This window comes from Klenkia marina (assembly GCF_900101025.1).
GTDB lineage: Bacteria > Actinomycetota > Actinomycetes > Mycobacteriales > Geodermatophilaceae > Klenkia > Klenkia marina.
Genome location: NZ_FMUH01000002.1, coordinates 57,189 through 170,917, shown reverse-complemented (window position 1 = coordinate 170,917; position 113,729 = coordinate 57,189). Strand labels below are relative to the sequence as shown.

Below are 113,729 nucleotides of genomic sequence, written 5' to 3'. Positions count from 1 at the left end.
GTCGGTGGTCATGAGGTCGGTGGCGATGCTGGGCAGCGCCGGCAGGTACAGGTCGACGGTCAGCGGGCCCAGCGCGACGAAGGCCCCCAGCACCAGGGTGACCTTGAGCGGGCTGAGCGTCGGCTGGGTGGTCGGCACCTCAGGCCCAAGCAGCCCGCCGCGGCCCTTGTTCCCGGACGGGGTCAGCGGGGGCGGGCCGGGAGGAGCGCGCGCGGGTCCCGGGCGCGCACGGCACCGCGCCAGAGGCCCGCGCCGTAGGCGAGGTCCTCCAGGCGGCGACCCGCGGCGAACCGCGCCAGCCCGACCTCGCGGCGGTGCGGCCACCAGGCCCCCACCGCGTCGGCGACGGCGGCGGCGGCCACGACCCGGCGCACCCGGGGCACCGCCAGGAGCGGGAGGACGACCGGCCAGTGGTGCCGGGTCACCGCGCGGGCCAGCGTGCGGCCCGCCGACCAGGTACCGCGGACGACGAGGGTGGCCGCCAGGCCGGTGGGCGGCGGGTCACCGAGCCGCGGGGCCAGCCGCCGGGTCGCCCCCGCCAGCACCGCCGCCGCGCCCAGCAACCCCGGTCGACCCCCGGCCAGCGCCAGGCCCCACGCGGCGGCCGACCACGGGGACATGACCACCGGCGCCACCGCCGACCCGTGCCGCTGGGCGAGCAGCGCCGCGCCGGTGCCGTAGAAGGAGCGCCGGCGCAGCCAGTCCGTCGTCCGGGCGGGGTGCTCGTGGGCCACCTGCGCAGCCGGGTCGTAGCGCACCCGCCAGCCGGCGGCAGCCAGCCGCCAGACGAGGTCGACGTCCTCGGCGACCTGCATGGACTCGTCGAACCCGGCGCCCAGGGCGGCCCGACGGACCAGCAGTGCGGCGCTGGGGACGTAGGAGACCCCCGTCAGCGGCGCGACCGGCGCCGGCCGGGGGCCCATGTCCAGCGCGCTGACGGCACCCTCGTACGCCGCCACCCACCCGGGCGCGGCGACCGGCAGGGCGACGATGCGCGGCGCGACCACGGCCAGTCGGGTGTCGGCCAGGTGCGCCGCCAGCACGCCCAGCCAGCCGGGGTGCGGGACGCAGTCGGAGTCGACGAACGCGACGACGCCGGTGGTCGCGGCAGCCAGGCCGGCGTTGCGGGCCGCCGCGGGCCCGCGGGCGGTCGCGTGCCGGACGACGTCGGCGCGGTGGGCCCGGCACACGGCAGCCGTGGCGTCCGCGTCGGCCGAGCCGTCGTCGACCACCAGCACGGGGACGGCGGGCAGGTCGGCGCGCACCGCGGCCAGCAAGCGGTCGAGCTCGGCGGCGCGGTCCTTCACCGGGACGACCACCGTGACGTCGGTGGGCTCGACGGGGCGCAGGTCGGGGTGGGCGAGGCCGGTGTCCAGCAGCCGGGCGGCCAGCGTCGCCGTCGTCGCGTCGCGCACGGTCAGCTCGTCGCCGGTCAGCAGCTCCCGGGCGCGGGGGGCCAGGCGCAGCAGGCGCAGCGGCGACCCGCCGAGCAGCGCGGCCCCGCCGTCGCGGCGCCGGGTGCGCGGGTCGAGCACCACCCGGAACCCGTCGGGCAACCGGCCGACGGGTGGCGCAGGCACGGAGGGCACGCCACGACGCTACGGGGGTGCCGGTGCGCGTCGATCATGCAGTTCGGCACCGCGGGCGCGCCGACGACCTGCGTGGCGTCGTCGCGGTTCTGCATGATCGAGATCAAGTCGGGTCATGCGAGTCGACCGTCGGGACCGACGTCCCACGCCACGACCGCCGACACCGCCCGGTCGACCATCCCGGTCAGGGACTGCTCTCCCTCCGCCGCCGACGCCCCGGCCGGGTCGCCGAGCACGCCGTTCGGGCTGACCGCGGCCACCCCGCCGGACCGCAACCGGGGCAACAGCTGGCCCACCGGGGCGGTCTCCCCCGCCTCGGCCCGGCTGAGGTCCACCGCGGTCGGTTCCACGTGCAACATCAGCGACGTCTCGGTGCGGCCCGCGTGCGCGTCGCCGCCCGGGACGCCGCAGGGGAACCAGGCGACGTCCCGGCCCTCGTGCCGCAGCACCGGGACGGCGGCGCGCAGCGCATCGAGGTTGCCGCCGTGGCCGTTGACCACCAGCAGCCGGCCCGCCCACCGGCCGGCCGAGCGGCCGAGCTCGACCAGCAGCGCGGTGAGCGCTCCGGTGCCGATCGACACGGTGCCGGGGAAACCCTCGTGCTCGCCGCTTGCGCCGTAGGGCACCGCCGGCGCCAGCAGCAGGTCGGGGCGCCGTTCGACCAACCCGGCCGCCACGGCGGCGGCGACCGCGATGTCCGTGCCCAGCGGCAGGTGCGGCCCGTGCTGCTCGACCGACCCCAACGGGACGACGACGGTGGGCCGCTCCCGCAGCTCCGGCGACCGCGCACCGGCCAGGCTCACCATGGCTCCGCCCATCCCCCGAGCACGCGCTCCGCGGCGGCGACCGCGGCCGCGGCGTCCCCCGGCGCCAGCGCATCACCCACGCGGTGCACCTCGACGCCGGGCGGGGCGGCGGGCCCGGCGACGGGCACCGGACGGGTGGCGACCACGACCCAGTCCACCACCCGCTGCTCGGTGCGGTCGGTGAGGTGGTGCAGCAGGGCGACCTCCCGCCGTCCGTCGGGGCGGGCCCGCACCGCCAGGGGCACCCGCTCGACGGTCTGCGCGATCCCGGCCGCGGCCGCCCGCCGGTGCCACAGCTCGCGGTCCAGCGTCGGTCCCAGCCGCTGGGCGGCGACCAGCGCTCCGGTCACCACCTCGACGCCGCACCCGCGGGCGGCCAGCAGCTCCGCGGCGGAGGTGGCGTGCGGGCCACCCAGCTCGTCGACCAGCAGCACGGCCCCGGACGGGGCGGCGGAGCCGGTGAGCACGTCGAGGACGTCGACCACCCGGGCGTCGTCCCCGGCCCAGGTCGGCGTCCGGGGTGCGGCACCGGTGGCGAGCACGACGACGTCGGGGGTCAGGGTGGCGAGCGCCTCGGTGGTGGCCGGCACCCCCAGCCGCACCCCGACGCCCAGGCGGTCCAGCTCGGCCGCGTCGGCGGCGACGAACCCCGCGAGCTCGGTGCGGCCGGGCGCCGTCGCCGCCCACCGCAGCTGGCCGCCCAGCTCGTCGGTCGCCTCCAGGAGCGTCACCCGATGGCCGGCGCGCGCCGCCAGCACCGCCGACCGCAGACCCGCCGGGCCGCCGCCGACCACCACGACCCGGCGCGACCGGGCCGACGACCGGACCGGGGGAAGCGTCTGCGGGCACCGGATGGGCAGGCCGGCCCCGACCCGCGCAGCGCAGTCGTTGCAGCCGGTGCAGGCCCGCACGGGTTCGCCGCGCAGGGCCTTCGCCGCGAACTCGGGGTCGGCGAGCTGCCCGCGCACGACCCCGACCAGGTCGCAGTGGTCCAGCGCGGCCTCGGCCTCGGCAGGCGTGGTGACCCGGCCGACGCCGATCACCGGCAGCCCGGCGGCGCGCAGCCGGGCGGCCAGCGGGAGGGCGTAGCCGTGCGGGGTGGCCATCGAGGGCTCGACCAGCCACAACGACTCGGTGGCCACCCCCACCGTGGTGGACAGCCAGTCGACGGCGCCGGTGGCTGCCAACCGGTGGGCGGTCGCCACGGCGTCCTCGACGTCCGAACCGCCCGGCTCGTCGGCCGGCAGCCGCACCCCCAGCAGCAGGTCGGGGCCCAGCGCCGCCCGGACGGCAGCCACGACCTCGAGCAGCAGGCGGTCGCGGTCGGCGCCGTGGGCGTCGGTGCGCCGGTTGGCCGCCGGTGAGCGGAACGCCCGGAGGAGCGAGGACTGCGACGCCTGGATCTCCACGCCGTCCAGCCCGGCCTCCTGGGCATGCCCGGCGACCAGCGCGAACCCGGCGACGACGGCGTCGAGGTCGGCGGTGGTGGCCTCGCGGGGCACCTCGCCGAACAGCGGGTCGGCCACCGGCGAGGGCGCGAGCAGCGGGGTGCGGGTGTGCAGTGAGCTGCCCTGGCCGCCGTTGTGGTTGAGCTGGACGGCGACCAGCCCGCCGTGGGCGTGCACCGCGGCGGCCAGCTCGCGGAACCGGTCGACCACGGCCGGGTCGGTGCCGTCGACCACGCGCTCGTAGGGCTGGTCAGCCGGGTCGACCGACGCCTCCTCGGTGATCACCAGTGCGGCGCCACCGGCCGCCCGGGCGGCGTAGTAGGCGGTGTGCGCGTCCGAGGGCAGCCGGTGGTGGGCCTGGTTGGTCAGGTGGGCGCAGAACACCACCCGGTTGCGCAGCGTGCGCCCGCGCAGCGCGAGGGGTTCGGCCAGCCGCACCGTGCCGCTCAGCGGGGCAGGTGGGCGCGCAGCCAGGCGACGACGTCGGCGGTGACCTCGTCGCGGTTGGTCTCGTTGACCAGCTCGTGCCGGGCCTCGGGGTACAGGCTCACCGTCACGTCGGCGACGCCGGCGGCCCGGTACCGCTCCCCCAGCGCCGTGACGTTCGCCCCGCCGGGGCCGCCGACCGGGTCGCGGTCGCCCGAGACCAGCAGCAGGGGCAGGTCGGCGCGGACGGTCGACGGGTCGGCGGTGCGCTCGGCGGTGGCCAGCACGCCGCCGATGATCGCGTCCTCGGTCGGGAACCCGCACAGGGGGTCGGCGACGTAGGCGTCGACCTCGGCGGCGTCGCGGCTGAGCCACTCGAAGCCGGTGCGCGGCTCGAACCCGGCGTTGAACGCGGCCAGCCCGGGCTGGTCGGCCGGGAGCCCGGCCAGGACCCCGCCCAGGCCGTCGAGGGTGGTCGACCCGCTGAGGACGACGCCGGCGTAGCGGACGGGTTCGTCCAGCAGCACGTTCTGCATGCCCATCGAGCCGAGCGAGTGGGCGAAGGCGAAGAGCGGCAGCCCCGCGTGCTGCTCGGCGAGCAGTCGCGCGTGCGCGCCGATGTCGGCCACGAAGCCGCCGGTGCCGGCTGCGCCGAAGCTGCCCAGCGGGACCTCGTCGTCCACCGAGGCACCGTGGCCGCGGTTGTCGGCCGCGGAGACCACGAAGCCGGCGGCGTTGAGCGCACGGGCGAAGCGGTCGTAGCGCGGCCCGTGCTCGGCCAGCCCGTGCACGACCTGCACGACGCCGACCGGCTCGGCGGGGACGTCGTCCCACAGGTACGTGGCGATCAGGAGGCCGTCGGCCGGGGACGGGAAGGTCGTGGGCATGCGGGCATCCTGCACCCCGACCGACCTGGGTGTCCGCACAGGCGATGCAGGGCCCGCGTCCAGCCGGGAGGGGCACGGTGGTGCCATGACCACCGTCATCGTGCTGCTGGGGTTCTTCGCGCTGCTCGCCGTCGTCGACCTGCTCCCGTCCGCCGTGCGCTGAGCCCGGGTCGTCCGCACGTCCTGGGTGCGCGGTCGACGCCCACCCCGGACGGCGGGTCAGCCGAAGGAGCGCAGGGCGTCGACGAGCAGCGGTGCGAAGGCGGGCTCGGTCGCCAGGACGATCCGGCAGGGCCGGCGTCCGGCCGCCTCGGCGTCGTCCACGGAGCGGGCCGTCGTCCGGCCCCGTTCCTCGCCGTCCCCGGTGACGACGACGACCGGCTGCTCGAGCTCCCCGGTGACCTGGACGGCATCGGTGAGCAGGGCCGCGGCGAGCGGGTCGTAGAGCACGGCGAGCGGGCGGCCGAAGACGCCGCGGTAGAACTCGCCGTAGACCTCCAGCATCCGGCCGACCGTGCTGACCACCGGCGAGGGGTCGTCCCGCAGGGCGCGCAGGTCGTCGGCCTCGAGCAGCTGGCGGCGGGCGGCGTCCACGGGCAGGGCGGTGACCGCCCACCGAGCGGCGAACACCGCGTCGGCGGCCTCGGGGTCGTTCCAGACGTTGGCCTCGGCGTGCGGGGTGATGTTGCCGGGCTCGAGGAACGCACCGCCCATCACCGTGACGTCGCGGACCAGCTCGGCGATGCCCGGCTCGCGGTCGAGGGCGATGGCGAGGTTGGTGCACGGCCCGATCGCGAGGACCCGCAGGGCGCCGCGGTGCTCGTGCGCGAGGTCGACCAGCAGCTGCGCCGCGTCCCGGCCGTCGAGCCCACGGGCGGTGTCGGGGAGGACGACGTCCCCGATGCCGTTGACGCCGTGCACCGCGGGCGCCCCGCCGGCGTACGGGTGGGCGGTGAAGTCGTGCGCACCGACCGCGACCGGGACGTCGGGTGCCTCGAGGAGGTCGAGCACCCGCAGCGTGTTCTGCGCGGCCCGGGCGGCGTCGAGGTTGCCCGAGACGCTGCCGACGCCCACCAGCTCGAGCTCGGGCCGGGAGAGCAGGAACGCGATCGCCAGGACGTCGTCGATGCCGGTGTCGCAGTCCAGGAAGACCGGCGTGCGGGTGGTCGGGGTCGTGTCCGGGCCCATGCCGGCATCCTGCCGGACCCCGGCCGGACGGCGTCGGCCCGGGGCAGGACCGGACGGCGCGGCCGGATCAGCCGGTGCCGGTCGTCGTCACCGTCCCGGCCGGCATCCTCGACGCCGGGCGCCCTCGGTCCGCCGGATCCGTCAGCGCACCGACCAGGCCGGCGAGGATCCGCCGGGCGTGGTCCTGCTCGTCCTCCGACAGGTGGGCGAGCATGCGCAGCTCGACGGCCCGGACGGCGGCGCTGGCCCGGGCGAGGGCCGCACGGCCGGTCTCGGTGAGGGTGACCGGCAGGACGCGACCGGCCGGCGCCACGTCGGGCCGGGTGACCTGACCGGCCCGTTCCAGGGCCTGGAGCAGCACGTTCATCGACTGCCGGGTGACGAACGCCCCCCGGGCGAGGTCGGAGTTCGAGAGGCCGGGCCGCTGGGCCAGCAGCTCGAGGCAGGAGTAGTGCGTGATCGTCATGCCGAGGGGCCGCAGCGCCTCCTCCATCGCCGCCCGCAACGCACTGGACGCCTGCTTGAGCAGGTACCCGATCGAGGTCGGCAGGTCGATCCCGGCATCCGCTTGCCCCATGTCAGGAGTCTGACATATGGTCTCGATGTCAAACAACTGACAACCAACGGAGCGCACCCCATGCCTGTCACCGGCCCCGACTTCCTCTCCCTGCAGACCCGCGACCTCGAGGGCTCCGCCGCCTTCTACGAGCGCTACCTGGGCCTGACCCGCGCCGCGTTCAGCCCGCCGCACGCCGTGGTGTTCGCCACCCAGCCGATCGCGTTCGCCCTGCGCGACGTCGTGCCCGGCACCGACCTCGACGCCGGCCCGTACCCGGGCGTCGGCGCCGCCCTGTGGCTGCACGCCCCCGACGCGCAGGCTGTCCACGACGCCCTGGTCGCCGACGGGCACACCATCACCGCCGAGCCGGTCGACGGGCCCTTCGGTCGCACCTTCACCTTCGCCGACCCCGACGGCTACCGCATCACCCTCCACGACCGTGCCTGAGACCTCACCCGGACAGCGGTTCTGGGTCGCCACCACATGCAGTAGTCGCCGTTCCCGGGGCGATCGACCTCGATCCCCACCGTCGACCCCGCAAGGTCGGGGTGGACATCGGCGAGTGTGCAGCTGCGGGCGTCCGGGCCCGCGTGTCGGGCGGTGTCGGCGACCGCAAGTGCACAGTCGTGCGCCGCGCCTACCCGCCGAACACGGCCCCCAGGGCGGCGGCGACGTCGGTGTGGTCGCGGACCAGGCGCACCCGCCCCCGGCCGACCAGCGCGAGGTCGCGGCCGAGGTCGACGTCCTGCTCGCCGCTGGTGTCCAGCAGGACGTCGAGCCGGGGCAGTCGAGCCGCAGCGACGCGGGGGTCGGGGCCGGCGTTGTGCACGCAGTCGCTGAGCAGCAGCACCCGGGCGTCGCGCTGGGGCACCCCGGCCAGCATCCGGCCCGCGGTCTCCAGCGCGAACGAGACGTTGGTCAGTCCCTGCGTCGGCACCCGCAGCAGCAGGTCCAGCACGCCGAGGGGCTCCACCGGCGCACCGAGCGGCACCAGCACCGCGGCGTCGGACCAGAACGCCACCACCCCCAGCGCGTCCCGGCCCAGCTCCCCTGCCAGCGCGCCCACGGTGGCGGCCGCCGTCCGCAGGCGTTCGCCCTTCATCGAGCCGCTGACGTCGACCACCAGCACCACCGACCGCCGCCGACGCAGCCGCTCGCGCACCACCAGGTCGTCGTCCTCGGGCCAGGGCTTGCCGGCGAGCAGCTCGAGCGTCCGCTCCAGGTCGAGGGCGTCCGAGCCCCCGGCCCAGCGCACGCTCGACAGCTCCCCCACCCCGCGCCGGGCCCGCCGGTCGCGCGGCGGACGCGGGACGGCGAGCCGGCGGGCGATCTGCCGGGCCCGCTGCCGGGTGAGCGCGTCGACCTCGGTCAGCGTCGCCAGGTCGGCCAGCGGGATGAGGTCGGCCGGCTCGTCGGTCGTCCCCGGCGCGGAACCGCCGCCGGCCCGCGCTGATCGCTGCCGCCGCCGGTCACCCGACGACAGCGCCAGCCCTGCTCCCCCGCGGCCGGGTTCGTAGGTCGAGGGCTGCTCGGTCAGCTGCTTGGGACGGCGCCGCAGCGGCCGCATCCCCCGTGGCGCACCCGGCCGGTCGCGGCGGGTGACCGGCGAGTCGGCCTCGACGGCTCTTCAACCGGGCTCGGCGGCCGCCGGCTGCAGCAGGAAGTGGTCCTCCCAGATCTCGCGCAGCACGCCCTCCGGCGTCCGCTCGGCGATCTCGTCGAGGTGCACCCGACCGCTCAGCGCGACCACCATCGCGTCCCACACGACGCCCGTGTAGTCCTCGGGCAGCCCGCGCAGCTGGTCGGTGTCCGGGACGGCGACCCCGCGCATCGCGGCCAGCTGCGCGGTGACCAGGGCGAGGTCGATGGCCCCGCGCACGCTGCTGCCCTGCCGGACGTCGTCCCGTTCACGGGTCGCGCGGGTCAGCGCGACGGCGTCGGCGACCAGCCGCCGCGACTCGATGCCGGTGCGCCGGCCGACGATGCCGCGCTCGGCCTCGGCGTCCTGGTAGCCGACGGCCAGCCGGCACATGCGGTCGCTCACCGACGTGGGCATGCGGGTGGTGCCGACGGCGTCGTAGGGGTTCATCGACGCGATCACCCGGAAGGTGGTCGCCGCCTGCACCGTGCCCACCGTCGGCACGGTGATCGTGCGCTCGGCCATCGCGGTGAGCAGCGTGTTCAGGGTGTCCTCGGGCGCCCGGTTGAACTCCTCGACGTAGAGGAAGCCGCCGCTGCGCATCGCCTGCACCAGCGGTCCGGCGACGAAGTTCTCCGGCGTGTAGTCCTCGCGGAGCACCCGGGCGGGGTTGTGGTGGCCCACCAGTCGGGTGGGGGTGAGGTCGGCGTTGCCCTCGACCAGCAGCAGGGGGATGCCCCACTCGGCGGTGATCGCGCGCAGCAGGGTGCTCTTCGACGTCCCGGGCGGGCCCTCGACGAGCACGTCGCGCCCGGCGGCGACGGCGGCCAGCAGGAGGTCGAGCTCGCGGTCGCGGCCGACGAGGTGGGTGGCGACGCGCGCGCGGACGGCGCGCACGTCGAGCGGGCTGTGGTCCAAGGGGGTCCGTTCGGGAGGGGGACGGCGCGGGGAACTGGCCCCGCGCCGTCCCGGGGGTCACTTGACCGTGTAGCCGGCGTCGACCGGGAGGGTCACGCCGGTGATGTACCGCGCCTCGTCGGAGACCAGGAACAGGATTGCGTTGGAGATGTCGACCGGCTCCACCCACGGGACGGGCAGCGCGTTGGTGGAGGTGAAGATCGGCTCCGCCTTCTCCCGGCTGGGCGACGGGTCGTCGGGCGCGAAGAGCCCCCACGTCTTCTCGTTCTGGATCATCACCGTGTCGACCCCGGTCGGGTGCACCGAGTTGACCCGGATCGAGTGCGGCGCGAACTCGTTGGCCAGGGTGCGCATCACGCCCACGACGCCGTGCTTGGCCGCCGTGTAGTGGATCGTGTTCGGCGTCCCCTTGAGCCCGGCCGTCGAGCTGGTCAGCACGATCGCGCCGCCGCGGCCGCCCTCGACCAGGTGCGGCAGCGCCACCTTGCAGGTGTTCCAGACGCCGGTCAGGTTGATGTCGATCATCTCCCGCCAGGCCTCGTCGGAGAGCTCCAGCGCGGGCTGGATCTCGAACACCCCGGCGTTGCCCAGCACGATGTCCAGCCGGCCCAGCTGCGCGACCCCGTCGTCCACGGCCGCCTGCATGGCCGCGACGTCGCGGACGTCGGCCTTGGTGGCCACGATCCGCCGGTCCAGCGCCTCGACCTGGCGCACGGTCTCCGCGAGGTCCTCCTCGGTCGCCGGCGGGTACATGCCGATCGAGTCGATCGGCCCGCACACGTCGACGGCGATGATGTCGGCGCCCTCCTGGGCCAGCCGCAGCGCGTGGCTGCGGCCCTGGTTGCGGGCCGCGCCGGTGATGAACGCGACCTTCCCCTCCACCCGGCCGCTCATTTCTGCGTCGCCCCGGCGTCGACGGGCAGCTGGACACCGGTGACGTACCGGGAGTCGTCGCTGACCAGGAACAGGATGGCGTTCGAGATGTCGACCGGCTCGACCCACTCGATCGGCAACGCGTTCATGGTCCTGAACGACTCGGCGGCCTCCTCGCGGGTGACCTCGGACTTCGGCTTGTCCGGCCGGAAGAGCCCGTAGGTCTCCTCGTTGTGGATCATGTCGGTGTTCACCGACGTCGGGTGCACCGAGTTCACCCGGATCATGTCCGGCGCGAACTCGTTGGCCATCGTCTTCATGAGCCCGACGACGCCGTGCTTGGCCGCGACGTAGTGCGCCAGGTTGGCCAGGCCCTTGATGCCGGCCGTGGACGACGTCAGCACGATCGCGCCCCCGCGCCCGCCGGCCCTGATGTGCGGCACCGCGGCGCGGACGGTCTTGAAGACGCCGGTCAGGTTGACCCCGATCATCTCGTCCCAGTCCTCGTCGGTCAGCTCCTCGACCGGCTTGAAGCTGGCGATTCCGGCGTTGGCCAGCACGATGTCCAACCGGCCCAGCTGCGCCACGCCCTCGTCCACGGCGCCCTTCAGCGCCGCCGAGTCGCGGACGTCGGCCACGCTGGCCACGATCCGCCGGTCCAGCGCCTCGACCTGTCGCACGGTCTCGGCGAGGTCCTCCTCGGTCGCCATCGGGTACCCGACGCTGCCCATCTGCGCGCACAGGTCGACCGCGATGATGTCGGCCCCCTCCTGCGCCAGCCGGACCGCGTGGCTGCGGCCCTGACCGCGCGCCGCACCGGTGATGAAGGCGACCTTGCCCTCGAGCTTGCCCATCTGTTCAGTTCCTCTCGGTGGTTCCCCCGCTGTGGCTGTGTCTCGCGCCCCGCAGGGCCGCGGCCAGGAGCCGCCCGGGTCTCGGCTTCCACGCCGCCGGCCCGCGGAGGTACCACGGCTTGGCCACCCGCAGGTGCGCCAGCGCCGGGGTCACGGGGTCACCGCCAGGGCGGCCCGGCGGCCCTCGAGCACGGCCTCCAACACGGTGCGGGGCGCCACGACGTCGCCGGCGAACCGCGCGCGGCCCTCGTCGGGGAGGTCGCGCCCGGGGAGCCGGTGCCCGGCGTCCACGACGGCGACGCACGGGATGCGCAGCTCGTCGCCCGGCCCGCCGAGGTCCCCCGGCCCGCCGACTCCCCCCTGCCCGCCCGCGCCGAGCCCGCCCGCGCCGGGGGCGGGCACGTCGGCAGCCCAGCGGCGGCGGAGGACGGCCTCGCCGTCGGACCAGCCCACCAGCTCCACCGCGGTCTCCCGGCGCACCCCGGCCCGGGCCAGCCGCCGGTTGGCGCCCACGAGGTCACCGACCGGGCCCAGCCGCGAGCCCACCACGTCGTCGGGGGTGGCCAGGGTGACCTCGCGGTCGGCGGCCAGCAGCTCCGCCACCCCGATGCCGACCGGACCGCCGACCGGGTCGTGCACCAGCACCGGCCCCGCGGGCAGGACCGCGCCGGTCAGGACGTCGGCCGCGGACACCGCGCCGGGCACCACCGGAGCGGCGTCGAGACCTCCGGTGGCCACGACGTCGGCGTCGTCCGTCGTCCCCTCGGTGAACCGGACGCCGAGGCGGGTGCACTCGCCGACCAGCCAGTCGGCGAAGGCGTGGAATCGTTCCCGCGACGGCGCCGCCGCGACCACGGGCAGCAGTCCGCCGATCGCGGGGGCCACCACCTCGACGGCGTGCCCGCGCAGCGCCAGCACCCGGGCGGCCTCCAACCCCGCCGGGCCGGCGCCCGCCACCAGGACCGGACGGCGCGAGCCGGGCACCGGGGTGTCGACGTCGGGCTCGACGGTCTCGTGACCGCTGCGCGGGTCGACGACGCAGCTCACGGGCGGGTTGCGGGTGTCGAGCACCCGGCAGGCCTGGTTGCACAGCAGGCACGGCCGCGGGGTGCGGCCGGCCCGCAGCGCGGTGACGAACCCGGCGTCGGCGATGAGGGCCCGCGTCATCTCGACGCCGGCGTACCCGAGGTCGAGCAGCTCCTCGGCGCGAGCGGCGTCCACCACCGAGCCCTGGGCCACCACGGGGGTGTCCCCGGCCGCCCGCACGAGTTCCACGTGGAACTGCGGCGTCCGGTGGGCGGTGGGGCGGTGCGCCTCGCCGTCCAGCGCACTGCCGCGCACGAGCGTGAGCAGGTCGACCAGCGGGGCCAGCTCGGCGACCAGCGGCACGCACCCCGACGGCGTCAGCCCCGCCCACGGCGCGCCCTCGTCGACCGACAGCCGCAGCGCGAGCACCCGGTCGGGGCCCTGCGCGGCCCGGACGGCGGCCAGCACCTCGCGCAGCAGCCGCCCCCGGTCGGTGCCGTACCCGTCGGTGCGGGTGTTGGTCAGCGGCGACAGGAACTGCCGCAGCAGCGACCGGGGGCCGGCGTCCACCTCGACGCCGTCCAGCCCGGCCGACACCGCGGTCGCCGCCGCGCCGGCGAACCCGGCCACCAGCGCGGCGAGCTCGGCGTCCCCCATCGGCACCGGCACCAGGCCGGAGACGACGTCGGGCATCGGCGACGGCCCCCACGGCGGGGCCTGGGTCCACGACGCCGAGCCCTGGCCGCCGGTGTGGCTCAGCCCGGCCAGCACCACCGTGCCGTGCGGCCGGCAGGCGTCACCGACCGCAGCCCAGCCCGCGGCGCAGTGGGCCGCCAGCGGGGCGCGCTCGTACGGGTGGTCCGAGGGGTGCACCGAGGCGCCCTCGACGACCACGACGCCGGCCCCGCCCGCGGCCCGTCGCGCCCAGTACGCGACGTGCCGCGGGCCGAGCGTCCGGCCCGGCCCGAGGTTGGTCTCGTGCGGGCCGAACAGCACCCGGGACGGCGCAGTCCTCCCCGCGACCGTCCACGGGCCGGTGAGCCGCACCGTCTAGCGCAGGTCGAGCCCGGCCAGCGGCGACTCGTCGCAGATCTTGGCCGGCGGGATGCTCGGCATGCCCAGCAGCGTGGGCTGCCCGCGCACCGGCCCCTTGTGGGAGTGGTCGATGTGCGACTTCGGGGTGACGAGGTCCTCGGCGCGGGCGGCCAGGGCGTTCTCGCCGTACCCCTGCACGCACTCGGGGTCGGGCCCGTCGAGCGGCAGGCCGGTGAAGAACTTCGCCGCCATGCAGCCACCCCGGCAGGAGTCGAAGTGCTGGCACTTGGTGCAGGCGCCACCGGTCTGCGGGTTGCGCAGGTCGGCGAACAGCTCGCTCTGCTGCCACACCTGCTGGAACCCGCCGGGCGAGCGCACGTTGCCGGCCAGGAAGTTCTCGTGGATGGCGAACGGGCAGGCGTAGACGTCGCCGACCGGGTCGATCAGGCAGACCACGCGCCCGGCGCCGCACAGGTTCAGCCCCGGCAGGGCCTCGCCGAACGCCGACAGGTGGAAGAACGAGTCACCGGTGAGCACGCCGTCGCCGTTGGCCAGCAGCCAGTGGTAGAGCTCCCTCTGCTGGGCCATGGTGGGGTGCAGCTCGTCCCAGACGTCGGCGCCGCGGCCGCTGGGCCGCAGCCGGGTGATGCGCAGCTGGGCGCCGAAGGAGTCGGTGAGGGCCTTGAACTCGTCGAGCTGGCCGGCGTTCTCGCGGGTGACGACGACGGAGACCTTGAAGTCCTTCATCCCGGCCTCGGCCAGGTTCTCCAGCGCGGTGATCGCGGTGGCGAACGAGCCGGTGCCGCGCACCCGGTCGTTCACCGCGGCGGTCGCGCCGTCGAGGGAGATCTGCACGTCGACGTAGTCGGTGCGGGCCAGCTGGGCGGCGCGGGCCTTGTTCAGCTTGACGCCGTTGGTGGAGAACTTGACCCCGACGTCGTGGCCGATGGCGTAGTCGAGCAGGTGCCAGAAGTCCGGCCGCACGGTGGGCTCGCCGCCGCCGACGTTGACGTAGAAGACCTGCATGCGCTGCAGCTCGTCGATCACGCCCTCGGCCTCCGCCGTGGTGAGCTCGCGGGGGTCGCGGCGCCCCGAGGACGACAGGCAGTGCGCGCAGGCCAGGTTGCAGGCGTAGGTGAGCTCCCAGGTCAGGCAGATGGGGGCGTCCAGGCCGTACTCGAACTGGTCGATCAACCGGCCACCGGTGGGCCGCTGGGCCGGGGTGCGCGGGGGCAGGACGGCTGTCATCAGGAAGGGCCTTCTTCCGGTCGCTCGTCGGCCTCGGTGCAGGGGCCCGCCGCGAGCTCGCTCGTGGTGGGGGGCACCGAGGTCCTTGCTTCGATCATCTGGGAACGCGACAGGGTCGCGAGCGCGGTCACGTACGCCGGGTGCTGGGCCTCGGGCACGTCGCAGGCACGCAGGGTGCTGGCGACGTCGGGGTGCCCCTCGAGCGCCGTCACGACCGCGACCAGCGCCTGGGACTTCAGGAACGACAGCTTGCGGTTGCCGAAGTGGTAGACCAGCGCACCGAACGGCTCCGGGCGCAGCGCCACCGAGCCCGACTTCCGCCAGGGCAGGGAGGGGTCGAAGGGGAGTTCGTCCGCGGGGATCGTGACCGGGCCCGCGTCGGGCCCGGTCACGAGGGTGTCGGCCAACGGCTCAGTACACGCCGCACATGCCGTCGATGGAGACCTCCTCCACCAGGCTGTCCTCGGTCAGGACCTCCTCGGCGGCGGGGGCGGGGGTCTCGGTCTCGGTCTGCTCGGGCACGGGTGCCTCCAGGTGAGCTGGGTCACGGACAGCGCCGACGCTAGTGGCACCGAGTGCCACCCCACAAGGGGAAGGGTGTCGCCGGTCACGGCCCCGGCCCCGCGGAGCATGATCGGGGCGTGACCGGAGCCGTCGTCGACCCGCGCGGGATCACCCGCGCCCGCATCGAGGCCGCCGCGCTCGAGCTGTTCACCCGCCGCGACTTCGAGACGGTCACCGCCGACGAGGTCGCCGACGCCGCCGGGATCAGCCGGCGCACCTTCTTCCGGCACTTCGCCACCAAGGCCGACGCCGTGTGGGGCGACTTCCACGGCCACGTGCAGCGGCTCCAGGAGCTGCTGGCCGCCACGTCGGACGACCAGCCCGTCCTCGCCTCGATCTGCGCGGCCTACGTCGAGGTCAACGACTACCCCGGTGCCGACCTGCCGCTGCTGCGCGAGCGCATGCGGCTGATCCTCACCGAGCCGGCGCTGCAGGCCCACTCGCAGGTGCGCTACGCCGACGTCGACCGGGTGGTGGCCGAGCACGTCGCCCGCCGCACCGGCGACCGGCCCGGCGCGCTCGTGCCCCGGCTGGTCGCGCTGAGCACCCGCGCCGCGGCCACGACCGCCTTCGAGACCTGGCTCGCCGGCGACGGCTCGCTGGCCGACGACCTGCACGCCGCCTTCGACCAGCTCGCCGCCGGCTTCCCGACCCTCCGGTAGGACCGCGGCCGCAGACGCCCGGTCAGGGGGCCGGGGTCGCCAGGGTGGCCGGGTCGGTGTTCGCGCCGCAGAGGACGGTCACCACACGTTCCCCGTCGGCCGGGCGGTACCCGCCCGTCACCAGCGCCGCGTGCGCGGCGGCCGCCGCGTGCTCCACCGCCACCCGGTGCCCGGACCACAGCTGCCGGCGCGCGGCCACGATCGCGTCGTCCTCGACCAGCACCGGGACGACGTCGGCCTGCGCCGCGGCCGCCAGTGCCAGCGGGGTCACGCGCCGGGCATCCAGTGCGTCGGCGGCCACCGACCGCACCGGGACGTCGACCGGTCGCCCCGCGGCCAGCGCGGCGGCGAAGGCCTGGGAGCCCACCGGTTCCACGGCCACGACGCGCACGCCGGCCGACGCCGCCACGGTGGCGACCCCGGCCAGGAGACCTCCACCGCCGACCGCGACCACGACGGTGTCCACCGCGCCCCGGGCCGCCTCGAGCACCTCGGCGAACAGGGTCCCGGCGCCGGCGGCGACCAGCGGGTGGTCGTAGGCGTGCGAGGCGAGGGCCCCGCTGGCCGCCACGTGGTCGGTCGCCGCGTCGGCGGCGTGCGCGTACTCGGTGCCCACCTGGACGACGCGGGCGCCGAGGTCGCGGAGCAGGTCGACCTTCACCGCGGGCGCCGTCCCGGGGACGAAGACGGTGGCGGGGACCCCGTGCCGAGCGGCGGCCCAGGCGCAGGCCAGACCCGCGTTGCCGCCGGAGGCGATGACCACCCCCGCCTCGGGCATGGTGCCGGCGTCGACGTGCTGGGCGACCAGGTTCGCCGCTCCCCGGGCCTTGAACGTCCCGGTGTGCTGGAGGAACTCGGCGGCGAACCAGTGGTGGGGCCGGTCGGCGGGGAGGAGGGTCACCGGTCGCACCACCCCGGCTGTCCGGGCGGCGGCCGCGGCGACGTCGTCGGTGGTGAGGGGCACCGGTCCAGCATGCCGGGCGGGTGGCCGGACATCCTGCACGGTGGCCGGCTGGCGGTCTGTGCGCGGACCGCGGGGAATGTCCGGCCACCCCGCGCGGGCTCAGGCGAGGAAGCCGCGCAGGCCGTCCACCAGGCGATCCACGTCGGTCTGGTCGCTGTAGGGGGCCAGGCCGATGCGCAGGCCGCCGGTGTCGCCCAGACCCAGCCAGCGCGAGCACTCCAGCGCGTAGAACGACCCCGCCGGCGCGTTCACCCCGCGCGCGGCCAGGTAGCGGTAGGCGTCGGCGGCGTCCCGACCCTCGAAGGTGACCAGCAGCGTCGGCGTCCGCTCGGCCGCCCGGGACCGGAGCGTCACCCCGGGCAGCGCGGCCAGCGCCGTCTCCAGCTGGACCCGCAGCGCGTCCTCGTGCGCCTCGACCAGGTGCATCGCCGCCAGCAGCCGCTCGCGGCGGGTGCCGTCGGGGCCGGCGATCCCGGCGAGGACGTCGACCGCGGCGGTGGTGCCGGCCAGCAGCTCGTAGGGCAGCGTGCCCAGCTCGAACCGCTCGGGCACCGCGTCGGTCGAGGGCAGCAGCTTGTCCGGGTGCAGCGTGGCCAGGAAGGCCGGGTCGGCGACGAGCGCGCCGCAGTGCGGGCCGAGGAACTTGTACGGCGAGCAGACGAACGTGTCGCAGCCCAGGTCGGCGAGGTCCACCGGGGCGTGCGCGGTCAGGTGCACGCCGTCCACGTGGAACAGCGCCCCGGCCGCGTGCACGACCCCGGCGATGCGGGACAGCGGCGGACGCGTGCCGATGAGGTTGGAGGCCCCGGTGACGGCCACCAGCCGGGTGCGGTCGGAGACCACGGCCGCGACGTCGTCGGCGGTCAGCTCACCGGTGGCCGGGTCGAACTCCACCCACCGCACGGTCGCCCCGGCCCGCTCGGCCGCCTGCACCCACGGGCGGATGTTCGCGTCGTGGTCGAGGCGGGTGACCACCACCTCGTCACCGGGACCCCAGCCGGCCGACAGGGTGCGGGCCAGGTCGTAGGTGAGCTGGGTGGCGCTGCGGCCGAACACGACCCCGCCGGACTGCCCGCCCACCAGGTCGGCCACCGCCCGGCGGGCCCCGACCACGACGTCGTCGGCGTTGCGCTCGGCCTGGGTGGTCATGCCGCGGTTGGCCGTCGGCTGCACCAGCGCGGCGTGCACGGCGTCGGCCACCGGCGTGGGCACCTGGGTGCCGCCGGGGCCGTCGAAGTGCGCGGCCCCGCCCTGCAGCGCGGGGAACAGCGAGCGGAGGGCGGCGACGTCGAGGCTCATGCCCGCGATCCTGCCCGTGGACCGACCGCCGCCACCACACGGTCGGGGCGCACCAGCACCCAGCGGTCGCGCAGCGCCGGGCCCAGGTCGGGCAGCGCGCCCCGGTGCAGCACCCGCGGCCGCGCCCCACCGGGCAGCGCCGGCAGCGCGGGCACCTCGGTGGTGCACACCAGCAGCGCCCACCCCGGCCCGAGCAGGTCGTGCAACCGCCGGCGGCGCACCGGCACGTCGGGCAGCAGCCGGCCCACCCCGTGCGCCGGCCCCACGCGCGGACGGCGCACCCACGGCCCGCGTCGCAGCGGCGGGGTGCCGGCCGCCAGCAGCGTGCGCGGCAGCAGCCGGGCCACCAGCCGGCGCACCCGGGCGGCCCGCGGGCCACCGGCGGTCATCAACCAGCCGGTGAACGCGGCCAGCCGCACGAGCGACCGGGCGTGCGCGGCGCGCTCGCGGCCGTGGGTGTCCAGCAGGGCGTCGTGGGCACCGGCCAGCACCGCGTCGACCTTCCAGGCCAGCTGGTGCACGTCGCGCAACCCCAGGCCCAGGCCCTGCCCGATGAACGGCGGGGTGAGGTGGGCGGCGTCCCCGCACAGCAGCACCCGGCCGGTGCGCCAGCGCCGGGCCACGCGGGCGCCGTAGGTGTACTCGACCGACCGCACCACCGCGCAGTCCTGGGCGCCGAAGCGGGCCAGCTCGGCGGGCAGGTCGAGGTCGCGGTCGGTGACCCGGAACTCGGCCCGGTAGCGCAGCCCGGTCACCGGCATGAACGTCGCCGCCCGGGCCGGGTCGCAGACCTGGTGCACGCCGGGCCAGACGTCCAGCGGGGCCGGCGCCAGCAGGTCGACGACGTGCCAGCGGTCGGGCCGGGCGAGGGTCCGGTACCGCGGCCCGACGGCGCGGGCGACGGTGCTGCTCGCGCCGTCGCACCCGAGCACCACGTCGGCGTCCAGCAGCCGTCCGGACCGGTCCGTCACCACCTGCGCACCGCCCCGCAGCGGCCGGACGGCGACCACCTCCACCCCCGTCGTCAGCCGCCCACCCACCTGCGCCAGCGCCGCGCGCAGCAGCTCCTCGAGGTCGGGCTGGTGGAACATCGCCGCCGCCCCCGGCTCCCGCGGGAACTCGGCGAGCACCCGGTGCTCGGCGTCGAGCAGCCGCAACCCGGCCCCGGGCGAGCTGATCCGGGCGAGGTCCACCCCGGCGTCGGCCAGCACGCGCTGCGCCTCAGCGTCCAGGTGCACCGCCCGGGGCAGCGTCGAGGGCCCGGTGCGCCGCTCGAGCACCTCCACCTGGTGACCCCGCCGGGCCAGCAGCACCGCGGCGGTGAGGCCCACCGGCCCCGCGCCGACCACGATCACCTGACCGACGACGCCACCTCCGCGCCGTGCCGGTAGACCAGCAGGGCGACGTCGTCGTCCTGGGCGTCGCCGATGAGCTGGTCGACGAGCACCGCGGCGAGCACGTCGGGCGAGAGGGCCCGCCCGTCCTCGACGGCGGTGACCGCACGGCCGATGCCCTCGTCGAGGGCCTCGTCGCGGCGCTCGACGAGGCCGTCGGTGTAGAGCAGCAGGGTGTCCCCGGGCTGCAGGGCGACCACGGCCTCGGGGCGCACCCGGTCGGGGAGCACCGCCAGCGGCAGCGAGCGGGCGCCGTCGAGCAGGCGGGTGCCCCCGCCGAGCTGCGTGAGGACGGCGGGCAGGTGGCCGGCGCTGCTGTAGGTCAGGGTGCCGGCGGCCCGGTCGACCACGGCGCAGAACACGGTGCTGCAGGCCGCGCCCGGCACCAGGGCGGCGAAGCGGTCGAGGGCCCCGAGCACCTGGGCGGGTCCGTTGGCCTCCAGCAGCAGGGCCCGCCCGGCGCTGCGCAGCTGGCCCATCACCGCGGCGGCCGGCAGCCCCCGGCCCACCACGTCGCCGACGACGACGCCGACGACGTCCGGGGCCAGCTCGACGACGTCGTACCAGTCGCCCCCCACCTCGAGCGCGCTGGTGGCGGGCTCGTAGCGGACCGCGAACCCCTCGGGCAGCTCGACCGGGCCGAGGATCGACCGCTGCAGGGTCACCGACACCTCGGTGGCGGCGAGCGCGACCTCGCGGGCGGCCTCGGCGCGCTCGGCGGCCCGCCGCCGTTCGGCCTCGTAGGCCTGGGCGTCGGTGACCACGGCGGCCACCTGGCCCGCGGCCAGCTCGAGGAAGGCCAGGTAGTCCTCGTCCAGCCGGAGGTTCGGCGCCACCCCGGCCACCAGGACGCCGACCGGCTCCGTCTGCCCGGCGACCACCAGCGGCAGGGCGACGGCGGTGTCGACCTCGGCGCCGGCCAGGTCGGCCCCCGGCGGCCCGGTGACGATGCCCGGCAGGCGCTCGGCCAGGCCGGTGGTGACCCGCCGGGTGGCGCTGGTCAGCGCCTCCCACGCCCAGTCGGCCACCGACCCGGACGGCAGCCGCTCGACCAGCGGGACCGGCGCACCCCCGGCCCAGGTGGTGGCCGCCAGGTGCGCCGACCCGCCGTCGGGGTCGAGCAGGTAGACCAGCCCGAACGGGACGTCGTCGGCGGCGCGGGCCAGTGCGGCCATGGCGGCCCGGGCGGCGAGGTCGCTGTCGCCGTGCCGGCTGGAGGCGATGGCGGAGAACTCCTGCAGCGCGGTGAGCCGCCGGGCGCCCAGCACCCGACCCGTGGTGTCGGTGGTCGTGTTCAGCACGCCCACCACCCGGCCGTCGGGCTCCACGATCGGCGAGTAGGAGAAGGTGAACCAGGTGGCCTCGTCGAAGCCGTGCCGGTTCATCAGCAGCGGCAGGTCGACGTCGTAGGTGGCGGTGCCGGCCAGCACGCCGTCGAGCCGGTCGCGGATGACCGGCCACAGCTCGGCCCACACCTCGGCGCACGGCCGGCCCATGGCCGACGGGTGCTTCTCGCCGAGGATCGGGGCGTAGCCGGCGTTGTAGACCATGACCAGCTCGGGGCCCCACATGACGAGCATGGGGAAGGGGTTGTTCAGGCAGATGCCGACGGCGGCCCGCAGCGACTCCGACCAGCCGCTCACCGGCCCGAGCGGGGTCGCCGCCCAGTCGGTGGCGAGCACCTGCTCGCGGATCGAGTCGTCGATGCCGTGGGTGAACAGCGTCGCGGTCTGGTCCGGCACCTGCTCCCCCGTCCCGCTCCCCGGCTCGGTGAGCCGCCGCTGCGATCATGCCCCACGGGGCGCCACTGCGCGTCCACGCAGTGTGCCGGCGCCGCCGCACGGCTCACACGGCCAGGGCGGGCTCCTCGAGCAGGGCCGACGCCTCGGCCAGCGGCACCGGGCGCGACCACAGGTAGCCCTGGCCGTAGGTGGCCCCGGCCGCCGTCAGCCACGCGGCCTGCGCGGGCTCCTCGACCCCCTCGGCCACCGTCTCCAGGCCCAGCGAGCGGGCCAGCGAGATGATGGCCCTGGCGACCGACGCGCCCTGCTCGTCGTCGACGACCCGGTCGACGAAGGACTTGTCCACCTTGAGGACGTCGACGGGCAGGTCGCGCAGGTAGGACAGGGAGCTGTACCCGGTCCCGAAGTCGTCGACGGCGATGCGGATGCCCGTCGAGCGCAGCCGGGCCAGCAGCGGGGCGACGACGTCGGCCCCGGCCAGGACGGCGGTCTCGGTGATCTCCAGGACCAGCAGGTGGGGGGCCAGCCCGCTGTCGGCCAGCGCGGCCTGCACCAGCTCGACGAACCCCGGGGCGGCCAGCTGGGCGACGGCGACGTTCACCGACATCACCGCCGGTGCGCGACCGGGCCGGTGCAGCGCCACGGCGGCCCGGCAGGCCTCGCGGAGCACCCAGGTGCCCAACGGGACCACCAGCCCCGACTCCTCCGCCAGCGGCACGAAGTGCACGGGGGCCAGCAACCCGCGGGTGGGGTGCTGCCAGCGCACCAACGCCTCGAACCCGTGGACGGGGGCGGGCCCACCGTCCTCGCCCAGCACGACGCTGGGCTGGAAGTGCAGCACCAGCTCGCCGGCCCCCACCGCCCGCTCGAGGTCGGCGCGCAGCTGGAGACGCTCGAGCGCGGCGGAGTGCAGGGTGGGGTCGTAGACCGCCGTGCCGCCGCGCCCGCCGTCCTTGGCGTGGTGCACCGCGACGCCGGCGTGCTGCAGCAGCTCCTCACCGGTGGCACCCGCGGCGCCCGCGGCGGCCAGCCCGATGCCGGCGCCCACGTCGACCGTGCGGCCGGCCAGCACCACCGGCGCGGCCAGCCGGGCGTGGATCCGCTCGGCCACCTCACGGGCGCCGTCGGGGCCGGTGTCCTCCAGCAGCAGCGCGAACTCGTCGCCGCCGAGCCGGGCGACGGTGTCGCCCTCGCGGGCGACCTCGGCGAGGCGCGCAGCCACCTCCACGAGGAGGGCGTCGCCGACCGCGTGCCCGAACCGCTCGTTGACGTCGGCGAAGCCGTCCAGGTCGCACAGCACCACGGTCAGCTCGCGCTGGCCGCGGCGGCGCAGCCCGTGCTCCAGCCGGTCCCCGAACAGCCGACGGTTGGACAGCCCGGTGAGCGGGTCGTGCAGCGCCTGGTGTGTCAGCTGCTCCTCCAGCGCGACCCGCCCCGTGACGTCGCGCAGGGTGAGCACCAGGCCGGTCACGGCGGGGTCGTCGAGCAGGTTGGTGAGCACGCCCTCGACGTGCACGGCCCGGCCCCCGGCCCGCGCCAGCCGGAAGGCGACCTCGGCGTCGGCCTCGGGGCGGGCGTCGAGCAGGGCGACCAGCGCCTCTGCATCGGCGCGCCGCAGGTGCTCGTGCACCCCGGACCCGACGAGGGCGGTCACCGGGACGCCGAACATGCCCGCCGCGGAGTCGGTGGCGTAGGTGATCCGCCCGTCGGTGCCCAGCACCACGACGACGTCGGCACTGCGCCGCACCAGGGCGGCCAGCCGGCTCTCGCCCGCGGCGATGGCCGCCTGCTCGGTGACCTCGGCCTGCAGCCGGCGGTGCCGGGCGACCAAGCGGCGGAACCAGACCATCCAGCCCGCCGACGCCAGCACGAGCATGCCCCCGTAGGCCAGCCCGGCCTGCACGTCGAGCGCGGCGTCCTCGTCGGCGAGCTCGGTGGCCAGCGCCGCGACGCGGGACCGGGCGGAGTCGCCGTCCGCCGTGCGCAGGTCCTGCACCTGGGCCGGGTCGGCCCCGGCAGCGGCCAGCCGGTCGGCGGCCGCGGCCAGGTCGACGTCGGCGCCGGCACCCAGGGCACCCGCGACCTCGGCGACGACCACCTGCTGGTCGGCCACCGGGGAGGACCGCAGGTGGACGCCGAACAGCAGGACGAACTCCAGGCCGATGACCACGAGGGTGCCCAGCACCGTCAGCGGACCGCGCAGGGTCGGTCCCCCACGGGTCCCCCGCCGGCCCGTCGTGCCGTGCTCCATGCCGCCTCCCTGCGTGCCCGAGTGGCACCTCGTACGGGGTGTCGGCACCATTCCGTCAGGGACGCAGCGGGACGGCCGCGAGGTGCCCCGACCGGGTGACCTCGGCACGGGCATGGTTGAGCGGCACCGACCAGGGGTAGCTGCGCGTCACCCGTGGCCGCCCAGGATCGGCGGCCACCCCACGTCAGGAGCGAACACCATGGGCATCATCGGCTTCCTCGTGTTCGGGCTGGTCGTCGGCGCCGTCGCGCGGCTGATCAAGCCCGGCAAGCAGAACCTCTCGATCCTGGCCACCCTCGGCCTCGGCGTCGTCGGTTCGCTGATCGGTGGCGTCGTGGCCACGCTGCTGGGCACCGGCTCCTTCACCGAGCTGAACATCCTCGGCGCGATCGTGGCCATCGTGGCCGCCGTCCTGCTGATCGGTGTCGCCGAGGGCGTCAGCGGCCGGAGCCGCGTCACCCGCTGACCCACCCCAGACCCGACGACCCCGGATGCGTGCTGGCATCCGGGGTCGTCGCGCGTCCGGGGTCGGTGACACCTGTGCGCCGACCGTGACGTCTGCCCAGGTGAGAACGATGGTTGCGCGGGGCAACATGATTGGCATGACGAACCGGACGCATCGACTGGCCCTGCCCGTGCTGCTCGCCGGCGGTCTCGCCCTCGGTGCCTGCTCCTCCAGCGGCGGCACCAACGACGCCTCCGCCTCGACCACGGCGCCCACCACCGCGACGTCGTCGGCGGCGACCAGCCCGACGACCGCCCCCGCCGCCACGGCGTCGTCGGCCCCCGGCGGCGGAGCGACCGCGGCGCCGGAGTCGGCCGACCCCGAGCCCACCACCGCCGGTGGCCCCGACCGCTGCCGCACCAGCGAGCTCACCGGGTCGCTGACCATGGGCGACGCCGCGGCCGGCAACCGCTACGCGACCCTCACGCTGACCAACACCGGCGGTGAGGTCTGCACCGTCCACGGCTACGGCGGTCTCGGCCTGGTCGGTGCCGGCGGCACGTCGGTGCCCAGCGAGCAGGTGCGGGTGCCCGCCGACGACGGGTCGACCGGGAAGCGCAGCACGCTGCAGCCCGGGCAGTCGGTCTCGGCCACCCTGCACTGGGGTGCGGTCGCCACCGGGCCAGAGCCCACCAGCGGCGACTGCGAGCCCACCCCCACCGCGCTGACGGTCATCCCGCCGAACGAGACCGACAGCCTCTCGGTCGCCTGGAGATACGGACCGGTCTGCGGCTTCGGGCACATCGAGCAGACCCCGTACGGGTGATCACGATCCACCGGCGCGGGGACCCGCCCGGTTCGGTACCCCCCTGTGCCGGATCCGGGCGTGAACCCCCAGCTGGCCCGGGTAGCGAGGTCGAGCGGTACTTCCCGCGACCTCGACACCCCTTGGAGCCCGTCATGGCCCGCAACACGCTGTCCCGCTCGCTGCACGACGTCGGCCTCGCCGCCTGGTTCGGCGGCACGCTCGCCAACGCCGTCGCGCTCAACCCCGCCGCGGCCCGAGCCGGTGATGACCAGGCCACCGGCGACGTGGCCAACACCGGGTGGGACCGGTGGACGCCGGTCAACGCCGTCGCGATCGGTGCCCACCTGATCGGCAGCCTGGGCCAGCTGCGTGCCAACTCCGACCGGGTCGCCGGTCAGCAGGGCGTCGGGACGATGTCCACGGCCAAGACGCTGCTGACCGTCGCCGCCCTCGGCGTCACGGGGTACAGCCGTGTCCTGGGCCAGCGGGTGTCCGCGGCCGGTGCACCCGGCCGCTCCGGGACCAAGCCCAGCAAGAAGACGCGGTCCGACGCCGCCGCCGCCCAGGAGCAGCTGGACAAGCTGCAGTGGGTGATCCCCGCCCTGACCGGCGCGCTGGTCGCGGTGAGCAGCTACGCCGGGGAGCAGCAGCGCCCGTCGGAGGTGCTGCCCGGCCTGGCCGCCACCTCCCGCTCCTGACCCCTGCGGTCCCGGCGGTCGGTCGGTCCCTCATCCCAAGAGGCGGGTGAGGGCCGGTCCGGTCTCGGTGACGGTGCGCACCATCTCCGCCCGGCCGGCGCCGCGGGCGGCGAGCGCCCGGGCGGCCTGCTCGGCCTGCTCGGTGGGCAGCGGGCAGAGCACGTGCAGCCGGTCGATGCCGGTCAGCGCGGTCTCCGGCGGGGCGCCGGCGGTGTGCAGGCAGTCCGACAGCAGGACGACGACCCGCTCGTCGACCACCGCGGGGGCCAGCTGCAGGCGGGCGGCCCGCAGCGCCCCGGCCAGGTCGGTCATGCCGTGCCCGCGCAGCCCCACCAGCCGGCCCACCATCTCCTCCGCCGGCACCCGGCGGCCCAGCGGCTGCAGCTCGGTGACCCCGCCGGCGAAGCTGATCACGCTGGTGGACAGCCGCTCGTCGGCAGCCAGCACCACCGCGGCGGCGGCCACCGCGGCGATGGCGACGCCGAGTCCCTGCATCGAGCCCGAGGCGTCGACCACCAGGCAGGCGGCCCGGCGGTGCCCGGTCCAGGTGCGGGTGACGAGGTCCTCGGTGGCCGGGGGCCAGGTACCGGTCCAGCGATCGAGGGTGCGGTCGAGGTCGAGGTCGCCGTCGGCCCTGCGGTTGGGGGCCAGGCGGCGGGTGCCCCGCGAGCGCGTGGTGCCCACCCGGGCGACCTGCACGAACACCCGGCGGGCCACCCGGTGCGCGGCGGCGCGCAGGTCGCGGTCGGTGGCCCGGCCGAGGTCGGCCAGCAGCGCGGCGGCGGCGTCGGGGTCGCGGGCCAGCAGGTCCGACAGCGCGCCCTCGTCGAGCTCACCGACCTCGGGGCTGACCTCGGCGAACCCGGGGTGCTGCCGCTGCAGCTCCTGACGGGGGGCCGAGCGCGACTGCTGGGCGTCCTTGCGGTCGCGGCGGGAGGGACGTCCGGACTCCGGGCCCGCAGGCTGCTGCGCCTGCGGGCCCTCAGCTTTTCCCGGGTCGCGCTCCGGCTCGTCGGGCGCCTCGGGGGGTGGGGCGTCGGCCGGCCAGACGTCGTCCAGGATCTGGTCGAGCACGCTCTCCGGCGTCCGGTCGACGCCGTCGACGACCTTGACCCGGCCCGACAGCGCGGCGTGCACGGCGTCGCGCACGGTCTCGCGGCCGTCGGGCAACTGCTGGCCGCGCAGCTCGAGCAGTCCGCCCAGCAGCAGCACCAGGTCGTTCGCGCCGCGGACCGACGAGCCCATGCGCAGGTCGCGGTGCTCGCGCGTGGCCCGGACCAGCGCCACGGCCAGACCGACCAGGTCGGGCCCGGCGGCGGTGACCTGGGTGACGATCGCGCGCTCGGCGTCGGCGTCCTGGTAGCCGAGCACGACCCGGCACATGCGGTCGGCGATGGCCTGCCCGACCCGGGCGGTGCCGATCGCGTCGAACGGGTTCATCGCGGCGATCAGGCGGAACCCGGCCGCCGCGCGCACCCGGCCCAGCCGGGGGACGGCGATCTCGCCCTCGGTGAGCACCGTGATGAGGACGTTCAGCGTCTCCTCGGGGATGCGGTTGAGCTCCTCGAGGTACAGCAGGCCCGACCCGCGCATGGCCGTGAGCAGCGGGCCGTCGGTGAAGCTGGTCGGCACGTACCCGTCGGTCATGACGGCCGCCGGGTCGTACTGGCCGACCAGCCGGGCCGGGGTCAGCTCGGCGTTGCCCTCGACGAACACCACCTCGGTGCCGACGTCGGCGGCGATCGAGCGCAGCAGGGTCGACTTGCCCGTGCCCGGGGGGCCCTCCAGCACGACGTGCCGGTCGGTGCGCAGCGCGACCGTCAGCACCTCGCGTTCCCGGCGCAGTCCGATGACGTCCATCCCCGGATCCTGCCTGGCGTGTGGTGCCGGTCACCCGGCGGGGTCGACCACCAGCTCCGCCGGGCCGAGGCGCAGGACGCCGTCGGACAGCGGCCGGCAGCGCACACCGCCCCGTCCGCGCATCCCGCGGTGCGCGCCGGGGGCGAGGACGACGTCCATCCACCGGCACGGGTTCGCCGCCCGGCCACCGAGCAGGGTGACCCCGCCCAGGGTGAAGGTGCGCCCGCGCAGCGCCTCGACGTCGGCGCCGCGCAGCACCACGTTGCGCCGGGCCAGCAGCGGGTCGAAGGGCGGCACCCCCAGCCCGGCGGCCAGCGCCTCCAGCGACTCGACGGCCAGCACCGTGACCGCGGCGTCGCGGTGGGCGGGCTTGCCGGCGTACCGGTCGCCGACGATCCCGTACCCGGCGCGCACCACCAGCTCGTCGCGCCGGTCGGCGGCCTGCTCGGGGACGACGTCGCCCGGCCGGCCGTCGTACCGGTGCGCGGGCGAGGCCAGCAGCGCGACGACCTCGACCTCGGGCACCGGCCCATCCTCATGCGGAGGGTTCAAGATCGCCGGTCCCGGGCACTGGTGCCCCTGACCGACACGACGTCCCAGGAGGAGTACCCGGTGGCAGAGCACGGTGTGGAGAAGGTCCGCGAGCTGGTGGCGGACGAGAAGATCGCGATGCTGACGACCGTCGGCGCCGACGGCTCGCTGCAGAGCCGCCCGATGTCGCTGCAGGAGGTCGAGTTCGACGGCGACCTGTGGTTCTTCGCCGAGGCCCAGGGCGGGCCTGCGCAGAGCATCGCCAGCAACCCGAACGTGAACGTCACCACCGGCTCGGGGGGTAGCTGGGTCTCGATCGCCGGTCGTGGCAGCGTCGTCACCGACGTGGCGAAGAAGAAGGAGCTGTGGAACTCCGGCGCCGAGGCGTGGCTGCCCCAGGGCCCCGAGGACGCCTCCGTCGTGCTCATCAAGGTCGACGGCGACAGCGCCGAGTACTGGGACACCCCGGGTGCGGTGACCACCGCGATCTCCTTCGTGAAGGCCAAGGCCACCGGCGAGCGCACCCACGTCGGCGAGAACGAGAAGGTCGAGCTGCCCTGATCCGGGCCCGGCACGAGGGGGACCGGCACGCACGTCGCCGGTCCCCCTCGTCGTGGGCATGACCCCGGGGGCGCGACGACGTAGATTGACCTCGCCCCGGCGCGAGCCCGTCGTCGGTGCGCTGCAGCGGACGGAGTCGAGGTGAGCACCGGACTCCCGTCGTCGACCCCGCTGCCGGCGGCGTCCGACCCGGCCTTCGAGCGCTTCTCGCGGCTGGTCCGCGCCCAGCTGGGCGTCCCGGTCGCCCTGGTGACGCTGGTGTCGGAGGAGGAGCAGGTCTTCCCCGGCTCGCTCGGGTTGCCCGAGCCCTGGCAGACCGAGCGGCGCACCCCGCTGAGCCACTCGTTCTGCCAGCACGTCGTCCGGTCCGAGCAGACGCTGGTCATCACCGACGCCCGCGAGCACCCGTTGGTGCGGGACAACCTGGCCATCCGCGACCTCGGTGTCGTCGCCTACGCCGGGGTGCCGCTGCGCGACCACGAGGGCGCCGTCGTCGGTTCGCTGTGCGCCATCGACTCCGAGCCCCACGAGTGGACGGCGACCGACCTCGCCGTCCTGACCGACCTCGCCGACGCCTGCAGCTCCGAGCTTCAGCTGCGCGGCCTGCACGACCGCACCCAGACCATGCTCGTGCAGCACGCCGCCGACCGGGCCCGCTGGTCCCTGGCGATGGACGCCGGGCACATCGGCAGCTTCGACTGGCACCTGGCCACCGACGAGCTGACCTGGGACGACCGCCTCCTCGAGATCTTCGGCCTGACCCGGGCGACCTTCGGCGGCACCATCGCCGCCTTCGACGAGGCCGTGGTCCCCGAGGACGCCGAGCGGGTCGCCCACGCGATCGACAAGGCCATCACCACCGCGGGGCTGTACGAGGCCGAGTACCGCATCACCCTGCCCGGGGGCGGCACCCGCTGGGTGCAGGCCCGGGGCCAGGCCCTCGCCGACGGGACCGGCCGCGCCGAGCGCCTCATCGGCGTCGCCTACGACACCACCGCCGTGCACGACGGCGAGGCACGCACCGCCCGTGTGCTCGAGGCCATGCCGACCGGGTACCTGTCCGTCGACCACGACTGGCGGTTCACCGTGGTCAACGGGGCGGCCGAGCGGCTGCTGGGCCGCAGCCGCGACGAGCTGCTGGGCAACAGCATCCACGACGTCTTCCCCGGCACCCGGGACGGCGAGTTCGGCCGGGCCTACCTCGCCGCGGTCGAGACCCGGGTGCCGCAGACCGTCGAGGCGTTCTACCCGGACCCGCTGAACGCCTGGTACGAGGTGCTGTGCTGGCCCTCCCCCGACGGCCTCTCCCTCTTCTTCACCGACACCACCCAGCGCACGCTGACCCAGCGCCGGGCCGAGGCCTCGGCGGCGCGGCTGGCCATGCTGGCCACCGTCGCCCGCTCCCTGGTCGACGCCACCGACGTGCCCGACGCCGTCGCCGAGCTGCCCGGCCTGGTGGTCCCCGGTCTGGCCGACGGCTGCATCGTGACGCTCCTGCAGGACGACGGCCGCCCGCGCGACGTGGGCTCCTGGCACACCGACCCCGCCCAGCGCTCGCTGCTGCACCGCTACGCCCGGGTCCGCCTGGGCGCGCAGTCGCTCACGTCACCGCTCGCCCGGGCCCTGGCGTCCGGTGAGGAGGTGCGGGCCAGCGCCGCCGAGGTGCGCGCGACCCTGGCCGCGGGCGAGGCCCTGGACCTCTACGACGCCCTCGGCACCGGGTCCTGCCTGGTGCTGCCGATCCGGGGGCGCGACCGGGTGCGTGGCGCGCTCACCCTCTTCTCCGACCCCGGCCGACCGCGGGACCTCGACGACGAGTCCACCGCACGCGACGTCGCCGACCGGGTGGGCCTGGCGCTGGACAACGCCGCACTGCTGATGGGCCAGTCGCAGGTGGCCGAGGGCCTGCAGCGCAGCCTGCTCACCGACCCGCCGGCGCCCAACCACTCCGAGATCGTGGTGCGCTACATCCCGGCGACCGAGTCGGCCAAGGTCGGGGGCGACTGGTACGACGCGTTCCTGCAGCCCAGCGGCTCGACCATGCTGGTCATCGGCGACGTCGTGGGCCACGACATCGAGGCGGCAGCGGCCATGGGGCAGCTGCGTGGCCTGCTGCGCGGCATCGCCGCCTACAGCGACGCCGGGCCGGCCGAGGTGCTGCGCGGGCTCGACGCGGCCATGCAGGTGCTGCAGGTGCCCACGCTGGCCACCGCCGCCGTGGCCCGCTTCGAGCAGACCCCCGAGGAGTACGCCCGCGGGGTGACCCGTCTGCTCTGGTCGAACGCCGGCCACCTGCCGCCGGTCATCGTCCACCCCGACGGATCGCTGGCCGTGCTGGCCGAGTGGCGCGGCAACCTGCTGCTGGGCGTCGACCCCACTACCACGCGCACCGAGCAGGTCATCACCCTCGACCGCGGGTCGACCATCCTGCTGTTCACCGACGGCCTGGTCGAGCGCCGCGCCAGCACCCTCGACGACGACATGGCCCGGCTGTCCGAGGCCGTCGTCGACCTCGCCGGCGGCACCCTCGAGCAGCTGTGCGACGGTCTGATCACCCGGCTGGTCGACGGCCGCAACGACGACGACATCGCGCTGGTCGCCGTCCGGCTGCACCCGCAGGACAAGCCCCGCCCGCCCGAGGCCGGCCCCGTCTCGGTCCCGCCGGGCCTGCCCGCCGACGTCGGCGCCCGGCTCGGCCGGGGCTGAGGCCGCCGCCGACGTCGGTCGAGGACCTCCAGCCGGCTGGTCGCCCGGGTCATCGCCACGGAGCGGTCGGCCGCGCTCCACCGACCGGGGTCCAGCAGCACGACGAGGTCGAACCCCAGGCCCTCGGCCGAGGTCGGGGTCAGCGACCGCACGCGCGGGGAAGACCAGCGGCACCGGCGCTCCCAGCACGCGACAGCTCGGCGAAGAAGCGATCGTCGGCGGCGACGAGCGCCGGGACAGCCGTGGCGGACAGGCTGGCAGGGAGGTCGAAGAAGGGCACGGCGGAGCATGCTCCGGCCTCACCGGGGTCTTGCCGCAAGCCCCCGGGTGCTCTGCACGTCGAGGTGGCGGGGAGTTGTCAGCGCTCCGCGGAGGCGTGGATGGGACCGCTGGCCCCGGTCAGCCGTTCGCCCGAGCCGCCCCACCGGCCCGCGATGATCTCGGCGGCGATGCTGATCGCGGTCTCCTCCGGGGTGCGGGCGCCGAGGTCGAGCCCGATGGGGCTGGACAGCTTCGCCAGCTGCTCGTCGGTGAGGCCGGCCTCGCGCAGCCGCTCGAGCCGCTCGTCGTGCGTGCGCCGCGAGCCCATCGCACCGACGTAGGCGACATCGAGGTCGAGGGCGACCTCGAGCAGCGGGACGTCGAACTTCGGGTCGTGGGTGAGCACGCACAGCACGGTGCGCTCGTCGATGCGCCCGGCGTCGACCTCGGTGCGCAGGTAGCTGTGCGGCCACTCGACGACGACCTCGTGTGCGTCGGGGAAGCGGCGTGCGGTGGCGAACACCGGGCGGGCGTCGCAGACGGTGACCCGGTAGCCGAGGAAGGCCCCGACGCGGGCGACGGCGGCGGCGAAGTCGATGGCGCCGAACACCACCATGCGGGCCGGCGGGGCGAAGCTGGAGACGAAGAGGGTGAGCTCGTCACCGCGCCGCTCGCCGTCGTGGCCGTAGGTCATGGTGGCGGTACGCCCGGCGGCGAGCATGCCGCGGGCGTCGGCCGTCACGGCGTCGTCCAGCCGCTGCGAGCCCAGGGTGCCCGAGGTGCGGGCGTTCCAGATGACCAGGCGGTGGCCCAGCCGGTCTGCGGGCCCCCTGACCACGGTGACGGTGCAGACCGGCTCGTGCGCCTCGACCGACGCCGCGATCTCGCCCAGCTCGGGGAAGGTCTCGCGGTTGATCGGCTCGACGTAGACGTCGAGGATGCCGCCGCAGGTCAGGCCCACGGCGAACGCGTCGTCGTCGCTGACGCCGTAGCGCTCCAGCGTGGGGGCGCCCTGGGCGACGACGTCCTTGGCCTCCTCGTAGACCGCGCCCTCGACGCAGCCGCCGGACACGCTGCCCACCGCGGTGCCGTCGGGCCCGACCAGCATCGAGGCCCCCGCCGGACGCGGCGCCGACCGCCACGTGGCCACGACGGTGCCCATGCCGACGGTCTCGCCCGCCTCCCACCAGCCCACCAGGTCCTGCAGCACGTCACGCATCGGTGATCACCTTCACCAGCTCCTCGAACGCTGCCAGGCTGTGCCCGGCGACGAAGTGGTCAACCGCGGGCAGGGCCGCCTGCATCCCGCCGGTCAGCGGCTCGTACCCGGCGCGGCCCTTGTGCGGGTTCACCCACACCACGCTGTGCGCCAGCCGCTGCAGCCGGCCCATCTGCTCGGCCAGCAGCTCGGTGCCCCCGCGCTCCCAGCCGTCGCTGCACACCACCACGACGGCGCCGCGGGCGGTGCCGCGCTGGCCCCACCGGTCGAGGAAGGCCTTGAGCACCTCGCCGATGCGGGTGCCGCCGGACCAGTCGGGAATCGCGTGCCCGCTGGCGGCCAGCGCCTTGTCGGGGTCGCGCAGCCGCATCTCGCGGGTCACCCGGGTGAGCCGGGTGCCGATGGTGAACACCTCGGTGGCGGCCGGTCGCGCCCGGACGGCGGCGTGCGCGAAGCGCAGCAGCGCGTCGGCGTAGGGGCTCATCGACCCCGAGACGTCGATGAGCAGCACGACCCGGCGCGGGCGGGGCCGGGGACGCCGGCGGCGCAGCCGGGTGATCTCGCCGCCGTCGTGCAGGGCGTGCCGGATCGTGCGGGCCATGTCGACGCCGCCGTGCCGGTCGGGGCGCCGGCGGCGGGAGGGCCGCATCGGCGCGGCCGGCACGAGCAGGGCGAACAGCCTGCGCAGCTGGTCGCGCTCGGCGACGGTGAGGTCGGCGACGTCGCGGCTGCGCAGCACCTCGGCCTCGCTGGCCGCGGCCTTGAGGTCCGGTGCCTCCTCGGACTCCTCGCCGGAGCCCTCCGACGCGCTCAGCGGGGCCGACTCGGCCAGCTTCTGCTCGGTCTGGCTGCTGGTCCGGCTGCGCCGGGGGGCCTCGCCGGCGAAGTAGGCGTTGAACGCGGCCTCGTAGCGGTCGAGGTCGTCGGGGCTGCCGCACAGGGTGAGCCGGCCCGCCCAGTAGACGTCGCCGGGGTCGAGCACGTCGAGGTGGCCGACGGCGGCCAGCATCGCCTCGACCCGGTCGGGCGAGGCGGCCACCCCGGCGTGCCGGAGCGTGCGGGCGAACCCGAGCACCACCTCGACGACGTCGCGCTGGCGCCGGTCGGCCAGCCCGAAGGCCAGCTCGGTCACGCGAACAGGACTCCGCGGGTGAGGGCGTGCACCCGGTCGGTGTCCTCGCGGTACTTGAGCACCGCGCCCAGGGTGCGGGCCGCGGTGTCGGGGTCGAGCTCGCGGGCGCCGAGGGTGTGCAGCGCGGTGGCCCAGTCCATGGCCTCGGCGATGCCGGGGGGCTTGAGCAGGTCGAGGCTGCGCAGCTTGGCGGTGGCCCGGGCGACCTGGCGGGCGAGCTCCTCGGTCACCTGCGGAAGCCGGCTGCGCAGGATGGCGACCTCGCGGTCGAAGTCGGGGTGCTCGAGCCAGTGGTAGAGGCAGCGCCGCTTGAGCGCGTCGTGCACCTCACGGGTGCGGTTGGAGGTGAGCACCACCAGCGGCGGGACGGCTGCACGCACGGTGCCCAGCTCGGGGATCGAGATCGTGAAGTCGCTGAGCAGCTCCAGCAGGAACGCCTCGAACTCGTCGTCGGCGCGGTCGACCTCGTCGACCAGCAGCACGCTCGGCGAGTCCTCCAGGGCCTGCAGCAGCGGGCGGGCGAGCAGGAACCGCCGGTCGTAGAGCCCGGCCTCCAGCTCCGCGGTGTCGCCGCCGGCGCCGGCGGCCTCGGCGGCGCGCAGGTGCAGCAGCTGGCGGCCGAAGTCCCAGTCGTAGAGCGCCTGGCTGGCCTCCAGGCCCTCGTAGCACTGCAGCCGGTACATCGGCCGGCCGGTGACCTCGGCCAGCGCGTGGGCCAGCGCGGTCTTGCCGACGCCGGCCTCGCCCTCGAGGAACAACGGCCGGTGCATGGCCAGCGCGAGGTAGGCCGCCGTCGCGAGGCCCGCGTCGGGCAGGTAGCCGGTGGCCTCCAGCGCCGCGGCGAGGGCGTCGGGATCCGCCGGTGCGGACGTGCTGGCTGTGGGCTGGCTCACCGGCCCACTTTCCCACGCGCCCGGCGAGCGTGCGTTGCAGCGTCGTTGCACCGGGGCCAGCAGCGCAAACGCCGTCACCTCGACCACCGAGAGTTCTGCGCGGTTCGGGTTGACACCGTAAAGCGATTGCCGAGACAGAGAACGTGCGCACCCGACGGCGCACCGTCTCGAAGGAGAACTCGTGTTCGCCAGCCGTACCGCCACACGTCCAGAAGCGGGCGTCCCGACCGAGGCCGAGCTGGACGTCGACGCCGTCACCGCGGTCATCACGGCCCTCTCGACCGCGACCGACACCCGCAGTGCGGTGGTGGCCGCGATGACGGCCGTCAAGGACTCCTTCGGGTACGCCTACGCCTCGCACTGGGTCATCGAGCCCAAGAGCCAGACGCTGCAGTTCTCCTCCGAGGCCGGGTCGGTCAGCGACGAGTTCGCCGCGGTGACGGCCCGGGCCACGTTCGCCAAGGGCGTCGGCCTGTCCGGGCGCGCGTGGTCGACCCGCGACCTGGTGTTCACCAGCAACCTGGGCGAGGTCAAGGACTGCGTGCGCGCGCCGGTCGCGCAGAAGGTCGGCGTGCGGTCGGGCATCTGCTTCCCGTTGTTCAGCGACGGCCAGGTCACCGGCACCATGGACTTCTTCTGCCGCAAGGAGCTCACCCCCACCCCGCGTCGGCTGGCCACGCTGCGCTGCGTGGGCACCCTGGTCTCCCAGTCCATCGCCCGGTTCGTCGCGATGGAGGCCGACCGCAAGACCGCCCAGGACGTCGCCGCCGTCACCTCCGTGCTCCAGCAGCTGACCACCGCCGCCGACGCCGACTCGGCCCTGCGCATCGCCCTGGACACCATCCGCACCGGCTTCGGCTGGGCCTACGGCTCGTTCTGGCGGGTCGACCCCGCCGCGAACGTGCTGCGCTTCGAGCGCGAGTCCGGCGACGCCGGACCGGAGTTCCGCGCCGTCACGCTCTCGGCCACCTTCGCCCCGGGCGTGGGCCTGTCCGGGCGCACCTGGCGCAACCGCGACCTGTTCTTCGTCCCCGACCTGGGTGAGATGACCGACTGCGTGCGGGCGCCGGTCGCGCAGAAGGCCGGCGTGAAGTCCGGCGTCTGCATCCCGATCACCGTCGGCGGCGAGATCATCGGCACGATGGACTTCTTCGCCACCTGGACGATGGTGCTGTCGGCCGGCCGCGAGGCCGCCCTGCGCAACACGGCCTTCCTGCTGGGGCAGGCCCTGGACCGCATCGCCGCCACCGAGCAGCTGTCCACGGCCGGCCGCGAGCTGGTGCTGTCCATCGAGGAGGTCGAGCGCAACGTGCTGTCGGCCACCACCGTGGCCAGCGAGGGCCGCACGCTGGCCGACGAGGCCAACCGGGTCGTCGCCCAGCTCGGCGAGTCCAGCCAGCAGGTCGGCCAGGTCGCGCACACCATCGGCAGCATCGCCGCGCAGACCAACCTGCTCGCCCTCAACGCCACCATCGAGGCGGCCCGGGCCGGCGAGGCCGGCCGCGGCTTCGCCGTCGTCGCCAACGAGGTCAAGGAGCTGGCCCGCGAGACCGCGGTCGCCACCACCGACGTCAACGCCAAGATCAACGCGATCCAGGAGCAGGTCGACGCCGTCGTCACGTCGCTGGCCTCGATCGGCGTGGTCATCGAGACCATCAACGAGACCCAGGCGGTCATCGGTGGCGTGCTGACCGAGCAGGTCGCGGTCACCCGGGCGATCCTGGGCTGAGCCGCGCGGGGCAGGATCACGGGCACACCCGACCGAGGAGCTGCCCGTGATCGTCGCCGTGACCTACCGCTACACCGACGACGTCGCCCTGCGCGACGAGGTGCGTGCCGAGCACCGCACCTACCTGCGCGGGCTGGCCGACGCGGGGTCCCTGCTGCTGTCGGGCCCGTTCGGGGCGTCCGCGCCGGCCGGGGCCCTGCTGCTGTTCCGGGCCGAGGACCAGGCCCGGGTGCAGGAGTGGGTCGACGCCGACCCGTTCACCGTCCGCGGCGTCGTCGCCACGGCCACCCTGGCCGAGTGGGACCCGGTGCTCGGCTCCCTCACCGCCGCCCTCTGACGCCTCAGGCCGCCCGGACGGCATCGACCTGCGCCGACGCCCACAGCCGGGCGGCCAGCGCGTCGTTCTGGTGGAAGAACGGCGCGTCAGTGCCGGGGCGGGCGAAGGCGGCGACCTGCGCCCCCGACGTCCAGAAGCCGACCGCCGAGACCCGCTCCGACGCCGTGCCGTCGGCTCCGACCAGGCGGGCGTCGCCGTCGACGTGCAGCCGGCCACCCTGCGGGGCCGCCGCGCCCCGCGCCAGCAGGGCGGTCAGCAGCGGGTCGGTGGTGGCGGCCAGGTCGACGTCGGGCACCCGGGCCTCGACCAGCGCGGTCGCCGTCGTCACCTCGTCGGTGCTGGCCGAGCGGGCCACCCAGCGTCCGGCCTCCAGCGTGACGACGGTGTCGGCCCCGGTGAACCGGACGACGCCGGCCTCGCCCAGTGCGAGCAGCTCGCGCAACCGGGGGGACGGCGGGCCGCTGGCCAGGTGGCTGAAGAAGTTCATCCACCAGCCGCCGACGTCCTCGCGCTCGCTGCGCGGGGTCAGCCGCCCGGCCCGCACCAGGCCCGCGATCGCGCCGTGGCAGTGCAGCAGCGCGGTGAAGACCGCCTGGTCCTGGCTGTACGCCGGGTCGGCGGCCCGGGCGAGGTCGGCGCGCACGTGCTCACGCACCCAGTGCTGCAGCTGCTCGGCGTCGGCGAACCGGCGCCCGGCGAGCGGGCGGTCGAGCGCGGCGACGTCGAACCGGTCGGCCGGGTCCGGCACCGCCTCCACCCACAGGTCGGCGGCGTCCTCGGTGGCGTCGTACCGGGCGGCGAAGGCGTCCCACGACATCGTGACCCGCTCGGGGTGGGCGCGGAACAGCTCGGCGGCGGCCACGCGCCCCAGCTCGCGGGCGATCACCGGCGCGAGGTCCGCGCGCAGGTCCAGCGGCCGGTCGCCGAACCGCTCGGTCAACGCGTCCGGGGTGACGTAGGTGAGCGGCACCGGCGGGCCGGCCCAGGGGTAGCCGAGCTTGGCCCGGTAGGGGGTGCCCCGGCGCGAGCCGACGTGCAGCACCGGCTCACGCCCGGAGGGCCGGTAGACCAGCCGACCCCCCACCTCGTCGAAGCGGCCACCGCGACCCCCGGTGAGCAGGGTGACCAGGTCGACGAACGCGAGCCCCGCGCCGCGGACCAGCACGTCCTCGCCCGGGCGCAGCGCACCGAGGTCGAGGTCGGCGGTGTAGCCGGTGGGCACATGGGTGAGCCCGGCGGCGCAGGCCGCCTCGCCCAGCGCCTGCTCCGCCGCGCTGGGCACCCGGTCGAGGTGACCCTGGGCGAGCACCACGGCGTCGGCGTCGAGCCGGCCGCCGTCGGCCAGGTGCACCTGCACCCCACCCGGGTGCTCGACCAGGTCGACGACGCGGGTGGCGCGCCGGTGCAGCACCAGTCCGGGCGCGCCGGCCAGCGAGTCGAGCACCCACCCGAGGTAGGCGTTGACCAGCGGACGCGAGGGGAAGGTGTCCGGCGTGAGCCGGCGGGCCTCGGCGCCCACCTCGCCGGGCAGCGCCCCGCCCGCCTGCTCGGCCCACTGCGACAACGTGGTCCCGGCCCCGACCGGGCCGGCGACGGTGGACGACGCATCGGGCAGCACGGTGATGTCCCGGGCCAGTGAGTTGGCCCACAGCAGCGACGACTGGGCCGACCGCCAGACCCGACCCCCGCCCGCCGGGTGGGGGTCGACGAGGTGCACCTCGAGGGGGCGGCCGGCGGCGTGCGCGAGCAACCGGTCGAGGACGCCGACGGCGGTCGGGCCGGCGCCGACGAGGACGACGCTCAGCGAGGACGTGCTGCTCACAGGGGTGCTCCGGGGGTCGGTGCGGCTGGGGTCTTGGGTGCTCAGCGACCCCGGCAGAGCGCGCTGCCGGTGCGGCGGAGGTCCACGTGGCGCCGACGGACGAGCGGGTGCGCGGGCATCTGGGCCTCCTCTCCTGGACGGGCTCGGTCGCCATTCTCCACCAAGTCGATCGGATTTGACGACATGGGCTGGGGAGCTCTACGTTCTCGCACAGGTCCTGAGCGCCAGCGACAAGCCCCGGCTCGCTGGCCGGCAACCCTCCGCTGCGGTGGGGTGCCCCGGGTGACGACCTGGCGACGGCGTCCGTCCGTCGCAAGTGCAGCCCCGCCGTCCCGGTGGGGGAACGAGGAGACCCGCATGGACACGACCGGAACCGCGCCGCGGTCGGTGGTCCCTGCCCTCCTCCTGGTCGGTCGGCCGGTCATCGACCTGGTCCGCACCGACAGCGCGCTCTGTCGCTGACCTGTTCCCGCACCCCACCCCGGCCGGCTCGGCCCCGGGGTGACCCCGCTGATCCCGGAGCCCCCGCATGTCCCGATCCCTCCTGCCCGCCGACGCCCTGCGGGTCGTCGTCGTGCACCCCGACGACCCGCAGGCCGTGCCGCTGTTCGCCGAGCTCGCCGTCGAGTACGACACCCGCTACGGCGACCTGTTCGGCCGTGCGTCCGACGAGCTGAGCCGCTACCCGGCCGAGCTGTTCGTCGACCCGCACGGCGCCTTCGTGCTGCTGCTCGAGGACGGCGCCGCCGTCGCCGGGGGCGCGTTCATGCCGCACCCGGACGACGGCACCGTCGAGGTCAAGCGCATGTGGACGGCGGGCACCCACCGCCGCCGCGGCCTGGCCCGCCGGGTGCTGGTCGAGCTGGAGACCCTCGCCGCCGCCAGCGGCCACCGGCGCGTCTTCCTGACCACCGGTCCGCGCCAGCCCGAGGCCCGCGACCTCTACCTGGCCGCCGGCTACACCCCCCTGTTCGACGGCCCGCGCCCCACCGACCTCGAGACCCTGCGCGCCCTGCCGGTGGCCGAGCGCATCTACCCCTTCGTGAAGGACCTGCCATGACGCTGCTGGAGAGCCGACCCGCCACCCAGGTGAACCCCTACGAGGGTCTGCGGGTGGTCAAGGCCAAGCACCCGGGGCGCTGGGCGGCCACCGCCGTCGTCGCCGTCCTGCTGGCGATGGTGCTGAACTCCTTGATCACGAACCCCCGGTGGGAGTGGGGCGTCGTCTGGGCCTACCTGGGCGAGGTCTCGATCGTCGAGGGCGTCTGGATGACGATCGAGCTCACCCTGATCACCGCGGTGCTGGGCTTCGCGCTCGGCACGGTGCTGGCGCTCATGCGGCTCTCGCAGTCGCCGCTGCTGCGCGCGGTGAGCTGGGGCTACACCTGGGTGTTCCGCTCGGTGCCGCTGATCCTGCAGCTGCTGCTCTGGTACAACCTCGCCTACCTGTACCAGTCCCTCGACGTGGGCATCCCGTTCGGCCCGTCGTTCGCCTCGTTCGAGACGCTGTCGCTGATCGACAAGTTCGGCGCCGCGATCCTGGGTCTCGGACTGCACCAGGCCGCCTACTCGGCCGAGATCGTGCGGGCCGGCATCCTGTCGGTCGACCAGGGCCAGCACGAGGCCGCCGCCGCACTGGGCATCCCGCGCCGCCGGCAGTCCACCCGCATCGTGCTGCCGCAGGCCATGCGCACCATCGTGCCCACCGCGGTGAACGAGATCATCGGCCTGTTCAAGGGCACGTCGATCGTCTACGTGCTGGCACTGGGCGAGCTGTTCTACACCGTGAGCGTCATCTACGGCCGCACGCAGCGGGTGCTCCCGATGCTGGTGGTCGCCGCGATCTGGTACGTCGTCCTGACCACCGTGGTGACGGTGATCCAGTTCTACGTCGAGCGGTACTACGCCCGCGGCGCGGTGCGCACGCTGCCGCCGACACCGCTGCAACGACTGCGTGGCAACCTCACCGCCGGCCTCTCCCGGGTGCGCCCGGTCGGTGCCGCGGCCACCTCCGGCCAGGACCCGGTGGCCCGGTGACCGCCGTCGCGCCCCGCCCGGGGCGGGTGGAGGTGCACGGCGTGCACAAGTCCTTCGGTGCGCACGAGGTGCTGCACGGCGTGGACCTCGTGGTCGAGCCCGGCAGCGTGACCGTCGTCCTCGGGCCGTCGGGGTCGGGCAAGTCGACGCTGCTGCGCAGCATCAACCACCTGGAGACCGTCGACCGCGGGTTCGTCGCCCTGGACGGCGAGCTCGTCGGCTACCGGCGCAAGGGCGACGTGCTGCACGAGCTCAAGGAGAAGGAGCTGCTGCGCCAGCGCACCCGGTTCGGCTTCGTCTTCCAGAGCTTCAACCTGTTCCCGCACCTCACGGCGCTGGAGAACGTGGTCGAGGCGCCCGTGTCGGCGCAGGGCCGCAACCGGCGCGAGGTCGAGGCCGAGGCCCGCGAGCTGCTGGCCCGGGTGGGGCTGGCCGACAAGGCCGACGCCCACCCCCGGCAGCTCTCGGGCGGCCAGCAGCAGCGCGTGGCCATCGCCCGGGCACTGGCGATGAAGCCCGCTGTCCTGCTGTTCGACGAGCCCACGTCGGCGCTGGACCCCGAGCTGGTCGGAGAGGTGCTCGCCGTCATCGCCGACCTGGCCCGCACCGGCACCACGATGATCGTGGTCACCCACGAGATCGGCTTCGCCCGGCAGGCCGCCGACCGCATCGTCTTCATGGACGACGGCCGCGTGGTCGAGCAGGGCACGCCCACCGAGGTGCTCGACCACCCGCAGCACGAGCGCACGAAGGCCTTCCTGGCCAAGGTGCTCTAGGAGAAGGACCCTGCTGCCCCCACGATTCGCGAGCTCGCCGCGGGCCCCTGCAGCAGGGCCGACGACGAGCCCGGGCGTCGCGACCGCGTCGTCCGCCGTAGAAGCACGCCCAGAAGAGGAACGACCACCGTGACTGCACACCTGCGACGCAGCACCGTCGCACTGTCCCTGGCCACCGCCGCACTCCTGGCCCTCGGGGCGTGCAGCAGCAGCGCCGACATCGAGGAGGAGGCCCGGACGGCGGACGCCGGCGCCTCCGGCACCGCGATCTCGGTGGACACCAGCCCCGACCAGGAGCGCATCCACTCCACGCTCGACCCCGAGGCCGCCGCTCTCCTGCCGGCGGGGGCCTTCGACGAAGGCGTCCTGCGGGTCTCGGTGACCCAGGGGGCGGTGCCGCTGGCGTTCTACGCCGACGACAACGCCACCGTCGTCGGCAGCGAGACCGACCTGGCCACGATCTTCGGCGACGCGCTCGGCCTGGAGGTCGAGTTCGTGGTCAACGACTGGTCGAACTGGCCGCTGTCGGTGCAGTCCGGCGACGTCGACGCCGTGATCTCCAACGTCACCGTGACCGAGGAGCGCAAGCAGCTCTACGACTTCGCCACCTACCGGTCCGACGTGCTGGGCTGGCTGGTCGGCGCCGACTCCGGGCTGTCCATCTCCTCCGCCCCCGACATCGCCGGCCTCACCGTCGGGGTCTCCTCGGGCACCAACCAGGAGCAGATCCTGCTGGCCTGGAACCAGGAGAACGTCGACAACGGGCTCGAGCCGGTCACCGTCGACTACTACCAGAGCTACAACGACGCCGTCCTGGCCCTGCAGTCGGGCCGCCTCGACGCCTACGTCGGCCCGAACCCGACCGCCGCCTACAGCGCCGCCACCTCCCCGCAGGACTTCGCCGTCGCCGGCACGACCAGCGGTGGGTGGCCGGCCACCGCCGACATCGCGGTGACGACGGTCAAGGGCAACGGCTACGCGCAGGCCTTCCAGGCGGCGATCCAGCACACCATCGAGGACGGCACGTACGCCGACGTCCTGGCTCGCTGGGGCCTCTCCGCCGAGGCCGTCGACTCCTCCCAGCTCAACCCGCCCGGTCTGGGCGCCTGATGACCTCCCGGAGGTTCCACGTGGAACGCGTTCGTCTGTCCCGGCTCGTCGCGGCCTTCCCGCTGGCCGCCGTCCTGCTGCTGACCTCGTGCACGAGCTCGGCGGAGATCGAGCAGGAGGCGCGGTCCTCCGACGTACCGTCCTCGGCCCTGGTGGTGGACACCTCGCCCGAGCAGGCCGACCGGGTGCGCACCGACGAGGACCCGGACGCCGCTGCCCTGGTGCCGACCGACATCGCCGAGGACGGCGTCCTGCGGGTCGGTGTCAACGGGGCGGGCGACCCGCCGTTGGGTTTCCTGGCCGACGACAACGGCACGGTGGTGGGCAGCGAGGTCGACATCGCCCAACTCGTCGCCGACGGCCTCGGCCTGGAGCTCGAGGTGGTCAACACGACATGGGAGTCATGGCCGTTGGGCGTGCAGTCCGGCGACCTGGAGGCCGTGTTCTCCAACGTCGGGGTCAACGCCGAGCGGTTGCAGCTGTTCGACTTCGCCACCTACCGACAGGGGATCATGGCCTTCGTCGCGGCTCCCGACAGCGGGCTGGACATCGCCGACGCCGCGGGCATCTCCGGCCTGTCGGTGGGCGTGGGCTCGGGCACCAACCAGGAGCGCATCCTGCTCGACTGGAACGCCCAGCTGGAGGCCGAGGGCAAGGCCCCCGCGACGCTGGAGTACTACGTGAGCGCCGCCGACGCCCTGCTGGCCATCCAGTCGGGTCGCCTCGACACCTACCTCGGGCCCAACCCGAACGCGGTGTACCAGGAGTCGGTCGGCGACGTCGAGGTCGTGGGCACGGTGAACGCCGGCTGGCCGAACACCACCTACGTCGCGGCGACCACGCTGAAGGGCAACGGGCTGGCCGCGGCGATCCAGGCCTCGCTGCAGCACGCCTTCGACGACGGCACCTACGCCGAGACCCTCGAGCGCTGGGGCCTCGGCGACGAGGCGGTGGACGCCCCCGAGCTCAACCCGGCGGTCGCCTCCTAGCGCCCGCTCCCCCGCACCGTCGATCAGGGGGTGCACAGGAGTCCATCCCCCGCCACGAACTCTGGTGGAGGGGGATGGACTTCTGCGCACCCCCCTGATCAATGCTGGGCGCCCGGGGGTTCGACCTCGGCCAGCCAGCGGGTGAGGATCGCCTCCAACGCGGCGCGGTCGGCGGGGTCGAGGTCGGCGAGCAGCCGCGCCTCGTTCGCCATGTGGTCGGCGAACGCGGCGTCGACCACCCGCCGTCCGGCGTCGGTCAGGCTGACCACCCGGCCGCGGCCGTCGCCGTCGTCGCGGGTGCGGCGGACCAGTCCGTCCCGCTCCAGCCGGTCCAGCCGCTTGCTCATCGCCCCGGTGGTCACCATGGTGTGCGCGGCCAGCTCCCCCGGCGCCCGGGCGAACGGCGGCCCGGCCCGGCGCAGGGTGGCCAGGACGTCGAACTCGCCCTCGCCCAGCCCGTGCCGGCGGTAGACCACCACGAGCTGCTCGGTGAGGTGCCCGGCGAGCCGGTGCAGCCGGCCGATCACCCCCTGCGGGGAGACGTCGAGGTCGGGGCGTTCGCGCGCCCACTCGGCCTGGATGTGTGCGACGCGGTCCACGGACTGGACGATACCTTCCACGGAAGCCATAGTGTCTTCCATGGAAGACATGCGGCGCTGGTCACTGGTCACCGCCGTCGCGCCGGTCGCGTGGGGGTCGACCTACGTGGTCACCCACCACCTGCTGCCGCCCGACCAGCCGCTCACCGGCGCCGCCCTGCGCGCCCTGCCGGCCGGGATCCTGCTGCTCGCCGTGGTCCGCCGGCTGCCCCGCGGCGCGTGGTGGTGGCGCTCGGCCGTGCTCGGAGGGCTGAACGTGGGGCTGTTCTTCCTGCTGGTCTACGAGAGCGCGCAGCTCCTGCCCTCCGCCGTGGCCTCGACGGTGATGGCCACGTCACCGGTCGCGCTGACCCTGCTGGCCTGGGCGCTGCTCGGACAGCACCCGGCTCCGGCCCACCTGGTCGGCGGAGCGGTCGGGGTGCTGGGCGTGGGCCTGCTGCTGCTCGGGGACGCAGCCGGGGTCGACCCCCTGGGCGTGCTCTGCGCGGTGGCGGCGATGGTGTCGTCGTCCGTCGGGTTCGTACTGGCGCGGCGGTGGAGCGACGGCACCGACCTGGTCGCGACGACGTCGTGGCAGCTGGTGGCCGGGGGCGCGGCACTGGCGGTGGCGGCGTGGGCGACCGGTGACGAGTGGCCGCCGGTCGACGTCCCCACCCTGCTCGGGTTCGGCTACGTGACCCTGGTGGCGACCGCGCTCGCGTTCGTCTGCTGGTTCGCGGGCCTGGCCCACCTGCCCACCGGCACCGTCGGCCTGGTGGGGCTGCTCAACCCGCTCACCGGGGTCGCCCTGGGCTGCCTGGTGTTCGGGGAGGTGCTCGACGCCCGGCAGTGGGCCGGGGTCGCGCTGGCGCTGGCCGGCATCGCGCTCGGCCAGCACCAGCGGTCGGTCAGAGCGCGGCGCGGGTCCAGTCGCTCGAGTACTCCAGCCCGGAGCGCTGGAAGAGCTGGGTGACCGGGCAACGGCGCTCGGTCTCGGCCTGCAGCTTCGCGAAGGTCTCGTCGTCGGCATCGGTCTGCACGGTCGCCCGCACGGTGACCGCGTCGAAGTTCGCGTTGCCCTGCTCGCCGCCGACCATCACGGCGGTGTCGAGGTCGCCCTGCACGTCGAAGGTCCAGGCGCCGAGGGTCACCCCGAGCTCCTTGGCCACGATCGAGGCGGTGATCTGGTTGCAGGAGGTCAACGCGCCCAGCACGTAGGACAGCGGGCTGGGCTGCGCGTCCGCGCCGCCGAAGGCCGGGTAGGTGTCGACGTCGAAGACGTGGCCGGCGTCGCCGCCGACGGTGACGGTCTGCGCGACGCCGGTGCCCTCCGCGTGGTTGGTGAAGGGGACGACGCTCGCCTTGGGCCGGGTGGCCATGGATGAATCTCCTCGGGTCGGAAGGTCGGTGCTCCGCCGGGGTTCGGCGGGAGTGCGTGGGTCAGTTCACCGGGTCGGGCCGCACCCGGCACCTCGGGCCACCGCGGACAGATCGGCCCCCGCCAGTCCGGCGACCGGGCGGGGGTCGGCCACCGGCTGGTGCCGGCCGTCGACCACCGCGTACTCGACGGACGGGCCCTCGGTGACGAACCGGGCGACCGCGGCCACGAGGCGGTCGACGTCGTCCGAGGTCGTGCCGACGCCGACGCTGGCCCGCAGCGCGCCGCCGGCGACGCCCAGCCGGGCGAGCAGCGGGTGGGCGCAGAACCGGCCGTCGCGGACGCCGATGCCGTGCTCGGCCGACAGGTAGGCGGCCACCAGGCCCGGGTCGGCCCCGTCGACGGTGAAGGAGACGACGCCGGTGGGGTCGACCGAGTCCGACCAGATGCGCAGCAGCCGCACGCCCGCGACGTCGTCCAGCCCCTCGACCAGACGACCGCGCAGCTCCCGCTCGTGCTGCTCGAGGGCCCCGGGAGCCACCGCGGACAGGGCGTCGCAGGCGGCGGCCAGCGCGACCGCACCCAGCACGTTGGGCGAGCCGCCCTCGTGCCGGTGCGGGGCGGCGACCCAGGTGGTGGCCCCGACGTCGACCTGGGCGACCGCGCCGCCGCCGGGCAGGTAGGGCCGGCCGGTGTCCAGCCAGTCGCGGCGGCCGACCAGCGCACCGGTGCCGAAGGGGGCGTAGAGCTTGTGCCCGGAGAAGGCCACCCAGTCGGCGCCGGACTCGGCCAGGGAGAACCGGCGGTGCGGTACCAGCTGGGCGCCGTCGACGAGCAGCAGGGCGCCGTGGTCGTGCGCGAGGTCGGCCACCCGGCGCAGCGGCAGCGACTCCCCCGTCACGTTGGAGGCGCCGGTCACTGCGACCAGCACGTAGCGGCGGGCGGCCAACGCGTCGGCCAGGAGCTGGAGCGTGCCTGCGACGGTGGGCGCAGCGGTGAGCACGTCGCACAGGTCGCGCGAGCGCTGCTGCCAGGGCAGCAGGTCGGCGTGGTGCTCGACGTCCAGGACCAGGACGGCGCCGTCGGCGGGCAGGCACCCGGCCAGCAGCGACAGGCTGTCGGTGGTGTTGCGGGTGAACACGCAGACGTCGTCGTCGCGGGCGCCGACGAACGCGGCCACGGTGTCGCGGGCGGACTCGTACAGCGCGGTGGAGACCTGCGAGAGGTAGCCGGCGCCGCGGTGCACGCTGGCGTAGAGCGGCAGCGCCTCCGCCACCCTCGCCGCGACCGAGGCCAGGGCCGGGGAGCTGGCGGCGACGTCGAGGTTGGCGTAGTCGACCGTGCCGCCGGTGACCAGCGGGACCCGGGCGCCGGCGGTGGGCAGCAGGGCGGCGGTGGGACGGCAGTCGAGGGCGAGGGACATGGGGTGCTCCTGGCGGTCCAGGGGCCCGCCCGGAGGCCGGGCCCGCGCTTGCGGCTGCGCTGCGCAGCCGCCAGGTCGTCACCCGGAGCACCCCATCGCGGTGGAAGGGTTGCCGGCCAGCGAGCCGGGGCTTCGCGCTGGCACTCGTGACCTGCCGAGCACAGTAGCAGACAATCCCGATCGGCATGGTGCACTTCGACGGTGCGACGGCGCCGCGCGCCCGCCCCCGACCACCGGGCGCGGTCGACCGCGCCCGGGGTCGGCTCAGGACGCGGCCGCGGCCGCCCGGTCGGTGGTGCGCAGCGGGAGGCCGAGGTGGTCGCGCAGCGTGGTGCCCTCGTAGTCGGCCCGGAAGACCCCGCGCTCCTGCAGCAGCGGCACCACCCGGTCGACGAAGGGCGCCATGCCGCCCGGGGTCACGTGCGGGACCAGGATGAAGCCGTCGCTGGCGTCGGCCTGCACGTACCGGTCGATGGTGTCGGCCACCGTCTGCGGCGTGCCGATGAACGACTGCCGGCCGGTCACCTCGACGATCAGCTCACGGGTGGTGAGGCCCTCGGCCTCGGCCTTGGCCCGCCACTCCTGCGCGGTGGCGACCGGGTCGCGGTGCATGCGCACGCTGGCCCGGCCGCGGGCGATGGTGTTCTCCCCGACCACCGGGTCGACGGTGGGCAGCGGGCCGTCGGGGTCGTGGTCGGACAGGTCGCGGTTCCACAGCTGCTCGAGGAACTTGATCGCCGTCGCCGGCGACACCTGGGCCAGCCGGATCTGCTGGGCGAGCTCGGCGGCCTCGGCCTCGGTGTCGCCGAGCACGAAGGTGGCGGCGGGCAGGATCAGCAGCTCGTCGCGGGTGCGACCGAACTTCGGCAGTCGGCCCTTCACGTCGGCGTAGAACGCCTGCCCGGCCTCCAGCGTGCTGTGCCGGGAGAAGATGGCGTCGGCCGAGGCCGCGGCGAAGTCCCGGCCCTCGTCGGAGTCACCGGCCTGGAAGATGACCGGCCGGCCCTGCGGGCTGCGCGGCACGTCGAACTGGCCCGCGATGTCGAAGAACCGGTCGCGGTGGGCGAAGGACCCCGGGTGCGGGTCGACGAGGAAGGTCCCGCTCTCCTTGTCCGCGACGACCTCGTCGCCGCGCCAGGAGTCGAACAGCTCGGTGGCCGTCTGCAGGAACGACCGGGCCCGGTCGTACCGGTCGTCCTGGGCGAGGAACCCGCCGCGGCGGAAGTTCTCGCCGGTGAAGGCGTCCCAGGAGGTGACGACGTTCCAGGCCGCCCGGCCGGCGGAGAGGTGGTCCAGGCTGGCGAACTGCCGGGCCACCTCGTAGGGCTCGTTGAACGTGGAGTTGATGGTGCCGGTCAGCCCGATGCGCTCGGTGACCGCGGCCAGCGCCGCCAGCACCGTGAACGTGTCCGGCCGGCCGACGACGTCGAGGTCGTAGATGCGGTCGTTCTGCTCACGGAGCCGCAGGCCCTCGGCCAGGAAGATGAAGTCGAGCTTGCCGCGCTCGGCGACCTGGGCGAACTCGTGGAACGAGTCGAACTCGATGTGGCTGCCCGAGGCGGGGTCGCTCCACACGGTGGTGTTGTTGACGCCGGGGAAGTGCGCGGCGAGATGGATCTGCTTGGGCACGGCGGGCTCCTCAGGCGTTCGCGTAGCGGTTGGCGGGGCAGCCCAGGCCGAGCAGCCCGCGCAGGGTGCCCGCCTCGTAGGCGGCGCGGAAGGCGCCGCGGCGCTGCAGCTCGGGCACCAGGCCGCGGGTGATCTGCTCCAGGTCGTCGGGCAGGACGGCGGGCCGCAGCCGGAAACCGGTCAGGCCGGCCCCCTGCCACTCCAGCAGCAGGTCGGCGAGCTGGCCCGGGGTCCCGGTGAACACGTGGGCGTCGCTGCGCAGCGGCGACCCGGCGACGTCGTCGAGCCGGGCCAGCCGGTCGGCCGCCGCGGTCGCGTCGTCGTCGAGCACGACGAGCACGTCGCCGAACACGTGCACGGTCTCGGCCTCCCGGCCGGCCGCGGCCTGCTCGGTGCGGACGGCGGCGACCAGGCGGGCGGCGTCCGCGGCGTCGGTGGGCGTCACGAAGCCCAGGTCGGCCGAGCGCCCGATCAGCCGCCAGGGCACCTCGGCGTGGCCGAGGGCGGCGACGAGCGGCTGGCCCTGCGGGGGCCGCGGGGTGATCGAGGGGCCGCGGACCGAGAAGTGCCGGCCCGCGAAGTCGACGTAGTGCAGCTTGTCCACGTCGACGAACCGCCCGGTCGCGGCGTCGCGGATCTCGGCGTCGTCCTCCCAGCTGTCCCAGAGCCGGCGGAGCACCTCGACGTACTCGGCCGCCTCGTCGAACAGCTCGTGGGCCAGCGGCCCGTCGGCGACGGCGGCCGGGTCGAGCGGCGGCAGGTCGCGTCGTCCGAAGTGCACGGCGGTGTCGGCCCGGGCGGCCACCTGCACGCGGACGCCGGCCCGGCCGGTGCTCACGAAGTCCAGCGTGGCGACGGCCTTGGACAGGTGGAACGGCTCGGTGTGGGTGACCACGGCCGTCGGCAGGAAGCCGAGGTGCCGGGTGGTCGGTGCCACGCGGGAGGCGACGAGCACCGCGTCGAGCCGGCCGCGGACCCGGTCGGTGCGGTCGTCGGCGACGAACGGGTCGTCGGACTGCAGCTGCAGCGCGTCCTCGATCGTGACGGCGTCCAGCAGCCCGCGCTCGGCCTCCTGCGCCAGGTCGGTCCAGTAGCCGGCCGTCAGCAGCTCGGCCGGGCGGGCGCCGGGCTCACGCCAGGCGGCGGGGTGCCAGCCGGCGCCGTCCAGCGCGGCGACGAGGTGGATCGGGGGGTGGGGCACGTGCTCCTCCGGGCGGCTCGGCGGCACGGGCCCACGGGGCGGGGCCAGCTACCGCGCTTGCGGGCCGCGGATGCGGCTCGCCGGGTCATCACCTGGGGCACCCCGCCGCGGAGGAGGGTTGCCGGACAGCGAGCCAGGGCTTGCCGCTGCCACTCATGACCTGCTCCGACCGTAGCCCCCGCCGTCGATGAATGTCCACCGGAACAGTAGGGATTACGGTCGGGGTCACCCGCCCGGCCGGCGGCCGGGCGGGTGCGGGGTCAGAACGCCGGCAGGACGGCGCCGTCGTACTCGTCCTCGATGAACTGGCGCACCTCGTCGCTGTGCAGCAGCCGCTCCAGGGTCTGGATGCGCTCGTCGTCCTCGTCACCGGCGCGCACCACCAGCAGGTTGGCGTTGGGGTTGCCCTCGGCCTCCTCCAGCGCGAGCGCGTCCTCGGCCGGCGAGAGGTCGGCGTCGATGGCGTAGTTGCCGTTGATCACCGCGATGTCGACGTCGGCCAGCGACCGCGGCACCTGCGCGGCCTCGACCTCGGAGATGTCGAGGTCCTTCGGGTTCTCCTCGACGTCCAGCGAGGTGGGCGCGGCGTCGCCGGTGTCGGCGAGGGTGATCAGGTCGTTGGCCTCGAGCAGCCGCAGCGCGCGGGCGGCGTTGGTCGGGTCGTTCGGGATGGCCACGGTGCCGCCGTCGGGCAGCTCGGCGAGGTCGGTGAGGCTGCCGGAGTAGATGCCCAGCGGCTCGATGTGCACCGGCTCGAGCGCGGTGAAGTCGTAGCCGGCGCTGGCCTCCTGCTCCTCCAGGTAGGGGATGGTCTGGAAGAAGTTGGCGTCCAGCGAGCCGTCGTCCAGGGCCACGTTGGGCTGCACGTAGTCGGTGAACTCCACGACGTCGAGGTCGAGCCCGGCCTCCTCGGCCAGGTTCTCGTCGATGTACCGCAGGATCTCGGCGTGCGGCACGGGCGAGGCGCCGACGCGCAGCGGCTCGTCGGGGGCCGAGATCTCGGCCTCCCCGCCGCCGCAGGCGGCCAGGACCGCGGTGGCGGTGAGCGCGGACAGGGTCAGGGCAAGGCGTCGCACGAGCGTGTTCTCCAGGGTCGTCATCGGCGCGCCAGGCGGCGCGCCCAGGTGTCGCCGCCGAACTGCAACGCCTGGACGACGACGAGCAGCAGGACGACGGTGAGCAGGGTGATGTCGGTGCGGAACTGCTGGTAGCCGAACCGGATGGCGAAGTCGCCGAGCCCGCCGCCGCCGATCGCGCCGGCCATGGCGGAGTAGCTGATGAGCGCGACGACGGTGACGGTGACGCCGGCGACCAGGGAGGGCAGCGCCTCGGGCAGGAGCACGGTGCGCACCACCTGCCGGCGGCGGGCGCCCATGGCCAGCGCGGCCTCGACCTTGCCGTGCGACACCTCGCGCAGCGAGGTCTCGACCAGCCGGGCCAGGAACGGGACGGCGCCGATGGTGAGCGGCACGATCGCCGCGGTGGAGCCGATGGTGGTGCCCACCAGGCCGCGGGTGACCGGCGCGACCAGGACCAGCAGGATGATGAACGGCAGCGACCGGCCCAGGTTGACCAGCAGGCCGAGCACCCGGTTGGTCCAGCGGCGCGGGGCCAGCCCGTCGGGGGCGGTGACGGTCAGCAGGACGCCGAGCGGGATGCCCAGCAGCACGGTCAGCGCGGCCGAGACCGCCACCATGTAGAGGGTCTCCCCGGTGGCGTCGGCCAGCTGCGGGGCGATGCGCGACCAGTCGCTCATGCCGCCACCCGCTCGACCTTCGAGCCCTCGGCGCGCAGCTGCTGCAGCGCGGTGTCCAGGCCGGACAGGTCACCGTCGGTGATCCGCAGCAGCAACCGGCCGTGCCGCCCACCGGCCACGGTCTCCACCGACCCGCCGGCCACCTCGACCGCGAGGCCCAGCTGACCGACGAGCACCCGCAGCACGGCGGCCTCGGGAGCGGTCTCGGTGACGGTGACCCGCAGCAGGGTGCCGGCGACGCGGTCGTCGGCGATCGGCGCCGGCAGCAGCGCGGCGGCCAGCGGGGAGTCGTCGCGGGTGAGGACGTCGTCCAGCCGGCCGCCGTCGACGACCCGGCCGGCCTCCAGCAGCACGGCGGAGTCGCAGACCGCCTTGACCACGGCCATCTCGTGGGTGATGAGCAGCACGGTGAGGCCCAGCTCGTCCCGCACCCGGCGCAGCAGCTCCAGCACGCCGGTGGTGCTGGCCTGGTCCAGCGCCGAGGTGGCCTCGTCGCAGAGCAGCACCTGCGGCCGGGCGGCCAGCGCGCGGGCGATCGCCACGCGCTGCTTCTGCCCGCCCGAGAGCTGCCGCGGGCGGGCGCCGGCCCGCTCGGCCAGCCCGACCAGGTCCAGCAGCTCGGCCGACCGGCGGCGGCGCTCGGCGCGACCCACCCCGGTCAGCTCCAGCGGGTGCTCGACGTTCTCGGCCGCGGTGCGGGAGTCCATGAGCTCGAAGTGCTGGAACACCATGCCGATCGAGCTGCGGGCCTGCCGTACCTGGTCGGCCGGCAGGTCGGTGAGCACGCGGCCCGCCACGGCGACCGACCCGGAGGTGGGCCGCTCCAGCAGGTTGACCAGCCGGATCAGGGTGCTCTTGCCCGAACCCGAGGGGCCCACCACGCCGGCGAAGTCACCGGCCGGGACGGTCAGGTCGACGCCGTCGAGGGCGACGACCTCGGCGGCGTCGCGGCGGCCGGGGAAGACCTTGCGGACGCGGTTCAGTTCGATCACGGAGTTCCTCGGACAGGCGACGGAGGCAGGGGCGTTCCCCCGCAGGACGGCGTCGTCAGCGACAGAGGGAACTGGCCACACCGGCGTGGTCGACGGCGCGGTCGCGCGTCAGGAGCAGCCGGGGCACGCCGGCGATCGTGCCCACCCGGGCGCAATTCCTACAACTCCGGTGGACAATTTGTGACCAAGGGCTCAGGCCGCTCCCGCCCTCGATCCCGCGTCGTGGGCCGCGTGCCGATGTCGGTGCCGGCGGGCATGATCGCCCGGTGGACGGTGCTGCGGACGGGTCGAGGGAGGCGTCGCTGGCCCGGTTGCGGCCCCTGCTGCGCGCGGTGCACGAGGCGCTGGTCGCCGGTGTCGCGGTGAGCCGGCAGATCCACCGCCAGCACGGCTGGCAGACCGCCGCCGACCCGCACCTCGACCGCCAGCTCGTGCGCCGGCACGCCATGGAGCAGCTGCGCCCCTGGGCGGCGTCGATCGGCGAGCAGCTCACCTTCGACGTCGGCGACACCGGCGGCGAGAACCTCGGCCTGCCCATGAGCGGGCTGATCATCACCACCGAGACCGACGTCGTCCGGGTGTGGCACTCCGAGGACGGCGAGCTGCCGCCGGGCGACACGTCGGCGCTGCGCACGTTCTACGCGCAGACGCCGACGTCCCAGCTCTCCCTGGACGGCGCGCCCCCGGTCGGCAACCACCTCGCCCTGCTGTGGGCCGACCGGGAGGGCGCCCTCACCCGGTTGGAGCTCGTGCGCCCGTGGGCCCGGGGTGGCCGGCACCCCGAGGCCGACTGGCGCGTGGACCTGCTGCGCAGCTGATCAGTAGGTGAACTGACCGACGGTGCTGCGCAGGTCGGCGGCCATCAGCGCCAGCTTGCCCACCTCCTCGCGGGTGCCGGCCAGGGTGTGCGTGGTCTGCGCCGAGGCCGAGGACACCGACGAGACGTTCGCCGCGATCTCCTCCGAGCCGCCGGCGGCCTCGGCGATGTTGCGCGACATCTCGTTGGTGGTCGCGGTCTGCTCCTCGACCGCCGAGGCGATGGTCAGCTGGAAGTCGTTGATCTGCCCGATGACCTCGCCGATGCGCCCGATCGCGGTGACGGCCTGCCCGGTGTCGTTCTGGATGGCCTCCACCCGGCGGGCGATGTCCTCGGTCGCCCGGGCGGTCTCCTGCGCCAGCTCCTTCACCTCGTTGGCCACCACCGCGAAGCCCTTGCCCGCCTCACCGGCACGCGCGGCCTCGATCGTGGCATTGAGCGCGAGCAGGTTGGTCTGCTCGGCGATGGAGGTGATCACCTTGACGACGTCGCCGATCTCCTTCGACGACAGGCCCAGCTTGGTGATCGTGGCGTTGGTGGCCTCGGCCTCGCTCACCGCGCCGGCGGCGACCCGCGCGGCCTCGTTGGCGTTCTGCGCGATCTCCCGGATCGAGGCACTCATCTCCTCGGCACCCGCGGCCACGGTGGCCACCGACCGCGAGACCTCCGACGCCGCCCCCGACACCAGGTCGGTCTGCGCCGACGTCGCCCGGGCGGAGTCGGCCATCGCACCGGCCGACGACTCGAGCTGGCGGCTGGACGTCGCCACGGCCTCGGCTGCGTCGCGGGCACCGGCCAGCACCACACCGAGGACGCCGGCCACCCCGTTCAGGGCCTGCGCCATCTGGCCGGCCTCGTCGGCGCCGCGCACCGGCACCCGCACCGAGAGGTCCTTGTCGGCGATGCGCTGCAACCCGTCGCGCACCTCGCGCACCCCGCGGGTGATGCTGCGGGCGATCGCCCCACCGATGAGGACGGTGACCAGCAGCGCCGCGGCGGCGGCCAGCAGCGAGGTCAGCCGGGTCGTCGCGGCGACGTCGGCGCGCTCGGCGGCCAGGTCGGCCACCCGGGTGTCGACGGCGGCGACCAGGTCGTCCATCCCGCCGGCGAGGACGTAGTAGATGTCCCACTTGGGCCCGGCGGAGACCGCGTCGCCCTCGTCGAGCTGCCCGGCGGCCCACAGGTCGAAGATCTGGTCGTTGTACTGCGACATCGCCGTCCAGTTGTCCTCGACGACGTCGAGGGCGGTCCGGCCGTCGGCGGTGAGCTCGGCGCGGTCGAGGTCGAAGACGCGCTCGAAGTCGGTCACCGCCTGGCGGTAGGTGGTGACGTTGTCGCCGTCCGGGGCGGCGGCGACCGCGCCGCCGTCGACCCGGGACTTCCAGGCGGTGATGTTCTGCCAGTTGGTGGCCCAGAGCAGGTCGTACTTGGCGGTCTGCACCTGGTCCTGGACCTCGACGGCGGCCTGCATGCGGCTGTTGATGTCGTCGGAGACGGCCTGGCCGCGCAGGGCGAGGCCGCTGACGGCGACCAGCCCGACGCTGCTGGTCACCACCAGGGCAGCGATCTTGGTGGCGATGCCGCGGTCGGCCCACCAGCGGCCGGGCGACGTTCGGGTGACGGGCAACGGTGCTCCTCCCCGAGTCCGCGTGGTCCTGGGTGGACCACCGGGGCGGACCGGTGTCGGAGGAGTCCTCGGTCGTGGCCCGTGCGCACTGAACCCGGGCGGACCGGAACCGGGAAAATACTTCAGTGATGAGACATCCCGGGTGCCCATGTCGACACCCGGGACGCCCCGTCAGACGACGTGCTGCTGGTCGGGCGTGCCGAGCACCCGGGGCCAGCCGGCGGGGACGACGACGTCCTCGGGGCGCAGGTCCTTGACGTCGCGGTGGCCGAGGCCGAGGACGGCGGAGTCGATGCCGCTGCGCAGGATGTCCAGCACGTTCTCCACGCCGGCCTGGCCGTTGGCCGCGAGGCCCCACAGGTAGGCGCGGCCGATCATCGCGGCCTTGGCGCCCAGCGCGAGGGCCTTGACGACGTCGGAACCGCGGCGGATCCCGCCGTCGGTGACCACCTCGACCTCGTCACCCACCGCCTTGGCGATCGCCGGCAGCGCCCGGATCGGGGCGGGGGTGCCGTCGAGGTTGTTGCCGCCGTGGTTGGACACCGAGATGGCGGTGCAGCCGGCGTCGACCGCGCGCTTGGCGTCGTCGACCCGCATGACGCCCTTGAGCATGAACGGCCCGCCCCACTGCTCGCGCAGCCAGGCGACGTCGTCCCAGGTCGGCAGGGGGGTGCCCATCCACTCGCCGTAGGCGCCGAAGAAGGTGGGCGCGTCCCCGCCGCCGGGCGGGGCCAGGTTCGGGGTCTTCAGGTCCGGGATCTTCCCGGTCTTGGCGAACGTGTAGAGCCACTGCGGCTTGAGGGCGACCTCGGGGGCGAACCTGACCGCGGTCTTGAGGTCGATCTTCTCCGGGATCGACGGCGACCCCCAGTCGCGGCCCATGGAGAACGACCAGTCCAGGGTCATGATCAGCCCGACGCAGCCGGCGGCGCGGGCGCGCTCCATGCGCTGCACCAGCACGTCGCGCGAGCCCACCCAGTACATCTGGAAGAACGTCTGCGGGCTGGCCGCGGCGACCTCCTCTACCGGCTTGGAGGCGAAGGAGCTCAGCCCCATCGTGATGCCACGGGCGGCCGCGGCCCGGGCGACGGCGACCTCGCCGTCGGGGTGCACGGCCTGCACCCCGGTCGGGGAGATCATCACCGGCATCGACAGCGGCTGGCCCATCACCGTCGTCGACAGGTCGCGCTCGCCCTGCAGCCCGGCCACGTGCGGGGCGAACCCCAGCTCGGCGTAGGCCCGGGTGTTGTCCTCGACGGTCCAGCCGCGCTCGGAGCCGGCGATCAGCGCGCCGTAGACCGAATTCGGCAGCCGGCGCTTGGCCCTGCGCTGCGCCTCGGCGACGGTCTCGAACCAGGGGTTGCCCATGCGTGTGCCCTCCAACGGCCAGCGACTGTGCTGCAGACCACAGCATGCCCGCTCGTGGCACTGAGTGCCACCCCTCCTGGCGCGGAACTGCGGCCTTCCGCGCAGTCGCCCGTGCGCCCCTGCACCGCGGGTGCGCGCCCGCACCTGCCGTGCAGCTCGAGAACACGTCCCGCCACGCACCTCCGCCACGAGTGCTCGCCCGAGCCGGTCCGTGCCAGGCTGGTCCGGTGGAGCCCCGGACCCAGCTGCCCGGCGCCGCCGCCTGGCTGGTCGGGACGGCGCTGCACCCGGCCGGCGCGGTGCTCGGCGCCGGCCTGGCCGTCGGCTCCGTGGTCACCACCGGGTCCCCGTCGGCCGGGGCCCGGGTCGCCGGCGGGCTGCTGTGGGGGGCCGGGCCGGAGAACTCCGTGCTCGCTGTGCTGGCCGCCGGGGTCGCCTCGCTCGGGGTGCGCGAGCGCCCGATGACCGCGGACGAGCACGCCTGGGCCGCCGACGAGCTGCTCGGCGACGCGCTGCCACCCCGGCACCGGCTGCTGCTGACCGACACGGTGGGCGCCGGACGCCGTCCCTTCGTCTTCCCCCGCTGGGACGGTGCGATCACCGTCAACCTGGGCCCCGAGCTCTACGACGACCCGGTCGGCACCGACCCGCACACCTTCCTGCACGAGCTGGTGCACACCTGCCAGCTGCGCACGGCGGGCGCCCGGGCCTTCACCAGCCGGGCCGTGGTCGAGCAGGTGCGGCACACCCTGGGCCGCGACGCCTACGCCTACGACCTGCCGGTGCGCCCGCTGGCCGCCTACGGGCTGGAGCAGCAGGCCCAGCTGCTGGCCGACTGGTGGCGCGGGCGCGCCGGGCGCCGCGGCCGGCCCGCCCCGCTGCGCGGCCACACCCGTCGTCCGAAGGACCCGGCCAACCCGTGGGCGGCGTGCGTCGCCGACCTGCACGCCGGCCGGCTGTGGACCGGTCCGTCACGGGTGGGTGCGGCGTGGCGCGCCCGGGGTGGCGCGGCGCCTGCCTAGCGTGGCCGGGTGCCTCCCCGCTCGCAGTACGACAACCTGGTGCACCCGCGCACGGTCAAGAAGCCTCCCGTGCAGGTCGAGGCCGAGAAGGACCTCGTCGTGGAGGACCCCAGCTCGGGCTTCGTCGGCGCCGTGGTGCGCTGCGAGAAGGACGTCGTCCACCTCGAGGACCGCTTCGGCCGGGTGAAGGGCTACCCGCTGGGTCCGGGCTTCTGGGTCGACGGCCGGCCGGTGACGCTCGTCCGCCCGAAGGCCGCCGTCGCCGCGGCCCCCACCCGCAGCGCCTCGGGCTCGACCTACGTCGCCGGTGCCCGCGCCCGGGTCGCCCGCGAGGGCCGCATCTACGTCGAGGGCAAGCACGACGCCGAGCTGGTGGAGAAGGTCTGGGGCCACGACCTGCGCATCGAGGGCGTCGTCGTCGAGCCGCTGCACGGGGTCGACGACCTGCCGGGCATCGTGCGCGAGTTCCGGCCGTCGTCCGGACGCCGGCTGGGCGTGCTGGTCGACCACCTGGTGACCGGGTCCAAGGAGTCGCGGATCGCCGCGCAGGTCACCGGGTCGCACGCGCTGGTGGTGGGCCACCCGTTCATCGACATCTGGCAGGCCGTGAAGCCCTCGGTCGTCGGCATCCCGGCCTGGCCGACCGTGCCGAGGGGCGAGGACTGGAAGACCGGCGTCTGCCGCCGCCTGGGCTGGGAGGACGACACCGGCTACGTCTGGGCCCAGCGCATCCTGGCAAGGGTCCGCACCTGGACCGACCTGGAGCCGCAGCTCATCGGCCGGGTCGAAGAGCTCATCGACTTCGTCACGGAGAGCTAGCAGCCGCCCCCGCGGAGCGGGGACCCGACGGAGCACGGACCCACCCGCGCGGAGCCGGGACGCGACAGAGCACGGACGTCCCCGGTCGCGGGGGCCGGAGGCCTCCCGACCGGGGACGTCGTGGTGCTCAGCTCAACGGGGGTACGGCCGTTGGCCGCGGTGCGATCCGGAGGATCGCGATCTGCTCAGCCCGGGATGTAGTTGAAGGTGTCCGGGTCCGGGCCCGTCCGCTCGTCGCGGTTCAGCGCGCTGATGGCGGTGATGTCGTCCTCGCTGAGCTCGAAGTCGAAGAGGGCGAAGTTCTCCTCGACGCGGCTGCGGGTGACCGACTTCGGGAACACGATGTCGCCCCGCTGGATGGCCCAGCGCAGGGTGACCTGGGCCGGCGTGCGGCCCACGCGCTCGGCGACGCGCACGATGGCGGGGTCGTCGAGCACCTTGCCCTGCGCGATCGGCGACCAGGCCTCGGTGGCGATGCCGCGCTCGGCGCCGAAGGCGCGCAGCTCGTCCTGGGTCAGGTAGGGGTGCACCTCGATCTGGTTGACCGCCGGGGTGATGTCGGTCTGGTCGCGCAGCCGGTTGAGGTGGTTGCTCTGGAAGTTGGAGACGCCGATCGCGCGGGCCTTGCCGTCGCGGTAGATCTGCTCCATCGCCTTCCAGGTCTCGACGAAGTCGACGTCGATGCCCGGCAGCGGCCAGTGCACGAGGAACAGGTCGAGGCGCTCGACCTGCAGGTCGGCCAGCGTCTGGTCCATCGCGCGCAGGGCGTCGTCGTGGGCGTGGAAGCCGTTGTTGAGCTTCGAGGTGATGAAGACGTCGTCGCGGTCCAGCCCGGAGTCGCGGAGGCCCTCGCCGACCTCCTTCTCGTTGCCGTACATCTCGGCGGTGTCGATGTGCCGGTAGCCGACCTCGAGGGCGGTGCGCACGGCCTCACGCGTGTTCTCGGGCTCGATCTGGTAGGTGCCGAAGCCCAGCTGGGGGATCTCGACGCCGTTGTTCAGGGTCACGGTGGGTACGGAAGCCATGGTGTCGTCCATGCCCATCGCCCACAACCGGTATTCGTGGGATCAGAAGTAGTCGAGCAACTGCGGAGCGCGACCGCAGCTCAGCAGGTCCAGCACGGCGGGGTCCCCGACGCCGCTGACCAGCCCGGCCGCCGCGGCCGCCCGCCCGCCGGCCGCGCCGGTCCACAGCAGGGCCAGGCCGCCCGGCCGGACGACGAGGTCGCCGCCCCCGCCGACCCGGGTCGCGCGCCCCTCGCCGCCGTCGAGCTCCACCTGCCAGGTGCCGGTGTTCCACGGTGCGACCTCGTCGACCACCGCCAGCCGCACCGCACCGCGCACGTGCGGGGGCCAGCCGCGGGCGGCCACCGCCCGTTCGACGTCGACCAGGCGGTGCATGAACACGTGCGTGCCCGGGCGGGTGGCCCGCTCGAGCGGCAGCACCTGCGAGACGGCGTCGCCGAGCAGCACCGGGACGTCGACGGTGCGCGTGACGGTGCGCCACCCGGCCAGGACGTCGACCAGCGCCCGGGCGGCGGCCGGGGTGGTGGCCAGCAGGTCGCTGACGTCGAGGGCGGCCTCGGCGCCGTAGCCGCGACCCCGCTCGTAGCCCAGCACGCCGGTGACCTCGCCGTCCTCCTCGGCGACGGTCAGCAGGTCGACGCCGTCGCCCAGGGGTTGCTCGTCGCGCGGGGCCAGCTCCCACCGTCCGCCCCGGCGGGTGAGCGGCCCGTCGAACCCGCGGGCCACCTGCTCGTAGAGGTCGACCACCAGCGGCCGGTCGGCGACGGTCCCCGGCCGCAGCACGACGCCGTCCTCCCGGGCTGCGGGCAGGGCGGCGGTGTCCAGCACCGCCGACCCGAGCAGCCCCGTGACCGCCCAGCCCAGCGACCGGTAGGCCGCCGACACGGTCGGGTACAGCGCGCTCACCGCCGCCCCGCGGTCCCTGGCGGCGGCCAGCGCGGTGGTCAGCAGCTGGCGGGCCACCCCGCCGCGGCGCACCTCGGGGGCCACGGCCACACCGCTGACGTCGGCGGCGGGCACGGCCCGGCCGCCCCACCAGGAGTGCTCCTCGTGGTCGGTGACCTTGCCGACGAGCCGACCGGTCGCGTCGTCGTAGGCGCCCCACCGGTGGATCTCGGGGATGGTCGACAGCGCCCGGGCCGGGGCCTCGGCCGGCCCGCCGAAGGCCCAGCGGCCCAGCGTCCACGCCTCGGCCAGGTCGTCCTCGGACAGCAGGCGCACGGTCACCGACACGCCGCGCACCCTGCCAGAGCGGCCCGGCCCGTGTCGGGGACAGCCGGGGCAGCGGGGGGACGATCAGGGAGTGGGCGCCACCTCGTCGAGGCGCGTCGTGGGGGCGGGTCCGGGGTCGCGGGGGAGCCGGTCAGGGCGGCGGACCAGGAGGCCGCCGGCGAGGGCCAGCAGCCCGGCGAGCGCCGCACCGGCGGCCGGCACCAGGAAGGCGCCCTCGGCACCCCAGGCGTCCACGGCGGCCCCGGCCACCGCCGCACCGGCGGTCACGCCGAGGGTCAGGCCGGTCGAGGTCCAGGTGAGCCCCTCGTTGAGGGACGTGCGCTCGACCCGCGACTCGACCAGCGACATGCCGGCCACGAGCACCGGGGCGATGGTCAGGCCGGCCAGGAACACCGCGACCACCAGCCACGGCAACGAGCCGACCAGCAGCAGGCTCTGCGTGGCCAGGCCGAAGAGCAGCCCGCAGCCCACGAAGCGGGCCAGCAGGGTGCCGGGCAACCGCACGATGCCGTAGAGCAGGCCCGAGACCAGGCTGCCGCCGGCGTAGGCGGCCAGCGCGACGCCGGCCATGACCGGCTGGCCCTGCTCCTGCGCGAACCCGACGACCACCACGTCCATCGCGCCGAACACCACCCCGACGGCGAGGTAGGCGACCGCGACGACGAGCAGCGTCGGGCTCAGCACCGAGGTGGCCGAGCGTGCGGTCCCCTCGGCGCGGCGGTGCACCGGGGGCTGGGTGGCGGTCTGCCGCGAGAGCCAGACCGAGCCCAGGACGCCGACCAGCAGGCCGACCAGGAAGCCGGCGGGCGGGGCGATGAGCGCGGCCAGGAAGGTGATGGTCGGCGGGCCGACGACGAAGACGACCTCGTCGACCACCGACTCGAACGCGAACGCGGTCTGCCGCTCGTCGGCCCCGGGCAGCGCGTGCGCCCACCGCGCCCGGACGGCGGCGCCGACGTTGGCCGCGGAGGCCCCGGCGAGCGCGGCCAGCACGAACCACGACCACCGCGGCGCCCCGAGCACCACGGCGGCGGCGAACGAGACGCCCAGCACGAGGTAGACCGCCGCCGACCAGGCCAGCACGCGGCCCTGGCCGAGGCGGTCCATGCCGCGGGCCCACTGCGGGCTGCCGACGGCGAAGGCCAGCGCGAGCGTGCCGGCGACCGCCCCGGCCAGGCCGTAGCTGCCGGTCTCGCCGGCCACCATCAGCACCGAGCCGAGGCCCATGCTCGACATCGGGACGCGGGCCAGCCAGCCGGCGAAGGAGAAGGAACGGGCACCCGGCACCGCGAAGATGCGGCCGTAGGGGGCGAAGGGGTTGCGCACGGGATCGGTCTCGACTTCCTGGCCACAGGCGGAGACAGGGGGGCCTGCCGTGTGTCCGGGTGGCGATCCGATGCTAACGAGTCCGTCCACGCAGAATGGGCCCGTGCCGAGCCCCCGCGTGGTCGTCCCGTTGACCCGCCGCCGCCTCGACGTCGACCCGCACCGGGCCGCCAGCCGGGTGTCGGCCTACGTCTACGGCACCGTGCTGGTGCTCGCCGCCGTGGTCGGCGTGTCCCCGGAGGCGGTCGGCTCCGGGGCAGGCGTGCTGGTCGTGGTCGGCACCGTGCTCTCCACGTTCGTGGCGCACGTGCTGGCCCACTCGGTCGGCGAGCTGGTCACCGGCGGGCAGCACCGGCAGCTGGGCGACGCCGTCCGCGACGCGATCCCGATCCTGAGCTCCGGGGTGCTGCCGGCCGTGCTGCTCCTGCTGGCCGCCGACGGCGCGCTGACCGAGGTGTGGGGCCAGTCGCTGGCCGCGCTGGTCGGGCTGGTGCGCGTGGCCGGCATCGGGGTGGTGTACCGCCGCCTGCAGGCCGACGTCCCGTTCGGGCGTGCGGTGCTGGTGGGTGCAGTGGCCGCGGCGGTGGCGCTGCTGGTCGTCGTCCTCAAGCTCGCCCTCACGCACTGAGGCCACGCAACGGCGTGCAACCCGCCCGTGCGGCACCTGCCCATCTCCTGGTCCGCAGGTGCGGAGAGCGGTGTGACCGGGCGCACGTCCCCCGCGGGCGTCGAGCACAGCGGCTCTACAGTCGGGCGGGTGACGACGCCGAGCCCGCTCCCCGACCCGGTGGTCCGCGTGCCCGCGCCGGCGCCGGGGGCACCCGGCAGCGGCGGGCTGGTCGACCGGCACGGGCGCACCGCGACCGACCTGCGGGTCTCGCTGACCGACCGCTGCAACCTGCGCTGCACCTACTGCATGCCGCCCGAGGGCCTGGACTGGCTGCCCAAGGTCGAGCAGCTCACCGACGACGAGGTCGTGCGGTTGGTGCGCATCGGCGTCGAGCACCTGGGCATCGAGGAGGTCAGGTTCACCGGGGGCGAGCCGCTGCTGCGCCCGGGCCTCACCGGCATCGTCGCGGCCACCACCGCGCTCTCCCCGCGACCCGAGGTCAGCCTCACCACCAACGCCATCGGCCTCTCGCGCATGGCCCCGGCGCTCGCGGCGGCCGGCCTGGACCGGCTCAACGTCAGCCTGGACACCCTCGACCGCGACCGGTTCAAGCAGCTGACCCACCGCGACCGGCTCGCCGACGTGCTGGCCGGGCTCAAGGCGGCCAAGGACGCCGGGCTCACCCCGGTCAAGGTCAACGCGGTGCTGCTGCGCGGCATCAACGAGCACGACGCCGTGCCCCTGCTCGAGTACTGCCTGGACAACGGCTACGAGCTGCGGTTCATCGAGCAGATGCCGCTGGACGCCCACCACGCCTGGACCCGCGGCGAGATGGTCACCGCCGAGGACATCCTCGCCCAGCTGACCGCCGCGCACACCCTCGTCCCCGACGTCGAGGAGCGTGGTGCCGCGCCGGCCGAGCGCTGGCTGGTCGACGGCACCGACCTCACCGTCGGGGTCATCGCCTCGGTCACCCGCAGCTTCTGCGGGGCCTGCGACCGCACCCGGCTCACCGCCGACGGCCAGATCCGCAACTGCCTGTTCGCCCGCGAGGAGTCCGACCTGCGCACCGCGATGCGCGAGGGCGCCACCGACCAGGAGCTGGCCGACCGCTGGCGCATCGCGACGCTGACCAAGCTGCCCGGCCACGGCATCGACGACCCGTCGTTCCTGCAGCCCAGCCGGCCGATGTCGGCCATCGGGGGCTGACGGTGGCGGTGACCGTGCGCTACTTCGCCGGGGCCCGCGCGGCGGTCGGCACCGACACCGAGGTGCGCGACGCCACCACGCTGGCGGATCTGGTGGGGCAGATCGTGGACGACCACGGTGCGAGACTGGAGCGCGTGCTGACCGCGTGCTCCTTCCTCGTCGACGGCACGTCGACGCGGGACCGCGCGGTGGCACTCCACCCCGGGGCGGTCGTCGACGTGCTGCCCCCCTTCGCCGGAGGCTGATCCACCCACCCCGTGAGCTCCCTGCCTCACAGACCCGACCACCGCGTTTCCCGCACCGTCCCCGAGGGGACCGGCCAGCCGTGATCGAGTGGTTGCTCGTCCTGGTCGGCCTGGCCCTGGTGGCCGCCTGCGCGTGCTTCGTGGCCTTCGAGTTCTCCCTCGTCACCGTCGACCGCGCCACCGTCGAGCGGCGGGCCGCCGAGGGCGACGCCGGGTCCGAGGGCGTGCTGACCGCACTGCGCACGCTGTCCACCCAGCTGTCGGGTGCCCAGCTGGGCATCACCGTCACCAACCTGGCCATCGGCTTCGTCGCCGAGCCCTCCATCGCGGCCCTGCTGCGCGGGCCGCTGGGGGCCCTCGGTCTCGGGGACGGCGCAGCGCGCTCGGTGTCGATCACCCTGGCCCTGGTGCTGGCCACCGCGCTCACGATGGTCTTCGGCGAGCTGGTGCCCAAGAACATCGCGCTGTCCGAGCCGCTGCGCACCGCCCGTGCGGTCACCGGCTTCCAGCGCGCGTTCACCCGGGGCACCGCGCTGGTGATCCGGCTGCTCAACGGCTGGGCCAACGCCGTCCTGCGGCGGGTGTTCTCGGTCGAGCCGCAGGAGGAGCTCGCCTCGGCCCGCTCGGCCGAGGAGCTGACCTCGTTGGTCCGCCGCTCGGGCAGCCAGGGCACGCTCGAGGCGGCCACCGCGCAGATGCTCACCCGCGGCCTGGCGTTCGGCGAGCTGCGGGCCTCCGACGTCGCCACCCGCCGGCTGCAGATGACCACCGTGCCCGTCGACGCACCGGTCGCCGCCGTGCTGGCGTCGGCCCGGGCGTCCGGGCACTCGCGCTTCCCGGTGACCGGTGAGGGCGTCGACGACGTGGTGGGGCTGGTCCACGTGAAACACGCCCTGACCGTGCCGCGGGCCGACCGGGGCACCGTGGCCGTCGCCGCGGTGATGGTGCCCGCCCTGTACGTGCCCACCAGCCGCCGGCTGGACGACCTGCTCACCGACCTGCGCCAGGGCAGCCTGCAGATGGCGGTGCTGGTCGACGAGTACGGCGGCACCGACGGCGTGGTGACCGTGGAGGACCTCGTCGAGGAGCTGGTGGGCGAGGTCGCCGACGAGCACGACGAGCCCGAGGTGCCCGGCCTGACCGACCGCGGCGACGGCAGCTGGTCGGCCAGCGGCCTGCTGCGCCCCGACGAGGTGCGCGACGCCACCGGGCTGCAGGTGCCCGACGACCACAGCTACGAGACCCTCGGCGGGCTGGTGCTGCGGCACCTGGGCCGCATGCCCGAGGTCGGCGACCGGGTCGAGGTGCAGCGCGAGCTGCCGCCCGAGCTGGCCGACGACGTGGACGACGAGACCGGGCTCGGCGGGGTGTGGCTCGAGGTCGCCGCCCTGGAGGGCAGCCGGGTCGACCGCGTGCTGGTGGGCGAGATCCCGCCCAGCGCCGGGGAGGAGGACTCATGAGCGACTGGGTGGGGGTGCTCGTCGCCGTCGTGCTGCTGGGCCTCAACGCGTTCTTCGTGGGTGCGGAGTTCGCGCTCATCTCGGCGCGCCGCTCGTCGGTGGAGCCGTTGGCCGAGGCCGGGTCGCGTCGTGCCCGCACGACGCTGGCCGCCATGGAGCAGGTGTCGTTGATGATGGCCGCGGCGCAGCTGGGCATCACCGTCTGCTCGCTGGGGCTCGGCGCGATCGGGGAACCGGCGGTGGCGCACCTGCTGGAACCGGTCTTCGAGCTGCTGCGCGTGCCCGAGGCCGCGGTGTACCCGATCTCCTTCGCCATCGCCCTGTCGGTGGTCGTGGCGCTGCACGTGGTGATCGGCGAGATGGTGCCCAAGAACCTGGCGCTGGCCGGGCCCGACCGGGCCGCGCTGGCCCTGGCCCCGCCGCTGAAGCTGGTGGCCACCGTGCTCAAGCCGTTCCTGCTGCTCATGAACGCGATCGCCAACGCGGTGCTGAGGCTGGTCGGGGTCGAGCCCAAGGACGAGGTGACCAGCTCGTTCACCCGCGACGAGGTGGTGGGGCTCATCGACGAGTCCCGCGCCGGGGGCATGCTCGACGCCGCCGACCACGACCTGCTCACCGGCGCGCTGACCCTCGACGAGCGCGACACCCGCACCGTGCTCATCCCCCGGGCCGAGCTCACGGTGCTCGGGCCCGCCGACGACTCGCTGGCCGTCGAGCAGCTGGCCGCCCGCACCGGCTTCTCCCGCTTCCCCGTGGTCACCGGCGGAGAGCTGAGCGGGTACGTGCACGTCAAGGACGTGCTGGTGGCCGAGGGCGAGCCCGACGTGCGGGTGGCCGACATCGTGCGCCCGCTGCCCCGGGTCGACGCCGCGGCCGACCTGCGCAGCACGCTGCAGACCATGCAGGCCGACCGCGCCCAGCTCGCCGCGGTGGTCGACGCCGGCCGGGTGGTGGGCGTCGTGGCGCTGGAGGACATCCTGGAGGAGCTGGTCGGCGAGATCAGGGACGGTGTGCACCGATGAGGAGGACGAGGCGATGAGCGTGTTCGACAAGGCGAAGGCGAAGGCCGAGGAGCTGCTGGGCCGGGCCACCGAGGTCTACGGCGAGTCCCACGGCGACGCGGCCGCCGAGGCCGCCGGCGAGGCCCGCCGGCTGGAGGGCGAGGCCGAGGAGGAGGCCCTGGAGCGCGAGGAGCGCGCCCCCGACCACCGGCACGGCGACGACGACGGGCTCGCCGGCGCCCGCTGAGGTCGGCGGCGGTCAGCCCAGGCGGACGGCGACCAACGCGACGTCGTCCTCGGGCCGGCCGTCGACCAGCCGCTGCACCACCTGGTCGCACAGCTCGTCGAGCGGGCGGTCGACGAGCTCGGCCACCGCGTCGCGCAGCCGGGCCAGGCCGGTGTCGAGGTCCTCGTGGCGGCGCTCGACCAGGCCGTCGGTGAACAGCAGCACCGTCGAACCGGGCTGCAGGTCGACCACGTGCTCCTCGCGGCGCACCAGGTCGTCGACGCCGAGCAGGAGGTCGCCCTGCCACCTGCCGGGCTCGCCGAGGGTGCCGTCGGGGTGGACGACGACCGGGGCGAGGTGGCCGGCGCTGGCCCACACCATGCGGGTGCCGCCGGGGTGCTCCTCGAGCCGGGCGACCGCGGCGGTGGCCAGCGTGGGCAGCTCCAGGTGGGTCATCGCGGCGTCCAGGCCCCGCAGCACCTCACCCGGCCCCGCGTCGGAGTAGGTGGCGATGCCGCGCAGCAGGCCGCGCAGCTGGCCCATGGCCGCGGCCGCGGCGGTGTCGTGCCCGACGACGTCACCGATCACCAGGGTCATCGCGCCGCTGGGCGTCCGGAAGGCGTCGTACCAGTCTCCGCCGACCCGCGCCGCCTCGGCGGCCGGGGTGTACCGGACGGCGACCTGGGCGCCGGCCGGCTGGAACGGCTGGGTGAGCAGGCTGCGCTGCAGCTCCTCGGCCAGCGCGGCCTGCTGCCGGTAGAGCCGCCCGTTGTCCAGCGCCAGCCCGATGCGGTCGGCGGTCTCGCGGGCCGCGGCGAGGTCCTCGGGCTCGGGCGTGCGGCCCCCCGACCACCACAGGGTGATCACCCCGAGTGCCCGGCCGCGGCCGAGCAGCGGCAGGTAGAAACCGGGGCCGGTGGCCAGCCGGCGCTGCAGGTCGCGGGCCTCGCCGGGCAGCAGGCTGTCGTAGACCTCCTCGGCGGTGACCGGCGTGGCCTCCTGGGTGTGCATGGACCGGATGAGCGGCGCGGTGGCCGGCAGCTCGCCCAGTCGCAGCTCGACGTAGCGGGTCAGCACCGGTCGCAGCTCGGGGTCGGCGTGCCAGCACCCGACGTCGACCGGCCGGCCGTCGTCCTCGAGCACGGTGACCACGGCCCAGTCGGCCAGCACCGGCACGAGCAGCCGCGGGATGCGGCTCATGCTCTGCACGGCGTCGGGCGAGCCAGCCACCTCGGCGCCCACCCGGGCCAGCACCGCCAGCCGCTCCTGGGCCCGGTGCCGAGCGGTCGTGTCGGTGAAGAAGACGTTGATGCCGCCGTCGGGGGCCGGCACGGTGCGCGCCTCGAACCAGGCGCCGAGCGCCGGGGACCAGCCCTCGACGACCTGGGGCTGACGGGTCTCGGCGACCTGGCGGTAGGTGCGGCCGAACACGCTGTCCTCGTTGCCGGGGAAGGCCTCCCACGCGTCCCGGCCCAGCAGCTGGGCACGAGCCCGGCCGAACATGCGCTCGGCGGAGGCGTTGACGTAGGTGACCCGCCAGTCGGCGGACAGCTGCAGGAAACCCATGGGCATGCCCTCGAGCACGCTGGTGCCTGCTTCCGCGACCACCCGACCCCCCCTCAGCTGTGCACAGCCTAGGGGCAGGCCACCCATTCCTCGGCCCCGTCGGTGAACACCTGGCGCTTCCAGATCGGCAGCCGGGCCTTGACCTCGTCGACCAGCTCGGCGCACGCGGCGAAGGCCTGACCGCGGTGGCTGGTCGAGACCGCGCAGGCCAGCGCGACGTCGCCGATGGCCAGCAGCCCCACCCGGTGGCTGATCGCCACCGCGTGCACCTCGGGCCGGGCGGCGAACTCGGCCGCGATCTCCTCAACCAGCGCCTGCGCGGTGGGGTGCCCGACGTACTCGAGCTCGGTGACCGACCTGCCGCCGTCGTGGTCGCGCACCACGCCCGCGAAGCTCACGGTCGCACCCGCGGCGGGGTGGACGACGGCGGCCTCGTGGGCGGCGACGTCCAGCGGCTGGTCGCTGATGGCGGCGATCACACCCGCGACGCTACCCGCGCGGGGTGTCGTGGTCGGTGGGGTCGCCCAGACCGGTGCAGTCGACCTCGGTGACCTCGTGCGCCCGCAGGTAGGCGCGCGCGCCCTCGTCGCCGGTCGCGGAGTCGGCCACCCCGGCCCAGTGGTCGCGGCCCAGCAGCACCGGGTGGCCGGGCACGCCGTCGAAGGTGGGGACGACGAGGGCGTCGGGGGCGGCGTGCGGCAGCAGCCGGGCCAGCACCTCGGGGGTGGTGCCCGGGACGTCGACGAGCATCACCGCCGCGGCCTCGATGCCCGCACCGAGCGCCTGCAGGCCCTGGATGCCGGTGCGCAGCGAGGAGGCCATGCCGGTCTCCCAGTCGCGGTTGCCCACCACGGTGGCGCCCTCGAGGTCGGCGCGCTGCCAGACCTCGACCATCGCCGCGCCGAGCACGACGAGCACGGGGTCGCAGGCCGTGCGGGCGGTGCGCACGGCCCGCTCGACGAAGAGCTCGCCGTCGGGCAGCGGCGCGAGGGCCTTGGGCATGCCGTAGCGGGAGCCGCCCCCGGCGGCCAGGACGAGCGCGGCGACGGACACGGCCCCACCCTGCCACCTGCCGCGGCTCACCCAGTTGCGCATCTTCGCGTATGCGCAGGTACGTTCCCCTGGTGACGGCTCCCGTGCTCGACCGGCCCACCCGATCCGTGCCGCCGCCCCGGCTGTCGGCGACGCTGCGCACGGCCCTGACGCTGCCGGAGGTCCGCTGGGCCGGCCTGTCCCTGGCCCTGTTCGCCGTCGGGGTCGTGCTGCACCTGTCCGGCGCGCCGGCGCCGCTGTGGTGGACCGCCTACCTGGCCTGCTGCGCGACCGGCGGCTGGGAGCCGGCCGCCGCCGGGGTGCAGGCGCTGCGCGAGCGCACCCTGGACGTCGACCTGCTGATGGTGGTCGCGGCCGGCGGCGCGGTGGCCATCGGCCAGGTGTTCGACGCGGCGCTGCTCATCGTCATCTTCGCGACGTCCGGTGCGCTCGAGGCCTTCGCCACCCGGCGCACGCGCGACGCCGTCCGAGCCCTCACCGACCTGGCTCCCGAGCAGGCCTGCCGGCTCGACGGCGACCGCGAGACGGTCGTGCCCGCGGCCGACCTGCAGGTCGGCGACCTCGTGCTGGTGCGCCCCGGGGACCGGTTGGCCGCCGACGGCACCGTCGAGTCGGGCGCATCGGAGGTCGACCAGGCGTCGATCACGGGTGAACCGATGCCGGTGGACAAGCAGGTCGGCGACGAGGTCTTCGCCGGCACCGCCAACGGCACGGGCACGCTCACCGTGCGGGTGGGCACCGCCCCGCACGACAGCGTGGTGGCCCGGATCGGGGCCCTGGTCGAGCAGGCGTCGGAGACCAAGGCCGGCACCCAGCTGTTCATCGAGAAGGTCGAGCAGCGCTACTCGGTCGGTGTCGTGGTCGCCACGCTCGCCGTCTTCGCCGTGCCGCTGCTGCTGGGGTCGCAGCTGCAGGACGCCCTGCTGCGCGCGATGACCTTCATGATCGTCGCCTCACCGTGCGCGCTGGTGCTGGCGACCATGCCCCCGCTGCTGTCGGCCATCGCCACGTCGGGTCGGCACGGCGTGCTGGTCACCTCGGCCGTGGCGATGGAGGGGCTGGGCAGCGTCACCGCCGTCGTGGTGGACAAGACCGGCACCCTCACCGACGGGACGCCCGCCGTCGTCGCCGTCTCCCCCACCGCCGGCCGCACCCCGGACGAGCTGCTCGCGCTCGCCGCCGGCGTCGAGGCGCCCAGCGAGCACCCCGTCGGTCGGGCCGTCGTCGCGGCGGCCCGCGACCGGGGGCTCTCGGTGCCCGCGGTCGCGGGGTTCCGGGCCCGGGTCGGCCAGGGGGTCAGCGGGACCGTCGAGGGCCGGGTGGTCGCCGTCGGCCGGGCGACCGGGCCGCTGCCGGGGGCGGGCGAGGAGGAGGCCCGCGGTCGCACGCTGGTCGAGGTCACCGTGGACGGCGTCCCGGCCGGGTGGCTCGCCCTGTCCGACCGGCTGCGCCCCTCGGCCGCGGCGACCGTGACGGCGCTGCGCCACGCGCTGGGCCGGTCACCGCTGCTGCTCACCGGCGACGACGAGCGGGTCGCGCGTTCGCTGGCCGCCGAGCTGGGCATCACCGACGTGCGGGCCGGCCTGCTGCCCGAGGACAAGGTGGCCGCGGTGCGCGAGCTGCAGGCGCAGGGGCACCGGGTGATGGTCGTCGGTGACGGCGTCAACGACGCCCCGGCGCTGGCCGCGGCCGACGTCGGGGTGGCGATGGGCGGCGTGGGGTCGGACCTCACCGTCTCCAGCGCCGACGTCGTGGTGGTGCGCGACGACCTGGCCACCCTGCCCGCGCTGGTCGGGCTCTCGCGGCGGGCCCGGCGCCTGGTGGTGCAGAACCTGGTCGTCGCCAGCACGGTCATCGTGGCGCTGGTGACCTGGGACCTCGTGTGGCACCTGCCGCTGCCGCTGGGCGTCGCCGGCCACGAGGGCTCGACGATCCTGGTCGCCCTCAACGGCCTCCGGTTGCTCCGCCGGGGCGCCTGGGCCGCGGCGCCGCCGACTGCGGCGGGTCGGGCACCTCGCCGGTGAGCAGCACCTGCTCGGCCAGGTCGATCAGCCGGGTGTTGGTGTGGTTGCTCAGCGAGCGCAGGAGCGCGGCCGCCTCGTCGTAGGGCAGCTTGTGGGCGGCCATCGCCACACCGATCGCTGCGCCGATGGTGCGGTTGCTGGCCAGCGCGAGCTGCAGGTTGGCCGCCTCCAACCGGGCCTGCACCACGGCCACGGCCGCCGCCAGGTCGGGCACGGCGCCGGTCACCGAGGCGACCACCGCAGGGTCCACGAGCCCGGGCCCGTCCCCCAGGACGGTCAGCACGGCGCGGGCCGTCGCCGCCCCGGGCAGCGCCACGGCGACCAGCGAGGTGCCGGGTCGGGCAGCCAACCCCCAGCGCGGGTCGCGCGCGAGGTCGTCGGACACCACGAGCTCGTCGTCGGCGGCGGCCAGGAAGACCGGCCCGTCCCCGACGGCGGCCTGCAGCTGGTCCAGCTCGTCGGCGGGCGCACCGCTGCTCGCCCACGGCCGCAGCCGGGGGCCGGCCAGCGTCACCACGCTGGCCGACTGCGCCGGGGGGACGGCCTCGACCAGCTCGACCAGCAGCGCGCGGGCCAGCTGGGGCAGCTGGTCGGCGGCGCAGGTGGCGGCCCGGACGGCGGCGGGCACCGGGACGGCGATGGCGGTCACCGGTGCTCCCCCGGCAAGCGGCCCGACGTGGTGAGGGCCCGGGCGACGTCGCCGATCGGACGGCGGGCGGCGCGGGCGGCCGACCGCAGACGCTGGAACGCCTCCTCCTGGCCCAACCCGTCGCGGGCCATCAGGTAGCCCACGCCGCGCTCGATGGGGGCGCGGTGGCCGATGGCGTAGTCCAGCTGGGCGGCCAGCCGGCCGGACTGGTGGGCCTGCACGCCCACGTCGAGCAGGGTCTCGGCGACCCGCCCGAACCGCACCAGCGCCGCGGTCTCGTCGTCGCGCCAGGCGTGCGGGGCGGCGTGGTGCACGTCCAGGCTGCCGACGACGGCTCCGCGCAGTCGCAGCGGCGTCCCCAGCACCGCCCCCACGGACCCGACGGAGGCGGAGTCCGTGGCCCGGGACAGCGCGTCGGCGAACCCCGGCCACCGGGGGTCGCCCGCCGCGTCGTCGGTGGTGACGGTCTCCCCCTGCCGGAACGCGTCGACGCAGGGGCCCTCGCCGGTGCGCAGCTGGGCGTCCTCCATGGCCGCGCTGGCGGCGTCGGTGGCCGCCACGTACTGCAGGTGCCCCTGCTCGTCGGCCAGCATCAGCCCGCAACCGGCGACGTCGAACAGCCCGGCGCAGGCATCGACGACCCGCTGCAGGGCGACGTCGAGCAGCTCCTCGCCCTCCACCGGGGCGTCGGCGCCGAGCTCGCGGAGGGTGCGGGCGAGCGTGGCGGCGTCGATGGCGGTCACGGTGGGGATCCCTCGAGGTGGGCCGGCCGGTCGGCGGCAGGAAGGAGAGCGACGGCCGGTCCCCGTGCAGCACGTCGCGGTGACCGCGGCGCGAGAGGGGTGGCTGCCGGGCTGCGTGGAGGTGCGTCGGTGGTGCACACCTTGCTCCGTCCGTCGTCGACCATGGAGGTCACCGCGGACACAGGGCGGTGGGGCGCCGCCCGGGTGGTCGGGCAGCGCCCTGACCTTCTCGCACCCCGGGGCCAGCGGCAACTCAGGATCCGGTACGCCGACGGATTGCTCGATGTCGTTCCGAAACGTGCTTACACCATAAAGTCACGACTCCCGTGTCCGGACACTGGCGATGTCCGTCCTGGTTGCGCACGACCGGTTCCGCCTACGGTCGTCGGACGCCCACCCGAGCACAGGGAGCCCGTCCGTGACCGCACCGCTGCCCGCCCACGAGGTCCACCGAGAGCACCTGGCCGAGGTGGTGCCGCTGCCGGTGCGCAGCACGCCGGTGGTCCCGCTGGCCCTCGCCGCCGAGCTCACCTCGGTGTCGGACAAGCTGCTGTGGGTCGAGTACCTGACCCTGGGCGGCACGGCCGACCTCGAGCGCTTCCGCGCCCACCTGCAGCAGCCCGATCCGGCGGCCGCGGAGCACGAGGTCGTGCTCGAGGCGCTGGAGGCCGTGCTCGCCGACGAGGACGTGCCGGTGCGGGTGCGCTGACCTACTCGACGGCCACCCACACCTGTGCGTCGCCGAGGTCGGTCGGGTAGGTGCGCGGCGGGTCGGCCGGGCGGTAGACCCCCAGCCAGCGGGGGCCGTCGTAGACCAGGGCCCCGCGCAGCTCGGCGGGGTCGATCTCGTCGACCTGGCCGTGGCGCGGACCGCCCTGGTGGATGACCGTGGGCACGATGGGACCTCCGTCGGGGGCTGGGGATGGTTCCGCCCACGTCTCTGGAGCGTCGCGCGCCGGCGCGTGCACCGGCACGCCCCGATCGTGCCCCCCACAGCCGGTCCCCGCTCGCCGACGGGTCCCGGCAGCACGCGGGGCCGTCGAGGCACAGGGCACCTACAGTCTGTCGCGTGCGACCAGATGAGGGGCAGCGCGGCGGGCAGCTGCAGGACGCCGTCGTGGAGGCGGCCGAGCAGGTGATCGCCGACTCCGGCGCCCACCCGGCCGACGGCCTGCCCCGGGTGCTGGGCGACTCCCCGGTCGCCGTCCTCCTCGTCGACCGCGAGTCGGGACAGGTCACCTTCGCCAACGCAGCCGCCCTCGAGCTGGCCGGCGCCGTGCGGCTGCCGGTGGCGATCGACCGCTGGGCCGAGGCGGCCGGGGTCACCGACCTCGACGGCGCCCCGCTGGCCGCGACCGCCGAGCCGCTGTCCCGGGTGGCGGCGGGCGAGCCCGTGTCCGGCGAGCCGGTCCGCATCGGCGGCACCGCCGAGTCCGCCCGCGCCGACGGCCGCGCGGACGGTGAGCTGGGCCCGGTGGTGTGGGCCACCGGGTTCCCGCTCGGGCCGGGGGCCGGTGACCCCGCGCTGTCGCTGCTGGTCTTCCTGCCGGTCGAGCAGCCCGCGGCCGGTGCGGACCCCGAGCAGCTGCTGCAGGCCCTGCGCAACCGGGCCGTGCTCGCCACCGACATCTGCTTCGCCATCTCCGACCCCCGTCGGCCGGACAACCCGCTGGTCTGGGTCAACCCCGCATTCACCCGGGTCACCGGGTACGCGGCCGAGGACGCGATCGGGCACAACTGCCGCTTCCTGCAGGGGCCGGCCACCGACCCCGCCGCCGTGGCCCAGCTGAGTGCCGACCTCGCCGCCGAGCGGTCCAGCGAGGTCACGCTGCTCAACTACCGGGCCGACGGCACCGCCTTCTGGAACCACCTGTCCGTCTCACCGGTCCGTGACGGCGAGGGCCAGCTCGTCGCGTTCGTCGGCGTCCAGTCCGACGTCACGGTCCGGATGGCTGCCGACGCCGACCGCGACGCCGCCCTCGCCGCCGAGCGGACCGCCCGCGAGGCCGCCGAGGCCGCCCAGGAGGCGGCCGAGGCCGCGCAGGCCGGCGCCGAGGCCGCCCGGGCCCGGCTCGCCCTGCTCGCCGGGGCGACCACCGAGCTCACCGGGAGCCTCGACGTCGAGGAGCTGCAGCAACGCCTGGCCCGGTTGAGCGTCCCGCTGCTGGGCGACTGGGTGTTCCTGGCCGGGGTCGACGACGACGGCTCGGTCAGCTCGCTCGTCGTCGAGCACCGCGACGGCGACGCCGTCGCCGGGCACGTGGCCGACGTGCGCCGTCAGTACCTGGGGCGCCCGCTGCCCGCCGACCTGCCGATCGCGGTCGCGATGACCACCGGGCAGCCGGTGACCGTCGACGAGCTCACCCCCGACCAGCTGCGCCGGTTCGGCCGCGGCCTGGCCCCGGGCGCCGCCGACGCGCTCGGCATGGGCTCCCTGCTGGCCATGCCGCTCACGTCGGCCACCCGCACCTGGGGGGCGCTGCTGCTCGGTCGCCGCCAGCCGCACGGCTTCACCGCCGACGACCTCGACGTCGTCCGCGACCTCGGCCGGCGGGCCGGCCAGGCCCTCGACAACGCCCGCAGCTACACCCGCGAGGCGTCCGTCGCCGAGGCCCTGCAGCACGCCCTGCTGCCCGAGATCCCCGAGATCCCCGACGTCGACGCGGCGGCGCACTACACGGCGGCCACCGCGACGTCGGCCGTCGGCGGCGACTTCTACGACCTGCTCACCCTGCCCGGTGGGGCCGTGGGCATCGTCATCGGCGACGTCGTGGGCCACGACATCACCGCCGCCTCGGCCATGGGCCAGCTCCGTGGCCTCATCCGCAGCGAGGCGTGGGGGCTCGACGCACCGGGGCCCGAGGTCGTCCTCACCCGGGTCGACCGCCTGCTCGACGTGCTGCAGCTCCCCGTCCTGGCCACCGCGGCCCTGCTGCGGGCCACCCGACCCGAGGAGCCGGGCGGCGACTGGCCGGTCGACTGCGGCAACGCCGGTCACCCACCCGTGCTGCTGCGCACCCCCGCCGGGGAGGTCGAGACGTTCTGCGACGACCACGGTCTGCTGCTGGGCACGGGGTTCACCCCGACCCCCCGCACGACCACCACCCGCACCCTGCCGGCCGGCACGCAGCTGGTGCTCTACACCGACGGCCTGGTCGAGCAGCCGCTGCCCGGCAGCGGCGAGCGCGACATCGACGCCGGCATCGAGCGACTGACCGGGCTCCTGCGATCCTTGCCCGCGGAGCTGGACGCCGACGGCGTCTGCCGGGCCATCGACGGGATGGTCGTCGAGCACCTCGACGACATCGCCGTCCTGGTCATCCAGCTGGGCACCCGCCCGGCGGACGCAGCGATCCACCCCGGCGACGAGAGGGACCACGACCACATGACACCCCCGCGGCCCGCCGACGACGTGCCCGACCTGGCCCAGATCGACACCGGCAGCATGACCGTCGCCGACGGCACGCTGACCCTGGTCGGCGACATCGACTACGCGCTCGTGACCGCGTGGCAGGCCGTCAACCCCGGCCCGCACCAGGTCTCCGCGGTCGACGCCGCCCAGGTGACCTTCCTGGGCAGCGCCGGCATCGCCTTCCTGCTGCGGCTGGCCGCAGCCGCGCCCGAGCGCCTCGTGCTGCGGTCCCCGAGCAGGCCGGCCCGTCGGCCCCTGGAGGTCATGGGGGCCGACGCCTTGATGGACATCACCCCCTGATCACCCCGGTGCCAGGATTGAGCGAGCGCGCCGCCGGGCAGTCCCCCCAGGTCGCCCGCCCCCGTCGTCTGGAAGTCCCCCTCGTGCCCACACCTGCAGTCGTCGAGCAGCCGGCGGCATGAGCAGCTCCCCGCCCCCCGCCCACGGCCCCAGCTGGCCCGTGCTGCCGCCGCCCGAGCACACCGTGGTCTGGTCGCACGACCTCACCGGCATCCGCGACCTCGCGCCGGCCCGCACCGACCTGCGCGACCACCTGCGTGCGGCCGGGCACACCGAGGGCGGCGGCGCCCTCGACGAGGTCGCCGAGCGCATCCTGCTGGCCGCCGACGAGCTGACCTCCAACGGCGTGCGGCACGGCAACCCACCGGTGGCCCTGGCGCTGGCCACGACCGGCACCCCGGGCACCTACCTGCTGATGGTCACCGACCGGGCGGCCGAGCGGGCGCCCACCCCTGACCCGACCCGCGACCCGGTCGACGGCGGCCTGGGCCTGATCATCATCGCGACGTACGCCAGCGCGCACGGCTGGTGGCCCGACGGCGGCACGAAGCGGGTCTGGGCCCTGCTCCCCCTGCAGGCCTGACCGCCCGGGTCAGGGCAGGAGGGCGGGCACGTCCTCCTGCCCGGCCTCGGGCGGGCGCGGGCGGTCCTCGGGGTGCGCGCGCAGGGCCAGCATCGCGACGTCGTCCTCGGCGTGGTGGGAGACCAGCTCGAGCAGCCGGTCGCACAGGTGGGCCACCGGGCGGTCGGCCAGGTCCGAGACCGCGCCGAGCAGCCACTCGACGCCCTCGTCGAGGTCGGCCGAGCGCCGCTCGACCAAGCCGTCGGTGTAGAGCAGCACGCCGTCGCCGGGGTCCAGGTCGACCTCGTGGTCGTGCCGGGCCGCGGTCGGGTCGGCGCCGAGGATGCGGTCCACGGGGGCCGACAGCACCCGCGCGCGGGCACCGCCGCGGGGCAGCAGCACGAGCGGCGGGTGGCCGGCGTTGGACCACCGGAGCCGGCGGAGACCGGCGCGGGCCTGCTCGGCGTCCTGCTCCACCCGGATGGCCACCACCGAGGTCAGGGTGCCCACGCCCAGACCGGTCATGGCCCGGTCCAGCCGCGTGAGCACCTGCGCCGGCGAGGCCGGCTCGCCGTAGGCGATGCCGCGCAGCAGGTTGCGCACCTGGGCCATCGTGGCCGCGGCCGTCTGGTCGTGCCCGGCGACGTCGCCCACGACCAGCCAGGTGCTGCCGTCGGCGCACAGGAAGGCGTCGTACCAGTCGCCGCCGATGGCCGCCTCGGTGGTCGCCGGGCGGTAGCGGGTGACGATCTCGAGGTGGTCGGGCTCGACCGGGTCGGTGAGCAGGCTGCGCTGCAGCGCCTCCGCCAGCGACCGACTGGCCGCCGACGCCGCCAGGTCGGCGAGGTGGGTGAGCGTGGCGCCCAGCACCACCACGACCTGGTGCGCGACCAGGTCGTGGAAGGGGTCGTCGACCTGGCCGGGCAGGTGCGGGCTGAGCCCCAGCACGAGGACGCCGACCGGCGCCGACCGGCCGACGGGGGCGAGGGGCAGGGTGACCGCCGTGCGCACCCGGCCGCCACCGACGCCGACCGGGGCGTCGTCGACCGGGCCCCAGGTGCCGTCGACGTCGTGGGTGCGCCGCACCCGGTCGTCCAGGGCGCGGCGCAGCCACTGCTGGGCGGCGGGGGTGGTCTCCGCGCCGAGCAGGGCACCCAGGCCGTAACCGGCGGCCGCCACCAGGGGGCTGGTCGGGTCGTCGGGGTCGGCGAGCAGGAACACCCCGGCGAACGGGACGTCGGCCCGGTGGTCGGCCAGGACGTCGACCGCCGCGGCGGCGGCCGCACCGAGGTCGGCGTGCCGCCCGGCACCTACCTGGCCCAGGCGCTGGGCGAGGTGCAGCCGCCGGGTGGCCAGCACCTGCTCGGTGGTCTCGATGACGGTGTTCAGCACCCCGACGACCTGGTCGTCGGGATCCAGCAACGGGCTGTAGGAGTAGGTGAAGTAGGCCTCCTCGGGGAAGCCGTTGCGCGTGGTGACGAGGAAGAAATCGCTGAACCGGTTGGCCACGCGGTCGTCGCGCACCGCGTCGACGAGCGGGGCGAGCAGCGGCCACTCGTCGGCCCAGACCTCGGGCAGCGGGCGGCCGAGGGCCGGGTGCAGCCCGCCCATGAGCGGGGCGTAGGCGTCGTTGTAGACCATCACCAGCTCGGGCCCGGCCATGACCAGCATGGCGAACCGGCTGTTCATCGCGGTGCTGATCGCCGCGCGCAGGGTGGGCGCCCAGGTGTCGGGGGCGCCGATCGCCGTGGCCGCCCAGTCGGTCTCGACGAACAGCTGCCGGACCGGCGTGAGGGATCCGGGCCCGAGCACCGACCGGAGCGCCCGCTGCGCGGCCGGGTCGCCCGGCGGCGGTCCTCCGTCACCAGGCACGGCCCGATGGTGCCCTGCCCGGGTGGGTGCAGCAACGAGAGCCGTCCCACCCGGGCCGGCCCGGACCCCGCGTGCGAGCTGGGTCGGCCCGTCCTCTAGTTTCTTGACAATGATTACCGGTAGCGATACGGCGGCGTCCGCGCTGGAGGTCGAGGACCTCGCCGTGTCGGTGGGCGGCACCCGGCTGCTGCGCGGCGTCGACCTCGTCGTCCCGGCCGGGTCACGCACCGCCCTGGTCGGCGCCTCCGGGTCGGGCAAGTCGCTCACCGCCGGCGCCGTGCTCGGCCGCCTGCCCGCCGGGGCCGTCGCCACCGGGTCGGTGCGGGTGGCCGGCGAGGAGGTGCTCGGCGTCCCGGCCGCCCGGCGGACCCCGGCCACCCGGGTCGCCGCGATCGCCCAGGACCCGCTGGCCGCGCTCAACCCGCTGGTCACCGTGGGCGCCCAGCTGGCCACCCCGCTGCGCCGGCGCGCCGGCCTGCGGGGGTCCGCCGTCCGGGCGCGGGCGGTCGAGCTGCTCGAGGCGGTGGGCCTCGCCGACGCCGAGCGGGTGCTGCGCAGCGTGCCCGGCGAGCTCTCCGGCGGGCAACGGCAACGGGTCTGCACCGCGATCGCGCTGGCCGCCCGTGCCGGCCTGCTGGTCGCCGACGAGCCGACCACCGCGCTCGACCTGGTCACGCAGGCGCAGGTCGTCGACGTGCTCCGCGAGCACACCCGCGGCACAGCCCTGCTGTTCGTCACCCACGACATCGCGGTGTCCGCGGCGCTCTGCGACCGGGTCGTGGTGCTGTGCGGGGGCCGGGTCGTCGAGCAGGGCCCGGTCGAGGAGCTGATCGGCGCGCCGTCGTCGGACCACCTGCGCGAGCTGGTCACCGCCGCCCGGGCCGCCGCGTGAGCGCGGTCCTGGCGGCGACCGGTCTCGAGCGCACCTACGCCGGGACCCGGCCCCACCCGTGGGCCCGGCGGGAGCGACACCGGGCGCTGCGCGGCGTCGACCTGCAGCTGGCCCCCGGGGAGCGGCTGGCCCTGGTCGGCAGCTCGGGGTCGGGCAAGTCGACGCTGCTGCGCTGCCTGCTCGCCCTCGACACCCCCGACGCCGGCACGGTGCACTGCGACGGGCGCCCCGTGCGACACGGCCGCCCGGCCGGGCTGCGCTGGTTCCGCCGGCGCGTGCAGTACGTGCCGCAGGACCCGGCCAGCACCCTCGACCCCCGCATGACCGTCGGCGCGCTGGTCGCCGAGCCCCTGCGGGCCCTCGCCGTCCCCGGTGACCACCGCGCGGCCGTCGCCACCGCGCTGCAGCGCGTGCGGCTGGACCCCGGGCTCACCGACCGACGACCCGGTGAGCTGTCCGGCGGGCAGGCCCAGCGGGTCGCCCTGGCCCGTGCCCTCGCCCCGGCACCCGAGGTGCTGCTGGCCGACGAGCCGGTCAGCGGCCTCGACCTCGCCGTCCGCCGGCAGGTCGTCGAGCTGCTCGGCGAGCTGTCCGCCGACGGCGGGCTCGCGCTCCTCCTGGTCTCGCACGACCTGTCGGTCGTCGCCCGGCTCTGCCCGCGCACGGTGGTGCTCGACGACGGCGCCGTCGTCGAGGACCGCGCCACCGACGCGCTGCTCGCCGACCCGCACCACCCGGCCACGCGCGCCCTCGTCGCCGCGGTCCCGCGCCTGCCGGCCTGATCCCCCGCCACCAACCCGAGGAGCACGTGTCGATGAAGGCCGTCCGCACCACCCCCACCCGCCGTCCGCTGCTGCGCGCCGGCGTGCTGGGCACCACCGCCGCACTGCTGCTGAGCGGCTGCTTCAGCACCGCCGCCGACCCGGCCGCCGCCGACGACGGCCGGATCTCGCTGGCCATGCTGCAGCCGCCGCGGTCAGGCCTCTCGCCGCTGTCGGACGACGCGTTCAAGCTGTCGCGCTGGAGCACCGCCGAGACCCTGGTCGTGCTCGACGAGGACGGCGAGGCCCAGCCCGCGCTGGCCACCGGGTGGACCCGGGCCGGCGACCTCACCTGGCGCTTCACGGTCCGGCCCGACGTCCGGTTCCACGACGGCACCGACCTCACCGCCGAGCAGGCCGCCGCCTCGCTGACCGCGGCCACCCAGGCCTCGCCGAAGCCGCGCATCCTCGACGGCGTCGAGCTGACCGCGGTCGCCGAGGGCGACGAGGTGGTGGTCACCACCGCCGTGGCCGACCCGCTGGTGCCGCAGCGCCTGTCCAGCCCGCAGCTGGCCGTCCTCGCCGCGTCCGCCTACGCCGAGGACGGCACGGTGAGCCCGATCGGCACCGGCACGGGCCCCTTCGAGCTGGTCGACGTCGACGGCACGTCCGGCGCCACCCTCGACCGCTTCGACGGCTACTGGGGCGAGCCGGCCGCGGCCAGCGGCATCGACGTCGACTTCGTGCCCGACGGCACGGCCCGCGGGGCGGCCCTGCGCACCGGGACGGCGGACGTCGTCGAGGCCATCCCGGTCTCCCAGGCTGCGCTGCTGGACCCCGAGCTGATCCACGAGGTGCCCATGCCGCGCACCAACACCCTGTACCTGAACACCGCGAGCGGTCCCTTCGCCGACCCGGCGATCCGTGCCGCCGCCCGCGACGCCATCGCCCGCGCCACCGTCGTGGAGAACGTCTACGAGGGCCGGGCCGACGTCGCCGAGGGGCTGCTCGGGCCGGCGCTGCCCTGGGCGGCCGAGGGCCGCGGCGAGCTCGACCTGCCCGCCGCCGGCACCGTGCCCGCGGGCACCCCGATCACGCTGGGCACCTTCACCGACCGGGCCGAGCTGCCCGAGGTCGCCGTGCTGGTGCAGCAGCAGCTGGAGGCCGTCGGGTTCACGGTCACCCAGGACGTCCGCGAGTACTCCTTCATCGAGGCCGACGCCCTGGCCGGCGCCTTCGACGCGTTCATCCTGTCCCGGGCGACCGTGCTCGACTCCGGCGACCCGGTCGCCTACCTGACCAGCGACTTCTCCTGCGCCGGGTCGTTCAACATCAGCCAGCTCTGCGACCCGGCCGTCGACGCCGCGCTGCAGGCGGCGGCTGCGGCCCCGGCCGGCCCCGAGCGCCGTGCGCTGGTGCTCGAGGCCGAGGCGGCGGTGCTGGCCACGGGGGCCGCGGTGCCGATGCTGCACGAGCGCGTCGTCCAGGGCGAGCAGGCCGGCGTCGGCGGCGCCGCCCGCGACCCCCGCGAGCGCGTCCTCATCACCGCCGAGACCTCGGTCGAGGACTGAGGTGGCCGGCCGGCTGGGCGTGACCGCGTCGCGACTGCTCTCGCTGGCCGGGGTGGTGGCGCTGATCGGCGTCCTGCCCTGGCTGTCCGGGCGCAGCCCCGAGCTGTCGGTGCTGCGCGCCCGGTCGGCCGAGCAGGAGGCCACCCCGGAGGCGCTGGCCGCGATCCGCGCCGACCTCGGGCTCGACCAGGGCCCGTCGGCCCTGCTGCGGTCGTGGCTGGGCGGGGTGCTGCGGGGCGACCTCGGGACGTCGTGGGTCTCGGGGACACCGGTCGGCCCGGGGGTCCTCGCCGCGCTGGGCGTCTCGCTGACCCTCATGGGCCTCGCGCTCGTGGTGGCGGTGCCGGTCACCGCGGTGCTGTGCGCGCCCGCGCTCCGCCGGGCGGTGCGCGGCGAACCGGGCCGGCCCTCCGGTGTCGGCGGGGCCGCCCTGGTGGCCCTGCCGGAGTTCCTGCTGGCGTCGGTGCTGCTGGTGGTCGGCGCGGTCTGGCTGGGCTGGTTCCCGCCCTACGGCTGGACCGGCCTCCCCTCGGCCGTGCTGCCCGCCCTGGCCCTCGGCCTGCCGGCCGGCGGGCTGGTCGGCAGGCTGCTGGCCGACGCGGTCACCGCGGCGGCCACCGAGCGGTGGGTGCTGGCCTGGCAGGTGTCCGGGGCCTCGCCGGCCCAGCTGGTGCGCGCCCTGCTGCGGCGCACCCTGCCCGCGCTCACCACCCAGGTGGCCCTGGTGCTGGTCGGGCTGACCGGGGGCGCCGTCGCCGTCGAGCAGGTGTTCGCCGTCCCCGGGCTCGGCAGGCTCACGCTCGGGGCCGCCGAGTCCCAGGACCTGCCGGCCCTGCAGGCCGCGGTGCTGGTGCTGCTCGGCATCTCGGCGGTGCTCGGCACCGCGGCAGGCGCGCTGCGCGTGCTGCTGCTCGGCCGGGCCGTGCGCACCGGCACCGTGCCGGTCGCCGAGCCCGTGCGCACCTGGGGGCGGCGGGACCGGGTGCTGCCCGCGGCCTGCCTGGCCCTGCTGGCCGGCACCGTGGTGGCCGGCGTCGGCCGGGATCCGCTGACGTCGGCACACGCCCGCCTGGCCCCGCCGAGCTGGGCACTGCCGTTCGGCGCCGACGCCAGCGGCCGCGACCTGCTGGCCCGGGTGGCGCACGGCGCGGTCGACACCGTGGGCACCGCCGTCCTGGTGACCGCGGCCAGCCTGCTGGTCGGGCTGCTCGTCGGGCTGGCGCCCCGGGCGTCGGTCGGGCCGGTGGAGGTGGCCAACGCCGCGCCGCCGGTGATCGTCGGCGTGCTGGTCGCGGCGGTGGCCGGGTCCTCGCTGGCGGGTGCGGCGGTGGCCGTCGCACTGGTCAGCTGGGCGCCGGTCGCCGCGCACGTCGCGGCCGCGACCACGGAGGTGCGGGCGTCGGCGCACGTGCGCCTGCTGCCGGTGCTCGGCGTGGGGCCGATCGCGGCGACCTGGCGGCACGTCGTCCCCGCCGTCCTGGGCCCGGTCACCCGCAACGCGGTGCTCCGGCTGCCGGGCATCGCGCTGGCGCTGGCCGCGCTCGGCTTCCTGGGGCTGGGGCCGACCCCGCCCACCCCGGAGTGGGGGTTGCTGCTGGCCGAGGGCATGCCCTACGTCGAGCGTGCACCCTGGGCGGTGCTGGCCCCCACCGCGGCCCTGGTGCTCATGTCGGTGCTGGCCGTCTCGCTCTCGGGCTGGACGCGGTCGCGCCGGGTCAGCGACCCGTTCCACGTGGAACCTGCCCCGGCGGTGTGATGGCCGACGCACCCGCAGAATGACCCGCGTGCCCCGCTCCGACCCCGCGCTGCGCACCTCCGAGCAGGTCGGCCTCCCCCACCGGTGATCGACCTCCTGCCGCCCGACGGGTCGGGCACGGCCCTGCTGGTGCTGCTGCTGGCCGCCTTCGCCGCCGGCTGGGTCGATGCCGTCGTGGGCGGCGGCGGGCTGGTGCAGCTGCCCGCGCTGTTGCTGGTCGGCGGCCTCTCGCCGCTGCAGGCCCTGGCCACCAACAAGCTGGCCTCGGTCGCCGGGACGACGACCAGCGCGCTCACCTACCTGCGGCGCACCGGCACCGACCTGCGCACTGCCGCACCGATGGCCGCCGTCGCCTTCGTGCTCAGTCTGCTCGGGGCGTCGGTGGCCGCCCGGCTGCCCGCGGCGGCGATCAAGCCGGTCATCGTGGTGGCGCTGGTGGTGGTCGCGGCGGTGACCGCGCTGCGACCGTCGATGGGCGACCTGCCCCGGCCGCGGCGCGAGGCGCTGGCGCACTACGGACTGGCCATGGTGCTGGCCGCGGCCATCGGCTTCTACGACGGCGTGCTGGGCCCGGGCACCGGCACGTTCCTGGTCATCGGGCTGATCGCGGTGGTCGGCTACGACTTCCTGCGGGCCAGCGCCACCGCCAAGGTGGTCAACGTGGCCACCAACCTGGGTGCGCTGGCGTTCTTCCTGCCCACCGGCGCGGTGCTGGTGGGGCTGGGCCTGCTCATGGGGCTCGCCAACGTCGCCGGGGCCTACCTGGGCGCCCGCATGGCGATCGCTGCGGGCAACCGGTTCATCCGGGTCGTCTTCCTGGTGGTCGCGTCCCTGCTCGTCGTCCGGCTGTCCTACGACGTCTGGTCCGACCACCACGGGTGACCATCCGGGGCGACGACGCACGCAGGTTACGGGGTTCTCGCCCTCTCCGGCACCCCCCAGAGGGCGAGAACCCCGGAGTCGATCGTCCGTGACGGGTCAGCGGGGGTAGACGGCGACCTCGGAGGCCTTGACCGACGCCCAGACCGGCGCACCGGGCAGCAACCCCAGCTCGGCGAACGCCGTGGCCGTGACGTCGGCGGTGAGCGGCACCTCGCCGTCCAGGTCACAGCGCACGGTCGACCCGTGCGGGGTCGCGGCGACCAGCGTGGCCGGCCAGACGTTGCGCGGGCTGCCGTCGGGACGCGCCAGGTACAGGGACACGGTCCCGGGCCGGACGGCGACGAACACCGGTCCGGTGGCGTCCTCCCCCGTCGCCACCCGGCCACCGCCGTCCAGCTCGACGACCGTGCCGGTCGCCGTGCCGGGCAGCAGCGACAGCCCGACCAGCCGGGCCACGTAGTCGGTGCGCGGGGTGCGGGCGACCTCGGCCGGGGTGCCCTCCTGCACGACCCGGCCGTCCTCGACCACCACCACGCGGTCGGCCAGCGCCATCGCGTCGACGGGGTCGTGGCTGACCAGCACGGTGCAGCCGGCGAACGCCGCCAGGTGCCGCCGCAGCTCGGCGCGCACGGTCAGCCGGGTGCGGGCGTCCAGCGCGCTCAGCGGCTCGTCGAGCAGCAGCAGCCGGGGCTCCCCCACCAGCGCCCGGGCCAGCGCCGCCCGCTGCGCCTGGCCACCGGACAGCTGGGTGGGCCGCCGGTCGCCGAACCCCTCGAGCCCGACCCGCTGCAGCCACTCGTCGGCCGTGCGGCGGGCCTGCGCCTTCGCGACGCCGCGGGTGCGCAGGCCGAAGGCCACGTTGTCGGTGGTGGACAGGTGCGGGAAGAGCAGGTGGTCCTGGAACACCATGCCGAGCGGGCGCTCGTGCGCGGGCACGTGCTGCTCCGGGGAGTCCCAGAGGTCGTCGCCGATGGTCACCCGGCCGCCGTCGGGGACCAGCAGACCGGCCAGCACGCGCAGCACGGTCGACTTGCCGGCTCCGTTCGGACCCAGCACGGCCAGCACCTCGCCCGGTGCCACCGCGAGGTCGACGTCGACGAGCAGGGTCCCCCGCCGGACGACGACGTGCGCCCGCAGCGTCACGACGGCACCGCCGACCGGCCCAGCCAGCGGTCGCGCAGCAGCAGCAGCGTGGCCAGGGAGACGAACAGCAGCACCAGCGACAGCACGATCGCGCCCTCCGGGTTGCTCTGCAGCGCCAGGTACACCGCCAGCGGCATCGTCTGGGTCGTGCCGGGGAAGTTGCCGGCGAAGGTGATGGTGGCGCCGAACTCGCCCAGCGCCCGCGCCCAGCAGAGCACCGCCCCGGCGGCCACACCGGGAGCGACCAGGGGCAGGGTGACGCGGCGGAACGTCGTCCAGCGGTCGGCGCCCAACGTCGCGGCGGCGTCCTCGAAGCGGGCGTCGGCGGCGCGCAGCGCACCCTCGACGCTGATGACCAGGAACGGCATCGCCACGAACGTCTCGGCGATCACGACCGCCGTGGTGGTGAACGGGATGGTGTAGTCGAAGGTCTCGTACAGCCAGCGGCCGAGGATGCCCTGCCGGCCCAGCACCAGGAACAGGGCGACACCGCCCACGACCGGCGGCAGCACCAGCGGCACCGTGACCAGCGCGCGCAGCACCGAGCGGCCTCGGATGGTCGAGCGGGCCAGCACCCAGGCGATCGGCACCCCGAGCACCAGCGACACGAGGGTGGCCAGGGTGGCGCTGAGCAGCGACAACCGCAGCGCCTGGCCGACCGCGGGCTGGGTCAGCTGCGGCCACAGGTTCGACCACGGTGCCCGGACGAGCAGGCCGAGGAGCGGCAGCACCAGGAACGCAGTGCCCAGCAGCGCCGGGACCAGCAGCGGCAGGGGCACACCGGGCCCGCCGTGGCGGCCGCGGCGACGGGTGCGGTTCAGGACGACGGGCTCCGGAACCCGGCGTCGGTGAGCGCCTGCTGGCCGGCGTCGGACTCCACGAGGTCGACGAACGCCTGCGCCGCCGCCGGGTTCTGCGACCCGGTGAGCGTGCAGATCGGGTACTCGTTCACCGCGTCCTCGGCCTCGGGGAACTCGATGCCCTCCACACCGTCGCCGGCGCCCTGCACGTCGGAGGCGTAGACCAGCGCCGCGTCGACCTCGCCGAGCTCGACCTTCGTGAGCGCGGCCCGCACGTCCTCCTCCAGGGTGTCGGGCTGGGCGGTGATGCCGGCGGCGGTGAACACCTGCTCGGCGGCCGCGCCGCACGGCACGTCGGGCGCGCAGATCGCGATGGTCCGGTCGGCGTCGCCGAAGTCGGCCAGCCCCGTGATGCCGCCCGGGTTGCCCGGCGGGACGGCGATCTCCAGCACGTTCTCGGTGAACACGGTCGGGTCGCTGCCGTCCAGCGAGGCGTCGGTGACCACGGTCATCTGCTCCCGGTTGGCGCTGGCGAACACGTCGGCCGGCGCGCCCTGGGTGATCTGGGTGGCCAGCGCCGAGCTGCCGGCGAAGTTGAACGTGACCTGCAGGTCGGGGTTCTCGGCCATCAGCTGGTCGCCGAGCTCGGTGAAGACGTCGGTGAGCGACGCAGCGGCGAAGACGGTGAGCGTGCCGGTCAGCTCCCCGCCGCCGCTGGACGAGGCGGCCGACGACGTCGATGCGGTGTCGGAGGACCCCCCGCCGCACGCGGTGAGGGCGAGCAGGCCGGCGACGGCCAGGGCGGGGAGGGCGCGCAGCCGCACGGGGGTGCTCCTTCGAGGGCTCACGGGACGTCGACGCTGACCTGGGTGGCCTTGACGGTGGCGACGGCGCGGACGCCGATCTCGAGCCCCAGCTCGTCGGCGGCCTCGCGGCTCATCAGCGAGACCATGCGGTAGGGCCCGCACTGGATCTCGACCTGCGCCATCACGGTGTCGCGCACGACCCGGGTGACGATGCCGGTCAGCCGGTTGCGGGCGCTGGACCCGCTGGTGGTGCCGGGGGCGGGCGCCTCGTGCAGCTCCTGGGCCACCCGGGCGAGGTCGGCGCCGTCGACCTGCGCCGGCCCGCCGGTGCCCCGGGAGGCCCCGAGCCGGTCGCCGTCGATCCAGCGGCGGACGGTGTCGTCGCTGACGCCGAGCAGCTGGGCGGCCTCAGCGATGCGGTAGGTGGCGCTCACGACGCGCACCCTATCCGCACCCGCGGGTCCTGCGGACCCTGAGGCCCGCGAGTGCGGCTAGCGGAGGCCGTGGAAGAGGTCGTCGTGCACGTCGGCGGACGTCCGGGCCGGCCGGGCCTGCACGAACGCCTCGTGCCCCATCGCCGCGGTGAACACCTCGGGCGGCAGCTTGAGGAAGAAGATGTTCTCGGCCTGGCTGGCGTGCGCGGCCAGCGCGCCCCGCTTGGCCTGCGCGAACGCGGTGACGTCGACCTCGACGGCCACCTCGTCGTCCTCGACGCCCATCGCCGGCATCTCCTCGCCCGCCGCGGGCTCGGGGAACTCCTCGCCCGCCTCGCGCATCAGCTCGCCGAAGCGGGCGAAGTCCGAGCGGCGCACGGTGCTGTAGTAGAACCGGGCGTCCGAGCCCGCGGCGTCGAGGGCGGCGACGGTGATCCGGTGGGCCTGGATGTGGTCCGGGTGGCCGTAGAAGCCGTTCTCGTCGTAGGTGAGGACGACGTCCGGGCGGTGCTGGCGGATCAGCTCGGCCAACCGCGCGACCGGCTCGTCGAGGGGCGTCGTCCAGAAGGCGCCCTCGGCGTCGTTCTGCGGCCAGCCCATCATGCCGCTGTCGTGGTAGCCCAGCTGGTGGGCGTGGGTGATGCCGAGGATGCGGCAGCTCTCGGCCAGCTCGGCCTCCCGCAGCGCGACGACCTCGGCGGTGGAGTGGCCCTCCTCGCCCGGCTTGACGGTGCCGCTGTCGCCGAGCGCGCCGTCGGTGCAGGTCACGAGCACGGTGGTGACGCCCTCGGCGGCGTACTTGGCCAGCACACCGCCGGTGGACGTCGCCTCGTCGTCGGGGTGGGCGTGGACGGCCATGAGCACGAGCGGTCGGGTCACGCCGCACAGTGTGGCCGGAACCCGATCGGCCCTTCACCTGGGCGTCGTTTGAGGGTGGTTCGAGCCGGGGCAGCAGGTGCTCGTGACCGACTCCGGCAGGGCCTCGTGACCAGCGCCAGCACCATTTCCCGCGCCCCGTCGGAGCCATTGCCGGACGTCGCCGGTCGCCGGCCCACGGCCGGGGCGACCGCCGGGGTGCGCACCCGCCGGATCCGCGAGCGCTCGCGCGAGCTGCTCGGGGTCGCCGACGCCGCTTTCCGGCCCGGCCAGGAGGCCGCGCTGCAGGCGGTCTGCGCCGGGCAGGACACCCTCGCGGTGCTGCCCAGCGGGGCCGGCAAGTCGCTGGTCTACACCGTCGCGGGCGAGCTGCTCGACGGACCGGTGGTGGTCGTCTCGCCGCTCATCGCTCTGCAGCACGACCAGGTGCAGCGACTGACCGACCTTGGTCTCAGCGCGGCGCTGCTGAACTCCGCGGAGTCGGCCACCGACCAGCAGGCCGCCCTCGACGGCCTGCGTGACGGATCGGTCCGCTTCCTCTTCCTCGCCCCCGAGCAGCTCGCCCGCGCCGAGGTGGTCGCCGCGCTGCGGGCCACCGTGCCGGCCCTGTTCGTCGTCGACGAGGCGCACTGCGTCTCGGCCTGGGGCCACGACTTCCGCCCCGACTACCTGCGACTGGGGGCCGTGGTCGAGCAGCTGGGCTCCCCCACCGTGCTGGCGCTCACCGCGACCGCCGCCCCGCCGGTGCGCGCCGAGATCACCGAGCGGCTGCGCATGTCCGACCCCGCCGTCGTCGTCGCCGGCTTCGACCGGCCCGAGATCCGCATCGAGGTCGAGCACCACGCCGACGCCGACCACAAGACCGCCGCCTTGCTCGACCGCGCCGTCGCCGAGGCCGCGCACGGCACCGGCATCGTCTACAGCGCCACCCGCAAGGGCACCGTCGAGCTGGCCGACGCCCTGGTGGCGCGGGGCCTGCGCAGCCGGCCCTACCACGCGGGGCTGGCGAAGAAGGAGCGTGAGGACGTGCAGCGGGCCTTCATGGCCGACGAGCTCGACGTCGTCGTCGCGACCACCGCCTTCGGCATGGGCATCGACAAGCCCGACGTCCGCTTCGTGCTGCACGCCGAGCCCGCCGACTCCGTCGACAGCTGGTACCAGGAGATCGGCCGCGCCGGTCGGGACGGCGAGCCGGCGGTCGCCGTCCTGTTCTTCCGGCAGGAGGACCTCGGGCTGCGCAAGTTCTTCGCCGCCGGGGTGCCGGCCGAGGAGGACCTGCAGCAGATCGCCGGGCTCGTGCGCGCCGGGGCCGCCGCCGGCGCCCGGGTCGACGTCGCCGCGCTGCGCGAGGAGACCGGCAAGGGCGCCAGCCCCATCACCAAGGACCTCAACCTGCTCGACCAGGTCGGTGCGGTCCAGCTGGACGACGACGGCACGGTCACCCCGGCCCCCGACGGCCCGGCGCCGGGCCCGGCAGCCACCGCCGCCCGCGAGCTGGCCGAGCACCGGCAGCGGGTCGACGCCAGCCGGGTGGAGATGATGCGTGGCCTGGCCGACACCACCGGGTGCCGGCGGCAGTACCTGCTGGGCTACTTCGGCGAGGAGCTCGCCGAGCCCTGCGGCAACTGCGACACCTGCTCGGCCGGCACCGCGTGCGCCGCGGCGCCCGCCGACGGGGAGTTCGCGGTCGACACGGCCGTCGAGCACAGCGAGTGGGGCCCGGGCGTGGTCATGCGGACCGAGGGCGACCGCATCGTGGTGCTCTTCGACCAGGCCGGGTACCGCACGCTGGCCCTGGCCGCCGTCCGCGAGCACGACCTGCTCCGCCCCCGCGCCGCCTGACCCGGCACATGTCGATCATGCAGATCGGCCACGGCGCCGCGCCGCGTACCGGTGTACCGGCGTTGCCGTTCTGCATGATCAACGGCGGGATGGGCCGGTCGGCCGCGCTGGTGTGATCCCGGCTACGGTCGCGGCATGGACTTCGCGCTGTCGGCCAAGGCCGAGGACGTCACCGGCCGCCTGTGGGACTTCATGCGGGAGCACGTCTTCCCGGCCGAGGCGGCCTACCACGCCTGGCGGCACGAGCGCGGCCACGACGACCACTCGTTGCCGCCGGTGGTCGAGGAGCTCAAGGCCGAGGCGCGCTCGCGCGGGCTGTGGAACCTGTTCCACCACGAGCTCGCGGGGCTGTCGAACCTCGAGTACGCCTCGGTCGCCGAGATCACCGGCTGGTCGCCGGTCATCGCGCCCGAGGTGATCAACTGCGGGGCGCCGGACACCGGCAACATGGAGACGCTGATGCTGTTCGGCACCCCCGAACAGAAGCAGCAGTGGCTCGAGCCGTTGCTGGCCGGGGAGATCCGGTCGGGCTTCGCGATGACCGAGCCCGACGTCGCGTCGTCCGACGCCCGCAACATCTCGACCTCGATCGTGCGCGACGGCGACGACTACGTGATCAACGGCCGCAAGTGGTGGATCACGGGTTCGGCCGACGAGCGCTGCGCGATCTTCATCGTCATGGGCAAGACCGACCCCGACGGCCCGGCGCACCGGCAGCAGTCGATGATCCTTGTGCCGCGCGACACCCCGGGCCTGGAGATCGTGCGGCACCTGCCCGTCTTCGGGTACCAGGACCAGCACGGGCACTCCGAGCTGCGGTTCACCGACGTCCGGGTGCCCGCACGCAACATGCTCGCCGGTGAGGGCGACGGCTTCATGATCGCCCAGGCCCGGCTCGGCCCGGGTCGCATCCACCACTGCATGCGGGCGATCGGCATGGCCGAGCGGGCGCTGGCGCTGATGGTCAGGCGCACCCAGGACCGGGTCGCCTTCGGCCGGCCGCTGGCCGAGCAGGGCACCGTGCGCGAGCAGATCGCGCTGTCGCGCATCGAGATCGACCAGGCCCGGCTGCTGGTGCTCAAGACCGCCGACCTCATCGACAAGTACGGCGCCAAGGGCGCGCGCACCGAGATCGCCGCGATCAAGGTGGCCGCGCCGAAGGTCTGCCTCGACGTCATCGACCGGGCCATCCAGGTGCACGGCGGCGCCGGCGTCAGCGACGACACCCCGCTGGCCGAGTTCTGGGCGCACGCCCGCACCCTGCGCATCGTCGACGGCCCCGACGCCGTGCACATCCGCTCGGTCGCCAAGGAGGAGCTCGCCCGCGAGCGCCCCTACGCGGGGTGACGCCGCCGGGTCAGGGCGTCTGGGCGCGCTTGACCAGGAACCCGCCGACCGCGCCGAGCACCAGCGCGACGGAGATCTGGGCGATCGCGACCGCGGACTCGTCGCGGGAGAACCAGGTGGGGCTGGAGATCAGCAGCACGACGGCGACGCCGAGCAGCAGGAGCCCGACCAGGCGCTCGCGGCGGGCGTTGCGGGTGCGGGGCTCGGCCATGCGCCCAGCCTAGGAGCCCGCCCACCTCGCCGAGGCGAGGGAGCCCTTCCACCACGATCGCGGCCTGCGCGTGGTGGAGGGGCTCCCTCGCCTGGTGGGGGAACGGGTCAGCGGACGCCGAGCAGGTGGTCCATCGCCAGCTGGTCCAGGCGCTCGAAGGCCATGCCGCGGCGGGCCATCGCCTCGACGTCGAAGCTCTCGGCGCGCACGTCGGCCAGGGTCTCGCCCGCACCGATCGTCGGCTGGGAGAGCTCGGCCACCCGGGAGGCGGCCAGGGCCTCCTGCACCTCGGGGTCGGCCCGGAACGCGGCGGCCTTCTCCTTCAGCACCAGGTAGTTGGCCATGCACGCCCGCGCCGACTCCCAGACGCCGTCGACGTCCTCGGTGCGCGGGGGCTTGTAGTCGAAGTGCAGGTAGCCGTCGTAGCCCATGGTCTCGAGGGTGTCGACGGTCCAGAAGGCCCCGCGCAGGTTGCCGGCGCCGAAGCGGAGGTCCTGGTCGTAGCGCGGACCGTGCTGGCCGTTCAGGTCCACGTGGAACAACTTGCCGTGCCACAGCGCCTGGGCGATGCCGGCGGCGAAGTTCAGCCCGGCCATCTCCTCGTGCCCGACCTCGGGGTTCAGGCCGACCATCTCGCTGTGCTCGAGCTCGGAGATCAGCGCCAGGGCGTGCCCGATGGTGGGCAGCAGGATGTCGCCGCGGGGCTCGTTCGGCTTGGGCTCGATGGCGAACCGCATGTCGTAGCCCTGCTCCTTCACGTAGGAGCAGAGGGTGTCCATGCCCTCCTTGTAGCGCTCGAGCGCGGCGCCGATGTCCTTCGCGCCGCCGGACTCCGCGCCCTCGCGACCGCCCCAGAACACGTAGGTGGTGGCGCCCAGCTCGGCGGCCAGGTCGATGTTGCGGGCGGCCTTGGCCAGCGCGTACCGGCGCACGTCGCGGTCGTTGGCGGTGAACGCGCCGTCCTTGAACACGGCGTGCCCGAACAGGTTGGTCGTGGCCATCTCGACCCCCATGCCGGTCTCGGTCAGCGCGCCCTTGAAGCGCTCGAGGACGGCGTCGCGGGTGCTGTCGTCGGGCACGAGGTCGTCGTCGTGGAAGGTGACGGCGGCGGCGCCCAGCTCGGCGAGGCGGTGCACGGCCTCGACCGGGTCCATCGGCTCGCGCACGGCGCCGCCGAACACGTCGACGCCCTGCCAGCCGACGGTCCACAGGCCGAAGGAGAAGCGGTCGGCGGGGGTGGGGGTGCGGGTCATGCGGGAGCCTCCAGCAGGGGGACGGACGTGGGGTTGTCGAACACCGGCTGCAGCGCGACGTGCGCGCCGCCCCGGACGGCTGCGGTGAAGCCGAGGGTGGACAGGACCACCCGGTCGGCGTCCTCGACCCGCTGGGCCAGAGCGGCCCGCAGCGGGTCGAGCAGGAACTCGCCGACCTCGGCGAAGTACCCACCGAGGACGACGACGGCGGGGTCGAACAGGGCGACCAGGACGGCGGCGCCGACACCCAGCCCGGTGCCGATGCCGGCGAGGGCCTCCAGCGTGCGGGCGTCGCCGGCGCGGGCGCGGGCGACCACCTCGGCGAGGCGGTCCTCCAGGTCGCGGCCGGGGTCGCGCAGCGGGTCCCCGGGGTCCGCGGCGGCGCGCAGCAACGCGGCCAGCCCGACGACGGTCTCCCAGCAGCCCGTGCGCCCGCAGCCGCAGACGGCGTCGCCGGGGGTCAGCGCCAGGTGCCCGACCTCGCCGCCGACCCCGGTGCTGCCGCGCAGCAGCTGCCCGCCGGTGACCACGCCGCCGCCGACGCCGACCTCTCCGGTCAGGTAGACCAGGTCGGCGACGTGCGCGTGCGGACCGGCGGACACCTCGGCCAGCGCCGAGAGGTCGGCGTCGTTGGCCACCGTGACCGGCAGGCCCTGGTCGGCGAACCCGGCGGCGACGTCCGTCCCGACCCAGCGGGGCAGGTTGGGGGCGGTGCGGACGACGGCGCCCTGCACCTGGCCGGGCACCGCGACGGTCAGCCCGACGGCCGCCGCGCCCTGGCCCGCGCGGACCTCCGAGACCAGGGCCGAGGCCCGGGCCAGCACCTCGGCGGGGGCGAGGGCGGCGACGTCGAGGGCCAGGCGGGTCTCCCGGCGCACGGTGCCGGTGGGGTCGAGGGCGAGCGCGGCCAGGTAGTCGACGTTGACCTCGACCCCGATGCCGCAGAACCCCCGCCCGTCCAGCTCGACCAGGGTGCTCGGTCGACCCACCGAGCCCGGGCGCACGAGGGCTCCCTCGACCACCAGCCCGCGCTCGACCAGCTCGGCGACCAGGCTGGACACCGTGGCCTTGGTCAACCCGGTGTCTGCGGCCAGCCGGGCACGGCTGCGGGGGCCGCCGTCGCGCAGGCAGGCGAGGACGGCGGCGAGGTTCGCGCTGCGCACCTGCCCCTGCGTCTGCACTCGACCACTCCCATTCGTTCGGTCTCTGCACTATTGTCTGGATCACGCTCCCTCGTCAACAGGAGGTCCCCGTGCCGTTCGTCGCCGGTGTGGACAGCTCGACCCAGTCCTGCAAGGTCGTCGTCCGCGACGCCGAGACCGGGGCACTGGTCCGCGAGGGCCGGGCCGCGCACCCCGAGGGCACCGAGGTGCACCCGCGCGCCTGGGGCGCCGCGCTCGACGAGGCGGTGGCCGCGGCCGGCGGGCTCGACGACGTCGCCGCGCTGAGCGTCGGCGGCCAGCAGCACGGCATGGTCTGCCTCGACGACGCCGGCGAGGTCGTGCGCCCGGCGCTGCTGTGGAACGACACCCGCTCGGCCGGGGCCGCCGCCGACCTGGTGACCGAGCTGGGCGGCGGGCAGGCCTGGGCCGACGCGGTGGGCATCGTCCCGGTCGCCTCGTTCACCGCGTCGAAGCTGCGCTGGCTGGCCGACCACGAGCCCGACCACGCCGACCGCACCGCCGCCGTGTGCCTGCCGCACGACTGGCTGACCTGGCGGCTGGCCGGGTCGCGCGGCCTGGAATCCCTGGTGACGGACCGGTCCGACGCCAGCGGCACCGCCTACTGGTCGGCGCCCACCGGTGAGTACCGCCGCGACCTGCTCGAGCTCGCGCTGCGCGGCCGCTCGCCGGTCGTCCCGCGGGTGGCCGGGCCCGCCGAGGTGGTCGGCCGGGCCGGTGACGTGCTGCTGGGCCCCGGCGCCGGCGACAACGCTGCCGCGGCACTCGGGCTGGGGGCGGGGCCCGGCGACGTCGCCGTGTCGCTGGGGACGTCGGGCGTGGTCACCGCGGTGTCCGACGTCCCGGCCGGCGACCCCACCGGCACCGTCGCGGGGTTCGCCGACGCCACCGGACGGTTCCTGCCGCTGGTCTGCACCCTCAACGCCGCCCGGGTGCTCGACGCCGCCGCCGCGATGCTGCGGGTGTCCCTGGACGAGCTCGCCGAGCTGGCCCTCAGCGCCCCCGCCGGCGCCGACGGGCTGGTGCTCGTGCCCTACCTGGAGGGCGAGCGGACGCCGGACCTGCCGCACGCCACCGGCTCGGTGCACGGCCTCACCCTGCGGACCTCGACCGCCGGGCACTGGGCCCGGGCCGCCGTGGAGGGCATGCTCTGCGGCCTGGCCGACGGCATCGACGCCCTCCTCGCCCAGGGCGCCGTCGTCGAGCGGGTGCTGCTGGTCGGCGGGGCCGCACGGTCGCGGGCGGTGCAGGAGATCGCCCCGGCGGTGTTCGGCCGGCCGGTCGTCGTCCCCGAGCCCGGTGAGGCGGTCGCCGGCGGCGCCGCCCGGCAGGCGGCCTGGGTGCTGGGCGGCGAGCTGCCCTCGTGGGCGGCCGCCGGCACCCGCACGGTCGAGGCCGACCCGACGCCCGCCGTCCGCGAGCGCTACGCCGAGGTCCGGGGCCGCACCGACGGTCAGTGAGGCCTCACCCGACCTCGTCGCGCCAGGTGTGCACCGGGCGCCAGCCCAGCAGGCGCTCGGCCTTGGCGGTGCTCATGAGCGCGGTGTGCTCGGCCAGCGGCACCCGGACCGGGACGCCGGGGAACTCGAGCTCGGCCAGCTCGGCGGTGCTGCGGCCCATGACCGTGTCGGCGTTCGCGACGACGAACAGCTCCGCACCGTCGACCGGGTGGGTCAACCCGGCGGCGACGGCGCGGGCGGCGTCCCGCGCGTCGATGTAGCTCCACCCGTTCCAGCGGCGCAGGGCCGGGTCGGCGTCGAAGCCGGGGAACGCGGCGTAGTCCTCCACCGCCATCACGTTCGACAGCCGCAGACCGATGAACGAGGAGCCGGGCATCCAGCCGGCGAACTGCCGGGCCATCTCCTCCTCCAGCGTCTTGGACAGCGAGTACGACGTGGTCGGGGTGGGCCCGGTCTCCTCGTCGAGGGGGAACGACGGCGGCGGCACGGCGAGCGGCAGCCCCAGCACCGTCTCGCTGGAGGCCCACACGACGTCGGTGATGCCGACCCGCCGGGCCGCGGCGAACACGTTGTAGGTGGTGGTGATGTTCGAGGCGAACAGGGTCGCGTCGGGCAGCTGGCCCGGCGCCGGCACCGCGGCCAGGTGCACGAGGGCGTCGGGCCGCGACCAGCGGTCGTCGATGCCCGAGAGCACCTCGAGGGCCTGGCCGGGGTCGGTGAGGTCGGCCCGGGTCCAGGGGACGTCGTCCCGGTGGGGCGCCCGCAGGTCGACCACCGCGACCCGGTACCCGTCGGACACCAGGTGGTCCACCACCGCGCGGCCGAGCTTGCCGCTGCCCCCGGTGACGAGCACGGTGGCCGGAGGGTGGACACCGTCGCGCCGGGCGACCCCGGAGGGGCTGCCGGACGCGGACCCGCCCACCAGTGCGGCGACCTCGGGCCGGGCGGCCGCCGCCGCCCGCTTGCGGCTGAGCTGCTGCGCGGCCTCGTCGGGCACCCAGCCCAGCGAGGCGATCGCGGCCTCGACCCGGGCCCGGGTGCTCTCCCGGACCGGGCCCGAGCCGTTCACCACCCGCGAGACGGTCTGGTACGAGACGCCGGCGCGGCGGGCCACGTCGAAGATGACCGGCGGGTCCTCGTGCGGCACGGCGCTCACGACGCGGCGGAGGGCGCGCCGGGCACGGGGAGGAAGACCCGCATCGTCGACGGGCCGCGCTCGGCCCAGTCCGCGTAGGGGTGCAGCAGCACGGAGACCTGCTCGCCCGCGGCACCACCCGGCGTCGGCTCGCCGTAGGGCCAGGCCGGGTCGGCCTGCTGCCGCAGCCAGCCGTGCACCCGGACCCCGCCCTCGACGTCCTCGGGTGCCCGGGTCGGGTCGAGCACCAGGTCGTCGACGTGGCGCTCCCCCGGCAGGTCCACCGACTCCACGCACAGCACCTGGGGCCCGCGCTCCACGGCCAGCGTGCCGCGCACCGCGTCGACCCGGGGGTCGGCGGCGGTGAACCGCGGCTGGAGCGGCAGGTCGAGCACGAGTACCTCGCCGGTGGTGAACGCCCGGGTGGTGGTGACCGACCCCGGCGCCGCCTCCCGGACGTCCTCGCCGTCGGTGAGCGTGGCGCCGGTCGCCCAGCCGGGCACCCGCAGCGTCACCGCCACCGGGTCCGCCGGAGCCCGCTCGACCACGACCTCGACCCGCCCGGTGTGCGGGTAGTCGGTGACCACCCGCAGCTCGAGCCGACCGGCCGGCAGGTCGGTGGCGATCGTGGCCGGGGCGTACTGGTGCACCTGCACCCCGTCCTCGTCGGCCGTGGCCACCAGGGTCTGCAGGCTGGCGAAGGTGCGGGCGACGTTGGTGGGGCAGCAGGAGACGGCGAACCACGGCGCGCGCAGCGAGGAGGCCGCCCGCGGCACGGCGTGGTCGGCGTCGGGGACGGTGCCCAGCACCCGCTGGTGCAGGGTGTTGGTGTAGAAGAACGCGGTGCCCGAGGCCGAGGGGCCGGCGTCCACGACGTTGTAGAGGGTGCGCTCGACCAGGTCGGCGTACCGCGCCTCGCCGCGGGCCAGCAGCAACCGCCACGCGAGCTGGACCGACCCGACGCCGGCGCAGGTCTCGGAGTAGGCGCGGTCGGGGGGCAGCACGAAGTCCTCGCCGAAGGCCTCGTCCTGGTGCCGGGATCCCATGCCGCCGGTGAGGTAGGTGCGCCGGGCGACGGTGGCCTCCCACTGGCGCACGACCGCGGCCAGCAGCTCCTCGTCGCCGGTCTCGGCGGCCAGGTCGACCGCGCCGGAGGACAGGTAGGTGGCCCGCACGGCGTGCCCGCGCAGCACGTCGGCCTCGCGGATCGGGACGTCGTCCTGGAAGTAGGCGCGGCCGAACTCGACCTCGGCGAGCACCTGGTGCCCCCGGCGCTCCAGGAACAGCCGGGCCTGCTCGAGGTAGCGGCGCTGACCGGTGACCCGGTACAGCTCGACCAGGGCCGGCTCGATCTCCGGGTGCCCGCAGACCGACGGGATGCCCTGCGGCCCGAAGACCTCGCAGACCAGGTCCGCAGCCCGGGTGCACACCTCCAGCAGCTCATCCGGTCCCGCGGTGCGGGCCCGGGCGACGCCGGCCTGGAACAGGTGGCCCAGGCAGTACAGCTCGTGGCCCCACTCCAGGTCGCTCCACCGCTCGGGGGTCCCCGGGCGCCCGAAGGCGGTGCTCAGGTACCCGTCGGGCTGCTGGGCGGCGGCCACCCGGGCCACGATCGCCCGCAGCCGGGCGTCGAGCTCGGGATCGCCGCTGCGACCGTGCTCCCAGGCCATGGCCTCCAGCAGCTTGTAGGTCTCGCTGTCGGAGAACTCGCGGCCGGCCCGGTCGGCGCCGGAGGCACCCGCGGCGGTGGCGTCGAAGTTGCCCAGCCAGCCCTCGCGCTCGAGCCAGTGCTCGACGTGGCCCAGGGTGGCGGCGGCGTTGGTGGCCTGCCGGGTGGCCCAGGGGCCACCGGTGATGGTGACCTCCCCTATGCCCAGGGGCCGCAGCCGCGACAGGCTGGGGACCACCGGTGCCGCCGGCGGGTTCACGGCGGCACCGGTGGACGAGGGGGCGGTGCGGTCGGTCGTGGTGGTCACGGTCATCCCTTGAGTGCGCCGGACATGAAGCCGCGCACGTAGTGGCGCTGCAGCATGAGGAAGATGAGGACGCAGGGCAGCGCGAGGACGACGACGCCGGCCTCCGTGGCGCCGAAGTCGACGATGCCCTGGGTCTGGCCCCGCAGGTTGGCCACCGCCAGCGGCAGCGGGACCTTCGAGGAGTCGCTGATGAGGATCAGCGGGGTGATGAAGTCGTTCCAGGCCGCCAGGAACGCGAAGAGGCCGACGGTGACCAGCCCGGCGCGCACCGCGGGCAGCAGCACCATGACCAGGGCGCGGAAGGTGCCGCAGCCGTCGACCATGGCCGCCTCCTCGAGCTCCTTCGGGACGGCCTCGAACGAGATGCGCATCATGAAGGTCGCGAACGGCAGCTGGAACATGGTCAGCACGAGCGCCAGCCCGACCAACGAGTTCTGCAGCCCGAGGTCGTTGAGCAGCACGTAGAGCGGGATCAGCAGGGTCGCGTACGGGACCATGAGGATCGCCAGCGTGCCCAGGAACAGCAGGTTCTTGCCGGGGAAGTCGAACCGGGCGAAGGCGTACCCGCCCAGCAACGAGACGGTCAGGGTCAGCACCACGGTCAGCAGCGAGACGAAGGCCGAGTTGGCCAGGTACTGCCAGATGCCGGCCTGGTAGTCCACCAGCGTGCGGTAGTTGCCCAGCCCGATGCCGTCGGTCTGGTTGGTGCCGCCCTTCGGCGACACCGAGGCCACCGCGGCCCAGACCATCGGGAACAGGAACAGCAGGGCGAGGGCACCGGTGAAGGTGCGCTGACCCATGGTGGCCAGCCCGCGCCGACCGGGCCGGCGACGCGGCCCCAGGGTGCGGGCCGAGGGGGTGGTGGCCGGGTCGGCGCCGGCGGTCAGGGGCGCCGCCTGGGCGGCAGGTGTGGTGGTCATGGGGCTCAGTCCCGGTCGCCGCGGAGGCCGAGGAACTGCAGTGCGTTGAGCACCAGCAGCCCGCCCAGCACGATGATGGACAGGGCCGCGGCGCGGCCCAGGTCGTTCTGGCCCTGGAAGGCCATGCTGTAGACGAGCTGGACGATGGTGACGGTGCTGTTGTCCGGCCCGCCCTTGGTCAGCACGTAGAACTGGTCGAAGGCCAGCAGCGACCCGGTGACGCAGAGGATCGTCGACAGTGCCAGCGAGGGCTTGAGCAGCGGCAGCGTGATCGACCGGAAGGTCTGGAACCGGCTCGCGCCGTCCATCCGGGCGGCCTCGAAGACGTCGCCGGGGATGGCCTGCAGGCCGACCAGGAGCAGCAGCATGTAGAAGCCGGCGAACCGCCAGACCACCAGCGCGACGGTGGACCACAGCGCGGCGCCGGGCGTGCCGAGGAAGGACACCGGGGTGTCGATGACCCCGATCCACTCCAGGAACGCGCTGATCGGGCTCGACTGCGGGGAGTACAGCCCGTAGAACAGCAGGGAGGCCGAGGCCAGGCCCAGGGCGCTGGGCACCAGGAACGACGTCCGCACGAACGCCGACCAGCGCCCGGACTCCTGCACCACGAGGGCCAGCCCGAGGGCCAGCGCCAGCAGGATCACGGTGGTGATCGCGGTGTAGGTCAGGGTGAAGCGGATGGCCGGCCAGAACAGCCGGTCGTCGACCGCCTCGCCGAAGTTGGTCGGGAAGTTGGCCCCGCGGTCGCCGACGAACAGGCTCCAGTCCGAGGCCGACATCCGCAGCACCAGGATCACCGGCACCACGAAGAAGACCAGCAGGAACAGGGCGGTCGGGGAGGCGTACAGGGCGCCCAGCCGGCGCCGCTGGCGCACCCGCTGGCCTGGACGGCGCCGGGGCACCCGGGTGCGGGCCCGGGACGGCGAGCTGGCCGGTGGCGCGTCGGGCGTGGTGACCGTCGCCATGGGGGTCCTCCTGGTCGGTGGGGGTGGAACGGTGCGGTGCCGCCGGCCGGCGGGGCCGGCGGCACCGCGGCCGAGCTACTGCTGGAGCACGTCGGTGATGGCCTGGTTGTCCTCGTCGAGCGTCGAGGCGTCCCCGAAGACCTGGTTGCGGAACAAGGTGGACCACGGGCTGCCGACGGCGTTGAACGCCTGCTGGAAGTTCAGCGCGATCGGGGTCTGGCTGTCCGGTGCGGCGGAGACCTGGTTGATCAGCTGGACCCGGGGGTCGGTGGCGTACTGGTTGTCCAGGAAGTCCGAGCGGGCCGGGGTCACGTTGTTCTTGGCCAGCACGTCGACCTGGGCCGCCTCGCTCATCAGCCACTGCTGGAAGTTCCACGCCTGGTCGGGGTGCTCGGAGTCCTTGCTGATGCCCAGTCCGTCGCCGCCCACGAAGGTGGACTCGCCCCCGTCGACACCGGGGATCGCCGTGACGCCGACGTCGACGGTCTCGCTGGCGGTCTGCAGCAGGGTGGCCGGGTAGGGCATGACCCCGACCTGGCCCTGCTGGAAGGCCGCGGTCCAGGTGGCCCCGGTCTCGTCGGCGGCACCGGGGGCGATGGCCCCGGCGTCGGCCAGGTCACGCCAGATGCCGTAGACCTGCTGGGCGGTGTCGCTGGCCAGGTCGGCGGTGGTCCCGTCGTCCTCGAGCACCTGCTCGCCGCTGGCCCACATCATGGGGAACCAGGTGAAGACCCCGCAGCCACCGCAGTTGCCGCCGAAGTAGGTGCCGTAGGTGTCGGGCTTGTTCAGCGCCTGGATCGCCAGGGCCTGGTCGCGGAACTCCTGCAGGGTGGTGGGGCCCTGCTCCGGGTCCAGACCGGCCTCGCGGTAGAGGTCCTTGTTGTAGAACATCACCGACAGGTCCAGCACGAAGGGCAGCACGTACTGCTCGTCCTCGTAGGTGCCGGCGTCCAGCACGGACTGGTTGATCTGGTCGGCGTAGTCCAGGTTGCCGATGCGCTCGGTCAGGTCGCTGAACAGCCCCTGCGAGGTCCAGTTCGGCAGGTAGACGACGTCGGCGGCGAAGAGGTCCGGCAGGCTGCCGGAGCCGGCGGCCGCACCGACCTTGGCGACGTAGTCGTCGTTGGGCACGACGGTCAGCTCGACCTGGTTCTCGTGGCTGGAGTTGTAGGCATCCACGAGCGCCTTGGCCTGGGACTCCAACGGTGCCCGGGTCCACAGCGTGAGGGTGGTGCCGTCGTCGACGCCCTCGACGTTGGACGGGTCACCGGCTGCGGCGGGTTCGGCGGACCCACCGCATGCGGCGAGTGCGGCGGTCATGCTGGCGGCCGCGAGGAGCGCGCCCCAGCGGGCGGTGCGGCGGCGTGGTGTCCACGTCATCGTCGTCGTGCCTTCCTGTTCGCGGCGAGCGCCGCTCCGACATCAGAAACCCGTTTCGGTCCAGCGCCGGTCTCCGGTGCCGCGTGCGTCGCACTCCCCCAGCTTTCTGGGGAAGCCCGTCGCCGCTGTCGTGATCCACGTCGCTAAAACGTTTTCGGAAAGTAGTGCGGTCCGCGACCCACGTCAAGCACCTTCGCGCTAGTCTTCGCAGCGTCCCCGACGCCGCGCCGGGGAGCCGGGAGGAGTGCGATGTCCGTCGACGAGGTCGCCCCGCACCGCCGTGGGCGTCCGCCGACCCTCAAGGACGTCGCCTCCATGGCCGGGGTGTCGATCGCGACGGCGTCCAAGGCGCTCAACAACCGCCAGCACGTGGGGGCCGCGACCCGCCAGCGCGTGCAGTCGGCGGCCGACGCCCTGAACTTCTCGCCCAACGCCCTGGCCCAGGGCATGGTCGCCCAGCGCAGCGGCACGGTCGGGTTGCTGACCTCCGACCTGGTCGGCCGGTTCAGCATGCCGGTGCTGCGCGGCGCCGAGGACGCCTTCGGCTCGGAGAAGATGTCGGTGCTGCTGGCCGATGCCCGCGACGACCACATCCGCCAGCAGCACCACCTGCGCGCCCTGCTCTCCCGCCGGGTCGACGGGCTGATCGTCGTGGGCGCCCAGCCCGACCCGCGCCCGTCGCTGGGCCAGGACCTCGGGGTGCCGGTCGTGTACGCCTACGCCCCCTCCGACGACCCGCAGGACATGTCGGTGGTGGCCGACGACGTCGCCGGCGGTCGCCTGGCCGTCGACCACCTCATCCGCTGCGGCCGCCGCACCATCGCGCACGTCACCGGCGACCCCACGTACGGCGCCTCGCACGACCGGGCCCGCGGTGCTGTCGAGCGACTGGCCGAGGAGGGGCTGACCCTGGCCGGCGGCGAGGTCATGTACGACAGCTGGAGCGAGGCCTGGGGCCGCGGGGCCACCCGGCTGTTGCTCGACCGCGAACCGGCGCTCGACGCGGTGTTCGCCGGATCCGACCAGATCGCCCGCGGGGTGCTCGACGCCCTGCTCGAAGCGGGCAAGCGGGTGCCCGAGGAGGTCGCCGTCATCGGGTTCGACAACTGGGAGGTGCTGGCCACGGGATCACGACCGCCGCTCACGACCATCGACCCCGCACTGGAGAACCTGGGCCGCGTCGCCGCGCTGCGACTGGCCTCGGCCATCGAGGGCCGGGCCGGTCACGGCGTCGAGTCCTACCCCTGCCGCTTGGTGACCCGCTCGTCCACCGCCCCCCTGCACTGACCCCCGGTCAGATGGACGCCGGGTAGCGCGAGTGCTCGGGGAAGTTGCCGTACAGCAGCTCCCCCGCCGGGCCCTGGGTGACCGCCTGCACCAGCAGCTCGCCACCGACGAAGCAGCCCAGCCACGAGGCGCCGCGGCCGCCGAAGGGCTCGGCCCGGTCACCCCTCGACCGGGGCTTGTTGATGCCGACCTTGAACGCCTGCACCTCGCGGGCCAGCCGGTGTGCCTTGTCCTCGTCGTCGCAGGCCAGCGAGGCCACGAGCGCACCGTTGGAGGCGTTCATCTGGGCCAGCAGCTCGGCCTCGCTGTCGACGACCACGATGGTGTCCACCGGCCCGAACGGCTCGGAGTGCATGAGCGCCGAGGCGCCGCCGGGTGAGAGCAGGGCGGCCGGGGCGACGTAGGCCGAGGTGTCCTGGCCGGCGATGAACCGGCCGTCGGCCAGCGAGCCCCGCCAGAGCGGGACCGCGCCCCGGTGCATGCTGTCCGCGACCCGGTCGCGCAGCTCGGTGGCCTTGCCCGCGCTGATCACCGGGCCGAAGTCCAGCACCGGCAGGTCGTCGTCGTCGCTCTCGACCGCGAGGGGGTGGCCGAACCGCAGCGACTGCACCACCGGCAGGTAGGTGGCCAGGAACTGGTCGACCAGCTCACGCTGCACCACGTAGCGCGGGTAGGCGGTGCAGCGCTGCTTGCCGTACTCGAAGCCCTTCTTCAGGTGCGCGGCCAGGCCGTCCCAGTCGGAGAACTCCCAGATGCCCCAGGCGTTGAGGCCCTCCTGCTCGAGCATGTGCCGCTTGCCGGTGTCCAGGAGGCCCGCGGCCACCTTGCCGCCGTTCGACCGCCCGCCGACGAAGGCCAGTGCGCCCACCTCGGGCGAGCGCACCAGCACGCTCGAGAGCTCCGCGCCGCCGCCCGAGAGCAGCGTGACCGGCAGGCCCTCCCGCGCCATGAGCGCGTGGGCGAGCGTCAGGCAGGTCGCCCCGCCCTGGGACGGCGTCTTGGCGATGACGGCGTTCCCGGCCAGCAGCTGCACCAGCTCGGCGTGCACCAGCACCGACATGGGGTAGTTCCAGCTGGCGATGTTGGAGACCGGCCCGTCGAGCGGGGTGCGGTCGCCCAGCATCCCGTCGATCTCCTCGACGTACCAGCGCACCCCGTCCAGCGCCCGGTCGACGTCGGCGCAGGCCAGCTTCCAGGGCTTGCCGATCTCCCAGGCCAGCAGCAGCGCGAGGTCGTCGCGGGCGTCGGCCATGGCGTCGACCGCGGCGGTGACCCTGGCCTTGCGCTCGGCCACGGGAGTGGTCGCCCAGGCCCGGTGGGCGGCGGCCGAGGCCAGGACGGCGTGCTGCGCCTCGCCGGCCGACACCTTGGGCAGCCCGATCAGCTTCGAGCCGTCCACCGGGGAGACGAGGGTCTCGGGATCCCCGATCGGCCGCCACGACCCGTCGACCAGGTTGTGCAACCGGTCGGTGCCGAAGGCCTCGGGGGTGCGGTGCGCGGCCCGGCCCAGGACCGCGGCCCACTCGGTGCCGGGTTTCACGTGGAGCGACGTCGTCGTCATGGCGGCACTCTGCCAGCCTGGTCCAGACCTGCACCGTGACCGCGATCACGGTTGAGAAGACCGTCACAGTTGCCGATGCGGTGGAGAATGGGACCTCATCCACCACTAGGAGTTCGCACCGCCATGCCCACGATCGAGGGAACCACCGTCCGCAAGCTCGTCATCGCCTGCGACGCCGGGATGGCCAGCAGCGTCCTGATGAGCGTGCAGCTGCGCAAGCGCCTGGACGGCGTGGTGGTCGAGCACAGCCCGGTCGACGCCATCCCGGCCGACGCCGACGTCGTCCTCACCCACGACAAGCTGGCCGACCGGGTGCGCGAGACCGCCGGCGGCCGACCGGTCATCGCCTACGACCGCGTGATCGGCGACCCCGCCGTCGCCGACCTGGTCGAGGCCATCAACTCCGGGGCCCCGATCCAGGGCTGACCCGTGGCGCAGGTGACCGCCGAGGTGGTCGTCCCGCTCGACCCGGGGACCGCCTTCGCGGTCTCCCAGACCACCGGTGCCACCCGCTACCGGTGGGACCCGTTCGTCCGCGAACAGCACTTCCTCGACGGCGCGACCGCGCCGGGCAGGGGGGTGCGGACGGCGACGACCTCCCGGCACCGCCTGCGCATGGTCAGCGAGTACGTGAGCTGGTCCCCCGGCTCCCACGTCGGCATGCGGATGACCGAGGGCCCGTGGTTCTTCGAGGTCTTCGCCGGCAGCTGGCGCTTCACCCCCGCGCCCGGCGGTGGCACCCGCGCGGTCTGGCGCTACGTGTTCCGCTGCCGGCCCCGCTGGGCGGCGCCGTTGGTCGAGCGGACCGGCCAGGTCGTGCTGGGCCGCGACATCCGCCGGCGCATCGCGGGCTTCGCGGCCGGGTGCGCCGACCCGGTGGTGCTGGCCGCCGTCGACGAGCCCTGAGCTCCCCGGGCGGCCAGCCCCCGGCGTCCCGTCAGGCTGCTGGCACCTCCACCGGCAGCCTGCTCCGCCGCCGGACGACGGCATCGCTCGGCAGCGCGGAGAGCCGGGCGAAGTCGTCCCGCAGCCGTTCGTAGCACCGGATCGTCGTGAGGTACTGGGCCCGGACGTCGTGGGCCCACTCGACCGTTCGCAGGTCGACGAGCGGGACGAGACCGACCAGCCCGCTCGCACGGAGGCGTTCCTGCAACAGCTCCAGCTCGTCGGTGACCTCCTGGAGTCGGCCGAGGTCGTCCGCGCAGTTGCGCGAGGTGAGCATGACCGGGGCCCACAGCGCGGTGCCCTCCTGCAACCGACGGCGGGACCTGGCGACGGCGAGGAACAGGTCCTGCACGAATCCGGTGTCGCCCAGGAGGACCGCGAGCCGGTCGTCGACCTCGTCCGCCGAAGCCGACCACGATCCGCTGAGCTCCCTGAACTCGACCGCGAGGCCGTGATCGCGCAGGCGGCCCCTGAACCGGACGACGTCCTCGGGCGCAGCCCCGGGTATGCCCAACGCCGACAGGTCGGCTCCGCTCACCGGGCCGACGACATGGCGGCCGGCGTCGTTCACGAACTGCGCCAGGGAGCGGTAGGCGACGGTGGACACCCGCTTCAGCCGGCGGGCTTCGCGCTCCTGCAGCCACCCGTCGAGGAAGAACCCGGCCGCAGCGAAGCCCACGAGGGCCGTGAGCCCGGCCGCGGACATGGGGTGCTCGGCCCACCACCGGCCGGTCGGGGCCACGAAGTCGAGCAGGGCCAGGGCCCCGAGCAGGAGGGCTCCCACGAACGGCGGGGCCGAGCGGAACGTTCTCGTCCAGTGCACCGCCCGATCATGGTGCACCTCGTACGCCCGGCGGCCCGCCGACACGACCTCGCGGCACGCCCCGCAGAGCGGCTGCTCAGCGCTTGGTCGGGGGTTCCCCGGCGTCGATTGCGGCCTGCGCGGCGACCGGGTCGTAGGCGCACGCGTCGGCGACGTCGGCCACCGGCGCGCTGCTGCTGGCCGGCGCACCCGAGGTGGGGGCGGTCGTCGTCGGGGCCGCCGTGGTGGGCGCCGCCGAGGACGACGGGGCACCGCTGGCCGGCGCGCTGGCCGGGGCGGCGCCCAGGGCCTGCTGCACCAGTGCCCGCACCGCGTCGTAGTCCGGGTAGGCCGGGGTGATGACGGTGTCGTCGAACACGACGCTGCGGATGCCGGCGTCCTTGACCAGGAACGCGAGGTCGACGAAGTCGTCGAGCACCGCCTGCGGCACGTCGGTGCTGACGATGTCGGAGGTGGTGGCCGCCAGTTGCTGGTACCGGGTGAGCAGGGTGACCGGGTCGGCCGCGGCGACGATGGCGTCGAGCACGCAGCGCTGACGGTCCATGCGCTGGTAGTCGGTCAGCCCGAAACGGCCGCGGGCGAAGGCGAGCGCGGTGGCGCCGTCCATCTCCTGGTCCGGCCCGGGTGCGATGTATGCGTCGGGCAGCGTGCCGATCGAGGGCTCCCCGCCCACCGGCACGTAGTAGTTGACGTTCACCGTGATGCCGCCGAGGGCGTCCACCAGCTGGCTGAACCCGTCGAGGTTGACCAGCACGTAGTAGTCGATGGGCAGGCCCAGGGCCTCGCCGACGCCGAGCTTGAGCCAGTCGGCACCCGGGTTGTCGCTGGGGGCACCGAGCGCGTCGGGGTAGAGGGCCGGGCCGTTGCGGTAGACCGCGTTGAGCAGGCTCTCGCTCTCCTCGCCGGCGTCGAAGCCGTCGGGGAACAGCTCGGCCAGCCGGGTGCCGGCCGGGAAGGGGAGGTCCTCGAGGTTGCGCGGCAGGCTGAAGAGGGTGGTGGCGCCGGTCGCGGTCTCGATGCTGGCCACGATCACGGTGTCGGTGCGCACGCCGTCGCGGCCCTCGCCGCCGTCGCCGCCCAGCAGCAGGACGTTGACCCGCTCCTTGTCGCCGAAGGGGTTCACCGGGTCGGCCGGCTCCTGCACCGTGGCGCTCTCGCCGTCGGCGAAGACGGTGTCGACCAGGTCGCGCTGCGCGTCGGCCAGCCGCACGGCGGCCACGGCCGGGGTGGCGACGCCGGCCACGAGGGCCAGCACGAGCAGGCCGCCGGCCCCCCGCTGCAGCGGGGACAGCCGACGGGGGACCAGCAGCCGGTAGCCGAGCACCACCACGGCGATCCACAGCAGCGCGAGCACGCCGACGCCGACCATGACGCCGAGCAGCACCTGCGGGGACACCGCGGCCCGCACGGCCGTGCGCTGCCCGGCCGTGGCCAGCCAGACCAGCCCGCCCAGCAGCACGACGAACACGGCGAGGACGGCGACACCCGTGCGTCGCCAACCGGCGGCCAGCAGCCCGGCCCCGGGGACGACGGCGCCCAGGACGGTCAGCCCGGCAGCGCGGCGGAAGCTGCGCGCCCGCCCGGGCCCGGAGGCCACCGGGCCGGCGTCCTCGCGGCGGGCGGAGGCTTCCTCGCGGCGGCCGGCGACCTGCTCGCCGCGGGCGGCGTCCTCCTCCCGGCTCGCGGCGGGGACGGGGGCCAGCCGGGTCGTCGCGTCCTGCTCGGCGGAGGGACGACGGGTCTGCGTCGACGGCGTCGGAGCGACCGGCGGCAGGCCGGCGGCGGCTCGCGCGCGGGCGGCGAGCTCGGGGTCCGTGCCCCCCTCCGCACGGCGGCGGCGGCGCGGTTCGGCGGCCGATCCGGGACCGCCGGGGACCGGCGGCAGCACCGGGGCCGCGTCGGCGCGGGGGATGCGGGTCGTGCGGTCGTCGGGCTCGCGGGGGTCGGGTCGGTCGGTCACGAGCCCCCTCTCGACATGGTCTTCCCCCGCCTGCGCATCAACCCATGATCGCACCGCCGGCGGGCCGCACCCGGCGCGCGCAGGAGGACTCCCCCGTTCGCGGTACTCCGCGCCGGCGACACGCGGCCGGGGCCGACCCAGCAGGACCGGCCCCTGACGCAGCGTCAGCGACCCGAGGTGAGCACCGCCTCGACGTCCACCTCGAAGTGGATGGTCTGCATGGCCTCGCCGGGCACGCGCTCGTCGAGCACCTCGCGCACGGGCATCGAGCGCCAGAACGCCTCGGCGCCGTCGACCGCGGCGTCGGTGTGCAGGCAGACGACGGCGTGGCCCCCCTCGGTGACCGCCCACCGGGTCGCGGCGGCGACCAGCGCCCGGGCCGCACCGCGGCGACGGTGCTCGCGCAGCACCCAGACCCGGGCCAGCTGGCAGACCGGGCGGCCCGCGTAGTGGTCGACCAGCACCTGCGGGCTGCGCGGCCCGCCGACCTTGATCGCCGTGGTGCCCAGCAGGGTGCCGTCGGCGTCGTGGGCGAGGAAGAGTGCTTGGCCCGGGGTGCACAGGTAGGCGGCCGCGAGGTCGGCGAGGTCGCCGTGCCACTCGGGCCGGAAGCCGTAGCCGAGGTCCTCGTCGAGCACGCGCATCATCAGCGCCAGGGCCGCGGGGACGTCGTCGGGCGCGGCCGGGCGCACCGTGAGGGTCGAGCTCGTTGCCAGCATCGTGCAGCAGGCTAGCTCTTGCGAACCGCTCGCAACGATCGGCGTCGTCCCCGGGCGCGTAGCGTCGACCTCCCAGGTCCGCTCCCCGGAGGTGCACCGTGTCCCAGACGCCCGCCACGACCGCCCTGCTGAAGGAGCTCGAGCCGGTCGTCGAGGAGAACCTGAACCGGCACGAGAAGATGGCCGCCGAGTGGCATCCGCACGACTACGTGCCGTGGTCCGAGGGGCGCGACTTCGCCTTCCTCGGCGGTGAGGACTGGGCCCCCGAGCAGTCCCGGCTCGACGAGACGGCCAAGGCCGCGATGATCACGAACCTGCTGACCGAGGACAACCTCCCCAGCTACCACCGCGAGATCGCCACCCGGTTCAGCCGCGACGGCGCCTGGGGCACCTGGGTGGGTCGCTGGACCGCCGAGGAGAACCGGCACGGCATCGCCATCCGCGACTACCTCGTGGTCACCCGCGGGGTCGACCCGGTCGAGCTCGAGCGGGCCCGGATGGACTACATGACCTCGGGCTACGACTCCGGGGACAAGACCCCGCTCGAGGCGGTGGCCTACGTGTCGTTCCAGGAGCTGGCCACCCGGGTCAGCCACCGGAACACCGGCAAGGCGACGAACGACCCGATCGCCGACCAGATGCTCGCCCGCATCGCCAAGGACGAGAACCTGCACATGGTCTTCTACCGCAACATCGTCGCGGCGGCGCTGGAGATCGCCCCCGACGAGACCATGCGGGCCATCGCGAACGAGGTCATGCACTTCGAGATGCCCGGCGCCACCATGGCCGGGTTCCGCAAGAACTCGACGATCATCGCCAAGGCCGGCATCTACGACCTGCGGCTGCACCACGACGACGTCGTCGCCCCGGTGCTGCGGCACTGGAAGGTGTTCGAGCGCACCGGCTTCGGCCCCGAGGGCGAGCAGGCGCGCGAGGAGCTGGCGCAGTTCATGGCCGGCCTCGATGCCCAGGCGACGAAGTTCGTCGAGTCCCGCGACCGCATGCGCGCCCGCCTGCAGGCCCGCGCCGACGAGGCGATCGCTCCCCTGTCCCAGGCCTGACCGGCCTGCCCCCAGGGGCCCGCGGTGGGCGGAGCCCGGCGTGGGGAGGAGGCAGGTCCTTCTTCTAGGGTCGGGGCGTGCGCCTGGCGACCTGGAACGTGAACTCCGTCCGCACCCGGGTCGACCGGGTGACCGCGTTCCTCGAGCGCAGCGGGGTCGACGTCCTGGCGATCCAGGAGACCAAGTGCCGCGACGACCAGTTCCCGCACATGCCCTTCGAGGCCATCGGCTACGAGGTCGCCCACGTCGGGCTCAACCAGTGGAACGGCGTCGCGGTGATCTCCCGCGTGGGAATCGAGGACGTGCAGGTCGGGTTCGAGGGCATGCCCTCGTGGTCGAGCAAGGAGGGCGTAGACCCCGCGCCCGAGGCCCGGGCGATCGGCGCCACCTGCGGCGGCGTCCGGATGTGGTCGCTGTACGTGCCCAACGGCCGGCAGCTGGGCGACCCGCACCTGGCCTACAAGCTCGAGTGGCTCGACGCGCTGCGGGAGAACGCGGCCGGCTGGCTGGCCGCCGACCCACAGGCCCAGATCGCGCTGACCGGCGACTGGAACATCGCCCCCGAGGACGGCGACGTCTGGGACATGGCCGTCTTCGCGCACTCGACCCACGTGAGCCCGCCCGAGCGCGCCGCCTTCGCCGCGGTGGTGGAGGCCGGCTACGCCGACGTCGTGCGTCCGCACACCCCCGGCGAGTACACGTACTGGGACTACACCCAGCTGCGCTTCCCCCGCCGCGAGGGCATGCGCATCGACTTCGCGCTCTGCTCCCCCGCGCTGGCCGCCCGGGTCACCGGCGCCGAGATCGACCGCCAGGAGCGCAAGGGCAAGGGCGCCAGCGACCACGCCCCGGTGCTCGTCGACCTCGCCGACTGACGCCGGCGGCGCACGCGGGGGTCAGCTGGCCCGCAGGTCGGTGAAGGAACCGTCGGGCTGCCGCAGCTGCACCCGCGTGGCCTCGCCGTGCATCCCCGAGTGCACGACGACGGCGACGACCGTGCCGTCGTCCAGCGTGGTGCTGAGCTCGCGCTCGCCGTAGACGACCTTCGCCGAGGTGAGCCTGCCGGCACTGGTGCGCCGGTACGCCACGGTGGAGGACGTCCTGCTCGCTGTCCTCCGAACCGAGCCCGGGCCCCGCCCCCTGCCGCCGGTGACCTCGCTGCGGGAGTTCCTGGTGGCCACGCTGAGCCGGACCGCCCGCGGCACCGCCGAGCCCGGGGTGCGCCGGGCGGCGACCGAGCTGCTGGCCGCGGCGGCCGGTGATGAGCGGATCGACGAGGCGTTCGGCGACGCGCTCGCCGACGTGAGGGCCGAGGGCCACCGGTGGATCGCGCAGGCCCGCGAGCGCGGTGAGCTGCGGGACGACGTGGACGCCGACACCCTGTTGGACCTCGTGGCCGGAGCGGCCTACTACCCGCTGCTGTGGCGCGGCCGGGCGCTGGCGGAGGACCGGGTGGCCGCCGTGGTGGACCTGCTGCTGGACGGTGCCGCCCGGCGCTGAGTCAGCAGACGACCGACAGCGGACCAGTGGGTCCGGGGGGCGTCGGGGTCGAGCGACCGAACGGCTGCGCAGCGCTGACGTCGACCAGGGTGTCCAGCACGCGGCGCCACACCCCCCGGCGGGGAAGCGCCTGCTGCTCGAGCTCGGCGATGCGGGCCTCCAGCTCGTCGACCCGGTCGGTCGACCGCACCGGCGGTGCCGGCCGGGCGAGCTCGGCCAGCTGCACGGTGATCGCCTGCACCACCTCGGCGGCGTCGGCCGGGGTCAGGTGGACCGTGCCCGCGCACACGCTGTCGCGCCAGATGCTGAGGTTGATCGCGTGCAGCTCGGGGTGCCGGGTGATGCGCACCCCGCGCCCCTGACCGCGCCGGTCCAGCACCCACGAACCCATCCGCGTGACCGCCGGCACCGTCATGGCCCGACGATCCCCAGCACCCGGCCCGCCGTCAAGCCGACGCACCCGACCGGGGAAGCGAGCCCCCACCCCGCGGGGTTCTCCCCGGTGATGACACCGACCACCGCCCCCACCCGCGTCTGGACGCCGTCCCGCGTCCTGGTCACGCGCTCCGCCGCGCAGCTGCCCTACGGCCGGCGCGTGCTCGAGCGGGTGCAGGCCGCCGGGGTGGCCGACGTCCGGGTGCTGACCGGCGACCGGCTGCCCAACCTGCGCGGGGACGGCGACCGCGCCGCCTTCATGGCCGCCAAGGACACCCTCGCCGTCGTGGTGGGCGCGCCGTCGAAGCGGAAGCTGCAGCCGATCCCGCCGTCGGCGGACTGGCGCTTCGACCTGGCCGAGGGCTGCCCCGCGCACTGCCAGTACTGCTACCTGGCCGGGTCGCTGAGCGGGCCGCCGATCACCCGGGTGTTCGCCGACCTGCCCGACGTCCTGGCCTCCCTCGACGGGTACGTGGGCCGGGGCGCGGTCACCTCGGGCACCGCGGAGCGCGGCCACGAGGGGACGACGTTCGAGGCCTCCTGCTACACCGACCCGCTGGCCATCGAGCACCTGACCGGCGGGCTGGCCGAGGCGGTCACCTTCTTCGGCACCCACGAGTGGCCGGGTCCGGTGCAGCTGCGGGCGACCACCAAGTTCGACGACGTCGAGCCACTGCTCGAGCTCCCCCACCGCGGCCGCACCCGGCTGCGCTTCTCCGTCAACGCCGCGACCGTCGGCCGGCGGTTCGAGGGCGCGACCTCCCCGGTGCCGGCGCGGGTCGCAGCACTCGGCCGGGTGGCCGAGGCGGGCTACCCGGTCGGGCTCACGGTCGCGCCGATCATGCCGGTGGAGGACTGGCGCACCGAGTACGGCGAGCTGTTCGACTCGGTCGCCGCCGTGCTGCCCGCCGGGGCGGACCTGACGGTCGAGTGCATCACCCACCGGTTCACCCCGGGCAGCAAGGCCACGCTGCTGGACTGGTACCCGCGCACGAAGCTCGAGATGGACGAGGACCTGCGCGCCCAGAAGCGCGGCAAGTTCGGCGCGGTCAAGCACGTCTACCCCAAGCCCGTGATGGCCGAGCTGCGCGGCTGGTTCACCGACGCGGTCGCCGAACGCCTGCCCGGTGCCCGCTTCCTGTACTGGACGTAGCCTCGCTCCTCGTGCTCGTGCTGCTGCCGCCCTCGGAGACCAAGCACGCGGGGGGATCCGGTGCGCCGCTGGACCTCGCCGCGCTGACCGCCGCCGACGCGCTGACCGACGTGCGGTCGCAGCTGGTCGACGCGGTGGTCGCGCTGGCCGCCGACGTCCCGGCGTCCCGGGCCGCGCTCGGCATCTCGGCGAAGCAGGACGACGAGGTGGCCCGCAACGCGGCGCTGCGCAGCTCCCCCACCCTGCCGGCCATCGAGCGCTACACCGGGGTGCTCTACG

Annotated in this window: 111 protein-coding genes, 1 pseudogene and 3 riboswitches (2 of these 115 cut by a window edge); of the genes and pseudogenes, 45 read left to right on the top strand and 67 right to left on the bottom strand. The window is 75.1% G+C overall.

Going from position 1 to position 113,729, the window contains the following annotated elements; translation table 11 throughout:
- From BLP29_RS06025 to BLP29_RS06005, 5 genes are all read right to left on the bottom strand, one after another.
- Positions 1–138, bottom strand: the start of a protein-coding gene (locus BLP29_RS06025) for a multidrug effflux MFS transporter (protein WP_243469737.1). 1,119 nt of this gene lie to the left of the window's left edge; the window shows 138 of its 1,257 coding nt (coding positions 1–138); the start codon lies at positions 136–138; its stop codon lies off the left edge, out of view.
- A 44-nt stretch (positions 139–182) separates the two neighbouring features.
- Positions 183–1,589, bottom strand: a complete 1,407-nt coding sequence (mftF, locus tag BLP29_RS06020) for a mycofactocin biosynthesis glycosyltransferase MftF (RefSeq protein ID WP_092801290.1) — start codon at positions 1,587–1,589, stop codon at positions 183–185.
- A gap of 113 nt (positions 1,590–1,702) precedes the next feature.
- Complete coding sequence (gene mftE / locus BLP29_RS06015) at positions 1,703–2,395, bottom strand: mycofactocin biosynthesis peptidyl-dipeptidase MftE (RefSeq protein WP_092801287.1); 693 nt, start codon at positions 2,393–2,395, stop codon at positions 1,703–1,705.
- Positions 2,389–4,281 carry an oxidoreductase gene (locus tag BLP29_RS06010; RefSeq protein WP_207798337.1) on the bottom strand — a complete coding sequence of 631 codons (1,893 nt, stop codon included), beginning with the start codon at positions 4,279–4,281 and terminating at the stop codon, positions 2,389–2,391. Before BLP29_RS06010 ends, mftE begins: the two co-directional genes overlap by 7 nt.
- A gap of 8 nt (positions 4,282–4,289) precedes the next feature.
- Complete coding sequence (locus BLP29_RS06005; RefSeq protein WP_092802940.1) at positions 4,290–5,156, bottom strand: alpha/beta fold hydrolase; 867 nt, start codon at positions 5,154–5,156, stop codon at positions 4,290–4,292.
- Here BLP29_RS06005 and BLP29_RS20935 point away from each other — a divergent pair.
- Positions 5,155–5,319 (top strand): hypothetical protein, encoded by a 165-nt coding sequence (locus BLP29_RS20935; protein WP_165839308.1) that lies wholly within the window; start codon positions 5,155–5,157, stop codon positions 5,317–5,319. The two genes, BLP29_RS06005 and BLP29_RS20935, sit on opposite strands and share 2 nt — an antisense overlap.
- A 56-nt stretch (positions 5,320–5,375) precedes the next feature.
- Here the strand turns inward: BLP29_RS20935 and BLP29_RS06000 are convergent, their stop codons facing one another.
- On the bottom strand, positions 5,376–6,344 hold the full coding sequence (locus BLP29_RS06000; protein WP_092801284.1) for a nucleoside hydrolase: 969 nt from the start codon (positions 6,342–6,344) through the stop codon (positions 5,376–5,378).
- 67 nt (positions 6,345–6,411) lie between these two features.
- On the bottom strand, positions 6,412–6,921 hold the full coding sequence (locus tag BLP29_RS05995) for a MarR family winged helix-turn-helix transcriptional regulator (protein ID WP_092801281.1): 510 nt from the start codon (positions 6,919–6,921) through the stop codon (positions 6,412–6,414).
- 60 nt (positions 6,922–6,981) lie between these two features.
- Between BLP29_RS05995 and BLP29_RS05990 the strand changes: the two genes are divergently transcribed.
- Positions 6,982–7,350: a VOC family protein gene (locus tag BLP29_RS05990; protein ID WP_092801278.1), complete on the top strand. Its 369-nt coding sequence runs from the start codon at positions 6,982–6,984 to the stop codon at positions 7,348–7,350.
- Between the two features lie 190 nt (positions 7,351–7,540).
- Here the strand turns inward: BLP29_RS05990 and BLP29_RS05985 are convergent, their stop codons facing one another.
- The 8 genes from BLP29_RS05985 to mftA form a co-directional block, all read right to left on the bottom strand.
- The gene (locus tag BLP29_RS05985; RefSeq protein ID WP_165839307.1) at positions 7,541–8,470 is read right to left on the bottom strand and encodes a vWA domain-containing protein; all 930 of its coding nucleotides are present in this window, start codon (positions 8,468–8,470) and stop codon (positions 7,541–7,543) included.
- A gap of 60 nt (positions 8,471–8,530) precedes the next feature.
- On the bottom strand, positions 8,531–9,460 hold the full coding sequence (locus BLP29_RS05980; RefSeq protein WP_243469736.1) for an AAA family ATPase: 930 nt from the start codon (positions 9,458–9,460) through the stop codon (positions 8,531–8,533).
- Between the two features lie 57 nt (positions 9,461–9,517).
- Positions 9,518–10,354: a mycofactocin-coupled SDR family oxidoreductase gene (locus tag BLP29_RS05975; protein WP_092801275.1), complete on the bottom strand. Its 837-nt coding sequence runs from the start codon at positions 10,352–10,354 to the stop codon at positions 9,518–9,520.
- Entirely contained in the window at positions 10,351–11,187 is an 837-nt protein-coding gene (locus BLP29_RS05970; RefSeq protein ID WP_092801272.1) for a mycofactocin-coupled SDR family oxidoreductase, read from the bottom strand. The genes BLP29_RS05975 and BLP29_RS05970 overlap by 4 nt, the downstream gene beginning before the upstream one ends.
- A 150-nt stretch (positions 11,188–11,337) precedes the next feature.
- Positions 11,338–13,260, bottom strand: coding sequence for a mycofactocin system FadH/OYE family oxidoreductase 1 (locus BLP29_RS05965; RefSeq protein WP_092801269.1), 1,923 nt, complete (start codon positions 13,258–13,260; stop codon positions 11,338–11,340).
- A 3-nt stretch (positions 13,261–13,263) separates the two neighbouring features.
- Positions 13,264–14,496 (bottom strand): mycofactocin radical SAM maturase, encoded by a 1,233-nt coding sequence (mftC, locus tag BLP29_RS05960; protein ID WP_092801266.1) that lies wholly within the window; start codon positions 14,494–14,496, stop codon positions 13,264–13,266.
- The gene (gene mftB, locus BLP29_RS05955; protein WP_243469735.1) at positions 14,496–14,903 is read right to left on the bottom strand and encodes a mycofactocin biosynthesis chaperone MftB; all 408 of its coding nucleotides are present in this window, start codon (positions 14,901–14,903) and stop codon (positions 14,496–14,498) included. Before mftB ends, mftC begins: the two co-directional genes overlap by 1 nt.
- Positions 14,904–14,907: 4 nt before the next feature.
- Positions 14,908–15,018, bottom strand: a complete 111-nt coding sequence (gene mftA, locus BLP29_RS05950) for a mycofactocin precursor MftA (RefSeq protein WP_133379054.1) — start codon at positions 15,016–15,018, stop codon at positions 14,908–14,910.
- A 119-nt stretch (positions 15,019–15,137) separates the two neighbouring features.
- Between mftA and mftR the strand changes: the two genes are divergently transcribed.
- Complete coding sequence (mftR, locus tag BLP29_RS05945) at positions 15,138–15,722, top strand: mycofactocin system transcriptional regulator (RefSeq protein ID WP_092801263.1); 585 nt, start codon at positions 15,138–15,140, stop codon at positions 15,720–15,722.
- A gap of 22 nt (positions 15,723–15,744) precedes the next feature.
- Here mftR and BLP29_RS05940 read toward each other — a convergent pair whose 3' ends face one another.
- The 5 genes from BLP29_RS05940 to BLP29_RS05920 all read right to left on the bottom strand — a co-directional run bounded on the left by BLP29_RS05940 (position 15,745) and on the right by BLP29_RS05920 (position 23,372).
- Positions 15,745–16,686 (bottom strand): serine/threonine dehydratase, encoded by a 942-nt coding sequence (locus BLP29_RS05940; RefSeq protein ID WP_092801260.1) that lies wholly within the window; start codon positions 16,684–16,686, stop codon positions 15,745–15,747.
- A gap of 99 nt (positions 16,687–16,785) precedes the next feature.
- A complete protein-coding gene (locus BLP29_RS05935) occupies positions 16,786–17,985 on the bottom strand; it encodes a cysteine desulfurase-like protein (protein WP_092801257.1) in 1,200 nt (399 codons plus the stop codon).
- On the bottom strand, positions 17,982–19,340 hold the full coding sequence (locus tag BLP29_RS05930; RefSeq protein WP_092801254.1) for an FAD-dependent monooxygenase: 1,359 nt from the start codon (positions 19,338–19,340) through the stop codon (positions 17,982–17,984). The genes BLP29_RS05935 and BLP29_RS05930 overlap by 4 nt, the downstream gene beginning before the upstream one ends.
- Positions 19,337–21,121 carry a SpoIIE family protein phosphatase gene (locus tag BLP29_RS05925; RefSeq protein ID WP_092801251.1) on the bottom strand — a complete coding sequence of 595 codons (1,785 nt, stop codon included), beginning with the start codon at positions 21,119–21,121 and terminating at the stop codon, positions 19,337–19,339. Before BLP29_RS05925 ends, BLP29_RS05930 begins: the two co-directional genes overlap by 4 nt.
- 103 nt (positions 21,122–21,224) lie before the next feature.
- Positions 21,225–23,372: a putative bifunctional diguanylate cyclase/phosphodiesterase gene (locus BLP29_RS05920; protein WP_092801248.1), complete on the bottom strand. Its 2,148-nt coding sequence runs from the start codon at positions 23,370–23,372 to the stop codon at positions 21,225–21,227.
- 199 nt (positions 23,373–23,571) lie between these two features.
- On the opposite strand from BLP29_RS05920, the gene BLP29_RS05915 reads away from it, so the two are divergent.
- The 3 genes from BLP29_RS05915 (at position 23,572) to BLP29_RS05905 (ending at position 25,323) form a co-directional block, all read left to right on the top strand.
- On the top strand, positions 23,572–23,838 hold the full coding sequence (locus BLP29_RS05915) for a GlsB/YeaQ/YmgE family stress response membrane protein (protein WP_207798336.1): 267 nt from the start codon (positions 23,572–23,574) through the stop codon (positions 23,836–23,838).
- A 136-nt stretch (positions 23,839–23,974) separates the two neighbouring features.
- A complete protein-coding gene (locus BLP29_RS05910) occupies positions 23,975–24,643 on the top strand; it encodes a DUF4232 domain-containing protein (RefSeq protein ID WP_092801245.1) in 669 nt (222 codons plus the stop codon).
- Between the two features lie 134 nt (positions 24,644–24,777).
- Positions 24,778–25,323, top strand: coding sequence for a hypothetical protein (locus BLP29_RS05905; protein ID WP_092802923.1), 546 nt, complete (start codon positions 24,778–24,780; stop codon positions 25,321–25,323).
- Between the two features lie 30 nt (positions 25,324–25,353).
- On the opposite strand, the gene BLP29_RS20605 is transcribed toward BLP29_RS05905, so the two are convergent.
- Both BLP29_RS20605 and BLP29_RS05895 read right to left on the bottom strand, forming a co-directional pair.
- Positions 25,354–27,183 (bottom strand): AAA family ATPase, encoded by a 1,830-nt coding sequence (locus BLP29_RS20605; RefSeq protein WP_133379052.1) that lies wholly within the window; start codon positions 27,181–27,183, stop codon positions 25,354–25,356.
- 30 nt (positions 27,184–27,213) lie between these two features.
- Entirely contained in the window at positions 27,214–27,708 is a 495-nt protein-coding gene (locus BLP29_RS05895) for an MOSC domain-containing protein (RefSeq protein ID WP_243469734.1), read from the bottom strand.
- 87 nt (positions 27,709–27,795) lie between these two features.
- Between BLP29_RS05895 and BLP29_RS05890 the strand changes: the two genes are divergently transcribed.
- Together BLP29_RS05890 and BLP29_RS05885 are read left to right on the top strand one after the other, a co-directional pair.
- The gene (locus BLP29_RS05890) at positions 27,796–28,275 is read left to right on the top strand and encodes a pyridoxamine 5'-phosphate oxidase family protein (RefSeq protein ID WP_243469733.1); all 480 of its coding nucleotides are present in this window, start codon (positions 27,796–27,798) and stop codon (positions 28,273–28,275) included.
- 141 nt (positions 28,276–28,416) lie between these two features.
- The gene (locus BLP29_RS05885) at positions 28,417–30,981 is read left to right on the top strand and encodes a SpoIIE family protein phosphatase (protein ID WP_092801242.1); all 2,565 of its coding nucleotides are present in this window, start codon (positions 28,417–28,419) and stop codon (positions 30,979–30,981) included.
- Positions 30,982–31,120: 139 nt separating this feature from the next.
- Here the strand turns inward: BLP29_RS05885 and BLP29_RS20930 are convergent, their stop codons facing one another.
- From BLP29_RS20930 to BLP29_RS05870, 4 genes are all read right to left on the bottom strand, one after another.
- Entirely contained in the window at positions 31,121–31,261 is a 141-nt protein-coding gene (locus tag BLP29_RS20930) for a hypothetical protein (protein ID WP_165839306.1), read from the bottom strand.
- 78 nt (positions 31,262–31,339) lie between these two features.
- Positions 31,340–32,461, bottom strand: a complete 1,122-nt coding sequence (locus BLP29_RS05880) for an XdhC family protein (RefSeq protein WP_092801239.1) — start codon at positions 32,459–32,461, stop codon at positions 31,340–31,342.
- Positions 32,454–33,593, bottom strand: a complete 1,140-nt coding sequence (locus tag BLP29_RS05875) for a vWA domain-containing protein (RefSeq protein ID WP_092801236.1) — start codon at positions 33,591–33,593, stop codon at positions 32,454–32,456. Before BLP29_RS05875 ends, BLP29_RS05880 begins: the two co-directional genes overlap by 8 nt.
- The gene (locus tag BLP29_RS05870; protein ID WP_092801233.1) at positions 33,590–34,486 is read right to left on the bottom strand and encodes an AAA family ATPase; all 897 of its coding nucleotides are present in this window, start codon (positions 34,484–34,486) and stop codon (positions 33,590–33,592) included. The genes BLP29_RS05875 and BLP29_RS05870 overlap by 4 nt, the downstream gene beginning before the upstream one ends.
- 181 nt (positions 34,487–34,667) lie before the next feature.
- On the opposite strand from BLP29_RS05870, the gene BLP29_RS21740 reads away from it, so the two are divergent.
- Both BLP29_RS21740 and BLP29_RS05860 read left to right on the top strand, forming a co-directional pair.
- A complete protein-coding gene (locus BLP29_RS21740; RefSeq protein WP_279385438.1) occupies positions 34,668–36,215 on the top strand; it encodes a GAF domain-containing protein in 1,548 nt (515 codons plus the stop codon).
- A gap of 46 nt (positions 36,216–36,261) precedes the next feature.
- A complete protein-coding gene (locus BLP29_RS05860) occupies positions 36,262–36,552 on the top strand; it encodes a YciI family protein (RefSeq protein WP_207798335.1) in 291 nt (96 codons plus the stop codon).
- A gap of 4 nt (positions 36,553–36,556) precedes the next feature.
- On the opposite strand, the gene BLP29_RS05855 is transcribed toward BLP29_RS05860, so the two are convergent.
- A complete protein-coding gene (locus tag BLP29_RS05855; RefSeq protein ID WP_092801227.1) occupies positions 36,557–38,374 on the bottom strand; it encodes an FAD/NAD(P)-binding protein in 1,818 nt (605 codons plus the stop codon).
- A 213-nt stretch (positions 38,375–38,587) separates the two neighbouring features.
- Positions 38,588–38,699, top strand: a riboswitch (SAM riboswitch).
- Positions 38,700–38,903: 204 nt separating this feature from the next.
- Here BLP29_RS05855 and BLP29_RS05850 point away from each other — a divergent pair.
- The 5 genes from BLP29_RS05850 (at position 38,904) to BLP29_RS05830 (ending at position 43,286) form a co-directional block, all read left to right on the top strand.
- Positions 38,904–39,434 carry a GNAT family N-acetyltransferase gene (locus BLP29_RS05850; RefSeq protein ID WP_092801225.1) on the top strand — a complete coding sequence of 177 codons (531 nt, stop codon included), beginning with the start codon at positions 38,904–38,906 and terminating at the stop codon, positions 39,432–39,434.
- Positions 39,431–40,411 (top strand): amino acid ABC transporter permease, encoded by a 981-nt coding sequence (locus tag BLP29_RS05845; protein ID WP_092801222.1) that lies wholly within the window; start codon positions 39,431–39,433, stop codon positions 40,409–40,411. Before BLP29_RS05850 ends, BLP29_RS05845 begins: the two co-directional genes overlap by 4 nt.
- Complete coding sequence (locus tag BLP29_RS05840) at positions 40,408–41,187, top strand: amino acid ABC transporter ATP-binding protein (protein WP_092801219.1); 780 nt, start codon at positions 40,408–40,410, stop codon at positions 41,185–41,187. The genes BLP29_RS05845 and BLP29_RS05840 overlap by 4 nt, the downstream gene beginning before the upstream one ends.
- 129 nt (positions 41,188–41,316) lie before the next feature.
- The gene (locus tag BLP29_RS05835) at positions 41,317–42,297 is read left to right on the top strand and encodes an ABC transporter substrate-binding protein (RefSeq protein ID WP_092801216.1); all 981 of its coding nucleotides are present in this window, start codon (positions 41,317–41,319) and stop codon (positions 42,295–42,297) included.
- 20 nt (positions 42,298–42,317) lie between these two features.
- A complete protein-coding gene (locus tag BLP29_RS05830) occupies positions 42,318–43,286 on the top strand; it encodes an ABC transporter substrate-binding protein (RefSeq protein ID WP_243469732.1) in 969 nt (322 codons plus the stop codon).
- A gap of 98 nt (positions 43,287–43,384) precedes the next feature.
- On the opposite strand, the gene BLP29_RS05825 is transcribed toward BLP29_RS05830, so the two are convergent.
- Entirely contained in the window at positions 43,385–43,885 is a 501-nt protein-coding gene (locus BLP29_RS05825) for a MarR family winged helix-turn-helix transcriptional regulator (protein ID WP_243469731.1), read from the bottom strand.
- A 40-nt stretch (positions 43,886–43,925) separates the two neighbouring features.
- Between BLP29_RS05825 and BLP29_RS05820 the strand changes: the two genes are divergently transcribed.
- Complete coding sequence (locus tag BLP29_RS05820; RefSeq protein WP_207798334.1) at positions 43,926–44,837, top strand: DMT family transporter; 912 nt, start codon at positions 43,926–43,928, stop codon at positions 44,835–44,837.
- Here BLP29_RS05820 and BLP29_RS05815 read toward each other — a convergent pair.
- The 7 genes from BLP29_RS05815 to BLP29_RS05785 all read right to left on the bottom strand — a co-directional run bounded on the left by BLP29_RS05815 (position 44,773) and on the right by BLP29_RS05785 (position 52,243).
- Positions 44,773–45,243: an OsmC family protein gene (locus tag BLP29_RS05815; RefSeq protein ID WP_092801208.1), complete on the bottom strand. Its 471-nt coding sequence runs from the start codon at positions 45,241–45,243 to the stop codon at positions 44,773–44,775. The genes BLP29_RS05820 and BLP29_RS05815 overlap by 65 nt on opposite strands.
- Before the next feature lie 66 nt (positions 45,244–45,309).
- Positions 45,310–46,665, bottom strand: coding sequence for an aminotransferase class V-fold PLP-dependent enzyme (locus tag BLP29_RS05810; RefSeq protein WP_092801205.1), 1,356 nt, complete (start codon positions 46,663–46,665; stop codon positions 45,310–45,312).
- Between the two features lie 39 nt (positions 46,666–46,704).
- Positions 46,705–46,817, bottom strand: a riboswitch (SAM riboswitch).
- Positions 46,818–46,929: 112 nt separating this feature from the next.
- Positions 46,930–48,294 (bottom strand): NtaA/DmoA family FMN-dependent monooxygenase, encoded by a 1,365-nt coding sequence (locus tag BLP29_RS05805; protein WP_092801202.1) that lies wholly within the window; start codon positions 48,292–48,294, stop codon positions 46,930–46,932.
- Between the two features lie 10 nt (positions 48,295–48,304).
- On the bottom strand, positions 48,305–49,495 hold the full coding sequence (locus BLP29_RS05800) for an LLM class flavin-dependent oxidoreductase (protein ID WP_092801199.1): 1,191 nt from the start codon (positions 49,493–49,495) through the stop codon (positions 48,305–48,307).
- A 48-nt stretch (positions 49,496–49,543) separates the two neighbouring features.
- Positions 49,544–49,656, bottom strand: a riboswitch (SAM riboswitch).
- Between the two features lie 99 nt (positions 49,657–49,755).
- A complete protein-coding gene (locus BLP29_RS05795; RefSeq protein WP_092801196.1) occupies positions 49,756–50,595 on the bottom strand; it encodes a MetQ/NlpA family ABC transporter substrate-binding protein in 840 nt (279 codons plus the stop codon).
- A complete protein-coding gene (locus BLP29_RS05790) occupies positions 50,592–51,251 on the bottom strand; it encodes a methionine ABC transporter permease (RefSeq protein ID WP_092801192.1) in 660 nt (219 codons plus the stop codon). The genes BLP29_RS05795 and BLP29_RS05790 overlap by 4 nt, the downstream gene beginning before the upstream one ends.
- Positions 51,248–52,243, bottom strand: a complete 996-nt coding sequence (locus tag BLP29_RS05785; RefSeq protein WP_092801189.1) for a methionine ABC transporter ATP-binding protein — start codon at positions 52,241–52,243, stop codon at positions 51,248–51,250. The genes BLP29_RS05790 and BLP29_RS05785 overlap by 4 nt, the downstream gene beginning before the upstream one ends.
- Before the next feature lie 266 nt (positions 52,244–52,509).
- On the opposite strand from BLP29_RS05785, the gene BLP29_RS05780 reads away from it, so the two are divergent.
- Positions 52,510–53,061: a hypothetical protein gene (locus BLP29_RS05780; protein WP_243469730.1), complete on the top strand. Its 552-nt coding sequence runs from the start codon at positions 52,510–52,512 to the stop codon at positions 53,059–53,061.
- On the opposite strand, the gene BLP29_RS05775 is transcribed toward BLP29_RS05780, so the two are convergent.
- Both BLP29_RS05775 and mftD read right to left on the bottom strand, forming a co-directional pair.
- Positions 53,062–54,687: a methyl-accepting chemotaxis protein gene (locus BLP29_RS05775; RefSeq protein WP_243469729.1), complete on the bottom strand. Its 1,626-nt coding sequence runs from the start codon at positions 54,685–54,687 to the stop codon at positions 53,062–53,064.
- A gap of 171 nt (positions 54,688–54,858) precedes the next feature.
- Positions 54,859–56,070 (bottom strand): pre-mycofactocin synthase MftD, encoded by a 1,212-nt coding sequence (mftD, locus tag BLP29_RS05770; RefSeq protein ID WP_243469728.1) that lies wholly within the window; start codon positions 56,068–56,070, stop codon positions 54,859–54,861.
- Between the two features lie 212 nt (positions 56,071–56,282).
- Between mftD and BLP29_RS05765 the strand changes: the two genes are divergently transcribed.
- Complete coding sequence (locus BLP29_RS05765) at positions 56,283–57,077, top strand: hypothetical protein (RefSeq protein ID WP_092801180.1); 795 nt, start codon at positions 56,283–56,285, stop codon at positions 57,075–57,077.
- A gap of 9 nt (positions 57,078–57,086) precedes the next feature.
- Positions 57,087–57,896, top strand: a complete 810-nt coding sequence (locus BLP29_RS05760) for a DUF3097 domain-containing protein (RefSeq protein WP_092801177.1) — start codon at positions 57,087–57,089, stop codon at positions 57,894–57,896.
- A gap of 185 nt (positions 57,897–58,081) precedes the next feature.
- Here the strand turns inward: BLP29_RS05760 and BLP29_RS05755 are convergent, their stop codons facing one another.
- From BLP29_RS05755 to BLP29_RS05745, 3 genes are all read right to left on the bottom strand, one after another.
- On the bottom strand, positions 58,082–58,903 hold the full coding sequence (locus BLP29_RS05755; protein ID WP_243469727.1) for an aldo/keto reductase: 822 nt from the start codon (positions 58,901–58,903) through the stop codon (positions 58,082–58,084).
- A 60-nt stretch (positions 58,904–58,963) separates the two neighbouring features.
- Complete coding sequence (locus BLP29_RS05750) at positions 58,964–60,154, bottom strand: GNAT family N-acetyltransferase (RefSeq protein ID WP_092801174.1); 1,191 nt, start codon at positions 60,152–60,154, stop codon at positions 58,964–58,966.
- Between the two features lie 63 nt (positions 60,155–60,217).
- Positions 60,218–61,480 carry an MFS transporter gene (locus tag BLP29_RS05745; RefSeq protein ID WP_243469726.1) on the bottom strand — a complete coding sequence of 421 codons (1,263 nt, stop codon included), beginning with the start codon at positions 61,478–61,480 and terminating at the stop codon, positions 60,218–60,220.
- 103 nt (positions 61,481–61,583) lie between these two features.
- On the opposite strand from BLP29_RS05745, the gene BLP29_RS05740 reads away from it, so the two are divergent.
- The 6 genes from BLP29_RS05740 to BLP29_RS05715 all read left to right on the top strand — a co-directional run bounded on the left by BLP29_RS05740 (position 61,584) and on the right by BLP29_RS05715 (position 66,252).
- On the top strand, positions 61,584–62,108 hold the full coding sequence (locus BLP29_RS05740; protein ID WP_133379051.1) for a hypothetical protein: 525 nt from the start codon (positions 61,584–61,586) through the stop codon (positions 62,106–62,108).
- A 129-nt stretch (positions 62,109–62,237) separates the two neighbouring features.
- Positions 62,238–63,299: a GTP 3',8-cyclase MoaA gene (gene moaA / locus BLP29_RS05735; protein ID WP_207798333.1), complete on the top strand. Its 1,062-nt coding sequence runs from the start codon at positions 62,238–62,240 to the stop codon at positions 63,297–63,299.
- 14 nt (positions 63,300–63,313) lie between these two features.
- A complete protein-coding gene (locus BLP29_RS05730) occupies positions 63,314–63,544 on the top strand; it encodes a MoaD/ThiS family protein (protein ID WP_279385437.1) in 231 nt (76 codons plus the stop codon).
- Positions 63,545–63,624: 80 nt separating this feature from the next.
- Positions 63,625–65,004 (top strand): hemolysin family protein, encoded by a 1,380-nt coding sequence (locus BLP29_RS05725; RefSeq protein ID WP_092801167.1) that lies wholly within the window; start codon positions 63,625–63,627, stop codon positions 65,002–65,004.
- Positions 65,001–66,026 carry a hemolysin family protein gene (locus BLP29_RS05720; protein WP_092801164.1) on the top strand — a complete coding sequence of 342 codons (1,026 nt, stop codon included), beginning with the start codon at positions 65,001–65,003 and terminating at the stop codon, positions 66,024–66,026. Before BLP29_RS05725 ends, BLP29_RS05720 begins: the two co-directional genes overlap by 4 nt.
- A 13-nt stretch (positions 66,027–66,039) precedes the next feature.
- The gene (locus BLP29_RS05715) at positions 66,040–66,252 is read left to right on the top strand and encodes a hypothetical protein (protein ID WP_092802892.1); all 213 of its coding nucleotides are present in this window, start codon (positions 66,040–66,042) and stop codon (positions 66,250–66,252) included.
- Between the two features lie 12 nt (positions 66,253–66,264).
- Here the strand turns inward: BLP29_RS05715 and BLP29_RS05710 are convergent, their stop codons facing one another.
- The 3 genes from BLP29_RS05710 to BLP29_RS05700 are packed head-to-tail and all read right to left on the bottom strand — an operon-like array spanning position 66,265 to position 68,850.
- The gene (locus tag BLP29_RS05710; protein ID WP_243469725.1) at positions 66,265–67,839 is read right to left on the bottom strand and encodes a SpoIIE family protein phosphatase; all 1,575 of its coding nucleotides are present in this window, start codon (positions 67,837–67,839) and stop codon (positions 66,265–66,267) included.
- Positions 67,840–67,865: 26 nt separating this feature from the next.
- Positions 67,866–68,276, bottom strand: a complete 411-nt coding sequence (locus tag BLP29_RS05705; RefSeq protein WP_092801158.1) for a molybdenum cofactor biosynthesis protein MoaE — start codon at positions 68,274–68,276, stop codon at positions 67,866–67,868.
- Between the two features lie 10 nt (positions 68,277–68,286).
- The gene (locus BLP29_RS05700; RefSeq protein ID WP_243469724.1) at positions 68,287–68,850 is read right to left on the bottom strand and encodes a nucleotidyltransferase family protein; all 564 of its coding nucleotides are present in this window, start codon (positions 68,848–68,850) and stop codon (positions 68,287–68,289) included.
- A gap of 71 nt (positions 68,851–68,921) precedes the next feature.
- Between BLP29_RS05700 and BLP29_RS05695 the strand changes: the two genes are divergently transcribed.
- Entirely contained in the window at positions 68,922–70,874 is a 1,953-nt protein-coding gene (locus tag BLP29_RS05695; protein ID WP_279385436.1) for a heavy metal translocating P-type ATPase, read from the top strand.
- On the opposite strand, the gene BLP29_RS05690 is transcribed toward BLP29_RS05695, so the two are convergent.
- On the bottom strand, positions 70,795–71,523 hold the full coding sequence (locus tag BLP29_RS05690) for an ANTAR domain-containing protein (RefSeq protein WP_092801149.1): 729 nt from the start codon (positions 71,521–71,523) through the stop codon (positions 70,795–70,797). The two genes, BLP29_RS05695 and BLP29_RS05690, sit on opposite strands and share 80 nt — an antisense overlap.
- Positions 71,520–72,266 carry a GAF and ANTAR domain-containing protein gene (locus tag BLP29_RS05685; RefSeq protein ID WP_133379048.1) on the bottom strand — a complete coding sequence of 249 codons (747 nt, stop codon included), beginning with the start codon at positions 72,264–72,266 and terminating at the stop codon, positions 71,520–71,522. Before BLP29_RS05685 ends, BLP29_RS05690 begins: the two co-directional genes overlap by 4 nt.
- Before the next feature lie 418 nt (positions 72,267–72,684).
- Between BLP29_RS05685 and BLP29_RS05680 the strand changes: the two genes are divergently transcribed.
- Positions 72,685–72,975, top strand: coding sequence for a hypothetical protein (locus BLP29_RS05680; protein WP_092801144.1), 291 nt, complete (start codon positions 72,685–72,687; stop codon positions 72,973–72,975).
- A gap of 1 nt (position 72,976) precedes the next feature.
- Here the strand turns inward: BLP29_RS05680 and BLP29_RS05675 are convergent, their stop codons facing one another.
- Positions 72,977–73,162, bottom strand: coding sequence for a hypothetical protein (locus tag BLP29_RS05675; protein WP_092801141.1), 186 nt, complete (start codon positions 73,160–73,162; stop codon positions 72,977–72,979).
- A gap of 173 nt (positions 73,163–73,335) precedes the next feature.
- On the opposite strand from BLP29_RS05675, the gene BLP29_RS05670 reads away from it, so the two are divergent.
- Together BLP29_RS05670 and BLP29_RS05665 are read left to right on the top strand one after the other, a co-directional pair.
- Positions 73,336–75,978, top strand: a complete 2,643-nt coding sequence (locus BLP29_RS05670) for a SpoIIE family protein phosphatase (protein ID WP_165839305.1) — start codon at positions 73,336–73,338, stop codon at positions 75,976–75,978.
- Between the two features lie 118 nt (positions 75,979–76,096).
- On the top strand, positions 76,097–76,561 hold the full coding sequence (locus BLP29_RS05665) for an ATP-binding protein (RefSeq protein ID WP_092801133.1): 465 nt from the start codon (positions 76,097–76,099) through the stop codon (positions 76,559–76,561).
- Between the two features lie 9 nt (positions 76,562–76,570).
- Here the strand turns inward: BLP29_RS05665 and BLP29_RS05660 are convergent, their stop codons facing one another.
- Positions 76,571–78,412, bottom strand: a complete 1,842-nt coding sequence (locus tag BLP29_RS05660) for a SpoIIE family protein phosphatase (protein ID WP_133379046.1) — start codon at positions 78,410–78,412, stop codon at positions 76,571–76,573.
- A 109-nt stretch (positions 78,413–78,521) separates the two neighbouring features.
- On the opposite strand from BLP29_RS05660, the gene BLP29_RS05655 reads away from it, so the two are divergent.
- The 5 genes from BLP29_RS05655 (at position 78,522) to BLP29_RS05635 (ending at position 84,274) form a co-directional block, all read left to right on the top strand.
- The gene (locus tag BLP29_RS05655) at positions 78,522–79,304 is read left to right on the top strand and encodes an ATP-binding cassette domain-containing protein (RefSeq protein WP_092801127.1); all 783 of its coding nucleotides are present in this window, start codon (positions 78,522–78,524) and stop codon (positions 79,302–79,304) included.
- Positions 79,301–80,086 carry an ABC transporter ATP-binding protein gene (locus tag BLP29_RS05650; protein ID WP_092801124.1) on the top strand — a complete coding sequence of 262 codons (786 nt, stop codon included), beginning with the start codon at positions 79,301–79,303 and terminating at the stop codon, positions 80,084–80,086. Before BLP29_RS05655 ends, BLP29_RS05650 begins: the two co-directional genes overlap by 4 nt.
- Positions 80,087–80,118: 32 nt before the next feature.
- The gene (locus tag BLP29_RS05645) at positions 80,119–81,636 is read left to right on the top strand and encodes an ABC transporter substrate-binding protein (protein ID WP_092801121.1); all 1,518 of its coding nucleotides are present in this window, start codon (positions 80,119–80,121) and stop codon (positions 81,634–81,636) included.
- Position 81,637: 1 nt separating this feature from the next.
- On the top strand, positions 81,638–83,392 hold the full coding sequence (locus BLP29_RS05640; RefSeq protein ID WP_092801118.1) for an ABC transporter permease subunit: 1,755 nt from the start codon (positions 81,638–81,640) through the stop codon (positions 83,390–83,392).
- Between the two features lie 84 nt (positions 83,393–83,476).
- Complete coding sequence (locus BLP29_RS05635; RefSeq protein WP_207798332.1) at positions 83,477–84,274, top strand: TSUP family transporter; 798 nt, start codon at positions 83,477–83,479, stop codon at positions 84,272–84,274.
- A 96-nt stretch (positions 84,275–84,370) separates the two neighbouring features.
- Here the strand turns inward: BLP29_RS05635 and BLP29_RS21990 are convergent, their stop codons facing one another.
- From BLP29_RS21990 to BLP29_RS05610, 6 genes and pseudogenes are all read right to left on the bottom strand, one after another.
- Entirely contained in the window at positions 84,371–84,826 is a 456-nt protein-coding gene (locus BLP29_RS21990; RefSeq protein WP_481268992.1) for a TOBE domain-containing protein, read from the bottom strand.
- A gap of 120 nt (positions 84,827–84,946) precedes the next feature.
- Positions 84,947–85,384: pseudogene (locus BLP29_RS21985) on the bottom strand (ATP-binding cassette domain-containing protein); the annotation flags it as partial.
- A gap of 29 nt (positions 85,385–85,413) precedes the next feature.
- Positions 85,414–86,196: an ABC transporter permease gene (locus tag BLP29_RS05625; RefSeq protein WP_207798331.1), complete on the bottom strand. Its 783-nt coding sequence runs from the start codon at positions 86,194–86,196 to the stop codon at positions 85,414–85,416.
- Positions 86,197–86,234: 38 nt separating this feature from the next.
- The gene (gene modA, locus BLP29_RS05620) at positions 86,235–87,041 is read right to left on the bottom strand and encodes a molybdate ABC transporter substrate-binding protein (RefSeq protein WP_092801112.1); all 807 of its coding nucleotides are present in this window, start codon (positions 87,039–87,041) and stop codon (positions 86,235–86,237) included.
- A 20-nt stretch (positions 87,042–87,061) separates the two neighbouring features.
- Entirely contained in the window at positions 87,062–87,457 is a 396-nt protein-coding gene (locus BLP29_RS05615) for a TOBE domain-containing protein (protein ID WP_092801109.1), read from the bottom strand.
- A gap of 57 nt (positions 87,458–87,514) precedes the next feature.
- Complete coding sequence (locus tag BLP29_RS05610) at positions 87,515–88,336, bottom strand: PIG-L family deacetylase (RefSeq protein ID WP_207798330.1); 822 nt, start codon at positions 88,334–88,336, stop codon at positions 87,515–87,517.
- Positions 88,337–88,441: 105 nt separating this feature from the next.
- Between BLP29_RS05610 and BLP29_RS05605 the strand changes: the two genes are divergently transcribed.
- Both BLP29_RS05605 and BLP29_RS05600 read left to right on the top strand, forming a co-directional pair.
- Complete coding sequence (locus BLP29_RS05605; protein WP_243469723.1) at positions 88,442–90,175, top strand: RecQ family ATP-dependent DNA helicase; 1,734 nt, start codon at positions 88,442–88,444, stop codon at positions 90,173–90,175.
- A 135-nt stretch (positions 90,176–90,310) separates the two neighbouring features.
- Positions 90,311–91,522: an acyl-CoA dehydrogenase family protein gene (locus tag BLP29_RS05600; RefSeq protein WP_092801106.1), complete on the top strand. Its 1,212-nt coding sequence runs from the start codon at positions 90,311–90,313 to the stop codon at positions 91,520–91,522.
- Positions 91,523–91,532: 10 nt separating this feature from the next.
- Here the strand turns inward: BLP29_RS05600 and BLP29_RS05595 are convergent, their stop codons facing one another.
- The 3 genes from BLP29_RS05595 to BLP29_RS05585 form a co-directional block, all read right to left on the bottom strand.
- Positions 91,533–91,733: a hypothetical protein gene (locus BLP29_RS05595; protein WP_092801103.1), complete on the bottom strand. Its 201-nt coding sequence runs from the start codon at positions 91,731–91,733 to the stop codon at positions 91,533–91,535.
- Between the two features lie 107 nt (positions 91,734–91,840).
- Positions 91,841–92,986, bottom strand: a complete 1,146-nt coding sequence (gene xylA, locus BLP29_RS05590) for a xylose isomerase (protein ID WP_092801100.1) — start codon at positions 92,984–92,986, stop codon at positions 91,841–91,843.
- On the bottom strand, positions 92,983–94,149 hold the full coding sequence (locus BLP29_RS05585; protein ID WP_243469722.1) for an ROK family transcriptional regulator: 1,167 nt from the start codon (positions 94,147–94,149) through the stop codon (positions 92,983–92,985). The genes xylA and BLP29_RS05585 overlap by 4 nt, the downstream gene beginning before the upstream one ends.
- Positions 94,150–94,238: 89 nt before the next feature.
- Here BLP29_RS05585 and xylB point away from each other — a divergent pair, with 89 nt between their 5' ends.
- Positions 94,239–95,627 carry a xylulokinase gene (gene xylB, locus BLP29_RS05580; RefSeq protein WP_092801094.1) on the top strand — a complete coding sequence of 463 codons (1,389 nt, stop codon included), beginning with the start codon at positions 94,239–94,241 and terminating at the stop codon, positions 95,625–95,627.
- Between the two features lie 4 nt (positions 95,628–95,631).
- Here xylB and BLP29_RS05575 read toward each other — a convergent pair whose 3' ends face one another.
- From BLP29_RS05575 to BLP29_RS05555, 5 genes are all read right to left on the bottom strand, one after another.
- The gene (locus tag BLP29_RS05575; RefSeq protein WP_165839304.1) at positions 95,632–96,783 is read right to left on the bottom strand and encodes an NAD-dependent epimerase/dehydratase family protein; all 1,152 of its coding nucleotides are present in this window, start codon (positions 96,781–96,783) and stop codon (positions 95,632–95,634) included.
- A complete protein-coding gene (locus tag BLP29_RS05570; RefSeq protein ID WP_207798329.1) occupies positions 96,780–98,738 on the bottom strand; it encodes a glycoside hydrolase family 127 protein in 1,959 nt (652 codons plus the stop codon). Before BLP29_RS05570 ends, BLP29_RS05575 begins: the two co-directional genes overlap by 4 nt.
- A gap of 2 nt (positions 98,739–98,740) precedes the next feature.
- Positions 98,741–99,658 carry a carbohydrate ABC transporter permease gene (locus BLP29_RS05565; RefSeq protein WP_092801085.1) on the bottom strand — a complete coding sequence of 306 codons (918 nt, stop codon included), beginning with the start codon at positions 99,656–99,658 and terminating at the stop codon, positions 98,741–98,743.
- A 5-nt stretch (positions 99,659–99,663) separates the two neighbouring features.
- Positions 99,664–100,626 carry a carbohydrate ABC transporter permease gene (locus BLP29_RS05560; RefSeq protein ID WP_092801082.1) on the bottom strand — a complete coding sequence of 321 codons (963 nt, stop codon included), beginning with the start codon at positions 100,624–100,626 and terminating at the stop codon, positions 99,664–99,666.
- A gap of 75 nt (positions 100,627–100,701) precedes the next feature.
- A complete protein-coding gene (locus BLP29_RS05555; protein WP_092801079.1) occupies positions 100,702–102,006 on the bottom strand; it encodes an ABC transporter substrate-binding protein in 1,305 nt (434 codons plus the stop codon).
- A 249-nt stretch (positions 102,007–102,255) separates the two neighbouring features.
- Here BLP29_RS05555 and BLP29_RS05550 point away from each other — a divergent pair, with 249 nt between their 5' ends.
- On the top strand, positions 102,256–103,293 hold the full coding sequence (locus tag BLP29_RS05550; RefSeq protein ID WP_092801076.1) for a LacI family DNA-binding transcriptional regulator: 1,038 nt from the start codon (positions 102,256–102,258) through the stop codon (positions 103,291–103,293).
- Positions 103,294–103,300: 7 nt separating this feature from the next.
- Here BLP29_RS05550 and BLP29_RS05545 read toward each other — a convergent pair whose 3' ends face one another.
- Entirely contained in the window at positions 103,301–104,854 is a 1,554-nt protein-coding gene (locus BLP29_RS05545) for an aldehyde dehydrogenase family protein (protein WP_092801073.1), read from the bottom strand.
- Between the two features lie 123 nt (positions 104,855–104,977).
- Between BLP29_RS05545 and BLP29_RS05540 the strand changes: the two genes are divergently transcribed.
- Positions 104,978–105,280, top strand: a complete 303-nt coding sequence (locus tag BLP29_RS05540) for a PTS lactose transporter subunit IIB (RefSeq protein ID WP_092801070.1) — start codon at positions 104,978–104,980, stop codon at positions 105,278–105,280.
- Between the two features lie 3 nt (positions 105,281–105,283).
- Complete coding sequence (locus BLP29_RS05535) at positions 105,284–105,760, top strand: type II toxin-antitoxin system RatA family toxin (RefSeq protein ID WP_092801067.1); 477 nt, start codon at positions 105,284–105,286, stop codon at positions 105,758–105,760.
- 31 nt (positions 105,761–105,791) lie between these two features.
- Here the strand turns inward: BLP29_RS05535 and BLP29_RS05530 are convergent, their stop codons facing one another.
- The 3 genes from BLP29_RS05530 to BLP29_RS05520 all read right to left on the bottom strand — a co-directional run bounded on the left by BLP29_RS05530 (position 105,792) and on the right by BLP29_RS05520 (position 109,301).
- Positions 105,792–106,622 carry a hypothetical protein gene (locus BLP29_RS05530; protein WP_133379044.1) on the bottom strand — a complete coding sequence of 277 codons (831 nt, stop codon included), beginning with the start codon at positions 106,620–106,622 and terminating at the stop codon, positions 105,792–105,794.
- Between the two features lie 76 nt (positions 106,623–106,698).
- Entirely contained in the window at positions 106,699–108,582 is a 1,884-nt protein-coding gene (locus tag BLP29_RS05525; protein WP_243469721.1) for an LCP family protein, read from the bottom strand.
- Between the two features lie 164 nt (positions 108,583–108,746).
- Positions 108,747–109,301 (bottom strand): GNAT family N-acetyltransferase, encoded by a 555-nt coding sequence (locus BLP29_RS05520; protein ID WP_092801061.1) that lies wholly within the window; start codon positions 109,299–109,301, stop codon positions 108,747–108,749.
- Positions 109,302–109,399: 98 nt separating this feature from the next.
- Here BLP29_RS05520 and BLP29_RS05515 point away from each other — a divergent pair, with 98 nt between their 5' ends.
- Both BLP29_RS05515 and BLP29_RS05510 read left to right on the top strand, forming a co-directional pair.
- Positions 109,400–110,362 (top strand): acyl-ACP desaturase, encoded by a 963-nt coding sequence (locus tag BLP29_RS05515; protein WP_092801058.1) that lies wholly within the window; start codon positions 109,400–109,402, stop codon positions 110,360–110,362.
- A 77-nt stretch (positions 110,363–110,439) separates the two neighbouring features.
- Positions 110,440–111,237 (top strand): exodeoxyribonuclease III, encoded by a 798-nt coding sequence (locus tag BLP29_RS05510; RefSeq protein ID WP_092801055.1) that lies wholly within the window; start codon positions 110,440–110,442, stop codon positions 111,235–111,237.
- 21 nt (positions 111,238–111,258) lie between these two features.
- Here the strand turns inward: BLP29_RS05510 and BLP29_RS05505 are convergent, their stop codons facing one another.
- Positions 111,259–111,450 carry a hypothetical protein gene (locus tag BLP29_RS05505; protein WP_092801052.1) on the bottom strand — a complete coding sequence of 64 codons (192 nt, stop codon included), beginning with the start codon at positions 111,448–111,450 and terminating at the stop codon, positions 111,259–111,261.
- Positions 111,451–111,511: 61 nt separating this feature from the next.
- Here BLP29_RS05505 and BLP29_RS05500 point away from each other — a divergent pair, with 61 nt between their 5' ends.
- The gene (locus BLP29_RS05500) at positions 111,512–111,862 is read left to right on the top strand and encodes a TetR-like C-terminal domain-containing protein (protein ID WP_165839303.1); all 351 of its coding nucleotides are present in this window, start codon (positions 111,512–111,514) and stop codon (positions 111,860–111,862) included.
- Between the two features lies 1 nt (position 111,863).
- Here the strand turns inward: BLP29_RS05500 and BLP29_RS05495 are convergent, their stop codons facing one another.
- Positions 111,864–112,277 (bottom strand): hypothetical protein, encoded by a 414-nt coding sequence (locus BLP29_RS05495; protein WP_092801046.1) that lies wholly within the window; start codon positions 112,275–112,277, stop codon positions 111,864–111,866.
- Positions 112,278–112,367: 90 nt separating this feature from the next.
- On the opposite strand from BLP29_RS05495, the gene BLP29_RS05490 reads away from it, so the two are divergent.
- Both BLP29_RS05490 and yaaA read left to right on the top strand, forming a co-directional pair.
- On the top strand, positions 112,368–113,450 hold the full coding sequence (locus BLP29_RS05490; protein WP_092802874.1) for an SPL family radical SAM protein: 1,083 nt from the start codon (positions 112,368–112,370) through the stop codon (positions 113,448–113,450).
- Positions 113,451–113,461: 11 nt separating this feature from the next.
- Positions 113,462–113,729, top strand: partial view of a peroxide stress protein YaaA gene (yaaA, locus tag BLP29_RS05485; protein ID WP_092801043.1) — the start only. Its footprint extends 482 nt past the window's final position; only the first 268 of its 750 coding nucleotides appear in the window; the start codon lies at positions 113,462–113,464; the stop codon falls past the right edge of the window.

Coding starts and splice junctions, on each gene's coding strand:
- BLP29_RS05495 (WP_092801046.1), bottom strand. CDS start 112,277: ATGACGGTGCCGGCGGTCACGCGGATGGGTTCGTGGGTGCTGGACCGG.
- BLP29_RS05935 (WP_092801257.1), bottom strand. CDS start 17,985: ATGAGCCTCGACGTCGCCGCCCTCCGCTCGCTGTTCCCCGCGCTGCAG.
- BLP29_RS05655 (WP_092801127.1), top strand. CDS start 78,522: ATGATTACCGGTAGCGATACGGCGGCGTCCGCGCTGGAGGTCGAGGAC.
- BLP29_RS21990 (WP_481268992.1), bottom strand. CDS start 84,826: ATGGCGCTGGCCGACCGCGTGGTGGTGGTCGAGGACGGCCGGGTCGTG.
- BLP29_RS05820 (WP_207798334.1), top strand. CDS start 43,926: ATGGAAGACATGCGGCGCTGGTCACTGGTCACCGCCGTCGCGCCGGTC.
- BLP29_RS05665 (WP_092801133.1), top strand. CDS start 76,097: ATGAGCAGCTCCCCGCCCCCCGCCCACGGCCCCAGCTGGCCCGTGCTG.
- BLP29_RS05790 (WP_092801192.1), bottom strand. CDS start 51,251: ATGAGCGACTGGTCGCGCATCGCCCCGCAGCTGGCCGACGCCACCGGG.
- BLP29_RS05555 (WP_092801079.1), bottom strand. CDS start 102,006: ATGACGTGGACACCACGCCGCCGCACCGCCCGCTGGGGCGCGCTCCTC.
- BLP29_RS05645 (WP_092801121.1), top strand. CDS start 80,119: ATGAAGGCCGTCCGCACCACCCCCACCCGCCGTCCGCTGCTGCGCGCC.
- BLP29_RS05540 (WP_092801070.1), top strand. CDS start 104,978: ATGCCCACGATCGAGGGAACCACCGTCCGCAAGCTCGTCATCGCCTGC.
- BLP29_RS05600 (WP_092801106.1), top strand. CDS start 90,311: ATGGACTTCGCGCTGTCGGCCAAGGCCGAGGACGTCACCGGCCGCCTG.
- BLP29_RS05880 (WP_092801239.1), bottom strand. CDS start 32,461: ATGCGTGACGTGCTGCAGGACCTGGTGGGCTGGTGGGAGGCGGGCGAG.
- xylA (WP_092801100.1), bottom strand. CDS start 92,986: ATGACCCGCACCCCCACCCCCGCCGACCGCTTCTCCTTCGGCCTGTGG.
- BLP29_RS05520 (WP_092801061.1), bottom strand. CDS start 109,301: ATGCTGGCAACGAGCTCGACCCTCACGGTGCGCCCGGCCGCGCCCGAC.
- BLP29_RS05915 (WP_207798336.1), top strand. CDS start 23,572: ATGGGCATCATCGGCTTCCTCGTGTTCGGGCTGGTCGTCGGCGCCGTC.
- BLP29_RS05920 (WP_092801248.1), bottom strand. CDS start 23,372: ATGGAGCACGGCACGACGGGCCGGCGGGGGACCCGTGGGGGACCGACC.
- BLP29_RS05970 (WP_092801272.1), bottom strand. CDS start 11,187: ATGGGCAAGCTCGAGGGCAAGGTCGCCTTCATCACCGGTGCGGCGCGC.
- BLP29_RS05810 (WP_092801205.1), bottom strand. CDS start 46,665: ATGTCCCTCGCCCTCGACTGCCGTCCCACCGCCGCCCTGCTGCCCACC.
- BLP29_RS05565 (WP_092801085.1), bottom strand. CDS start 99,658: ATGACCACCACACCTGCCGCCCAGGCGGCGCCCCTGACCGCCGGCGCC.
- BLP29_RS20935 (WP_165839308.1), top strand. CDS start 5,155: ATGCGGGCATCCTGCACCCCGACCGACCTGGGTGTCCGCACAGGCGAT.
- mftC (WP_092801266.1), bottom strand. CDS start 14,496: ATGACAGCCGTCCTGCCCCCGCGCACCCCGGCCCAGCGGCCCACCGGT.
- BLP29_RS06005 (WP_092802940.1), bottom strand. CDS start 5,156: ATGCCCACGACCTTCCCGTCCCCGGCCGACGGCCTCCTGATCGCCACG.
- BLP29_RS05595 (WP_092801103.1), bottom strand. CDS start 91,733: ATGGCCGAGCCCCGCACCCGCAACGCCCGCCGCGAGCGCCTGGTCGGG.
- BLP29_RS20605 (WP_133379052.1), bottom strand. CDS start 27,183: ATGGACGTCATCGGACTGCGCCGGGAACGCGAGGTGCTGACGGTCGCG.
- BLP29_RS05985 (WP_165839307.1), bottom strand. CDS start 8,470: ATGCGGCCGCTGCGGCGCCGTCCCAAGCAGCTGACCGAGCAGCCCTCG.
- mftE (WP_092801287.1), bottom strand. CDS start 2,395: ATGGTGAGCCTGGCCGGTGCGCGGTCGCCGGAGCTGCGGGAGCGGCCC.
- BLP29_RS05910 (WP_092801245.1), top strand. CDS start 23,975: ATGACGAACCGGACGCATCGACTGGCCCTGCCCGTGCTGCTCGCCGGC.
- BLP29_RS05995 (WP_092801281.1), bottom strand. CDS start 6,921: ATGGGGCAAGCGGATGCCGGGATCGACCTGCCGACCTCGATCGGGTAC.
- BLP29_RS05720 (WP_092801164.1), top strand. CDS start 65,001: ATGAGCGACTGGGTGGGGGTGCTCGTCGCCGTCGTGCTGCTGGGCCTC.
- BLP29_RS05490 (WP_092802874.1), top strand. CDS start 112,368: ATGACACCGACCACCGCCCCCACCCGCGTCTGGACGCCGTCCCGCGTC.
- BLP29_RS05850 (WP_092801225.1), top strand. CDS start 38,904: ATGTCCCGATCCCTCCTGCCCGCCGACGCCCTGCGGGTCGTCGTCGTG.
- BLP29_RS05550 (WP_092801076.1), top strand. CDS start 102,256: ATGTCCGTCGACGAGGTCGCCCCGCACCGCCGTGGGCGTCCGCCGACC.
- BLP29_RS05975 (WP_092801275.1), bottom strand. CDS start 10,354: ATGAGCGGCCGGGTGGAGGGGAAGGTCGCGTTCATCACCGGCGCGGCC.
- BLP29_RS05905 (WP_092802923.1), top strand. CDS start 24,778: ATGGCCCGCAACACGCTGTCCCGCTCGCTGCACGACGTCGGCCTCGCC.
- BLP29_RS05715 (WP_092802892.1), top strand. CDS start 66,040: ATGAGCGTGTTCGACAAGGCGAAGGCGAAGGCCGAGGAGCTGCTGGGC.
- BLP29_RS05990 (WP_092801278.1), top strand. CDS start 6,982: ATGCCTGTCACCGGCCCCGACTTCCTCTCCCTGCAGACCCGCGACCTC.
- BLP29_RS05845 (WP_092801222.1), top strand. CDS start 39,431: ATGACGCTGCTGGAGAGCCGACCCGCCACCCAGGTGAACCCCTACGAG.
- BLP29_RS05545 (WP_092801073.1), bottom strand. CDS start 104,854: ATGACGACGACGTCGCTCCACGTGAAACCCGGCACCGAGTGGGCCGCG.
- BLP29_RS05815 (WP_092801208.1), bottom strand. CDS start 45,243: ATGGCCACCCGGCCCAAGGCGAGCGTCGTCCCCTTCACCAACCACGCG.
- BLP29_RS05795 (WP_092801196.1), bottom strand. CDS start 50,595: ATGACGACCCTGGAGAACACGCTCGTGCGACGCCTTGCCCTGACCCTG.
- BLP29_RS05560 (WP_092801082.1), bottom strand. CDS start 100,626: ATGGCGACGGTCACCACGCCCGACGCGCCACCGGCCAGCTCGCCGTCC.
- BLP29_RS06000 (WP_092801284.1), bottom strand. CDS start 6,344: ATGGGCCCGGACACGACCCCGACCACCCGCACGCCGGTCTTCCTGGAC.